General features: G+C 59.2%; 93 protein-coding genes, 1 tRNA gene and 2 pseudogenes (1 of these 96 running past the window's edge). 65 read left to right on the forward strand and 31 right to left on the reverse strand.

Translation table 11 applies throughout. The features are described 5' to 3' along the window. Nucleotides 1–2: 2 nt before the first annotated feature. The 3 genes from RCH09_RS08460 to RCH09_RS08470 all read right to left on the reverse strand — a co-directional run bounded on the left by RCH09_RS08460 (nt 3) and on the right by RCH09_RS08470 (nt 1,707). Entirely contained in the window at nt 3–491 is a 489-nt protein-coding gene (locus RCH09_RS08460) for a hypothetical protein (RefSeq protein WP_326940633.1), read from the reverse strand. Between the two features lie 61 nt (nt 492–552). Continuing rightward, the gene (locus tag RCH09_RS08465; protein ID WP_326940634.1) at nt 553–873 is read right to left on the reverse strand and encodes a hypothetical protein; all 321 of its coding nucleotides are present in this window, start codon (nt 871–873) and stop codon (nt 553–555) included. Nucleotides 874–882: 9 nt separating this feature from the next. Continuing rightward, a complete protein-coding gene (locus RCH09_RS08470) occupies nt 883–1,707 on the reverse strand; it encodes a hypothetical protein (RefSeq protein ID WP_326940635.1) in 825 nt (274 codons plus the stop codon). Between the two features lie 1,646 nt (nt 1,708–3,353). On the opposite strand from RCH09_RS08470, the gene RCH09_RS08475 reads away from it, so the two are divergent. The 4 genes from RCH09_RS08475 to RCH09_RS08490 all read left to right on the forward strand — a co-directional run bounded on the left by RCH09_RS08475 (nt 3,354) and on the right by RCH09_RS08490 (nt 6,257). Beyond that, complete coding sequence (locus RCH09_RS08475; protein WP_326940636.1) at nt 3,354–3,767, forward strand: hypothetical protein; 414 nt, start codon at nt 3,354–3,356, stop codon at nt 3,765–3,767. A gap of 101 nt (nt 3,768–3,868) precedes the next feature. Beyond that, nucleotides 3,869–4,168: a hypothetical protein gene (locus RCH09_RS08480; protein ID WP_326940637.1), complete on the forward strand. Its 300-nt coding sequence runs from the start codon at nt 3,869–3,871 to the stop codon at nt 4,166–4,168. Nucleotides 4,169–4,441: 273 nt separating this feature from the next. Continuing rightward, the gene (locus RCH09_RS08485; protein WP_326940638.1) at nt 4,442–4,564 is read left to right on the forward strand and encodes a hypothetical protein; all 123 of its coding nucleotides are present in this window, start codon (nt 4,442–4,444) and stop codon (nt 4,562–4,564) included. A gap of 211 nt (nt 4,565–4,775) precedes the next feature. Next, nucleotides 4,776–6,257: a DEAD/DEAH box helicase gene (locus RCH09_RS08490; protein WP_326940639.1), complete on the forward strand. Its 1,482-nt coding sequence runs from the start codon at nt 4,776–4,778 to the stop codon at nt 6,255–6,257. A gap of 16 nt (nt 6,258–6,273) precedes the next feature. Here the strand turns inward: RCH09_RS08490 and RCH09_RS08495 are convergent, their stop codons facing one another. Continuing rightward, nucleotides 6,274–7,194: a LysR family transcriptional regulator gene (locus RCH09_RS08495; RefSeq protein ID WP_326940640.1), complete on the reverse strand. Its 921-nt coding sequence runs from the start codon at nt 7,192–7,194 to the stop codon at nt 6,274–6,276. Between the two features lie 146 nt (nt 7,195–7,340). Between RCH09_RS08495 and RCH09_RS08500 the strand changes: the two genes are divergently transcribed. The 30 genes and pseudogenes from RCH09_RS08500 to RCH09_RS08645 all read left to right on the forward strand — a co-directional run bounded on the left by RCH09_RS08500 (nt 7,341) and on the right by RCH09_RS08645 (nt 40,085). Beyond that, nucleotides 7,341–8,042: a pirin family protein gene (locus RCH09_RS08500; protein WP_326940641.1), complete on the forward strand. Its 702-nt coding sequence runs from the start codon at nt 7,341–7,343 to the stop codon at nt 8,040–8,042. 33 nt (nt 8,043–8,075) lie between these two features. Beyond that, nucleotides 8,076–8,483, forward strand: a complete 408-nt coding sequence (locus RCH09_RS08505; RefSeq protein ID WP_326940642.1) for a DoxX family protein — start codon at nt 8,076–8,078, stop codon at nt 8,481–8,483. 87 nt (nt 8,484–8,570) lie between these two features. After that, entirely contained in the window at nt 8,571–9,143 is a 573-nt protein-coding gene (locus tag RCH09_RS08510; protein ID WP_326940643.1) for a flavodoxin family protein, read from the forward strand. A gap of 251 nt (nt 9,144–9,394) precedes the next feature. Continuing rightward, a complete protein-coding gene (gene rfbB / locus RCH09_RS08515) occupies nt 9,395–10,462 on the forward strand; it encodes a dTDP-glucose 4,6-dehydratase (protein WP_326940644.1) in 1,068 nt (355 codons plus the stop codon). Beyond that, nucleotides 10,459–11,355, forward strand: a complete 897-nt coding sequence (gene rfbD, locus RCH09_RS08520) for a dTDP-4-dehydrorhamnose reductase (protein WP_326940645.1) — start codon at nt 10,459–10,461, stop codon at nt 11,353–11,355. Before rfbB ends, rfbD begins: the two co-directional genes overlap by 4 nt. A 2-nt stretch (nt 11,356–11,357) precedes the next feature. Further along, nucleotides 11,358–12,245 (forward strand): glucose-1-phosphate thymidylyltransferase RfbA, encoded by an 888-nt coding sequence (gene rfbA, locus RCH09_RS08525; RefSeq protein WP_326940646.1) that lies wholly within the window; start codon nt 11,358–11,360, stop codon nt 12,243–12,245. Further along, a complete protein-coding gene (gene rfbC, locus RCH09_RS08530; protein ID WP_326940647.1) occupies nt 12,242–12,787 on the forward strand; it encodes a dTDP-4-dehydrorhamnose 3,5-epimerase in 546 nt (181 codons plus the stop codon). The genes rfbA and rfbC overlap by 4 nt, the downstream gene beginning before the upstream one ends. Beyond that, nucleotides 12,784–13,635, forward strand: coding sequence for an ABC transporter permease (locus RCH09_RS08535; protein WP_326940648.1), 852 nt, complete (start codon nt 12,784–12,786; stop codon nt 13,633–13,635). The genes rfbC and RCH09_RS08535 overlap by 4 nt, the downstream gene beginning before the upstream one ends. Further along, nucleotides 13,625–14,989 carry an ABC transporter ATP-binding protein gene (locus tag RCH09_RS08540; protein ID WP_326940649.1) on the forward strand — a complete coding sequence of 455 codons (1,365 nt, stop codon included), beginning with the start codon at nt 13,625–13,627 and terminating at the stop codon, nt 14,987–14,989. The genes RCH09_RS08535 and RCH09_RS08540 overlap by 11 nt, the downstream gene beginning before the upstream one ends. Then, nucleotides 14,990–18,289 (forward strand): glycosyltransferase, encoded by a 3,300-nt coding sequence (locus RCH09_RS08545; RefSeq protein WP_326940650.1) that lies wholly within the window; start codon nt 14,990–14,992, stop codon nt 18,287–18,289. Between the two features lie 16 nt (nt 18,290–18,305). Beyond that, the gene (locus tag RCH09_RS08550) at nt 18,306–19,274 is read left to right on the forward strand and encodes an acyltransferase family protein (protein WP_326940651.1); all 969 of its coding nucleotides are present in this window, start codon (nt 18,306–18,308) and stop codon (nt 19,272–19,274) included. 1 nt (nt 19,275) lies between these two features. Further along, nucleotides 19,276–20,316, forward strand: a complete 1,041-nt coding sequence (locus RCH09_RS08555) for a glycosyltransferase (RefSeq protein WP_326940652.1) — start codon at nt 19,276–19,278, stop codon at nt 20,314–20,316. A gap of 392 nt (nt 20,317–20,708) precedes the next feature. After that, a pseudogene (locus tag RCH09_RS19715) lies at nt 20,709–20,870 on the forward strand (DapH/DapD/GlmU-related protein); the annotation flags it as partial. A 36-nt stretch (nt 20,871–20,906) separates the two neighbouring features. Continuing rightward, nucleotides 20,907–21,326 (forward strand): GtrA family protein, encoded by a 420-nt coding sequence (locus tag RCH09_RS08565; RefSeq protein WP_326940654.1) that lies wholly within the window; start codon nt 20,907–20,909, stop codon nt 21,324–21,326. Next, the gene (locus RCH09_RS08570) at nt 21,323–22,597 is read left to right on the forward strand and encodes an NAD-dependent epimerase/dehydratase family protein (RefSeq protein ID WP_326940655.1); all 1,275 of its coding nucleotides are present in this window, start codon (nt 21,323–21,325) and stop codon (nt 22,595–22,597) included. Before RCH09_RS08565 ends, RCH09_RS08570 begins: the two co-directional genes overlap by 4 nt. Then, nucleotides 22,594–24,204 carry an FAD-dependent oxidoreductase gene (locus tag RCH09_RS08575; protein ID WP_326940656.1) on the forward strand — a complete coding sequence of 537 codons (1,611 nt, stop codon included), beginning with the start codon at nt 22,594–22,596 and terminating at the stop codon, nt 24,202–24,204. The genes RCH09_RS08570 and RCH09_RS08575 overlap by 4 nt, the downstream gene beginning before the upstream one ends. A 57-nt stretch (nt 24,205–24,261) precedes the next feature. Beyond that, nucleotides 24,262–24,651 (forward strand): GtrA family protein, encoded by a 390-nt coding sequence (locus tag RCH09_RS08580; RefSeq protein WP_326940657.1) that lies wholly within the window; start codon nt 24,262–24,264, stop codon nt 24,649–24,651. Further along, nucleotides 24,648–26,207 (forward strand): hypothetical protein, encoded by a 1,560-nt coding sequence (locus RCH09_RS08585; protein ID WP_326940658.1) that lies wholly within the window; start codon nt 24,648–24,650, stop codon nt 26,205–26,207. Before RCH09_RS08580 ends, RCH09_RS08585 begins: the two co-directional genes overlap by 4 nt. Beyond that, nucleotides 26,204–27,139 carry a glycosyltransferase gene (locus RCH09_RS08590; RefSeq protein ID WP_326940659.1) on the forward strand — a complete coding sequence of 312 codons (936 nt, stop codon included), beginning with the start codon at nt 26,204–26,206 and terminating at the stop codon, nt 27,137–27,139. Before RCH09_RS08585 ends, RCH09_RS08590 begins: the two co-directional genes overlap by 4 nt. A gap of 68 nt (nt 27,140–27,207) precedes the next feature. After that, nucleotides 27,208–27,984: a glucose-1-phosphate cytidylyltransferase gene (rfbF, locus tag RCH09_RS08595; RefSeq protein ID WP_326940660.1), complete on the forward strand. Its 777-nt coding sequence runs from the start codon at nt 27,208–27,210 to the stop codon at nt 27,982–27,984. Nucleotides 27,985–27,995: 11 nt separating this feature from the next. After that, a complete protein-coding gene (gene rfbG / locus RCH09_RS08600) occupies nt 27,996–29,084 on the forward strand; it encodes a CDP-glucose 4,6-dehydratase (RefSeq protein WP_326940732.1) in 1,089 nt (362 codons plus the stop codon). 8 nt (nt 29,085–29,092) lie between these two features. After that, complete coding sequence (gene rfbH, locus RCH09_RS08605) at nt 29,093–30,409, forward strand: lipopolysaccharide biosynthesis protein RfbH (RefSeq protein ID WP_326940661.1); 1,317 nt, start codon at nt 29,093–29,095, stop codon at nt 30,407–30,409. After that, complete coding sequence (locus RCH09_RS08610; protein ID WP_326940662.1) at nt 30,402–31,322, forward strand: NAD-dependent epimerase/dehydratase family protein; 921 nt, start codon at nt 30,402–30,404, stop codon at nt 31,320–31,322. The genes rfbH and RCH09_RS08610 overlap by 8 nt, the downstream gene beginning before the upstream one ends. A gap of 117 nt (nt 31,323–31,439) precedes the next feature. Next, the gene (locus tag RCH09_RS08615; RefSeq protein WP_326940663.1) at nt 31,440–34,001 is read left to right on the forward strand and encodes an ArnT family glycosyltransferase; all 2,562 of its coding nucleotides are present in this window, start codon (nt 31,440–31,442) and stop codon (nt 33,999–34,001) included. 90 nt (nt 34,002–34,091) lie between these two features. After that, a complete protein-coding gene (gene gmd / locus RCH09_RS08620) occupies nt 34,092–35,129 on the forward strand; it encodes a GDP-mannose 4,6-dehydratase (RefSeq protein ID WP_326940664.1) in 1,038 nt (345 codons plus the stop codon). After that, entirely contained in the window at nt 35,126–35,971 is an 846-nt protein-coding gene (locus RCH09_RS08625) for a GDP-mannose 4,6-dehydratase (RefSeq protein WP_326940665.1), read from the forward strand. The genes gmd and RCH09_RS08625 overlap by 4 nt, the downstream gene beginning before the upstream one ends. Nucleotides 35,972–36,109: 138 nt before the next feature. After that, nucleotides 36,110–37,093 carry a glycosyltransferase family 2 protein gene (locus RCH09_RS08630; RefSeq protein WP_326940666.1) on the forward strand — a complete coding sequence of 328 codons (984 nt, stop codon included), beginning with the start codon at nt 36,110–36,112 and terminating at the stop codon, nt 37,091–37,093. Further along, nucleotides 37,090–37,983 (forward strand): glycosyltransferase family 2 protein, encoded by an 894-nt coding sequence (locus RCH09_RS08635; RefSeq protein ID WP_326940667.1) that lies wholly within the window; start codon nt 37,090–37,092, stop codon nt 37,981–37,983. Before RCH09_RS08630 ends, RCH09_RS08635 begins: the two co-directional genes overlap by 4 nt. Next, a complete protein-coding gene (locus RCH09_RS08640; protein ID WP_326940668.1) occupies nt 37,976–38,875 on the forward strand; it encodes an NAD-dependent epimerase/dehydratase family protein in 900 nt (299 codons plus the stop codon). Before RCH09_RS08635 ends, RCH09_RS08640 begins: the two co-directional genes overlap by 8 nt. A gap of 244 nt (nt 38,876–39,119) precedes the next feature. After that, nucleotides 39,120–40,085, forward strand: a complete 966-nt coding sequence (locus RCH09_RS08645; protein WP_326940669.1) for a GGDEF domain-containing protein — start codon at nt 39,120–39,122, stop codon at nt 40,083–40,085. 219 nt (nt 40,086–40,304) lie between these two features. On the opposite strand, the gene RCH09_RS08650 is transcribed toward RCH09_RS08645, so the two are convergent. From RCH09_RS08650 to RCH09_RS08665, 4 genes and pseudogenes are all read right to left on the reverse strand, one after another. Further along, complete coding sequence (locus RCH09_RS08650) at nt 40,305–42,149, reverse strand: GtrA family protein (RefSeq protein ID WP_326940671.1); 1,845 nt, start codon at nt 42,147–42,149, stop codon at nt 40,305–40,307. Next, nucleotides 42,142–43,038: pseudogene (locus RCH09_RS08655) on the reverse strand (glycosyltransferase family 2 protein); the annotation flags it as partial. The pseudogene RCH09_RS08655 and the gene RCH09_RS08650, both read right to left, overlap by 8 nt. Nucleotides 43,039–43,077: 39 nt before the next feature. Continuing rightward, nucleotides 43,078–44,103 carry an IS30 family transposase gene (locus RCH09_RS08660; RefSeq protein WP_326940672.1) on the reverse strand — a complete coding sequence of 342 codons (1,026 nt, stop codon included), beginning with the start codon at nt 44,101–44,103 and terminating at the stop codon, nt 43,078–43,080. A gap of 244 nt (nt 44,104–44,347) precedes the next feature. Next, nucleotides 44,348–45,181: a sulfurtransferase gene (locus RCH09_RS08665; RefSeq protein WP_326940673.1), complete on the reverse strand. Its 834-nt coding sequence runs from the start codon at nt 45,179–45,181 to the stop codon at nt 44,348–44,350. Nucleotides 45,182–45,259: 78 nt separating this feature from the next. Here RCH09_RS08665 and dnaE point away from each other — a divergent pair, with 78 nt between their 5' ends. Further along, nucleotides 45,260–48,712 carry a DNA polymerase III subunit alpha gene (gene dnaE / locus RCH09_RS08670; RefSeq protein ID WP_326940674.1) on the forward strand — a complete coding sequence of 1,151 codons (3,453 nt, stop codon included), beginning with the start codon at nt 45,260–45,262 and terminating at the stop codon, nt 48,710–48,712. Between the two features lie 6 nt (nt 48,713–48,718). On the opposite strand, the gene RCH09_RS08675 is transcribed toward dnaE, so the two are convergent. Beyond that, nucleotides 48,719–49,519, reverse strand: coding sequence for a glycosyltransferase family 2 protein (locus RCH09_RS08675; RefSeq protein ID WP_326940734.1), 801 nt, complete (start codon nt 49,517–49,519; stop codon nt 48,719–48,721). A 210-nt stretch (nt 49,520–49,729) separates the two neighbouring features. Here RCH09_RS08675 and msbA point away from each other — a divergent pair, with 210 nt between their 5' ends. Then, complete coding sequence (gene msbA / locus RCH09_RS08680; RefSeq protein ID WP_326940675.1) at nt 49,730–51,466, forward strand: lipid A export permease/ATP-binding protein MsbA; 1,737 nt, start codon at nt 49,730–49,732, stop codon at nt 51,464–51,466. Beyond that, entirely contained in the window at nt 51,466–52,485 is a 1,020-nt protein-coding gene (waaF, locus tag RCH09_RS08685; RefSeq protein WP_326940676.1) for a lipopolysaccharide heptosyltransferase II, read from the forward strand. The genes msbA and waaF overlap by 1 nt, the downstream gene beginning before the upstream one ends. On the opposite strand, the gene trmB is transcribed toward waaF, so the two are convergent. Together trmB and RCH09_RS08695 are read right to left on the reverse strand one after the other, a co-directional pair. Beyond that, nucleotides 52,486–53,205 (reverse strand): tRNA (guanosine(46)-N7)-methyltransferase TrmB, encoded by a 720-nt coding sequence (gene trmB, locus RCH09_RS08690; protein WP_326940677.1) that lies wholly within the window; start codon nt 53,203–53,205, stop codon nt 52,486–52,488. Between the two features lie 73 nt (nt 53,206–53,278). Continuing rightward, nucleotides 53,279–53,352: transfer RNA gene (locus RCH09_RS08695), tRNA-Gly, on the reverse strand. A 108-nt stretch (nt 53,353–53,460) separates the two neighbouring features. Here RCH09_RS08695 and RCH09_RS08700 point away from each other — a divergent pair. The 7 genes from RCH09_RS08700 (at nt 53,461) to RCH09_RS08730 (ending at nt 60,330) form a co-directional block, all read left to right on the forward strand. Beyond that, nucleotides 53,461–54,486, forward strand: coding sequence for a glycosyltransferase (locus RCH09_RS08700; RefSeq protein ID WP_326940678.1), 1,026 nt, complete (start codon nt 53,461–53,463; stop codon nt 54,484–54,486). Beyond that, nucleotides 54,486–55,628 carry an NAD(P)/FAD-dependent oxidoreductase gene (locus RCH09_RS08705; RefSeq protein ID WP_326940679.1) on the forward strand — a complete coding sequence of 381 codons (1,143 nt, stop codon included), beginning with the start codon at nt 54,486–54,488 and terminating at the stop codon, nt 55,626–55,628. The genes RCH09_RS08700 and RCH09_RS08705 overlap by 1 nt, the downstream gene beginning before the upstream one ends. Nucleotides 55,629–55,652: 24 nt before the next feature. Continuing rightward, nucleotides 55,653–56,447, forward strand: coding sequence for a pyridine nucleotide transhydrogenase (locus RCH09_RS08710; protein WP_326940680.1), 795 nt, complete (start codon nt 55,653–55,655; stop codon nt 56,445–56,447). Further along, nucleotides 56,444–57,280: a sugar phosphate isomerase/epimerase family protein gene (locus RCH09_RS08715; RefSeq protein ID WP_326940681.1), complete on the forward strand. Its 837-nt coding sequence runs from the start codon at nt 56,444–56,446 to the stop codon at nt 57,278–57,280. Before RCH09_RS08710 ends, RCH09_RS08715 begins: the two co-directional genes overlap by 4 nt. Beyond that, entirely contained in the window at nt 57,277–57,633 is a 357-nt protein-coding gene (locus tag RCH09_RS08720) for an EamA family transporter (protein WP_326940682.1), read from the forward strand. The genes RCH09_RS08715 and RCH09_RS08720 overlap by 4 nt, the downstream gene beginning before the upstream one ends. Before the next feature lie 7 nt (nt 57,634–57,640). Continuing rightward, nucleotides 57,641–58,471 carry a glycosyltransferase family 2 protein gene (locus RCH09_RS08725; RefSeq protein ID WP_326940683.1) on the forward strand — a complete coding sequence of 277 codons (831 nt, stop codon included), beginning with the start codon at nt 57,641–57,643 and terminating at the stop codon, nt 58,469–58,471. 107 nt (nt 58,472–58,578) lie between these two features. Continuing rightward, on the forward strand, nt 58,579–60,330 hold the full coding sequence (locus RCH09_RS08730; protein WP_326940684.1) for an ArnT family glycosyltransferase: 1,752 nt from the start codon (nt 58,579–58,581) through the stop codon (nt 60,328–60,330). A 9-nt stretch (nt 60,331–60,339) separates the two neighbouring features. On the opposite strand, the gene RCH09_RS08735 is transcribed toward RCH09_RS08730, so the two are convergent. The 5 genes from RCH09_RS08735 to RCH09_RS08755 form a co-directional block, all read right to left on the reverse strand. Continuing rightward, on the reverse strand, nt 60,340–61,425 hold the full coding sequence (locus tag RCH09_RS08735) for an acyltransferase family protein (RefSeq protein ID WP_326940685.1): 1,086 nt from the start codon (nt 61,423–61,425) through the stop codon (nt 60,340–60,342). A 414-nt stretch (nt 61,426–61,839) separates the two neighbouring features. Beyond that, nucleotides 61,840–64,092 carry an arginine/lysine/ornithine decarboxylase gene (locus RCH09_RS08740; RefSeq protein WP_326940686.1) on the reverse strand — a complete coding sequence of 751 codons (2,253 nt, stop codon included), beginning with the start codon at nt 64,090–64,092 and terminating at the stop codon, nt 61,840–61,842. Between the two features lie 25 nt (nt 64,093–64,117). Beyond that, nucleotides 64,118–65,509 (reverse strand): RNA-guided endonuclease IscB, encoded by a 1,392-nt coding sequence (gene iscB / locus RCH09_RS08745; RefSeq protein ID WP_326940687.1) that lies wholly within the window; start codon nt 65,507–65,509, stop codon nt 64,118–64,120. Nucleotides 65,510–65,942: 433 nt separating this feature from the next. Continuing rightward, nucleotides 65,943–66,512 carry a DUF4337 domain-containing protein gene (locus RCH09_RS08750; RefSeq protein WP_326940688.1) on the reverse strand — a complete coding sequence of 190 codons (570 nt, stop codon included), beginning with the start codon at nt 66,510–66,512 and terminating at the stop codon, nt 65,943–65,945. A gap of 2 nt (nt 66,513–66,514) precedes the next feature. Further along, nucleotides 66,515–67,003, reverse strand: a complete 489-nt coding sequence (locus RCH09_RS08755; protein ID WP_326940689.1) for a dihydrofolate reductase — start codon at nt 67,001–67,003, stop codon at nt 66,515–66,517. 253 nt (nt 67,004–67,256) lie between these two features. On the opposite strand from RCH09_RS08755, the gene RCH09_RS08760 reads away from it, so the two are divergent. Together RCH09_RS08760 and RCH09_RS08765 are read left to right on the forward strand one after the other, a co-directional pair. Beyond that, nucleotides 67,257–68,480, forward strand: coding sequence for a carboxypeptidase regulatory-like domain-containing protein (locus RCH09_RS08760; protein WP_326940690.1), 1,224 nt, complete (start codon nt 67,257–67,259; stop codon nt 68,478–68,480). 45 nt (nt 68,481–68,525) lie between these two features. Beyond that, nucleotides 68,526–69,479 carry a hypothetical protein gene (locus RCH09_RS08765; RefSeq protein WP_326940691.1) on the forward strand — a complete coding sequence of 318 codons (954 nt, stop codon included), beginning with the start codon at nt 68,526–68,528 and terminating at the stop codon, nt 69,477–69,479. Between the two features lie 64 nt (nt 69,480–69,543). Here the strand turns inward: RCH09_RS08765 and RCH09_RS08770 are convergent, their stop codons facing one another. Genes RCH09_RS08770 through RCH09_RS08790 form a run of 5 tightly spaced genes read right to left on the reverse strand, consistent with a single transcriptional unit; the run spans nt 69,544 to nt 76,417 of the window. Then, the gene (locus tag RCH09_RS08770) at nt 69,544–70,338 is read right to left on the reverse strand and encodes a thymidylate synthase (protein WP_326940692.1); all 795 of its coding nucleotides are present in this window, start codon (nt 70,336–70,338) and stop codon (nt 69,544–69,546) included. 40 nt (nt 70,339–70,378) lie between these two features. Continuing rightward, nucleotides 70,379–72,166, reverse strand: coding sequence for an ABC transporter transmembrane domain-containing protein (locus RCH09_RS08775; RefSeq protein WP_326940693.1), 1,788 nt, complete (start codon nt 72,164–72,166; stop codon nt 70,379–70,381). Next, complete coding sequence (locus RCH09_RS08780) at nt 72,163–73,227, reverse strand: lipocalin-like domain-containing protein (protein ID WP_326940694.1); 1,065 nt, start codon at nt 73,225–73,227, stop codon at nt 72,163–72,165. The genes RCH09_RS08775 and RCH09_RS08780 overlap by 4 nt, the downstream gene beginning before the upstream one ends. After that, nucleotides 73,227–75,740 (reverse strand): FtsX-like permease family protein, encoded by a 2,514-nt coding sequence (locus RCH09_RS08785; protein ID WP_326940695.1) that lies wholly within the window; start codon nt 75,738–75,740, stop codon nt 73,227–73,229. The genes RCH09_RS08780 and RCH09_RS08785 overlap by 1 nt, the downstream gene beginning before the upstream one ends. Further along, nucleotides 75,737–76,417 (reverse strand): ABC transporter ATP-binding protein, encoded by a 681-nt coding sequence (locus RCH09_RS08790; protein WP_326940696.1) that lies wholly within the window; start codon nt 76,415–76,417, stop codon nt 75,737–75,739. The genes RCH09_RS08785 and RCH09_RS08790 overlap by 4 nt, the downstream gene beginning before the upstream one ends. A 158-nt stretch (nt 76,418–76,575) precedes the next feature. Here RCH09_RS08790 and RCH09_RS08795 point away from each other — a divergent pair, with 158 nt between their 5' ends. From RCH09_RS08795 to RCH09_RS08825, 7 genes are all read left to right on the forward strand, one after another. Beyond that, nucleotides 76,576–77,658: a transglutaminase domain-containing protein gene (locus tag RCH09_RS08795; protein ID WP_326940697.1), complete on the forward strand. Its 1,083-nt coding sequence runs from the start codon at nt 76,576–76,578 to the stop codon at nt 77,656–77,658. 8 nt (nt 77,659–77,666) lie between these two features. Continuing rightward, nucleotides 77,667–78,173: a TlpA disulfide reductase family protein gene (locus RCH09_RS08800; RefSeq protein WP_326940698.1), complete on the forward strand. Its 507-nt coding sequence runs from the start codon at nt 77,667–77,669 to the stop codon at nt 78,171–78,173. Nucleotides 78,174–78,184: 11 nt separating this feature from the next. Further along, on the forward strand, nt 78,185–79,147 hold the full coding sequence (gene egtD / locus RCH09_RS08805; protein ID WP_326940699.1) for an L-histidine N(alpha)-methyltransferase: 963 nt from the start codon (nt 78,185–78,187) through the stop codon (nt 79,145–79,147). Between the two features lie 2 nt (nt 79,148–79,149). Further along, nucleotides 79,150–80,343 (forward strand): ergothioneine biosynthesis protein EgtB, encoded by a 1,194-nt coding sequence (gene egtB, locus RCH09_RS08810; RefSeq protein ID WP_442785018.1) that lies wholly within the window; start codon nt 79,150–79,152, stop codon nt 80,341–80,343. After that, a complete protein-coding gene (locus tag RCH09_RS08815; protein ID WP_326940700.1) occupies nt 80,343–80,981 on the forward strand; it encodes a glutathione S-transferase family protein in 639 nt (212 codons plus the stop codon). The genes egtB and RCH09_RS08815 overlap by 1 nt, the downstream gene beginning before the upstream one ends. 92 nt (nt 80,982–81,073) lie before the next feature. Continuing rightward, on the forward strand, nt 81,074–81,466 hold the full coding sequence (locus RCH09_RS08820; protein ID WP_326940701.1) for a VOC family protein: 393 nt from the start codon (nt 81,074–81,076) through the stop codon (nt 81,464–81,466). Beyond that, on the forward strand, nt 81,456–81,722 hold the full coding sequence (locus tag RCH09_RS08825; RefSeq protein WP_326940702.1) for a TIGR03643 family protein: 267 nt from the start codon (nt 81,456–81,458) through the stop codon (nt 81,720–81,722). Before RCH09_RS08820 ends, RCH09_RS08825 begins: the two co-directional genes overlap by 11 nt. Before the next feature lie 170 nt (nt 81,723–81,892). Here the strand turns inward: RCH09_RS08825 and RCH09_RS08830 are convergent, their stop codons facing one another. Next, entirely contained in the window at nt 81,893–82,597 is a 705-nt protein-coding gene (locus RCH09_RS08830; protein ID WP_326940703.1) for a PEP-CTERM sorting domain-containing protein, read from the reverse strand. A gap of 393 nt (nt 82,598–82,990) precedes the next feature. On the opposite strand from RCH09_RS08830, the gene RCH09_RS08835 reads away from it, so the two are divergent. After that, on the forward strand, nt 82,991–84,193 hold the full coding sequence (locus RCH09_RS08835) for a hypothetical protein (RefSeq protein WP_326940704.1): 1,203 nt from the start codon (nt 82,991–82,993) through the stop codon (nt 84,191–84,193). Here the strand turns inward: RCH09_RS08835 and prpR are convergent. Further along, entirely contained in the window at nt 84,190–85,785 is a 1,596-nt protein-coding gene (gene prpR / locus RCH09_RS08840) for a propionate catabolism operon regulatory protein PrpR (RefSeq protein ID WP_326940705.1), read from the reverse strand. The genes RCH09_RS08835 and prpR overlap by 4 nt on opposite strands. 177 nt (nt 85,786–85,962) lie before the next feature. On the opposite strand from prpR, the gene prpB reads away from it, so the two are divergent. The 8 genes from prpB to RCH09_RS08880 all read left to right on the forward strand — a co-directional run bounded on the left by prpB (nt 85,963) and on the right by RCH09_RS08880 (nt 95,911). Further along, on the forward strand, nt 85,963–86,853 hold the full coding sequence (gene prpB, locus RCH09_RS08845; protein ID WP_326940706.1) for a methylisocitrate lyase: 891 nt from the start codon (nt 85,963–85,965) through the stop codon (nt 86,851–86,853). 44 nt (nt 86,854–86,897) lie between these two features. Next, entirely contained in the window at nt 86,898–88,049 is a 1,152-nt protein-coding gene (prpC, locus tag RCH09_RS08850) for a bifunctional 2-methylcitrate synthase/citrate synthase (protein ID WP_326940707.1), read from the forward strand. Between the two features lie 19 nt (nt 88,050–88,068). Continuing rightward, a complete protein-coding gene (gene acnD / locus RCH09_RS08855) occupies nt 88,069–90,663 on the forward strand; it encodes a Fe/S-dependent 2-methylisocitrate dehydratase AcnD (RefSeq protein WP_326940708.1) in 2,595 nt (864 codons plus the stop codon). A 2-nt stretch (nt 90,664–90,665) separates the two neighbouring features. Next, nucleotides 90,666–91,850 (forward strand): 2-methylaconitate cis-trans isomerase PrpF, encoded by a 1,185-nt coding sequence (prpF, locus tag RCH09_RS08860; protein WP_326940709.1) that lies wholly within the window; start codon nt 90,666–90,668, stop codon nt 91,848–91,850. A 163-nt stretch (nt 91,851–92,013) separates the two neighbouring features. Beyond that, the gene (locus tag RCH09_RS08865; protein WP_326940710.1) at nt 92,014–92,280 is read left to right on the forward strand and encodes a hypothetical protein; all 267 of its coding nucleotides are present in this window, start codon (nt 92,014–92,016) and stop codon (nt 92,278–92,280) included. 59 nt (nt 92,281–92,339) lie between these two features. After that, entirely contained in the window at nt 92,340–92,855 is a 516-nt protein-coding gene (locus RCH09_RS08870) for a hypothetical protein (protein WP_326940711.1), read from the forward strand. Between the two features lie 170 nt (nt 92,856–93,025). Next, nucleotides 93,026–93,172 carry a hypothetical protein gene (locus RCH09_RS08875; protein WP_326940712.1) on the forward strand — a complete coding sequence of 49 codons (147 nt, stop codon included), beginning with the start codon at nt 93,026–93,028 and terminating at the stop codon, nt 93,170–93,172. A 120-nt stretch (nt 93,173–93,292) separates the two neighbouring features. Continuing rightward, nucleotides 93,293–95,911, forward strand: a complete 2,619-nt coding sequence (locus RCH09_RS08880; RefSeq protein ID WP_326940713.1) for an NEL-type E3 ubiquitin ligase domain-containing protein — start codon at nt 93,293–93,295, stop codon at nt 95,909–95,911. Between the two features lie 9 nt (nt 95,912–95,920). Here RCH09_RS08880 and xth read toward each other — a convergent pair whose 3' ends face one another. From xth to RCH09_RS08910, 6 genes are all read right to left on the reverse strand, one after another. Further along, on the reverse strand, nt 95,921–96,694 hold the full coding sequence (xth, locus tag RCH09_RS08885) for an exodeoxyribonuclease III (protein ID WP_326940714.1): 774 nt from the start codon (nt 96,692–96,694) through the stop codon (nt 95,921–95,923). A 72-nt stretch (nt 96,695–96,766) separates the two neighbouring features. After that, nucleotides 96,767–98,044, reverse strand: coding sequence for a c-type cytochrome (locus RCH09_RS08890; RefSeq protein ID WP_326940715.1), 1,278 nt, complete (start codon nt 98,042–98,044; stop codon nt 96,767–96,769). Beyond that, nucleotides 98,041–98,769 carry a c-type cytochrome gene (locus RCH09_RS08895; RefSeq protein WP_442785019.1) on the reverse strand — a complete coding sequence of 243 codons (729 nt, stop codon included), beginning with the start codon at nt 98,767–98,769 and terminating at the stop codon, nt 98,041–98,043. Before RCH09_RS08895 ends, RCH09_RS08890 begins: the two co-directional genes overlap by 4 nt. A gap of 65 nt (nt 98,770–98,834) precedes the next feature. Next, nucleotides 98,835–107,570 (reverse strand): GH36-type glycosyl hydrolase domain-containing protein, encoded by an 8,736-nt coding sequence (locus RCH09_RS08900; RefSeq protein WP_442785020.1) that lies wholly within the window; start codon nt 107,568–107,570, stop codon nt 98,835–98,837. A gap of 199 nt (nt 107,571–107,769) precedes the next feature. Further along, complete coding sequence (locus RCH09_RS08905; RefSeq protein WP_326940717.1) at nt 107,770–108,993, reverse strand: hypothetical protein; 1,224 nt, start codon at nt 108,991–108,993, stop codon at nt 107,770–107,772. A gap of 97 nt (nt 108,994–109,090) precedes the next feature. Beyond that, nucleotides 109,091–110,602 (reverse strand): leucyl aminopeptidase, encoded by a 1,512-nt coding sequence (locus RCH09_RS08910; protein ID WP_326940718.1) that lies wholly within the window; start codon nt 110,600–110,602, stop codon nt 109,091–109,093. A 37-nt stretch (nt 110,603–110,639) separates the two neighbouring features. Between RCH09_RS08910 and lptF the strand changes: the two genes are divergently transcribed. The 3 genes from lptF to RCH09_RS08925 are packed head-to-tail and all read left to right on the forward strand — an operon-like array spanning nt 110,640 to nt 113,326. Beyond that, nucleotides 110,640–111,770 (forward strand): LPS export ABC transporter permease LptF, encoded by a 1,131-nt coding sequence (gene lptF, locus RCH09_RS08915; protein WP_326940719.1) that lies wholly within the window; start codon nt 110,640–110,642, stop codon nt 111,768–111,770. Beyond that, nucleotides 111,767–112,909: an LPS export ABC transporter permease LptG gene (gene lptG / locus RCH09_RS08920; RefSeq protein WP_326940720.1), complete on the forward strand. Its 1,143-nt coding sequence runs from the start codon at nt 111,767–111,769 to the stop codon at nt 112,907–112,909. Before lptF ends, lptG begins: the two co-directional genes overlap by 4 nt. 42 nt (nt 112,910–112,951) lie before the next feature. Then, nucleotides 112,952–113,326 (forward strand): sirohydrochlorin chelatase, encoded by a 375-nt coding sequence (locus RCH09_RS08925; protein WP_326940721.1) that lies wholly within the window; start codon nt 112,952–112,954, stop codon nt 113,324–113,326. On the opposite strand, the gene RCH09_RS08930 is transcribed toward RCH09_RS08925, so the two are convergent. Together RCH09_RS08930 and RCH09_RS08935 are read right to left on the reverse strand one after the other, a co-directional pair. Next, nucleotides 113,317–113,910: a hypothetical protein gene (locus RCH09_RS08930; RefSeq protein WP_326940722.1), complete on the reverse strand. Its 594-nt coding sequence runs from the start codon at nt 113,908–113,910 to the stop codon at nt 113,317–113,319. The two genes, RCH09_RS08925 and RCH09_RS08930, sit on opposite strands and share 10 nt — an antisense overlap. Nucleotides 113,911–113,987: 77 nt before the next feature. Then, on the reverse strand, nt 113,988–115,343 hold the 3' portion of the coding sequence (locus RCH09_RS08935) for an ExeM/NucH family extracellular endonuclease (RefSeq protein WP_326940723.1). Its footprint extends 471 nt past the window's final position; 1,356 of the gene's 1,827 nt are visible here — the last part of the coding sequence; the start codon falls outside the window, past its right edge — the gene reads right to left on this strand; its stop codon occupies nt 113,988–113,990.

Here is a 115,343-nt window from a genome sequence, read left to right on the forward strand (position 1 = left end):
CATTACGCCGCAAATCTGGTGGCGCCATTACGCCGACAATCTTGTGGCGCCTTAACGCCGATTACGGAATGGCTCCTTAACGGCGAAAATTCACAAGGGGCAGAGCTTGGCTGCGAAAACGCTGCTTTGGGCGGCACTGCAATGCTTGAAAGTGGCATGGGAACAGTGTCAGCGATCGCGTCATGGGCCCGGGTATTGATGCCACGCCTAATTGGTTGGGAGTCCATCGGTTCGGGGTCCTCATCGAGATCACCCGGATCAACGCTTTTGCCCCATGTCCCGCGCCATGCGGCCAGCAACAACACCCCGGCCAGACCCACCCAGAACAATTCGATCAGTATGAACTTGATAGGCTTCTTGGCAAAAGCAAACTCGGCCCCCGCGCTACCAGATATGGTGCCATCCATCAACCCATGAAAGGCCAAATTGAGGCTACCCAGGCCCAACAACAATGCGAGAAGAGTGACCAAACCGTCACCAAATTTATTCATTCACCGCTCCTTGGTAAGCCTCGAGCAAAAAGGAAACGACATCCATGCCCAGCGGGCGTAACTATACCCAAGCCGCTTCGCGTTCAGCTGCGCTCGTATTAAATCTCTTTACCGTTTCTGTAATCTGCGACTCTTCCATAAATTTATAGGAAATTAAGTAGTAGAATAACTGCTGTTGGCCGATTGCACGCGTTCGAACTGGGGCTATCGACCCGTTGCTGTCGGTCACGCTTTCGAAAAGCAGTCGTTGAAAGTCTAAGCTAACTGAACGAACAGCGTCCGAGTCGAATGGATTGTCATGCAGTTCAGCAATGCAGCTCAATTTTTCCACCCTATTTTCAAATAAGAAGAATTGCTGGAAGCTCATCAAGTCGACCACCATTCAGTCTAGTCACTCCGTTTGCGAGTTCAATAACACCCACCATGGTCTACTTTTCTCATCGGCTTTATAGCGCATACCGTCATAGCGCAACTTGTAATAGGCGGGCTTGGGTTGAGGAAAGACAGGATTGCCAGTACAGGAACCCGTCGTTGCATATCCTATTTCTGTTTTGAGGAGAAAGTCAGCATAACCATGGCTGGACGATTCCTCGACTCCCAGTGTTAAGAACCCCACTTCCATATAGGACTCCGGTGAAGTTTCAAATCCCTTGCAACTGCCTATTGTCCTGTCCCTTTGCATCGCCAGACTGCTTAACACAGGGCGTAGCTTTCCCCGTTCCATTACCAGCAACGTTAACTTGTCGTCTGCCTGGTTACACGAAGGACAGGATCCAGGATTGGTAATGCGGTAACCAAACGCCCTGACATCAGGCGCCAGTTGGTATCTTGCCGTATCAAGTGCGATGCGCCAGGTGGGTGTGCATATAGTTCCGTCGTGGCGGAGTGTGTCAACGAAACTGCCGATAACTCTGTGGGATTTCGCATCAATCAATGCGATCGCAACCTGCTTGTCGAAGCTAGATGGATGATCGGCCAAAACATGGATCAGAGATAGCAGCAAGGTATTTTTCCGCGCTGGCCACGATTTGCAATCATGCGCGACGACCCGGTCGGAATCTAATTTGCGGCCACCGAAAAACATATCCTTCAGCTTGAAGTGCCTAATCGCTAGGCCCACAGCGTCTTCACAGGTGAGATTAGCAGCACTAGCTGGCCCCATGCTAAGTAGAGCTAGAAGTAATGTAATTTTTGCTTTACCCTCTGCGCCGCTCATCGCCGGACGTTATCAGGGGAAGGAATTAACTACCGCAGGCTTTGATGCAATCAAGATTCCGATGCATGGCCCGGTCTCAGATAAAGAATTGTATGAATTGTCTTAATAAGAAAATGTTGATCGCCATGAGTAAAGCGTTATCAAAATTGCCTGTTCGCAGAAAAACCTACTTGATATTTTTATTTATCGAAGTGAAACTAAAATTTCAATTTCACTCGGCGTGCCACAGTCACCAGTAAATAGGCCGATCTCACTTCTCAAGTTATCTGCGCATATTATCGACATGGCAAAGTCCAATCCAGATCGATTTTGGACTCGCATTTCGTACGAGTTGATGCAGCTCGAAAGCATTACTGGAAGTCAAATCGCTATTGAGGCCGCAGATACCTTGCTTATTGAAAGGAAGAATCGTGACGATATCGTTCATCAACACTAGGGATATAAGGAAAATAAACTTCGCAAACAAACTGAAATGTCTAGGAAATATCCGGCGTAAATCGGCGGTCAGATCGGTCAGGTCAACGAAATGGATAACGGGCGCATGGCGGTTGACCCGAAATTTGAAGATCCGGTAGTACGTCGCCAGGTAATGGACGTGATTAACACCGTTCTAGTTGGCGCAACAAAGCCTGGTGTGTCTGATTCTTAGAATCGCATTGACCAAGTTTCTCAAGCAGTATTCAAGTGGTAGGGTTAAGCCGGTATCGCAGCCTGACTGAACCCCTGGCATGCGGCGGAATCCACCATCATCCCGCATTCCTATCTGCCGCCGAACGCTATCTTCGGGCGCCCATGCTGTCTAAACCAGCTCCGTACATCAAAAATTAGCTGCAAAACGAACTCCCAGCCGCCGCAGCGGCTAGTTGGTGTGCTAACTTGCTTTTTTGCAACCATTTTTGTGCGATCCCAGCACAAAGATGTTTCTGCTGTTTTATCGAGGAGGATGGAAAGTGTCTCTTATTGCAACATTTTACATGTTCGTTTAATATCAATGAGTTAAGCGATTTATATAGCTTTGATTTGGACCGCTTATCAGACTGAAGAACCATGGATTTGGAAAATATTCGTAGTAGGAATTACCAGTTGTGCGGCTGAATATTTTCCAAGTGCGGGCTGCCAAACCACCATTTCGCATCCCAAACCTGACCTAAAATGCCTGCCGCATGATGCCGGCCCAGATCGGGCTCGTTAAATTGCTTTTTACACCATGAATTTAATTTTCGCAGGGTCGAGATGTTTTTGCTCAAAGATAAAGGATGATGGAAAATTGTATTTGTATCATTCTCAAGCGAGTTTCCTTTATTTTTCAACAGCTTACGACAAATTTACGGACTAAATACACCGAATTTATACGAACAGAAATATTAAAAATTGGAAAAAATAGTCCGAAAATTATAGGTTAAACCGCGTTCAGGATGGTTCATCCTATTTTTCTTTGTGGCAATTCCAGACGCAGCAGCAACAAGGTAGTGATTTAAGGATGTTGGAAACTTTACCCTACTTTTTTTTCCATCCTCCTGTAGCAAAAGCGGAATTCTTCGTAAAAAACTCCGTATTTTGCGGGGCCATAATTCGGAAAGCCGGCGCTGGGAAAAACTGGACCGCTGGGCAGTCAAACAGGGCAGGGCAAAAAATTATGGGAAAAAATGCAGGGCACCGAAACTGTCGCAAAAAGACCGCGAATTCGAACAAGCACGATTTCAGCACTCCCGTATCGTGACCTCAATCCGGAATACTTCCTCGAAGCGAACAGTGCCGACGAGGCTAAAAATGTCGTCGATGGCTGGCACGAAGAAAAAATATCGCAGCAAATGCCATCGATTTCAGACGCAAGCGCGAAAAATTATATATACAATGCAGACCTTCTCACCAGAAAGTATGCGAAAGAATTCGATATTCCAGCAGATGACATGCATCCAACACATATTATCCGACCATTCTTCATGGCTTCAACCGAGATTAGGAAGAGCAGCTGGATCAAGTATCGAAATACTTTCATCTACGCGTTCAACATAGAGATTGAAAAAGCCGATGCATTGGCGCAGCCGCGCAATCAATAAACCAAAGCATTGGCAGCACTGATCTGCGTAAATTCGCCTCCAACGCCAGAAGGCTACAGTGAAAAGATAACAGTGACCTTCAAGTGGCCAGGCCAAAATCCGTGAAGTTCGAATATTTCGATGAAATAATCAACGAACTTGTGGCCTCGAAAATGTTGAGGAAGAAATCCTCAACACAAACACAATCCTCTGCGATTGCAACGCTTTCGACTCGATTGCGTCCCATCGAATGGGCGGATGCGGAAATCAGGATTGCCTCGGAGAAAAATGCGCCGGAAGGACATATGGCCTTGACAATACAAACCGCCAAGAAAAAGAGTACCGAGAAAAAATCATTTCGAGACATTGCCATCGCGCCCTGCACGGAGCTTGACCATATTAATCAGCATATTCGCCTGTGATCAGACTATATCGCCAGATCAATGATGTCGGCAGATTCGGCCACCGACTAGTATGCAAGGGAGTCCTCACGGATTATCCGTAGCACGTGCACAGAACTTTGGCCAATGAACCCTGATCGGTGGATCACGTTGTACACAGTGCGAGGACAAGCCATAGCCAATTTCAAAAAAATTTTCGGGAAAGAAATTGTTGTCGTAATGTGCGGGCATTCAAAGAACACTGTCACAGATTATTGCGTGCTGCAGCGTAAGGCGAGTCTGGCATAGAGGAAGATGACGGTTCAAGCAGGCCTGGAATCCCTGTGCATCGCCCACGAGATGATTTTTGAGCAAGTGAGCGCGGCAGAAATGGAGTCGATGAGCGAAACCCCTGGCGTGGAACAATCACCCTTTTGATTTCCTACTCGCTCACCCGATTGTTCCGAAGGTAAATGATCTTCCGGCTGATCCGGCCTTTGCTACAGGGGTATAATGCGCGAGGCTTAATGAAAGCCACGCTGCCCCACGACGCGCAACCACCTCATTTACCTAAGTAAAGACTGGGCGTTCACCCGGATTGATCCTCCGCCAGTGCCGTGCTTTAAGCCCGGAAAGCCCACCAGACACCATGACCGATATCAACACTGACGCAGTTTTGAGCGATGCGCCCGCCATCCGCTTCGAGGACTTCGGACTGTCCGCAGAAATTCTGCGGGCGCTGGCCGATCAGGGCTACGAACATCCGACACCGATTCAGGCCGCCGCGATTCCGGTGGTTCTGCAAGGCCGCGACGTGATGGGGGCAGCCCAGACCGGGACCGGCAAGACCGCCGGTTTTTCGCTGCCGATCATTCAGTTGCTGCTGGCGCATGCGAGTTCCAGCGCGTCTCCGGCGCGGCATCCGGTGCGTGCATTGATCCTGACGCCGACACGTGAGCTGGCCGATCAGGTCGCTGAAAACGTCAAGGCGTATTCCCGCCACACCCCAATCCGTTCGACCGTGGTCTTCGGCGGCATGGACATGACGCCGCAAACCGTGATCCTGCGCGCTGGCGTCGAAATCGTGATTGCCACGCCGGGTCGGCTGCTCGATCACGTACAGCAAAAAAACATCAACCTGTCGCAAACGCAGATTCTGGTCATGGATGAAGCTGACCGCATGCTCGACATGGGCTTTCTGCCCGATTTGCAGCGCATCATCAATTTGCTCCCGAAAAAGCGCCAGAACCTGATGTTTTCGGCCACGTTCTCGGGCGAGATCAAGAAACTGGCCAGCAGCTTCCTCAATGATCCGGTCACGATTGAAGTCGCGCGCAGCAATCAAACTGCCGATCGCGTCACGCAGGTGGTCTACAAGGTTGCGGAAGACGCCAAGCGCGACGTCGTGGTGCACCTGATTCTGAACCGCGCCCTGAAGCAGGTACTGGTGTTCTCCAATACCAAGATCGGCGCATCGCGTCTGGCGCGCGAGCTTGAGAAGGCCGGCGTCAAGGCCACCGCGATCCACGGCGACCGCTCGCAGTCCGAGCGCATGACGGCGCTGGAGGCCTTCAAAAGCGGCGCGATCGATGTGCTGGTGGCAACCGATGTGGCGGCGCGCGGTCTCGACATCTCCGACCTGCCGTGCGTCATCAATTACGACTTGCCATACAACGCCGAGGATTATGTGCATCGCATCGGCCGTACCGGCCGTGCCGGCGCCTCCGGCGATGCCATCTCGCTGTACTCCGAAAAAGATGAGCGGCTGCTGCTCGACATTGAAAAAATGATCAAGCACAAGTTCGTGCCGGCGGAACTGGTTGGGTTCACGCCACCGTCGGAGCGCACCGAACGGCGTCCGCGTCGCGATGCGGCCGAGGCGTCCAGCGCGCCGGATCGCGCGCCACGTCCGCGGCGCGAAGAATCGGGCCGGTCTGATTCGATTCGCACCGACCAGACGCGAGCGCCAGCGCCGCGCCGTGAAAAAGTCGATCCGTGGTTCCTCAAGCCCTACGAGCCTGCCGTTGCAACCGCACCGGCCGAGCCATCCGGGGCGCAGCCGGCGACGGCTACTTCCGGCAAGGCCAAGCCGCGCATGGCGGCGTTGCTGGGTGGTTCGATCAAGCGCTGAGCATTTCCATCGTGTTCTACCCCTGACCCAGCATGGCGTGTTGCGTTGCCGGTTGGGCCAGGCGGTCGAGAAACCAGGCCAGGCATTTCCCGCGCGCGGCATTGCGCCACGCAATCATGCAATGTCCCGCCGGCTTCGGTTCGGTGGTCTGCTTCTCGTTCAGCGCGCCCGAGGCCAGATAGGGCGCTGCCAGCGATCGTGGCAAATGACCGCATCCCAGCCCGGCGACCTGGGCCAGCAACTTGGCGCGCACCGATGGGACGGTTAACGTGTCCTGTCCGCTCAGTAACCCGACGGTAATGGCTGCCAGGGCACGGCCACTGTCGCCCACGGCCACGGCGCGATGCTGTTGCAGCATGGCTGCCGAGATCGGTTCCGTTTGATGCGCCAGCGGGTGCCCTTGTGCCACCGCGAACATCCACTCGACCGAGCCAAGCGGACGGGTTTGGAAATCGCCACTCATGCGAATGATTTCCGGACTGTCCTGCGTGGCGCCGATGATCAGATCGGCGCGATCGTGCAGCAGCGCTTCCCACGTGCCGTTCATGACCTCCTCCGAAAAGCGCAGGCGCGTGCCGGACCCCTCGCGGCTGAAATCGGCAATCAACGGCAACATCGACTCAAACGGCACCATGCTGTCGACCACAATGCGTAACTCGACTTCCCAGCCCGTGGCAGTGCGCTTGACGCGTTGTTCGAGCTGGTCGGCGGCGCGCAGCAAATGCCGTCCCTCAATCAGCAATTCCGACCCGGCGTCGGTGAGCCTGGCGCGGTGTCCGCGGCGATCAAACAGCAGGACATCGAGATCGTCTTCCAGCTTGCGGACGGTGTACGTGAGCGACGACGGCACCCGGTCCAGTGCGACGGCTGCGGCGGCAAAACTGCCTTTGCGATCGATCATGTCGAGGATGCGCAGGGCTTCGAGGGTCAGGTTCATGCGTGGGCCACTTCATCAGGGAATTTGAATGAGATGTCGGAAATTAAGCCCTTATGCGGGCTCGGTCAAGCCTCTATAGTGCAGTCACTGGCCAGCGGATTGCACTGATTCGAACGGCCCGGCAATCACCTGAAAGGAATTCAATCATGCTTCAAGTACGCAAAAGTGGCGAACGCGGTCATGCAAATCACGGTTGGCTGGATGCTTATCACAGCTTTTCTTTTGGCGGTTACCACGATCCGGCCCATATGGGTTTCGGCCCGCTGCGCGTGATCAATGAAGACCGCATCGATGCCGGCGCCGGTTTCGGCACGCACGGTCATCGCGACATGGAAATCATCACCTATGTGCTCGATGGCGAACTGGCACACAAGGATGACATGGGCAACGGCAGCGTGATTCGTCCCGGCGATGTACAGCGCATGAGTGCTGGTCGTGGTGTGATGCACTCGGAATCGAACCATGCCAAGGATCGCCAGACCCACTTGCTGCAGATCTGGATTGAGCCGAATGTGCGCGGGATCGCTCCCGGTTACGAAGAAAAACACTTCTCCGAAGCCGAGAAGCGCGGTCGTCTGCGTTTGATCGCCAGTCCCGACGGCAGCGATGGCTCGGTCATGATGCATCAGGATGCGAAGCTGTATGTCGGCCTGTTCGACGGCGCTGAGTCAGCAACCTTGCCGCTGCAGGCATCCAGGCTGGCGTATGTGCATGTCGCCACCGGCGCCATCAGCGTCAATGGCATTGCGCTCAACGCCGGCGATGCGGTGCGTGTCGGCGCGGAAACGCAAATCACCCTGACCGATGGCAAGCAGGCGCAGGTCCTGGTATTCGATTTACCGCAGTAACTACGTTTCATCACTTAAAAAAAGGAAAATTTCATGAACACACAATGGCAAAACCCGTTGGCCCTGGTCGGCCGCATTCTGCTGGCAGTCATCTTCGTGGTGTCGGGCTTCGGCAAGCTGATGGCCATCGACGGCACCGTCGCCTACATGACCAGCGGCGGCGTGCCGATGGCCAACCTGCTGGTGTATGCGGTAATTCTGGTGGAGCTGGTGGGTGGTCTGCTGATCATGGTCGGCTACCAGACGCGCGTGGTGGCGTTGATCGTCTTCCTGTTTCTGATCCCGGTCACGCTGCTGTTTCATAACCCTTCCGCCAATCCGGCGCAGGCCCAGATGCAAACGATCCAGTTGCTGAAGAATCTGGCGATCATGGGCGGCATGCTCAATCTGATGGCCTTTGGCGCTGGCGGCTGGAGTCTTGACGGTCGTCGTCGCAGTTAATTTTCCTCGCTTTCATTGGCGCGGCAGTGTCGGGATAGACCTGCTGCGCCATTTTTTTGTCCTGCACCTTTCCACGGAGTTTTGAACATGTCTAAAGTCGCCATCATTTTTCATTCCGGCTACGGCCACACCAAAAAACAGGCTGAAGCCGTCCTGGCCGGCGCGATTGCGGCTGACGCCAGCGCCGAACTGATTGCCATCGACGCCGAAGGCAACATCACTGAAGACCAGTGGGCGAGCCTGAACGCCGCTGACGCGATCGTGTTCGGCAGCCCGACCTATATGGGCTCGGTGTCGTGGCAATTCAAGAAGTTTGCCGACGCCTCGTCGAAGCCCTGGTTTTCGCAAGCCTGGAAAAACAAGATCGCCGCCGGCTTTACCAACTCGGCGACGATGAATGGCGACAAGCTGTCGACGTTGCATTACCTGTTCACGCTGTCGATGCAGCACAGCATGATCTGGGTCGGAACCGGCCTGATGCCGGCCAACTCGAAGGCAGCGCAGCGCGACGACATCAACTATGTCGGCTCGTTCGCTGGCGCCATGGCGCAAAGTCCGTCGGATTCGTCGCCAGAAGAGGGTCCTGCCAAGGGCGATCTGGAGACCGCCCGTCTGTTCGGCATGCGGGTGGCACAAACGGCAGATCGGATGGCCCGATAATCCGCATTGTTCACAATCATGCCCAGTCAACACCTGTTACATGAATTCGCCCTTATGTGGAAAAATCGCTTCTGCAGTAGGGTAAAATGTCACCGCGTTGAATACTGACGGTCAACCCGACGGTGCTCCTTTTTTGAAGGATTGCCGTCGCGATCGCGCCGTCAATTTCAGCCTGGTTGCATGCAAAGGGTTGCTGGCAAGACGTCCGAAAAGCCCCTGTATGTAAAAAATGGGCATCTGAGGGACATGGCATGATTTTAGTAACTGGCGGTGCCGGTTTCATTGGCGCGAACTTCGTTCTCGACTGGCTGGCCCACTCCGATGAGCCGGTCGTCAACCTGGATTTGCTCACCTACGCGGGCAACCGCGAAAATCTGGCGGCGCTGGCCAATGACCCGCGCCATATTTTTGTCCACGGCGACATCGGTGATGCAACGCTCCTCGCCCAGCTGCTTGAGACGCATCAGCCGCGCGCTGTATTGAATTTTGCTGCAGAAAGTCACGTCGACCGGTCCATTCACGCCCCCGAGGAATTCATCCAGACCAATGTGGTCGGCACCTTCCGGTTGCTCGAAGCCGTGCGCGCTTACTGGAGCAAGCTCGACGGGGATGCCCGGAACGCCTTCCGCCTGCTGCATGTGTCTACCGACGAAGTGTATGGTTCGCTCGGCAAGGACGCACCAGCGTTTTCCGAAACGCATCGCTACGAACCCAACAGTCCCTATTCAGCCAGCAAGGCCGCCAGCGACCATCTGGTGCGCGCTTACCACCACACGTATGGCCTCCCGGTTCTGACCACCAACTGCTCCAACAACTACGGCCCCTTTCATTTCCCTGAAAAACTGATCCCGTTGATGATCGTCAACGCGCTGGCCGACAAGGCCTTGCCGGTGTACGGCGACGGTCAGCAAATTCGCGACTGGCTGTACGTCAAGGACCATTGCAGCGCCATTCGCCGCGTGCTGGAGGCGGGCACCATCGGCGAGGTGTACAACGTTGGCGGCTGGAATGAAAAGCCCAACCTCGACATCGTCCACACCGTCTGTGCATTGCTTGACGAATTGCGCGCCCGTGCCGACGGCAAAAGCTACGCCGAACAGATTACCTATGTGACCGACCGCCCCGGCCATGACCGGCGCTATGCCATTGATGCCAGCAAGATCGAACGGGAACTCGGCTGGAAACCGGCCGAGACGTTTGACACCGGCATTCGCAAGACCATCGCGTGGTATCTGGATAACCAGGCGTGGGTCACCAACGTCCAGTCGGGCGCCTACCGCGAGTGGGTTGAAAAAAATTACGCCGAGCGTGCTGCTTGAAAATTCTTCTGTTCGGCAAGGGTGGGCAAGTTGGCTGGGAACTGCAACGCAGCCTGGCGCCGTTGGGCGAAGTGGTGGCGGTCGATTTTGACAGTCGCGAATATTGCGGCGATTTCAGCAACCTGGCCGGCATTGCCGAAACGGTTCGGCAGGTCGCGCCAGACGTGATCGTCAATGCCGCCGCGCACACTGCGGTCGACAAGGCCGAAAGCGAGCCCGAGTTCGCGCGGGTTCTCAATGCCGGTGCGCCGGCGGTGCTGGCCGAGGCCGCCATGCGCAGTGGTGCATGGCTGATCCACTATTCGACCGACTACGTATTCGACGGTAGCGGCGTCGCCCCCTGGCGCGAAGACAGCGCAACCCAACCATTAAGCATCTACGGCAAGACCAAGCGTGACGGCGAACTTGCCATCGCGCAGTCCGGCTGCCGCCATCTGATCTTTCGCACCAGCTGGGTGTATGCAGCGCGCGGTAACAATTTTGCGAAGACGATGCTGCGACTGGCGCGCGAGCGCGATCAGCTGACGGTCATCGACGACCAGATCGGCGCCCCGACCGGCGCCGATTTGCTGGCTGACGTGACTGCGCACGCCATCCGCGCTGCCGTGCAGCGTCCGGAGCTGAGCGGCCTGTATCACCTGGTGGCAGGCGGCGAGACCAGCTGGCACGGCTACGCGCGCTTTGTTCTCGAGGTCGCACGCAGCGCCGGCCAGGAGCTGAAGGTCGGACCGGATGGCGTTCTGCCTGTGCCGACCAGCGCGTTTCCGACAGCGGCGGTTCGCCCGCACAATTCGCGGCTCGATACCAGCAAGCTGCAAGACACTTTTGGCTTGACTCTGCCCCATTGGCAAAACGGCGTGGCACGCATGCTGGCCGAATTTCTCCAGAAATGACTATGACTCAACGCAAAGGCATCATCCTCGCCGGCGGCTCCGGTACGCGGCTCTATCCGGTCACCAAAGTCGTCTCCAAGCAGTTGCTGCCGATTTACGACAAGCCAATGATTTACTACCCGCTGAGCACCCTGATGCTGGCCGGCATTCGCGACATCCTGATCATTTCAACACCGCAGGACACGCCCCGCTTCCAGCAATTGCTTGGCGACGGCAGCGACTGGGGCATCCATCTGGAATACGCGGTGCAGGACAGTCCGGACGGACTGGCGCAGGCCTTCATCATCGGCAAGGATTTCATTGGCGATGCGCCCACCGCGCTGGTCCTGGGCGACAACATTTTTTATGGTCACGACCTCCATGTTCGGCTGGAACAGGCGATGACCCAAACCGAAGGCGCCACTGTGTTTGCCTATCGCGTGCAGGACCCGGAGCGCTACGGCGTGGTGGCCTTTGATGCACAAGGCCAGGCCACCAGCCTCGAAGAAAAGCCGCTGGTCCCGAAGAGCAATTACGCGGTGACCGGTCTGTATTTTTACGACAATCAGGTGGTCGAGATGGCGGCAGGTCTGAAGCCATCGGCACGTGGCGAACTGGAGATTACCGATCTCAATCGCCTGTATCTCGATAAGCAGCAGTTAAACGTCGAGATCATGGGGCGCGGTTATGCCTGGCTCGATACCGGCACCCACGAGAGCCTGATCGAAGCCAGCAACTTTATCGAGACCATCGAACATCGGCAGGGACTCAAGGTTTGCTGTCCGGAAGAGATTGCGTTTCGCCAGGGCTTCATCGATCGGACGCAACTCGAGCAGCTCGCCGAGCCGTTGGCGAAAAACGGCTATGGGCAATACCTCCAGCGTTTGGCCAAGGAAGGGGTGCAGCCGTGAATGTCGTTGCTACCGCAATTGCCGATGTGTTGATCATCGAGCCCAAGGTGTTCGGCGACGAACGCGGATTCTTCTTCGAAAGTTTCAACCATCGCCGGTTCACCGACATCGTTGGACACGAGGTTGACTTCGTTCAGGACAATCACTCGCGGTCGGTAAAAAATGTACTGCGCGGCTTGCACTACCAAATCCAGCAACCGCAAGGAAAATTGGTCCGTGCGGTGCAGGGTACGGTATTCGACGTCGCCGTCGATATCCGGCGCAGCTCAGCCACCTTTGGCAGATATGTCGGCGTGGAGTTGTCCGCCGAAAACAAGCGAATGCTTTGGGTGCCACCCGGTTTTGCGCACGGCTTCGTGGTGTTGTCGGAGACGGCAGAATTCCTCTACAAAACGACGGATTATTGGGCGCCGGAGTTTGAGCGCAGTATTGCGTGGGATGACCGGGAAATCGGAATTGCTTGGCCCATTCAGGAGAAACCTGCGCTTTCTGCAAAAGATCAACTTGGGAAGCCACTTGCGGACGCAGAGCATTTCGCATGACCGATCCTCAATCCAAGGCAATTAATCCGCACGCGGCGCACCCCACGTCGCTCGCCGCGCTTGTGGGCGGTCTATGGCGAAATCGCCAACTCATTTCGCAACTCATAAAACGCGAAGTTGTCGGTCGCTATAAGGGCTCGGCAATGGGATTAACCTGGTCATTCTTTAACCCGGTTTTCATGCTAGTTGTGTATACGTTCGTTTTTTCGGAGATTTTCAAATCCAGATGGGGCGGACCGGAGGAGAGCAAAACGCAATTTGCCGTTGCACTCTTCGTCGGGATGATTGTGTTGAATTTATTCAGCGAGGTGCTGAACCGGGCGCCTGGATTGATCTTGTCCAATGTGAACTATGTCAAGAAGGTGGTATTTCCGATCGAAATACTGCCCGTGGTGGCGATGGGCGCGACCTTGTTCCACAGCCTGATCAGTCTTTGTGTTCTGGGTATGGCATTCATGCTCTTCAATGGTTACCTGAACTGGACAATTGTTTTCACGCCCCTGGTGTTTGCGCCGTTGATAATTCTCGCAACTGGCCTGGCATGGATGCTTGCCTCGCTCGGTGTGTTCCTGCGTGACGTCGGACAAACTATCTCCATCCTCACCACCGTGCTCATGTTCTTGTCGCCGGTGTTTTATCCGGTAACGGCCGTTCCGGAGCGCTTTAGGCCTTTCATCATGGCCAATCCCCTGACTTTCATCATCGAACAGGCTCGCAACGTTTTAATTTGGGGCCGCCAACCGGACTGGATTGGTCTCGCCACGTACCTTGTCGTCGCGGTCGGAGTTGCGTGGTTGGGTTTTGTCTGGTTTCAAAAAACAAGAAAAGGCTTTGCTGATGTCCTCTGATGAAATCGCCATCAGCGTTTCCAACCTTGGCAAGTGCTACGAAATATATGCTTCGCCGCGCGACCGGCTCAAGCAGTTCATTCTGCCGCGCCTGCAACAAAAGGCAGGACAAATCCCGAAACAGTATTTTCGTGAATTCTGGGCGTTAAGGGATATCTCGTTCGAAATAAAGAAGGGTGAGACAGTTGGAATCATCGGGCGCAATGGGAGCGGAAAATCGACTTTATTGCAAATGATTTGCGGCACACTCAACCCGAGCAGCGGCAGCATTCAGACCAATGGCAGGATCGCGGCTTTACTCGAACTGGGCTCCGGTTTCAATCCTGAATTTTCTGGCCGCGAAAACGTTTACATGAATGCTTCGGTACTCGGCCTGACGACCGCCGAAATCGATGCGCGCTTCGATGACATTGTCGCCTTTGCGGACATCGGCGAATTTATCGAGCAACCGGTTAAAACCTATTCCAGCGGCATGACGGTGCGTCTGGCGTTTGCTGTCATCGCGCATGTCGATGCCGATATTCTCGTGGTGGACGAGGCATTGTCGGTTGGCGATGCGTTCTTCACACAGAAGTGCATGCGGTTTTTGCGAACGTTCATGGAAAGTGGCACCGTCCTCTTCGTCAGTCATGACACCGGGGCGGTCGTCAATCTGTGCAGCAAAGCCATACTGCTCAATGGTGGCCGAATCATCGAAACAGGGTCGCCAAAGCATGTCATTGAGCATTATCTGGCCAATCTTTACGAGACCAGTCAAGATGTGGATGGTGCCAAGACTGAACCGACTCGTGAATCAATAATTGCGTTGGAAGCCGCGACCGATTATCACGACATGCGGCGGGACATGGTCAACGGCTCAGCATTGCGCAACGATATCGAGATCTTTCAATTCGAACCTACTCAAAACGGATTTGGAACTGGACATGCAACGATTGAATCGGTTCGGCTGCTGGACGAGAACCATGTTCCACTTTCCTGGGTAGTGGGAGGAGAGGACGTGATACTCGAAATTTCGTGCAGGGCTAACAAGGAGATCCTCACTCCTATCATCGGTTTTCAGTTTAAAGACCGCCTCGGTCAGGTTATTTTTTCTGATAATACGTTTCTCGTATATAAAAACAAACTGTTATCGACAGCCAGCGGCGAACAGATCGTCGCGAGTTTTATGTTCCGGCTTCCTGTCCTGCCTTCCGGCGACTATAGTATTTCTCCGGCCATTGCCGAAGGGACTCAGGAGGAGCACGTACAACATCACTGGATACATGATGCGATGGTGGTGCGCGTTCATTCAACCTCAGTCTTTTTTGGCCTCATCGGAATACCAATGAAAAAAATCAGTTTGGAGATTAAATAAATGCAGTTTACGGGCGAACGCTTTATTCCGACCGAACAGGGAAGAATTCTTCTGGAACATTATCATCGCTATGCGACCGTGCTCGATATCGTTGCGCAGAAGGATGTTCTGGACGTGGCTTGTGGTGAAGGATATGGCTCCAGTCTGATGGCGGCGGTGGCGCGCTCGGTGCGCGGCGTGGACATTTCTCCGGAGGCGGTGCAACACGCGGCGAGCGCATATGACAGCGAGAACCTCGTGTTCGCGGTCGGGAGCGCGACCGCGCTTGATGCGGCCGATGATTCATTCGATGTCGTTGTCTCGTTTGAAACGATCGAGCACCTGTATGAGCAAGAACAAATGCTGTCGGAGATTCGCCGCGTATTGCGACCTGACGGGCTGTTGATCATCTCTTCGCCGAATCGTCCTGTTTATTCGGAAGAGAGCGGAGAACACAACGAGTTTCATGTCAAGGAACTCGATTACAATGAATTCGACGTGATCCTCAGGCATCAATTCGAACACGTCAAGTATTTTGGACAGCGCGTCTTGATGGGGTCGGTAATTCAGGCGCTGGATCAACGGCCGCCAATATTTCGTGCATGGCACATCGACGACAGCGGCCTGCAAAATACTTCTGCCAGATTATCGGACCCGGTTTATTTTGTCGCGGTGTGTGCAGCGCGCAGTGAAAAGCTGACTGAGATTGAGCAATCAATCACTTCGGTCTTTTTTCCGGAAAAACTTGACCTGGTTAAGCATTATGTCGGCTTTGCAAAATGGGCTCAGACCCTTGACGCCGTGATCGCCCAACGTGATCAGGCGGATGCGGCAGACGCCAATTCGGTGGCGTCGCTGCTAAACAATATTTCCCGCCTTCAGGCCGAACTCATTGAGGTGCGGCAAGAACTGCGCGATCGCGAGATGCACATCGCAAGCCTTGAGGACGAGGTCGTGAAGCGGGGCGTGTGGGCGCTCAGACTGGATCGCGAGCTTGGCGAAGCAAGTCTGCGCCTGCAGACGGTTTTTGAAAGCAATTCGTTGCGCCTGACCGCTCCCCTGCGCGAAATACGTCGATGGGTCTTCACGCCACACGTGCAGGTCAACAAATGGGTGCGATTGGGTTTGATTGCGGCCAAGCGCACTTATCTGGCGATGCCCGTAAGTCACCGGGCAAAAACGGCACACCGAAAGCTGCTCGCCAGATATTTCCCAAGGGTGTTGCTCGAAAGTAATTCTGCGCCATCCACCATTCCTGGCTTATCGACACCAGCGTTTGTCAAGCCGAAAGCCGTGGAAATCGTGGACCCGCTTGCGTTCGCGCGCTTGATCGCGCTTCCGGTCTTTGACGCGCCTGCGGTTTCGGTGATTATTCCCATTTATGGCAAGGTTGACTACACGCTGCGCTGTCTCGCCTCCATTGCCGACACCCAATCCGACACGACCTTCGAGATTATCGTGGTGGACGACTGCTCGCCGGATAATTCCCGGGAGGTGCTGGAAAAGGTGCGCGGTATTCGATTGATCCAGAATGTGGAAAATCAGGGATTTATTCGCTCCTGCAATGCCGGTGCCGAGGCGGCGCGGGGTGAATATCTTTATTTTCTGAACAACGATACCGAGGTCACACCTGGTTGGATCGACGCTTTGATGCGGACCTTTGGGGACTTCCCTGGCACCGGACTGGTTGGTTCAAAGCTGGTGTATCCGGATGGCACCTTGCAGGAAGCCGGTGGCATCATCTGGAAGGACGGCAGCGCCTGGAATTTCGGACGAAATCAGGATCCTTCCTTGCCGCACTTTAATTATGCGCGCGAGGTGGACTACTGTTCAGGTGCCTCCATCATGATTTCGAAGCAGCTGTTTACCGAGTTGCGCGGCTTTGACGAGCATTATCTTCCCGCCTACTGTGAAGATTCCGATCTGGCATTGAAGGTGCGCGACGCCGGTTACCGCGTCATTTACCAGCCTTTGTCGTTGGTCATTCACTATGAGGGCGTGACGTCCGGAACCGATACACGCCAGGGCGCAAAGGCCTATCAAATCGCCAACCTCAACAAGCAATACCTGCGCTGGAAGGAACGCCTCGAACATCACCAAGACAACGGCGTCGATGTTGACCAGGCCAAGGACCGCATGGCGATTCGGCGCGCGCTGGTCATCGACCATTGCACGCCAACACCGAACCAGGACGCCGGTTCGATCATTACCTTCAACATATTGCTGTTGCTGAGGGAAATGGGCTATCAGGTGACCTTCATTCCGGAAAATAACTTTCTTTATATGCCGGAATACACACCTGCACTGCAACGGGCCGGAGTTGAAGTCCTGTACGCGCCCTATGTGACTTCCGTGGAGCAGCATCTGAAAGAATCGGGTGCCCGATATCAACTTGCGGTGCTGTTCAGACCGGGAGTGGTGGAACGCCACCTCGATGCAATCCGGCGCTATTGCCCTGACGTCAAGGTTCTGTTTCATACCGTTGATTTGCACTTCGTTCGCATGACGCGGGAAGCCGCGCTGCAAAATGACGCCGGCAAGCAGCATGGCGCCGATGCGATGAAGGAAATCGAGTTCAAGGCAATTCAGGCAGTCGATTCCACCATCGTCGTCAGCGCCACTGAGCTTGAGCTGTTGCAGCCACAATTACCCGGCGAAAAAATTAATGTCTTTCCGCTAATTATGGACAGCCGCGGTACGGACAAGGGATTCAGCCAGCGCAAGGACATCATTTTTGTCGGTGGTTACCAGCATGCGCCGAATGTCGACGCGGTCCGATATTTTGCCACCGAGATCATGCCGTTGATGCGCTTGCTGCTGCCGGGCGTGCGGTTCTTTGCCGTGGGCAGCAATGCGCCCGCCGAAATTCTCGCGCTGGCCAGTGATGACATCGTCATCACGGGTTTTGTCGAGGATCTCCCGCCGTTACTGGATCAAATGCGTGTCTCGGTAGCGCCGCTGCGTTACGGCGCCGGCATCAAGGGAAAGATCGGGATGGCAATGGCGATGGGACTGCCTACCGTCGCAACGCCACTCGCGGCCGAAGGGATGGGTCTGACTCCCGAGAGGAATATCATCGTTGCCCATGAAGCGGCGGCGTTTGCCGAAGCGGTTGCGCGCATCTACAACGATGAAGGCCTGTGGAACACCATCAGCCAGGCTGGCATCGCCTTCGCCGACCAAGCCTGGGGCAGCGAGGCAGCATGGAACATTCTTGGCAAGATCCTCGCGGAGCTCGATCAGCAGCCGGTTCGCACGTCGCGCGCATTAACACTGTGGAGTCCTGAACAGCACCATTCAGTGATGGCACATCGTCATTAAAACTTGAAAGATCCTGATGAAACTTGGTTTTGGCACCTGGCGGTTCGTATTGGCGTTGCTCGTGGCAATCTCGCATCTATGGAGCGGAATGATCCACGGCCCCGCGGCTTACGCCGTGTGGGGCTTCTTTGTCCTCAGCGGTTATCTGATGACGTATGTGTTGAGCAATAAATATGGCGTTGATCAGGCCGGGCTCAAGGATTTCGCATTCAACCGGTTTTTGCGCATTTTCCCGCTTTACTGGATCGCTTGCATACTGGGTGCGATCAGTCTCTTTTTCCTGCCAAAACTGGGGATTACACCGAGCAGTCTGAATCCGCAGTTTTTGCCACCGCAAAGTGATGGCGACTGGTTTAACAATCTCACGTTGTTGCCGATAGTCGGTGGGCAGGGCTTGTTTGTGCCGGTATCGGGGGCACTCGCGGTCGAAGTTGCCGCCTATATATTGATGCCCATCATGGCGTTCAGCAGGCAGGCGAGCTGGCTCGGCTTGATACTGAGCCTTACCTTAAATCTGCGCTATGGTCTCCAAATCGAGAGTTTTGGTGTCCGTTATTCCTCGTTTTTAACCTGCTTTGCTGCGTTCGCCGTTGGAACCCTGGTTTGTCATTACAAGAATCCGCTGGAGAAAATCAGCGCGCCAGTAATCAGTGTTCTGGTCTGGGCTGCGCACTGTCTGATCTGGATTCGCTACGATCAGTGGCCATGGACGTACGGCCTGTACGTGTCGGTATTGCTGTCAGCCTGGGTTGTCCTGTCATTGTCGAAACTTGAGACCAGCCCCCTCGACAATATCCTGGGCGACTTGTCTTACCCCCTGTACCTGTTCCACACGACGGTTGCGGTGTGGGTCCTGACGTTACCGATAGCCAGTCGGTCGTTCGGATTCTTCCTGCTCTCCTTCTTCCTGACGTTGGTGTTGTCCTGGGTTCTGATCATTGCGGTCGACCGACCCGTACACAAACTTAAGAAAAAAAAGGCGTGACATGACGTCAACTGTATCTGCGCCGGACCATTGCGTGCCTGGTCGTATCGCGGTGGTCATACCGGCGTTCCGCGTTCGAAATCACATCCTTGATGTGCTGGCGGCAATCGGACCGGAGGTATGGCGGATTTACGTTATTGACGACAAGTGCCCCGATCGGTCCGGAGATTTCGCCGAGCAGAACTGTTCCGATTCCCGCATGCGAATTCTCCGGCATGCGGAAAACCTGGGAGTGGGTGGCGCCGTGATGACCGGATATCAGGCGGCGATTCGCGATGGCGCCGAAGTCATCGTCAAGATCGACGGCGACGGCCAAATGGACCCCAGCCTGATTGCCAATTTTGCGGGGCCGATCCTGGGCGGGGAGGCCGATTACACGAAAGGTAACCGGTTTTTTGATCTGGAAGAAATCAGATCGATGCCGCCGATACGGTTGTTCGGAAATGCCGCGCTCTCCCTGATGACAAAATTTTCATCGGGCTATTGGGATTTATTCGATCCCACCAATGGCTACACCGCAATTCACGCTGACGTGGCGCAGCATTTGCCGTTCAAAAGAATCAGTCAACGGTATTTTTTTGAAACAGACATGCTGTTTCGACTGAATACGCTACGCGCTGTCGTTATTGATATACCAATGAACGCGCAATATGGTGACGAAGTAAGCAATCTGAAGATATCCAAGATAATCAGTGAATTCATCTTCAAGCATTCGCGTAATTTTTTGAAAAGAATTTTTTATAACTATTATCTGCGCGACCTGACCATGGCTTCAATCCAGCTGCCAATCGGGCTGGTATTATTTATTTGCGGGCTCGGGTATGGCGTCTATCACTGGTCGTTGGCCGCGGAAACCGGTTTGCCGACACCGATCGGCACGGTCATGCTTTCTGCCTTGTCCATTCTTGTTGGAATGCAGTTCCTTCTGACATTCCTTTCTTATGACATCGGAAACATTCCACGCAGGACATTGCATTCGCGCTTGCGACTGAGAAAAATTCGCGCGGAAGTCGGTCTTCTGAAAAAAGAAGATGCGGAATGAGTTATTTGAAATTTCTGTTGAATAAGGCCCGGCATTATTCCTTTTTGACGATTGTCAGGCTGGAATTCGAGGGGCTTGTTTTTGGAATCCTGTCGCTGGTGCCTACCCTGTTTGGCGTCCTGTTGCGCGGCATTTCCAGCAAATTGTTTTTCAAACGGCTCGATGGCTTTGCCTGGATTCAACCGCGTTGCACCCTGATCCACTCGGACCGGATAGTTGCCGGAACCAACCTGGCAATTAATTCCGGGTCTTATATAAATGGCGTGGGTGGCATAGAGTTCGGCAATTATGTCTTGATCGGAAGCAATGTCACCATCTCGTCGGGACAACATCCGATCGGCGGAATGCTGCCGCCGGTATTTTCAAGAACGTCGATACCGAAAAAAATAACCATCATGAACGATGTCTGGATAGGCGCTGGGGCGGTCATCATGCCGGGCGTAACCCTTCGTACCGGTACCGTCATTGGCGCCAATGCCGTGGTTACCAAGGACACCGAGGAATATGCAATATGTGTTGGCGTTCCGGCTAAAAAAATCGGAGATCGTCGTGACAAACCAGATCAGTAGGGTGAAGCCGCAATGGTGTTGATGAGATATATTTTGGTGGCGGGTTTGGCATATGCCATTGATCTCGGCGGTTTCATGCTGCTCATTTCCATTCATTATTCACCGCTTGTTGCGAATGTCCTTGTCAAGATCGTCGCCGCCGTCTTTGGATTCTATGCGCACCGTTATTTTACGTATTCGATCGTCGACAAGGAAGAAATCGGGAAGCACGCGATCCGTTATTTCGGACTCGCGTTATTTTATACGCCAGTCTCATCGCTGGTGCTGTATCTGATTATGCTCGTCTGTAGCAATCCGGTGTACGCAAAGATCATTACTGATATTTCCCTGTTTGTCTTGATGTTCTGGATTACTTCAAAATTCGCGTTTGCGCGTGGCGACAGCAAGACCACTCCGGCTGCTCAGGATCTGCATGGTGTACCTTTGAACGGTCCCGAATGAAGATAGTTGTTACCGGGGCGACGGGCTATATTGGATCGCGATTGATCATGCAGGGCATTGCATCCGGCCACGAAATGATTATGTTCAGCCGGACACCACCGGCCCGGACCATCTGCGCCTGGAGCGCGTATGACCTGTTCTCGGAGCAGTGTCCGATTGTCCCGGCTGGCACCGATGTCATCGTCCATTTGGCGATCGGGACAAATCGGGAAGCGGCAGACCACGGTTCCCTTGAGATTCTGGCCGCCCGCCGCTTGCTCGATGCAGGCGCGCGGGTTGGCGCAAAAATGGTCTTTGTGTCGAGCCAGACCGCGCAGCCTGAGGCGCCTACAGCGTACGGACGCATCAAGTGGCAGATCGAGCAGATTGTGCTCGCCAGCGGTGGCGCCGCAGTCCGACCGGGACAGGTTTATGGCGGCGAGCGACGCGGCTTGTTTGGCATCCTGGTTGAGATGGTGCAGCAGATGCCGATCTTGCCGGCTTTTATTCCGAAGGCAGTGGTTCAGCCGATTCACGTTGATGATCTGGTCCAATGCCTGTTGCGGGCATCGGTGGCTGCCCCGTCGGGCGCTACGGTTCTGCGTGTTGGCGCCGCCCAGCCAATCAGTTTCACCGATTTTCTGCGCACGATCGCCCGATCGAGACTTCGGTTGCGCCGTTGGTTCGTGCCGGTCCCGGTCACGATTGCGTTGCGCGGCCTGTCGCTGGTTGGCAAAGGAGCGCAGGCGGATCGGCTGCGCTCCCTGTTCGCTTTGCCGGTGATGGACACTGCAGGCGACTTGGCGCGGCTGCAAGTCCAGCTCAGGCCATTGCATTCAGGAATGCATCGCTCAGGTGATGATCGTCGCAGGCGACTATTGCAGGAAGCCACGGCGCTGATGTCCTATGTGCTGCGTCAGCGTCCACCCGCAGGCGCGGCACGACGTTATGCGCGCGCCATCGAACAATTGCGCAGCGGCCTGCCGCTCGGACTGCCTGCCCCGTGTTGCTCTTTTCCGGCGTTGCTTGCGGTGCTGGACCGTCGATCCGCCGACCAGATGCGCTGGAAAGCCGAGTTCGACTGGCGCCTGGATGCCGCCACCGTGATCGGCGAGGCCACCCGTAGCGGTGCGCGACGCTTCCTCGGAATCGGAAAACGGCATGGGCAGGTAGCCAGCCTGTGCGGGATCGGCCGGGCGGTTTTCCTTGAGGCCGGCTGGCGCCTTGCCAGCCTTGTTCTGGCGCCGTTGATGCGGCTTGCCTGTCCGCGCGCGTTCGGAGAATGGCAATGAGCCAGGATTACGATGTCATCATCGTCGGCAGTGGTCCGGCCGGCGTCTCGGCGGCGTTTCCTTTGCTCGCAGCGGGATTGCGTGTTCTGATGCTGGACGGCGGAAAGCACGCCAGCCAGGCGCCGCCATCCGAGAATTTCCTTGACTGGCGAAGCGAGGATGAGACCCAATCGAAATGGCTGGTCGGGAAACAATTTCATTCGCTAAAAATGCACGACGCCGTGTCGCCGAAGTTGCGCGTGCCGTCGCTGGACTACGTCTTCGACGGGTTTTCACGGCAAAACCGGATAGCGCCCACTGATTTTGTCGCCATCGGTTCTCTTGCGACCGGGGGTCTGTCGAACGCATGGGGCTGTGGTGTTGCCGCTTTGTCTGAGCATGAACTTGCCAGCTTTCCCTGTGCCGCGGCGGAGATGCGATCCTCGTACGGCGCCATCGCAACGCGCATCGGTATCAGCGGCGGCGTCGACGACGATATGTCCGATTATTTCGGTCTCGATGCGTGGGCCGGGCCCGCGATTGGACTGGACGAACCCCATGATTATCTGCACCGTCGGTACGCAGCATCGAAAGACAAATTGCAGCGCTCCGGATTCACGATGGGGCGTGCACGTGTTGCCGCATTAAGCGAAGATCTGAACGGACGGAAGGCCTGCAGCAAATCGGGAAATTGTCTCTGGGGTTGCCAGCGTGGGGCGTTGTACACCGCTGCTGATGAGCTGACTTCATTGAAACGATTCCCCAATTTCCGTATCGAGCATGGCTTTGTTGTTAACCGTGTCACCAAACAGATGGACACCTGGGCTGTAGAAGGGCTTGCCAGCGATGGAACGGACAGCCGGGTAGCGACCGCAACGAAGGTACTACTTGCCGCCGGCACGCTGGCTACCACCCGACTGGCCCTGGATGCCTTGCGAAGCAAGTCGCCGGTACCTTTGCTTTCCTGCCCGACTGCGGCCTTTCTCTTGTGGTTGCCGCGCCTGCTCGGCGTCCAGCGCAAGGCGGGGTTCGGCCTGGGTCAGTTGTCCTATCATTTGAAATTGTCTGACGGCACCAATGGCTTCGGCTCGACCTTCTCCGCTACGGGCATCCCGGTCTCCGAGTTTGTCCGTCACTTGCCATTGCGGCGCAGGCTTGGCGTCGATCTCCTGCAAAATTTATTGAGCTCATGCCTGGTGGGTAACATATTCCTGCCGGGGCATTTTTCAATGGCGCAAGCCAAATTGGAAGCAGATGGTTCCTTGGCCATTGGTGGCGGTTACAATACTGTCGTCCCGAAATTGATGAAGGAATCCGCGTCGACCTTGCGCTCGGCATATCAAAAGATGGGGGCGATCATGTTGCCCATGAGTTTTACCCCAGGCCGTCCCGGTGGCGATATTCACTATGCCGGAACATTCCCAATGAAAATGAAACCGGTCGAAGGGGAGACGAATTTCCTGGGGGAGTTATGCGGGTTGCGTGGCCTGCACGTGATCGACGGTGCATGTTTGCCGATACTTTCCGAAAAATCGCACACGCTGACGATCATGGCCAATGCAAACCGAATTGCCGGACAAATTGGTGAGCAGCTGACAGGTGAACTTGCGAATGCGAGATCCAGATAATGATTTTCATATCGCCGCGACCTCAAGATGACAGATAGCCAGCTCAGGAAATACAAGATGATCGCGATCTCCAGATGGAATGACAGGGAGTTCGCGACGATAATACGCTTCGGTGTCAGCGGTATCGCCTGCACACTGTTCGCCTATTTGATCTACCTGCTGGCCTTCGCGGTTTTTTCGCGTGAACTGATTTCCGTCCTGATCTCCTATCTGCTATCAATACCGCTTTCCTATCATTTGAACTGCCGATACGTATTCCGGAAGAAATATAATTTTACTGCGTACCTGTCTTTCGTCGCGTTGCAACTGGGTGCAATGCTGCTGAACTATATAATCTTGAAAAACATGAATAATATTTTTCCAAATTATATCTCGGCGATTATCAGTTACGCCACAGTTCCTGTTGTTGTGTTCGTGGTGAGCAAAGTATTTATTTTTAAAAAATGAAAAATATAAAAACAATTGGCTTCTGGGTACTTGCACTTTTTCTGGTGGTGTTCCTGACGGAATTGAATTACGCAAGATACTTTCATATGGCAGGCGACTCCGCCGGATACGTCGACCTGATACGACAGGCTTCCGAGCACGGCGACATGCGTTCGCGCGTTTTTGCCGCGGCCTACCCGCTGTTTGACCTGTCAAAAACTGCAGCGGTATTTTGTACGGATACGCTGGTCAGCAAATACGAAAACAATTCGTTTTTTCAATGGCATTCTTATGGAATCGTCTTCCCGATAGCCTGGATTGGCACGGTATTTACGCACGATTATATGTATATTGCGGCGGTGCTCAATGCCTTGAGCGTAACCCTGGTCTACGGCGCAGTCATTCTGATCTGCAGGAAATTAAAATTCAATTACCTTGAAATATTGCTTGTTGTCATAGTGCTACTGACGTTCGCACCGTTGATTGGTGCGATTTCGGGACAATATTATTTCGACAGGTTGTTTATTCCGGTTGCGTTGTTCTATTTTTATCAGCATCTGCACAGAACCCGTAACTTGTCCTGGCTTTCGGCTGCCGCGTTAATCCTGCTCGGTGCGTTAATCAGCGAACGGTCGGCGTTGATGATTGGTCTGGTCGCGATCTACCTGGCCGTGTTCGACTGCAGGGAAAATCTGAGATATCGGATCGTGGCAATTTGCTCCGGCGTGGCGGCCATTCTTTATTATGTAATCTGGTCGAAATTGTTTCAGGACAGCATCTATGCCGGATCAACTTCGCCGGGACAAATGATTGCGAATCTGAAGACCGTTCTCGATCCCGACTCCCAACAGTTCAAACAGACGGTTGAGTTGCTGACCTTTCTTGCACCCATGATTTTGCTGGCTCTCCCACGGCCCAAATATCTGCTGCTGTTTGCAATACTGCTGGCGCCCAACATCCTGTTGTCAGTCGGCGGTGCAGAAAAAATCGGCTTCATGACGCACTATCACTCCTATTACATTCCTGTGCTGTTGATAGCCGCGCTTATGGGATACCGCCGCTGGACCGAATGGTTGACGAGTCGTTTTGCCGGTTATATCTTGCTGGCCATTGTGATCGCTGTAAATCTCTTAAAGATTCGTGGAAAGCTGTTCGTGGTAAGTCCGATTCTGACGCACAGCATCGGCTCCGACATGAAAATTCTGCAAAAAAATTCAAGTCTCAGAGCAATTTCCAATCATCGGCTGGAAGTATTTTCGGAACTGATCGCGAACATCAAAGAACCCGATCCGACGATTTCGACGAATGAGTTCATGATGCCATTCCTGGTTTCCAGAGGATTTTCGAAAATAAGATTATTTCCGATCGGGATCAATGACTCTGAATATTTGATAACCGAATCACCGGTCGCGGAAGACAAGTCAAACCTCATTTTACCCATCTACGGCGATGAGACAGAACTAAAAGCAATTTCAAGTTGCATGTCAGAGAAGGTTGAGTCCCAATATACCGAAATAGCGACTGGAAATGTCGGGTCGGTCAGATATCGATTAATGAAACGGGCTGGAAAATCATGAAGAAAATTGACATACTTTGCCCGGTTTACAATGAATCGGAAAATATCCTGTTCTTCATCTCCGAATTTGACAGGATAATCCCGCGTTACAAGGGGAAATATGAAATCACGTTCTATTTTGCGGATAACTGTTCGACCGATAATACGCTTGATATCCTGAAGGAGATCTCGAAGACCCGGCCCGACGTCAGGGTGATCTCCTATGCCAAGAACTATGGTGTGATGAAATCGATCTACACCGGAATCCTAAACAGCCGGAGCGATGCGGTGGCCGTATTTGATTGCGATTTGCAGGATCCACCCGAACTGCTGGAAAAATACATTGATCTGTGGGAATCAGGTTACTCGTTTGTCTATGGAATGCGGGCTTCCAGACAGGAAAGCTACCTGCTGACGCTGTTCCGTATTGCTTACAAGAAGGTTGAACGGTACGTTAACCCGAATCCCGTGCACATCGAAAGCGGGGCGTGGTTCCTCGATAATGAAATTATTGATGTAATGCGCAAGAATAATAACTTCGACAGCTATTTGCCGGGCTTGTTGTCGCGCGTGTCCTATAATTCTATCGGCGTTCCCTACGATCGTGTCAATCGCAAATACGGAACATCCAAATTCAATATCGCCGCCTATTTTTCGTATGCGCGCGACGGACTGTTGAGCGGCACCATCACGCCGTTGAGAATTTCCATTACGGTTGGTTTGACGTTATTTGTTTTCTCATTGTTGTCATCAATTTATTTTTTCCTGGCGAAATTTGTCCTCGGTATTCAGTTTTCAAATGGAATCGCGGCGATTCTGATCTTGATGCTTACGTTATTCAGCTTCAATTTCCTGATTTTGGGCATATTTGGTGAGTACCTTGGGCGAATATATCTTGCCAAGACGCATCAGGATGAAGCAATCATCCTGTTCGACAGTTCGGGGCAAAAATAATCGTCAGATTGAACATCGACGATTAATATAGCCAATTCCTCCACACTTAAATTTACGACACCATAATCATGAAAGCTGTAATTCTTGCAGGCGGGCTTGGAACACGAATCTCCGAGGAAACCAGTTCCCGGCCGAAGCCAATGGTGGAGGTGGGTGGGAAGCCAATTCTTTGGCACATCATGAAGATGTATTCGTCCCACGGCGTCAATGATTTCATTATCTGTTGCGGCTACAAGGGCTATGTCATCAAGGAGTACTTTGCGAATTACTTCCTTCATATGTCCGACGTAACGTTCGACATGAAGAATAATGAAATGCAGGTGCATCACCAGTATGCAGAGCCCTGGAAAGTCACCCTGGTCGACACCGGCGAGCAAACCATGATTGGCGGGAGACTTGCCAGAGTTCAACAATACATCAAGGATGAGACGTCGTTTTGCTTTACCTATGGCGACGGAGTCAGTGATGTGGAGATCAGCCAGCTCATCGCATTTCATCATGCGCATGGGCGGATGGCGACGCTTACTGCGGCGTCGCCGCCGGGTCGCTTTGGTGCGCTCGATATTCAGGCGAATCATCAAATCTCCACGTTTAACGAGAAACCAAAGGGTGACGGCGGAATGATCAACGGCGGCTTTTTCGTCCTGTCACCGAAGGTGCTGAGTCTTATTGCCGATGACTCCACCACCTGGGAAAAGGGTCCGCTTGAGCAACTTGCCGTAAGTGGTGAGTTAATGGCGTATCAGCATGAGGGGTTCTGGCAGCCGATGGATACGTTGCGGGATAAAAATTACCTTGAGGAGCTTTGGATGTCGGGCAAGGCTCCCTGGAAATCGTGGAATTGAAGGACGGCACTATGAACCAGCAGTTTTGGCGCGAGAAACGTGTGTTTCTGACCGGGCACACGGGCTTCAAAGGGGCGTGGCTGTCCATGTGGCTGCAGGATCTGGGTGCGCTGGTGACCGGTTACGCACTTGCACCGCCTACTTCTCCCAGTCTTTTTGAATGTGCCAACGTTGGCGCGGGGATGACGTCGGTCATTGGCGACATCAGAGATCCCAGGCATTTGACCCACGCCATGCAGGAGGCCCGGCCGGACATCGTCATTCATATGGCCGCCCAGCCGCTGGTGCGATATTCCTATGAAAATCCGGTTGAGACCTACGAAACCAATGTCCTTGGCGTCGTGTACCTGCTGGAGGCGATTCGCAACACGCCGTCGGTGCGTGCGGTCGTGAATGTCACCACTGACAAGTGTTATGACAACAAGGAGTGGATCTGGGCCTATCGCGAAAATGAGCCGATGGGCGGGTACGATCCCTACAGCAGCAGCAAGGGATGCTCCGAGCTGGTTACCTCGGCCTACCGCAATTCGTTTTTCAATCCCGACAATTATGCGCAACATCGTGTCGCGATCGCCAGCGCCAGGGCCGGCAATGTCATCGGTGGCGGGGATTGGGCATCGGACCGGCTCATTCCCGACATTCTGCGGGCGATCGCGGAACGCCGGCCGGTCGATATCCGCAATCCGCTCGCGATTCGTCCATGGCAGCATGTCCTTGAGCCCCTGGCGGGCTATTTGTCGCTCGCCGAGAAACTGTACGACTTCGGCCCAGCGTTCGCCTCGGCATGGAATTTCGGTCCACGGCTTGACGATGCGCGCCCGGTCGAATGGATCGTCGGCTGCCTGACGCAACAGTGGGGCGACGGCGCAAGCTGGCAGCACGACACGTTGCCGCAGCACCATGAGGCAACGTACTTGAAGCTGGATATCACCAAGGCGATGAATTCCTTGAATTGGTCGCCGAAATGGAATCTGGAACAGGCGCTGATTAAAATCGTGTCGTGGCAAAAGGCCTGGCTGAATGCCGAGGACATGCGCGCGTATTCACTATTGCAAATAAAATCGTACCAAGATACCTCCGATCAAACTCATATCAAATAATTGACATCATGAATAAAGACGAATTGCGCAATCAGATCCTGGAGCTTGTCCGCCAATATGGCGCGCTGGACAGCAAGCCCAAGGCTTTTTTCCCCGGTGTTACTCCGGTTCCACCGTCCGGAAAAGTCGTTGGCGCCGAGGAAATGGAATTAATGACCGAAGCCGCGCTCGATTGCTGGCTTACAACTGGCCGATTCAATGAGCAATTTGAAAAGAAGCTGGCCGAATTCATTGGCGTCAAACATTTGATCACGGTGAACTCCGGCTCGTCGGCGAACCTGGTCGCATTTTCTGCGCTAACGTCGCCCAAGCTGGGCGAGCGGGCCATCAAACGCGGCGACGAGGTAATCGGAGTGGCCGCCGGATTCCCAACCACGGTCAATCCTATTCTCCAGTTTGGCGCAATTCCTGTCTTTGTTGATGTCGAAAAGGACAACCATAATATCGACGCATCGAAAATTGAAGCTGCGATCAGTCCGAAGACGAAGGCGATCATGCTGGCACATTCGCTGGGCAATCCATTCAACCTCGATGTGGTTACCGCGATTTGCAAGAAATATAACCTGTGGCTGATCGAGGATTGTTGCGATGCGCTGGGTACGACCTATAAGGGAAAAATGGTTGGTACTTTCGGAGATATTGGCACGCTGAGTTTCTACCCGGCCCATCATATAACCATGGGCGAGGGCGGGGCGGTGTTCACCAATAATTATGAACTCAAGCAAATTGCCGAATCGTTCCGTGACTGGGGGCGTGATTGTTATTGCCCTCCAGGAAAAGACAACACCTGCGGAAAACGGTTTTGCTGGAAATTGGGATCGCTGCCAGAGGGCTACGATCACAAATATACGTACAGCCATCTTGGATACAATTTAAAGATTACCGATATGCAGGCAGCTTGTGGCCTGGCACAACTGGCCAAAGCGCCCGCCTTTATTCAGGCCCGCAAGGACAATTTCGCGTTTTTGAAGGAGCGCCTTTCGAGCTGTGCGGAATTCATTACGCTGCCTGAGGCGACACCCAATTCGGATCCGTCCTGGTTTGGATTCCCGATCACGCTGAAAGAAAATTGCCCGGTCACACGCCTCGATCTGCTGACGTACCTGGATCAGAACAAAGTGGGAACGCGGCTCCTGTTTGCCGGCAACCTTACCCGTCAACCGTATATGGAAAACGTGGAGTACAGGATCAGTGGCGATTTGTCCAACACGGACAATGTGATGGAAAACACGTTCTGGATTGGTGTTCAGCCGGCGCTGACCCGGGAAATGCTGGAGTATGCGGCCTTGAAAATTGAAACCTATCTTGGTTTGAATTTTGACTAAATCGGCACAAACGGTATTGCTGACGGGTGCGACCGGCTTCCTTGGGTCGCACCTGATCCCTGCATTGCTGGAGGCCGGCTATTCGGTAAAGGCGCTGCGACGAAACAGCCCGCAAGCGCCGTCCGCCGACGGTGGCGACAAAAGAATCAGCTGGCACACCATTGATCCGGCCGATCAGGCTGGCTTCACGGGATTTTTTTCGGACGTCGACTGCGTCATTCATACTGCTGCGAGTTACGGCAGACGTGGCGAACATACCGCGGATGTCGCGCGGGCAAATACGCTATTTGGTCTTCAGGTGCTTGAAGCCGCCGTCGCGGAAAAAGTCAAATGCTTCATGAATACCGATTCGGCATTGCCGAAGATGTCCAATCCCTATTCGATTTCGAAGGCGCATTTTTCGGAGTGGGGAAAATACTTTTCGGAAACGCGAGATATCAGATTTGTTAACATCCGTCTGGAGCATATGTATGGCCCGGGCGATACTTCCCTGAAATTCACCAACCATGTCATCGATTCGTGTCTGAATAATGTCCCGCAACTAAAGTTGTCCGATGGCATACAACTCAGGGATTTCATTTTTATCGACGATGTGGTCTCTGCATATCTGACGGTGTTAAAAAACCAGTCTTTGTTTGCTCCGAAATTTTGCGAGATACCGGTTGGTTCCGGGACCGTCGTCAGCATCAGGTTTCTGGTCGAGTCCATTCATCAGTTATGCGGTTCTGCCACGACGCTTGCATTTGGTGAGATTGAAAAAAACGATAGGGATGTTTTGTACTCCTGCGCCGATATTTCGTTCCTTGGACATCTCGGATGGCATCCGGAAACATCACTACTTGACGGGCTCCACGCCATCATCACGCAGAAAAAGGCCGAAATGACCGATAAAGCCAAAGGCGGCGTGCCTTGAACCCCGGAACCGGTCCGATCCCTTGTGTCCGACAGATCTCCGTCCAATCGGTTTGCCAACCCGTCGTGTCAGCATGACAGCATACCGAGTCTCCACCATACATTTGAATGACCGCCAATGCGCCATATAACAAAAAATCGTCCTGGTACGATATCGGCACGCGCCTGGATATTGCTCGCTTCAGCATCGTTTCTGATGCTCCTTGCGATATATGGTGTGATCCACTCGGGTTGGTGGTCACAGGTAATCTGGGTCACGCCGTTTAACCGGGAGGGCTTCGTCTATCTTTGCTTGTTGTGCTTCGCGGCGTATTTTCTCGCGCTGAAATTAAAGGCCTGGTCTTTGCCTTTGTTGCTTTTTCCGCTTGCTTTCTTTATTGGAATTACCGGGTTCGCGCCTGTTGTCGCAGTGGTCTGGTTCTGGGCCTGTGCCTTCCTGGTGGGAGCCGGTATAACCTTTTCAGTTACCGATAACCAGTTCCGCATCTTCACCCTGTCCAATGCCGCGGTTGGCTTTGCCGCCATGGGTACCATCGTTGGTTTGCTGGCGCATCTTCCAATCAACGTTCCGGTGATGTACCTCGGGTTGTTTTCCACGCTTGCCGCACTGGGCGCGTTCCGCTGCCTGCGCGGCGGGCGGTTTCGCGTTCCAGTCTGGCCGACGTTCACTTTCGTTAAAAGGCCTGTGTCCGAATGCATCATGGGCGCGCTCGCGCTGCTCGGGGCGACGCTGGTGCTGGTGGTTACGATGGCTCCCGCGATGGGATATGACGCGCTTGCCTACCACCTCACCATTCCGGCAAAAATGCTGGAGCTCGGTTTTTGGCGGTTCGATGTCACGTTGTACATCTGGTCGGTAATGCCATTTGGTGGCGACTGGTTATTTGTTCCGCCGTATTTTCTCGGCGGCGAGAGCGCCGCACGCCTGGTGAACTCGTCATTTTTGCTCGCCACGGCTTACGCCGCGTACCAGTTGCTGTTGCCACGGTTGGGACGCGCAATGGCGTTGTCGGCGCCCGCGTTATTGTTGACCTGGCCAATTTCGTTGCTTGAAGTGGGGTCGACCTTTGTCGAGGCGCCGCTCGCGTTCTTCTTCATGATGTCGCTGAACGAACTGGTCGGCACGAATCGTCAGAAGGGTGGGCGCTGGATGGTTCTCGGAATCATCGCTGGTTATGGGTGTTCGATCAAATTGCTCGGCGCCTTGATTTTGCCGTTCTTACTGGCTGGCGCCATCCTCCGGTCGCTGCAGGGGCGCTTCGAACGCATGCGGGTTCCGGCACTTTGCCTGGGTGTGTTGTGCTTCCTCATTGTTTGCATCCCGCCATATCTGGTGGCGTTTTTAAAGACCGGTAATCCGCTCTTTCCATTTTTTAATAGCATCTTCCGGTCACCGTATTTCATGGTCGGCAGCGTGTTCCAGAATGGCAGTGATTTCGCCAATCCTTTTTACGTCAGGCCGCTTCAATTCCGAACCTTCTGGGATATGACGATTAACTCCATGCCCTACGGAGAGTTTCAAGCCACCGGTGTACTGGGGATTGCGTTGATTGTTCTGGTGCCGCTGTCTGCCCTGGCTGCGATTTTCGCGCGGCGCTGGTGGGTTCTGGCGTGCATCGCCTCCGTATTTGCCTATGGCATTCTGGTTTTTCATAACCAGGCGTACCTTCGCTATATTTTTCCTGCACTGCCGTGGTTGTTCGTGGCGGCGGCGTTTGCGCTGTCACAATTGCCGCGGCCGGCATGGACGGCCACCGGGCTTGTTGCATTGCTCTGCCTGGTCAGCCTGGCGCGATTTCCGGTCGGACACTGGGCCTTCGCACAATTTGACGCCAAGCTCCTTTGGGACCGAAGCATCGGCGAAAGAATGCTTTTGCGGAACAAGCCCGAGGTCGTGGTCGGGGAAATCATGTCGAAACTGGCGGAATACAGGGGCAAACGCATTTTGTTGCTGGGGGTTGATCCGATTTATAGCGCCTATCCGGATGGAACCATCGCCGATGCCTGGCATTCCTGGTCATTTTTTCAGTCGAAGCTTGGCGATAAAACAATTTTGACCTCCGTGGCGCGTTCCGGAGCGGAAGTCATCGTGTATTCTGTCGGGCGCGGGTTTGCAGGCGAAGCCGAGCTGGCGAAGAATTCAACCGAGGAATTCAGGGTTGGGGACGTACGTATTGCACGGCTTAATCCGGATGTGCGGTTCGCCCATTCGCTCTTCGCGCGCGAACGCGTCCTCGATCCGGACGTGGGTGCGCAACATGGCGGCCGGTGGCAACTGAACGGTGCCGAAGTGGTGGCGGATGGAATTAGCGCCCGCCTTGACACGGCGATTGCGCAGGCCGTTGATTTCAAGCCGCCAGCTGTCGCGACGGAGCCCAACAAGATCAAGTTCTTTGCCAAGCCCCTGCTACCGGTTGCCCCTGTGCTGGAGCCCGTCCTGCTTGAGATGTCGGTGTCCTGTCCAGAGGGGCAGACCTTCAGGTCACAGGTGAATTGGCATGACGTTACCGGGAAATTCCTTGCCGCAGATCTCGAAGTTCACGCCTGCCAAAAAGAGCAAACCGAAGTCCGGCGAATTTTGTACAAGCCGCAAGATGCGGTGTCAGGGATCGTTTACGGCAGCTCGCATGACCAGAGACCGGTAATCATCAAGAAGATATCCTTGCGAACGGCAACTTAAACAGCAACGTAAAGGCGATGCCAGTCGAAGGCAAACTGGACTTACGAATTTCATCTTACCGATCATCTTACTCATCAAAAATTAAACACAATGAAAAAAACCGCAATCATTACCGGCATCACCGGACAGGACGGAGCGTATCTGGCAGAGCTGCTGCTGGAAAAAGGATATATCGTTCACGGCACGTTCCGTCGCAGCAGTTCGGTCAACTTCTGGCGCATCAATGAACTGGGCATTCAGGATCATCCCAATTTGAATCTGGTTGAATATGATTTGACCGATCCGGGCGCGACGCTGTCGCTGGTCCAACGCGTGCAACCGGATGAAATCTATAACCTCGCGGCGCAAAGTTTTGTCGGCGTCAGTTTCGAGCAACCGGCCACCACGGCGCAGATCACCGGCACCGGCGCCTTGAATTTGCTGGAAGCGATCCGGTTGGTCAATCGCAAGATCAAGTTTTACCAGGCGTCGACCTCGGAAATGTTCGGCAAGGTCCAGGCGGTTCCGCAAGTTGAGGACACCCCGTTCTACCCGCGCAGCCCCTATGGCGTGGCAAAGTTGTACGCGCACTGGATGACCGTCAATTACCGCGAAAGTTACGACATCTTTGGCGCCAGCGGTATATTGTTCAATCATGAGAGCCCGTTGCGCGGGCGTGAATTCGTGACCCGCAAGATCACGGATGCCGTCGCAAAAATCAAGCTGGGCATGCTCGACTGCATTGAGCTGGGGAATATTGACGCAAAGCGTGACTGGGGTTTTGCCAAGGAATATGTGGAGGGAATGTGGCGCATGTTGCAGGCCGATACCGCGGACACCTACATCCTTGCGACTAACCGCACCGAGACAATCCGCGATTTCGTTCGCATGGCATTTTTGAAAATTGGCGTCACGCTCGAATTCAAGGGCGCTGCCGAAAGTGAAATCGCCATTGACGTCGCTTCGGGTAAAACGGTCATGCGCATCAACCCGAAATTTTACCGGCCTGCCGAAGTCGAGTTGTTGATTGGCGACCCGTCGAAGGCAAAAGCGAAGCTTGGCTGGGAAGCGAAGACCGGCCTCGAGGAATTGTGCGGCATGATGGTCGCGGCGGATCTGGTGCGTAATGAGAGAGGCTTTTCGTTTTGAGATTACTTGTTTCTGGCGCGGCCGGCTTCACCGGACGCCATTTCGTTCGAAGTGCGGTTGCCGCCGGGCACACAGTGGTCGTCCTGCGCGCTGATTTGTCTGATCGCGACGGTCTCGAACATGAAGTCCTGGAAGCGGCGCCGGAAGCCGTGGTGCATCTTGCCGCGGTAAGTTTTGTTGGCCATGCGGACGCGGGTGCTTTTTATAAAATCAACCTGCTCGGAACACTCAATTTACTCGACAGTCTGGTCGCCTTGCCGCAAAAGCCCACGCGCGTCCTGCTGGCCAGCAGCGCGAATGTCTATGGGGATTGCCGCATATCGCCAATCTCGGAAGACCAGAATCCGGTGCCCATCAACCACTATGCGACCAGCAAGTTGGCGATGGAGTTCATGTCCAAAACCTATCTGGACAAATTGCCGCTGTTCTTTGTCAGGCCGTTCAATTACACCGGTCCGGGTCAATCCCCATCGTTCCTGATTCCAAAACTGGTCAAGCATTTCGTGGCCCATGCCGCCAGCATCGAATTGGGCAACCTTGGCGTCGAACGCGAATTCAACGATGTGCGCTTTGTCTGCGAATCGTATTTGCGCTTGCTGGAAACGGCCGCGCCGGGTGAGACCTACAATGTCTGTTCAGGAAACCCGGTGAGCCTGCTCTCGGTCGTCGATTTACTCAAAACGATCACCGGCCAGCAGATGGAAATCAGGGTCAACCCTGCTTTTGTGCGCAGCAACGAGATCCCCCGGCTTTGCGGCGATCCCGCCAAACTGCAGCATTGCATCGGCGCCTTGCAGCACCCGTCGTTAACCGACACGTTAAAGTGGATGCTCGCAAATTAATATCATCGCTTTCCTTCACATGCAATGCCCGTTGGCGGCGCCGCTGACCGATTCCCTGCGTCGGTCGGGACTGTGTCTGACGGCGGCCGGTGACGCCCGTGTCGTGTTCCACATGAAAGCGTATTAGGCATGCGGAGCTTGAGCGACAAGGTATCGGTCATCGTCGTGAACTGGAACGGCGAGGCATTTTTGGAGCGGTGTCTCAACGCGCTGCTGGCGCAAACCATTCCGCCGCACGAAATTCTGGTGGTCGATAACGCCAGTGCCGACGCGTCGCTGGAATTGCTGGGTCGATTCCCAACGATACGACTGCTCGCCCAGACGGAAAACACCGGTTTTGCACGCGGTAATAACCTGGCATTGCGCGCGGCATCGCCGCAGTCGACCTGGGTGGCGCTGATGAATCCGGATGCCTTCGCCGATCCCGGCTGGCTTGCCGCGTTACTGGCTGCGACGGTCGCGTATCCGGACGTGGATGCCTTTGGCAGCAAGCTGCTCAAGGCGCACGATGCCACCGTTCTGGATGGCATCGGCGACGTGTATCACCTGTCCGGTCTGGTCTGGCGCTCCGGGCATGGAATGCCGGCCACCGACGATGCCGACGCCCCAACGGAAATCTTTGCAGCCTGCGCGGCCGCCGCGCTCTATCGCCGTAGCGTGCTGGACCAGTTGGGCGGCTTTGACGAAGACTATTTTTGTTATGTCGAAGACGTCGATCTCGGCTTCCGGCTTCGGCTGGCGGGCTACCGCTGCTTCCATGTGCCGCAATCCGTCGTGCATCATGTCGGGTCAGGGACGACCGGCGGACAGCATAGCGAATTTGCGATTTATCACGGCCATCGGAATCTGGTCTGGACCTTCATCAAGGATATGCCTGGGCCGCTGTTCTGGCTGTTTCTGCCGCTGCATTTGCTGCTCAATCTTGGGACCGTTATCTGGTTCGCATGGCAAGGGCGCGGCGCGGTGATACTGCGCGCAAAACGTGACGCCTTGCTGGGCGTGCCAGCAGCGTGGCGCAAGCGACGGCAGATTCAACGCGCGCGTGTCGCTTCAATTGCCAGTATCTGGAGAATGCTGGACCGACGCCTGCGCCTCACAAAAGCCAATCGGACCGAACCATGACCGCCACCATTTCCACCATCATCGTCAACTACAACGCCGGTGCCTACCTGCGCGGGTGTGTCGATGCCTTGCTGGCTTGCCCGCTTGAGATTGATGTCATCGTGGTCGACAATGCCTCGGCCGATGACAGCCTGGCGGCGCTGGCCGGTTTGCCGCACGTGCAAATCATCCGCAATGCCAGCAACATGGGCTTTGCGGCGGCCTGCAATATCGGCGCGCGCGCCGCGGTCGCACCGTATCTGCTGTTCCTGAACCCCGATTGCTATTTCGCGCCGGGCACCCTGTCGGTCCTGCTCGACGGCTTGCGCGCGGACCCGCAAGCCGGCATGGCGGGCGGACTGCTGCTCAACAGCGACGGCACCGAACAGGCCGGCGGCCGGCGTGCGATTCCAACGCCATGGCGTTCGTTCGTGCGGGCCTTTGGCCTGACGCGCTTTTCGCAGCGCTGGCCGCGCCTGTTCTACGATTTTCATCTGCACAAGCAGCCGTTGCCCGACCATGCGGTCGAGGTCGAGGCCATTTCCGGCGCCTGCATGCTGGTCAGTCGCACCGCCATGGAACAGGTAGGGCTGTGGGATGACGCGTACTTCCTGCATTGCGAAGACCTCGACTGGTGCATGCGCTTTCGTCAGCATGGCTGGAAAATCCTGTTCGTCCCGCAAGCCAGGATCAATCACGCGCTCGGCGTGTGCGGCAGCAGCCGGCCGGTGTTTGTCGAATGGCACAAGCACAAAGGCATGATGCGGTTTTACCGCAAGTTCTTTCGCCACCAGTATCCGGGCGTCCTGATGGCGTTGGTGACGCTGGGCGTCTGGCTGCGCTTCGCGCTGGTGGCGACTGTGCATGTGCTGAAACGATGGCTGCGGCAAGGCACGGTCAAGCGTGACTGAGGTCGAGCACGCCGGGCGGGTCGGCGTCTTTGGTGCGACCAGCCTGGTCGGCGCCTGCCTGCTGCCGACATTGGTCGCGGCCGGTTGGCCGGTGACGGCCTGGACGCGCCAGTCGCCAGGTCCGGATGCCGACGGGGTGCAATGGCGCTCGCTGGGCGACGCCGCTGCCGTTGTATCGAGCGCGTCAGGGCAGCACATCGCCAGCTGGATCTGCGTTGCACCGATCTGGGTGTTGCCGGCCTATTTCAAGATGCTTGAAGCACACGGCGCCCGCCGCGTGGTCGCGCTCTCGTCGACCAGCCGTTTTACCAAGGACGATTCCAGCGATCTGCAGGAGCAGGCGATCGCACGGCGACTGGTTGAGGCCGAAGAGCAGCTGCAGGACTGGGCACAACAACGCGGTATCGAGTGGGTCATCTTGCGGCCAACCCTGATCTACGGCCTCGGACGCGACAAGAACGTCGCCGAGATCGCACGGGTGATCCGGCGCTTCGGAATTTTCCCGCTGTTTGGCAAAGCCACCGGATTGCGCCAACCGGTGCACGCGGCCGATGTGGCGCAGGCTTGCAGTGCCGCGCTGCGCAGTCCGACGGCGGCGAACCGCACCTACAACATTGCCGGTGGCGAAACGCTTGGCTATCGCGAGATGGTGAGCCGGATTTTTTCCGCACTCGGCCGCACACCGAGGCTGGTGACCGTGCCATTGTGGCTGTTTGCTGCCATGGTGATGCTGTTGCGTCGGCTGCCGCGCTATCGGCAGTGGACGACGGCAATGGCACAGCGGATGAATCGCGACCTGGTGTTCGATCATGCCGAGGCGATGCGCGACCTGTCTTTTCGCCCGCGTCCGTTCGCACCGTCGGCGGCCGACGTGGATGAAAAGCGCCGATAGACCGGCAAAAATAGGGCGCTCTGGTCCGTGCCCAACATTCTGTGGGCAAACAAACAACACGTCGTGCCCCTGCGTTGACCAATTTTCATTAATTCACAGTTGAACCGGGGTTCGCCGACTATAATGTTGTTCCAGAGAATAATTCTTGTTCGCAATGTCAGACGTAATGACCCACCCTGCCGCCCCACCTTCGGAGTCTGCACCGCCGCTGTCATCGCATGATGTCGGTGGTACGCGTGCGTCCATGGCTGCGGCGACAAAAGTCATTGATACGCTGTCGGAACAGAGCTACCACGACTTTGTGCGCGCTGCGCGCGCTTTGTGCGGCGCATCGCTCGCGTTGATCAATCTGCTCGACCAGGACGGGCAGTGGCAACGTGCACATGCCGGCGTCGCGCTGACCCAGGCCCTCAGGACGCTTCCGCCAGACTTTGTCGCTCGCGCGGATGGCGAAAAATTGCTGATGGTGGAAGACATCCACGCCGATCCACGCTTTGCCGACAGCGCGCTGCGCCAGCTGACGCCGCGCATCGCGTTCTGCGCCGTGGCCATGCTGGCCGATAGTGAAGGCGTGCCGATTGGCAGTTTGCTGGTGTTTGATCCGGCACCGCTGCAACTGTCCGATTCCCAGCACGAGGCATTGTGTTCGCTGGCGCGCCAGGTGGTGGCACAGCTGGAAGCGCGTCGCTGCATTGCCCGCCTTGAAGACATGCTGGAACGGCTGGAGATCATTAGCGCCACCGACGCACTGACCGGGCTGCAGAACCGGCGTGCCCTGGAGGACCGCATCAGCCAGGAATTCGACCGGGCCCGGCGTTATGACGCGCCGCTGTCATTCCTGATGCTGGACGTGGATTTTTTCAAGCAGTTCAATACCCGCAACGGCCACCTGGCTGGCGACCGCATGCTGGGACAGATTGCCACCGTGCTGCAACAGGCCACACGCGGCCAGGACACGCTGGCGCGTTTCGGCGGCGAGGAGTTCGCCGTGGTCCTGCCCAACACCCGCCGCGATGGCGCACTGGTGCTGGCAGAACGCTATCGTGCAGCGATCGAGGCAATGGCGGTCGAGGGCGTGACGGTGAGCATTGGCGTGGCAACCATGACGCCGTCGATGCTGTTGTCCACCGAGCTGGTGGGCGAGGCGGACCGCGCATTGTATTGCGCCAAGGATGGTGGGCGGAATCGGGTCATCGGGGCTGGCAACTGAGGTGCCGATCCCGACAGCGGTCTGGTGAACACCGTCACCATCACGGCGGCCAATGTGGCGGATAACGCCTAGTTGTCCGCGTTGCACGGCGAGTAGCAAACGGTGTTTGCCGATGCGGGCTACACCCGGTGCCGACAAGCGCGAAGAACGGCAGGATGTCACGGTGGGCTGGCAGATCGCTGAATACGGTAAGTTATAAATCCTGATTGTGTTAAACCTCTATTTTTCCAACGGCACAAATTCAGAGCAATTCGAAGTAAGGGTTGCCGTCACATCTTTGCCGCTACCTCCATCGAACCTGAGAAATTTCTTCGGGCCTGCAGTCTTGCAGAATTCCGGTATAAGCTCTGATTCAGGCTTGTCGGTTTTCACGATGATTGAATCATCCAGAAAAATCAGTCTGATCGAATTGCCTTCATTGAAAGAAAACGGATTCGCCCAAGGTTCGACGCCGCTGATAAATACCGTTTCCCCGTGCTGAATTGGTGCCAAGAGCATTTGAGCAGCAACCACTTGGGCATGCGCAACCTCTCCTTTGCTAAGGACAAAGTTGACGATATTGGTGCGGAAATTGGTATAAAAGGGGGCTGCCAACAGAACTGCGGCTATGCTAACAGCAGAAATCGTAGATACCCGCTGGCGTCCGACCATGGCACCAATGGCCAACGCCAAAAGGAAATGCGGTGCATACAGGTAAAGGGTATCTAGGTGAGCCGTTAATAACAGCGTCGGGCCGAGCAGGATAGCGAAACCAAGTAGTCCAAAGACGATTGGACGCCAGCCCTCTTTGTAAGCGAATCCGGTGCCAATTACCAGCGCAAAAACAATTCCTCCGAATACCTCGTTGCCAACCGCATGATGATATAAGGCCTCCCCGAAGTAGTACCAAAGCGTGGATAGAATGCTGATCGGCGAGAGGTTTAGAGAATATGCACCATCAATCTTTGCCATCGTATAGAGTCGCGCATACGCCACCAAGTAGACCAGAAACACTATCCCATAAGGTGCAAGTTGCCTTGTTGCATCTTTTACCTTCTGACGCTCGGCAACGATCCCCATTACGAATAGAAGCGCGATCATGCCGAGCGCAAACTCCTTGGTTCGGATCGCCAGCACGTAGCACAGAACGCCCACGACATCCAACCAGATATTCGAGCGCTTCAGCGCAAGTTGTCTGAAAAAGAGTACCGCCAAGCATAATGTTGCGCCCAGCACGTCGAAGATCGCTGCAGCCCAACCGATCGCGCCGATGGTTGAAAACCAGGTTGCCGCAAGTATGGCGCCGAGCAATGCACTTCTCATTGGCATGTACCGCATCGCAATGGCAAAAAGCAGAATACAATTCAGAAGATGCAGCACCAGCAGTGAAGCGTGTATCGCGACATAATTAAGGCTAAAAATCTGATACATTGCCATGATGAACAGCCCACCTACCGGGCGGTCGTTATATATCAAAATTGGCAGCACATTGAAATATGTTTCAAGTGTCCAGAAATGAGCGCGACTCAGCCAGTTCCAATCATCAGCAAGGAAAAAATGGCGTGGGTCGAGAAGCCACCAACTATAAGAAACTGCACAAATGACGATCATCACGATCGCAAGAAGCATTTGCGTACGTCGGTTTATACGCAACCATATAGGAATCGTTGGGTTCTTCGCTCCAAACGTCAAAATGGCATTGAGAAAATAGTTTGAGCTGAGAATCAAGGAGGTAGTGACCAATTGGGCGACAATATAACGCACAGAAAAAAGATCGACTAACACGTACATGAGCGCTGCATTCAGTAGCAAACTGACAGCAGCTATTGCAAAGAAGGACGGTGCCGTTTTTGAATATGCTGCGGTGCTGCGGAAGGTGACTCGGTGATTGAGGATAAAATTAATAACAGCACCAGCTACGGATCCAACTATTGATCCGGTTATCGCGTGAAACCGGAATTGTTCGACCAACAGCAACAAAATTGAATAATGCACCAGCGTGCCAGCGGCACCCACCAGAGCGTAAATGCCAAACTGACGGAGGGATAACCTTTTTGGCTGAATCGTTGCATTAAAATTAATCATTTCGTTTTGTCTCGATCTTGGAATTGTACGTTTTTCTAATCACATAGAGCGGCCGCTGTTTGGACTCCATGTAAATGCGGCCGATGTATTCTCCCAGGACACCAATTCCCATCAGTTGTAGGCTACCGAAGAACAGAACGGCCACCAGCAGCGATGCATAGCCCGGCACATCAATGCCATGAATCAATGTCCTCACGACGATATACGTACCATACAAAAAGGTAGTTACGGCACCGACCGCACCAATATAGACCCAGAATTTGAGGGGTGCGGTACTGAAGCTGGTAATGCCCTCAAGCGCAAAATTCCACAGCTTCCAGCCGGAAAATTTAGTCGTGCCGGCAGTACGTGGATTGCGCACGTAATCGATGGTGACAGACTTAAAGCCGACCCAGGCAAATAGCCCCTTCATGAACCGTTGGCGCTCCGGTAGGCTTTTTAGGACATCAACCGCGACACGATCCATCAACCGGAAATCACCCACATTCTCGGGGATTTTGGGGTGCGAGATTCGATTGTGGAAGCGATAGAACATGCCGGCGGTTGTGCGCTTCATGAATGAATCGGAACCTCGGTCAATCCGGCGTGCCAGAACGACCTCGAAGCCAGCGCGCCATTGCTCAAGCATCGAATGAATCAGCTCGGGAGGGTCCTGCAGATCCGAGTCAATTGGTATGACGGCATCGCCTACGGTCGCGTCAATGCCAGCCGTGAGAGCAGCTTCCTTGCCGAAATTGCGGGAGAGTTCGACAACGCGAAAACGCTTATCACGCGCAGCAAGAAGAATTAGAGATGCCAAGGTGTGGTCAGTGCTTCCATCATCGACGCATACCACCTCGAAATTATAACCGTCGGCCGCATCCATAACGGCCGATATAGCCAATTGAAACTGCTCTACTCGGCGGAGTCAAGAACCAAGTGCAACACGTTAATGGATCGTAGCCGATTCGGCCTGTTTCATATTGTCGATGATTTCGCCATAGACTTCGAGCGGGCTTCGATAGTCGAGCACTTTGCGAGGGCGGGTATTCATCTGGTAAGCAATGGCGTCGAGATCGCCTTGCGTCAGTTGCGACAAGTCGGTGCCCTTGGGCATGTACTGGCGCAATAATCCGTTGGTATTTTCATTGCTGCCGCGTTGCCAAGGGCTGTGCGGATCACAGAAGTAGACGGCAACGCCGGTGTGCGCTGTCAATTCGCGGTGCCGGCTCATCTCGCGGCCCTGGTCATAGGTCATCGTCTGGCGCAACGGCGCGGCAACTCTGTTGAGTGCCTCCGTAAAGCCCGCCAATGCCGACGCAGCGCTGGCGTCAGGCATGCGCGCCAGTATCACCAGACGGGTCGTGCGTTCTACGAGCGTCCCAACCGCCGAGCGATTGAAGGCACCCTTGATTAAATCGGCTTCCCAGTGGCCGGGAATCAACCGGTCGGCCACTTCCGGCGGGCGAATGTGGAGGCTTTGCATCTCAGGGATGCCGCCACGCCGGTCTGTGCCACGTGAACGCGGGCGGCGCGTGTCGTTACCCTGGCGCAGGCAGGCAATCAGTTCGCGACGCAGTTCGCCACGGGGCATCGCGTAGAGCGCGGTGTAAATGGTTTCGTGAGAGACACGCTGACTCGGATCATTGGGATACATGCGACGCAGTGTGCCGCCGATCTGTTGTGGTGACCATCGCTGATGCAAAAAATGGGTAACGACACCAAACAATGGGCTAGCAAGATCAAGTTTGCGTACCGTGCGGGCCGTTCTGGCAGCCAGTCGGGCACGTCGGCCAGCATGCACCGGATCGTACGCCCTTGAGTCAGCGCCGCTATTGCGTCGCAACTCACGGCTGATGCTGCTCGGTGAGCGGTGCAGTGCATGGGCTATTTGTCGAATGCTTTGGCTCTGTTGTTGCATCACCATGATCGTGGCACGCTCTTCGGCTTGAAGTTGTTGGTAGTGGTTTCGCATCGCAGCACCTTATCAGAGTTGGGTGTTGCACTTCAGTTTAGAGACCGCCCTCCTTCGCCCTCGTTAAAAAACGGCGCAACAATTGAAACCAGCTTTCCTGCGTTCTGCATTCTTACCTCTTCGCGTATTAGGATTGATGCGCGCTCGCATTATAGTTAAAGGATAGGAAAACGGGGGCGAAAACCCGGACTACTTGGCATTGGGTTGCCGCTCTAGTCACCGGTAGCACTGCAGTTCCATGCGATCATCCCATGCAATGCGGGCAGTGCTTGCCCTCAACGAATTGCGGCGACAACTGCTCGCGTGGCGTCACGGTTGCGCCGCAGCCGGCGCAATGGAGCGTCGGTGTCGGCGCCAATTCCGGATTCAGCGCGGTGCGCTGATCGAACACAAAACAATCGCCGTTGTAATGCTCGCCGCCGACCTGTTCGAAATAATTCAGGATACCGCCCTCGAGCTGGAACACATTCTCGAACCCGACCTCCTGCATGTGAATCGCCGCCTTCTCGCAGCGAATGCCGCCGGTGCAAAACGTGACCACGGTGGTGCCGGCCAGCGCCGCGCGCTGCTGCGCCACCACGGCGGGAAAGTCGCTGAATTTGTCGATCCGGTAATCCAGCGTGTTGGCGAAGGTGCCGACATCGACCTCGAACGCATTGCGCGTATCCATCATCACCACCGGCCGGCCGCTGTCGTCGTGACCGGCATCGAGCCAGCGCTTGAGTACGACCGGCGTCACCGCCGGAGCGCGGCCCAGTTCCGGGCGGATCAGCGGCATTTTCATGGTGATGATCTCCGGCTTGAGCTTGACCAGCATCTTGTTGAACGGTTGTTCGGCCGACAGGCTTTCCTTGACGTGGATATCGGCAAAGCGGTGGTCGGCGCGCAGCCAGCCCAGAAATCCATCGATGGCGGCGCGGGTGCCGGCCAGGAACAGGTTGATGCCTTCCGGCGTGAGCAGGATGGTGCCTTTTAGCGCAAGCCGTTGGCACTCGGCCAGAAAAGCGGGGCGGACGGCCGCGGCATCGTCGATGCTGACGAATTTATAGGCAGCGATATTGACGTAGGGTGACAGCATGGCGGCAAATGGGGCAGGGTAACGAAGCCGCCATTATAAAGGGTGGCATGGCCCGGACCGGAGCGTAAAATACGGCCCATGACTGCACCGCACTTTACCCACCTTCGCCTCCATTCCGAATATTCCATCGTCGACGGCTTGATCCGCATCGATGATGTGGTCGACGCCGCTGCCGCCGATGCCCAGCCGGCGCTGGCCATCACCGATCTGGCCAACCTGTTCGGCATGGTCAAGTTCTACAAGGCCGCGCGCAAGAAAGGCATCAAGCCGATCATCGGCTGCGATGTCTGGATCACCAACGACGATGACCGCGACAAGCCGTCCCGGCTACTGTTGCTGGTCAAGAATTCGGCCGGTTATCTGCAATTGTGCGAACTGATTTCGCAGGCCTGGCTGTCGAACCTGCATCGCGGCCGCGCCGAGATTCGCGCCGAATGGCTGGCCCGCCTGAGTCCGTCGGACGGTTTGATCGCCTTGTCGGGCTCGCACTTCGGCGACGTCGGCATCGCCATTGAAAACGGCAATCTGGCCGCGGCCGAGCGCAATGCGCAACGCTGGGCGGCGATTTTTCCGGGCCACTTCTATATCGAAATCCAGCGCGCCGGGCAGCCCAATCAGGACGCCCAGGTACGGCAACTGGTGGCATTGGCCGCCCGCCTGCAGCTGCCGGTGGTGGCGACGCATCCGGTGCAGTTTCTGACCAAAGACGAGTTCATCGCGCACGAAGCGCGCACCTGTATTTCGGAAGGCGAGATGCTGGCCAATCCGCGCCGCAGCAAGCGTTTCAATGACCGCCAGTGCTTTACCACCCAGGCCGAAATGACGGCGCTGTTTGCCGACTTGCCGGTGGCGTTGCAGAACTCGGTCGAAATCGCCAAGCGCTGCAACCTGACGCTGGAATTGGGCAAGCCGCGCCTGCCGGATTTTCCAACCCCGGCCGGACTGACGATCGACGAATTCCTGGTGGAGGAAGCCGAACGCGGGCTGGAGGCACGCCTGCTGCAGCTGTATCCCGATCCGGAAAAGCGCGCGGCGCAGCGCCAGCGCTATGCCGATCGGCTGGCGTTCGAGACCAACACCATCATCAAGATGGGCTTTCCCGGCTACTTCCTGATCGTGGCCGATTTCATCCAGTGGGCCAAGAACAATGGCGTGCCGGTCGGTCCAGGCCGTGGTTCAGGCGCCGGTTCGCTGGTGGCGTATTCGCTGTCGATTACCGATCTCGACCCGCTCGCCTACAACCTGCTGTTCGAGCGTTTCCTCAACCCGGAACGGGTGTCGATGCCCGACTTCGACATCGACTTTTGCCAGGAAGGCCGCGACCGCGTGATCCAGTACGTCAAGGATCGCTACGGCAAGGAAGCCGTGTCGCAGATCGCCACCTTCGGCACCATGGCCGCCAAGGGCGCAGTGCGCGACGTCGGCCGGGTGCTCGACATGGGCTACAACTTCTGCGACGGGATTTCAAAACTGATCCCGTTCAAGCCCGGCAAGCTGGTCACTATCGCCGACGCCATCAAGGAAGAACCGCTGCTGGCCGAACGGCTGGAAAACGAAGACGAAGTGCGCCAGTTGCTGGAACTGGCGCAACAGGTCGAGGGCATCGCGCGCAACATCGGCATGCATGCCGGCGGCGTGCTGATCGCGCCCGGCAAGCTGACCGATTTCTGTCCGCTCTATACGCAGGGCGGCGACTCGGGCGTGGTGTCGCAGTACGACAAGGATGACGTCGAGGCGGTCGGCCTGGTCAAGTTCGACTTTTTGGGACTGACCACGCTGACGATTCTGGACTGGGCGGTGCGCTACATCAAGCGGCTCGATCCGGCCATGGCCGACTTCAGTCTGGAGAAACTGCCGTTGAATGACGCAGCGTCGTACGAGCTGCTGACCAAGGCCAAGACCGTCGCGGTGTTCCAGCTCGAAAGCCGCGGCATGCAGGGCATGCTGAAGGACGCGCGGCCCGATCGCTTCGAGGACATCATTGCGCTGGTGGCGCTGTACCGGCCGGGTCCGATGGATCTGATTCCGGACTTCTGCCGCCGCAAGCACGGCGAGCGCTTCGACTATCCCGATCCGCGCACCGAAGGCATTCTGTCCGAGACCTACGGCATCATGGTGTATCAGGAGCAGGTGATGCAGATGGCGCAGGTGGTCGGCGGCTACTCGCTGGGTGGCGCCGATTTGCTGCGCCGTGCGATGGGTAAGAAGAAGGCCGAGGAGATGGCCGAGCATCGGCAGATTTTCCGCGACGGCGCCGCCAAGGATGGCTTGTCCGAAGCCAAGGCTGACGAGATTTTCGACTTGATGGAGAAGTTCGCCGGCTACGGTTTCAACAAGTCGCATGCCGCCGCCTATGCACTGCTGGCGTATCACACCGCGTATCTGAAAGCGCATCATCCGGCCGCGTTCATGGCCGCCAACTTGTCGCTGGCGATGGACGATACCGACAAGATCCGGATTCTGGTCGAGGACGTGGTCGACGTCTGCGGCCTGACGCTGCTGCCACCGGACATCAATCTGTCGGACTACCGCTTCACGCCGGTCGGTGTGCCCGGCAAGCGCGCCACGCAAATCCGCTACGGCCTCGGCGCGGTGAAGGGATCGGGGCAGGGTGCGATCGAAGCGATTGTCGCTGCGCGCGCCAGCGGACCGTTTGTCGACCTGTTCGACTTTGCCAAACGCGTCGACAAGCGCCAGATCAACCGGCGCACGATCGATTCGCTGATCAAGGCCGGTGCGTTCGATTGCTTTGAAGTCGATCGGGCGGTTCTGCTGGCATCAGTGGGACTGGCGCTGGAAGCCGCCGAGCAGCACGAGGCGTCGATCAATCAGGTCAGCCTGTTTGGCGGCGACGACAGCGATCTCGATACGCAGCCGGGCTACGTCAAGGTCGCGCCCTGGAGCGAAAAGCAGAAACTGACCGAAGAGAAGACTGCGCTCGGGTTCTACCTGTCCGGCCATTTGTTCACGGCGTATGCGGACGAAGTGCGCCGCTTTGCGCGCACCCGGCTGGCCAATCTGGAGCCGTCGCGCGATGCGCGCATGATGGCCGGCATCATTGTCTCGGTGCGGGTGCAGATGACCCAGCGCGGCCGCATGATCATCGTCACGCTGGATGACTCCAGCGGCGCGGTGGATGTCACCGTGTACAACGAAATCTATGACGCCAACAAGGCCCTGTTCAAGGAGGATGAATTCCTCGCCGTGCTGGGCAAGGTCTCGGAGGACCGCTTCTCGGGCGGCATGCGCATCGTCGCCGAGAAGGTCATGGACATCGCGGCAGCGCGGATTCAGTATGGCAAGCAAATCGCACTGGCCTATTCAGGCAAGCTCGATGTCGCGCAGCTCAAGAATGTGCTGGCGCCCTACCGTTCACCGGCCGGGCTGCCGTTCCTGCTGCGCTACACGCAACAGGGCGTCGGCTGCGAAATGCTGCTGGCGCAGGAGTGGAAGGTCTTGCCGGCCGATGGCTTGAAGCAGGCGCTGGCCGAGAAGCTGGGTGGCGAGTGCGTCGAGTTCGAGTATTTCTGAACCCGGTCAGCGCGGCGGCTGGCCGGATTCGAAGCGCTGCGCGTCGTTGCGTCGGCCCTGTTCCGTTTCGCTCAGCAGCATCAGCTTGAAGTACTTGTGATAGGTGGTCTCGGCCGCGCACAGCGCCACCATCAAGCCGGGGCGCCCGTCCAGGAATCCGCGCTTGAACACGAATGACCGCAGGAACGCTGCCAGGCTGTGCAGCAACGCCTTGCGCAGCGTGCCGCGCTTGCCGGCCGCGAATGCCTGTTGCGCGCCGAGTTCGGAATACTGTTCCAGCTTGCGCAGAAAGTCGCCATCGTTGCGATAGCTGTAATGCACGATCGGCGCATGCAGGCGACCAGTGCTGCCGGCGTCGACAATTACCCGTTCATGCACCAGACTGTCGGAGAAGTGCGCGGTGCCACGTTGCCACAATCGCACCACATGGTCCGGATACCAGCCCGAGTGGCGAATGAAGTGGCCGCAGAAACTGGACAGGCGCGGCAGTTCCCAGGCCGCGTGGCGCCCACCCTGGATGGCTGCGAGGATTTCGTCGCGCAGCGCCGGGGTGATGCGCTCATCGGCATCGAGCGACAGTACCCATTCGCCGCGGGCGGCGGCCAGCGCACGATTCTTTTGCGGGCCAAATCCGGGCCAGTCGGCGGTGCTCATGCCGGTCGCGCCGAATTCGCGCGCCAGCGCAACGGTGCCGTCCGTGCTGCCTGAATCCACTATAATCCACTGGTTTGCAAACCTGACGCTGTCAAGGCAAGCACCGATATTCTGGGCTTCATTTTTGGTAATAATAATGACAGAGAGCTTCATCGAGCCGGGAACGGGATCGCCACTTTTTTCGTTGATCATTTTTTCCATGCCTGCGCTGGCTTTGTCTGCGCGCTTCGGAGTCGGACTGACTGAAGTCGCGCGGCGGCTGTGCTGCAAACAACTGCCGGATGCAGCCCGACGGATTGTAATCGGTTTCATTCGCGCTGCCACCCCGAGCGGCGCCCACCCACTGCTGCAACCCCCGACGCAATGACCATTTCCCCGTACCTGATGCGCCTGGCGCGCATGCTCAAGCCGTTTCGCGCCCGCCTCGGCCTGGCCTTTTTCGGCATGATGATCACCGCCTCGACCGAACCGATGTTCCCTGCCGTGATGAAGACCCTGCTCGACAAGGGCTTCACCGGCAAGTCGACAATACCGTTGTGGATGGTGCCGGTGGCGGTGATCGGCATGTTTGTGCTGCGCGGGCTGTCGACGTTCATGACCACTTACATGATGACCTGGGTCTCGACCCATCTGCTCAATATCCTGCGCCGCCAGATGTTTGCCCGGTTGCTGGACGTACCGGCGGCGTTCTATGTGAATACGTCGGTCGGTCGCGTCATCAATTCGATGATGTTCGAGGTCCAGCAGATCATCGAGATGGTGACCAAGGTATTTACCTCACTGATCCGCGACAGCCTGACCGTGATCGTGCTGCTGGCGTTTCTGCTCTGGCTGAACTGGCACCTGACCATCGTCGCGCTGGTGCTGCTGCCGCTGATGGCGCTGGTCGTGCGCACCACTGGCAAGCGCCTGCGCCGCCTGACGCGCGACTTCCTGGATGTGAATGCCGAACTCACCCAAGTGATCGAGGAAACCACCCGCGCGCAACAGGTCATCAAGATCTTTGGTGGCCACGCCTATGAACAGAGTCGCTTCGAACAACGCGCGGCCAAACTGCGCAGCTTTTCCATGCGCATGGCCAGTACCTTTGCCGCGACCGTGCCGATCACGCAGATCATGGCCGCCTGTGCGGTGGCGGTGGTGATCGTGATCGCGCTGCTGCAGTCGGAACAAAACCAGATTACCGCCGGTGGCTTCGTCTCCTTCATCACCGCCATGCTGATGCTGCTCACGCCGCTCAAGCATCTGGCCGAAGTCAACGGTCCGCTGCAACGCGGCATCGCCGCCGCCGAAGCGGTCTTCACGCTGATCGATACGCCGCCGGAGCGCAGCAACGGCAAGACACTGGAGGGCCGTGCGCAAGGCCGCATCGAATTCCGCGACGTCTCGTTCTCGTATCCGCAGCAGCAGACCCCGGCGCTATCGCACATCGACCTGGTCATCGAGCCGGGCGAAACCGTCGCCTTCGTCGGCATTTCCGGTGGCGGCAAATCGACGCTGGTCAATCTGGTGCCGGATTTCCACACCCCGCAGTCGGGCAGCATCCTGCTCGATGGCGAGGCGCTCGACACGATCGCGCTGAGCAGCCTGCGCGCCCAGATGGCGATGGTCAGCCAGAATGTGGTGCTGTTCGATGACACGGTAGCGTCGAATATCTCGTACGGCGACGCCAACCCGTCGCGCCAACGGGTCGAGGCGGCGGCCCGGGCGGCCCATCTGAGCGACATGATCGCCGCGCTGCCGCAGGGTTTCGATACCATCATTGGCGACAATGGCAGTCGCCTGTCCGGCGGCCAGCGCCAGCGCATGGCGATCGCCCGCGCCATCTATAAAGACGCGCCGATCCTGATCCTCGACGAAGCCACCTCGGCGCTCGACAACGAATCCGAACGCGCAGTACAAGCCGCACTGCTGCAGCTGATGCAGAACCGCACCACGCTGGTCATTGCGCACCGCCTGTCGACCATCGAGCGGGCCGACCGCATCGTGGTGCTGGTCGGCGGCCACATCGTCGAAATCGGCACGCACACCGAACTGCTGGCCCGCGACGGCGTCTACGCCAGCCTGTATCGCCTGCAATTTGAAACGGTCGCGGCCTGATGACCGAGCGCACGCTGATCATTTCGCCGAACTGGATCGGTGACGCCGTGATGGCGCAGCCACTGCTGCAGCTGCTAAGACGGCAGCATCCCGAGCGGCCCATCGATGTGCTGGCGCCGGCCTGGGTCGCCCCCGTGTGGCGGGCGATGGCGGAAGTCGAGACGGTGATCGAAGCGCCGTTCCGGCATGGCGCGCTGCAATTGGGCGAGCGCTGGCGCTTTGCGCGGCAATTGCGCCAACGCGGTTATGCCGCTGCCTATGTGCTGCCCAATACGCTGAAGTTTGCGCTGATCCCGTGGCTGGCCGGTATTCCAAAGCGGGTCGGCTACGTCGGCGAGAGCCGTTATGGCTTGCTTAATGTGCTGCACCGGCAAGACAAGAAAGCGCCGCGTCCGATGGTGGCGTTTTATGCGGCGCTGGCCAGTGCGCCGGTGGCCGAGGTCAGCACCGAACTGCCACGTCCGCTACTGATGGTCGCGCCGGCGCTGCGTGAATCGGCATTGGAAGCGGCCGGTTTGCAGGCCGACCGACCGCTGGTGGTGTTCGCGCCGGGCGCCGAATTCGGTGCCGCCAAGCGCTGGCCGACGACGCATTTTGCCCGGTTGGCGCAGTTGATCGTGCAGGCCGCGCCGGATGCGCAAATCGTGATCCTGGGTTCCGGCAAGGATCGCCCGGTCGGCGAAGAGATTGTGGCGCTGGCGCCAGCGGTGCGCAACCAGGCCGGCAAGACCGCACTACAGGATGCAGTCGCCATCATCGCGCAAGCCGACGCGGTGGTCAGCAACGATTCCGGATTGCTGCATATCGCCTCGGCGCTGAACCGCAAGATTGTCGCGATCTACGGACCGACCGACCCGAACCATGCGCCGCCGTTTTCAGAGGTGTCGCGTTCGCTGTATCTGGCGCTGGACTGTGCGCCGTGCCGCCAGCGCGAATGCCCGCTTGGGCATCATCGCTGCATGCAGGACATCAAGCCGGAGATGGTGCTGCAGGCCATGCAGCAGATGGATCTGGCCTGATCAGATCTTTTCGAACACCAGATCCCAGACCCCGTGGCCGAGCTTGATGCCACGATTCTCAAACTTGGTCACCGGCCGGTAAGCCGGGCGCTCGGCATAATCTGGCGCGGTATTTTTCAGCGTCGGCTCGGCGCCCAGCACCGCCAGCATTTGCTCGGCGTAGTCCTGCCAGTCGGTGGCGCAATGCAGGTAGCCGCCCGGCGCGATGCGCGAGGCCAGCAATTCGACCAGCGGCGCCTGCAACAGGCGGCGCTTGTTGTGGCGCGCCTTGTGCCAGGGATCGGGAAAGAAGACGTGCGCACCGGCCAATGACAGCGGCGCAATCATGTGTGTGAGCACTTCGACCGCGTCGTGCTGGATCAAGCGCAGATTCTGCAAATCCTGCTCGCCGATCAGCTTGAGCAAACTGCCGACGCCCGGCGTGTGGACCTCGACACCGATGAAATTTTTCTCCGGCATCAGCGCGGCAATTTTGGCGCTGGTCTCGCCCATGCCGAAGCCGATTTCGAAGATGGTCGGGGCCGCGCGGCCAAAGGCAGCGGCGGTATCCAGCGGCGCCTTCGCGTACGGAATGCAGAACTGCGGCCCCAAGGTGTCGATCGCCCGCGCCTGCGCGGTTGAGAGCCGCCCGGCGCGCGTGACGAAGCTGCGGATGCGGTGTTCGGTCGGATCGTAAAACATCGGCTTGGCGGGAGCGCCGGATTGATTGTGGTCGGTCATGTGCGGGTCTGGAAAAAAGGAGTGCCAATAAAAAAGGCACCAGCGGGCGGGTGCCTGTGTGCGCGATCCATGCTGGAGCGGGTGAAGGGAATCGAACCCTCGTCGTAAGCTTGGGAAGCTTCTGCTCTACCATTGAGCTACACCCGCGATGGCTGCATTTTACGCGGGTTTTGGCGGAGGTATGCGGTTACAATTATTCAATTTTCTCATCAACGAGAGCGCTAAATTTGCCGTTGGCGTTTGAGAGGGATTCGCATGGTGTTTTTTCCGGTTTTTCTGTCTGTGGTGTTCGTTGTGCGAAATCAGTCAGAGCATATCGAAAAAATTCTTTCCGAGGCCGCCGCTGGCATCGCCGGCCTTGTCAGCGACTATGAATTCATCATTGTCGACAACGCGTCCGACGATGACAGTATTGCCGTCCTCAAGGGCCTGACGACAGAAAAGGGCCATCCCAACCTGCAGGTTTACGCCTTGATCAAGGAAGTTGACGACGACACGGCCTCCTGGGTCGGGTTGGAAAACGCGTTGGGCGACTTCGTTGCGGTGATTGACCCCTTGGTCGACGACATCGCCTTTCTGCCGGCGATGCTCGACAAGGCAGTCAGCGGTGCAGATGTCGTGTTCGCCAAGAATGAGCAAAAAGCCGCGCAGAGCCTGGGCTATCGGGGTGCTTACGCGGTATTTAACTGGCTCTACAAATGGTTCAATAACATCCATTTGGCCGAAGAGGCGCCACAGTACCGGGTGCTGACCAAGCGCGTGATCAACTTCATTCTTCAGCACCCGCAGCCTTCCATGACCTATCGTCATCTCCCGGCCACGGGCGGATTTGCGCGCGTCAAGCTCACTTACAGTGCAACGCCTAAGATTTCGCATACCAAGCACCTGGGCGAAAGCATTGACCGGGGCATGCGCCTGCTGGTGTCGACAACCCGCCTGCCAATGCGTCTGGTCACCGTGCTCTCGCTGTTCGGCGCGATTGCCAACGTCCTGTACTCGATCTACGTCGTCGCGGTCGGCTTCCTCAAGTCCGATGTCGCGCCCGGCTGGATCAGCCTGTCGCTCCAGCAGTCCGGCATGTTCTTCCTGATCTCGCTGGTTCTTCTGGTGCTGGGCGAATACATCCTGCACATGACCAGCCTGTCGAGCGAGGGTCCGCTGTATCACGTCGGTCAGGAGTTCACCAGTGCGCGCATGACCCGTCGCGAGAAGCTCAACATCGAAGAATCCGCGCCAGCGACCTTGCACGGCGCCGCTATCCACGCGGAACAAGCGCCCTGATGCCGACCGCGGAGTCACTCCACGATGCAGTCATTGTCGGCGGTGGATTCTATGGCGCGGCGATTGCCATTTACCTGGCGAAACAACGCGGTTTCAAGCGCATTGTCCTGGTCGAGCGCGAACCGGCGCTGCTCAGTCGCGCGTCGTATAACAACCAGGCGCGCGTCCATAACGGATATCACTATCCGCGCAGCTTCACCACGGCCTATCGAAGCCGTGTCAATTTGCCGAAATTCGTTCGTGATTGGCCGAATGCGATAAAGCGGGATTTCACCAATCTGTACGCGATTGCGCGGCGTAATTCCAAGGTCACCGCGAAACAGTTCGAGCGCTTTTGTCGCGAGATTGGTGTCCCCATTCAGCCGGCAACCCCCGCGTTGCGCAGCCTGTTTGAATCGCGCTTGATTGAGGATGTGTTCGTGGTCGACGAATGTGCGTTCGACGCCACCGTCCTGGCCAGTTGGGCCAAGCACGAACTAAGAGAATGTGGCGTACAGATCCACCTTGCAACGCGCGCCACTGCCATCTCGGCGGGATCAGACAAGACATTGCGTGTCGTCGTGCAGCCCGATATCGGTGCCGAAGAATTGATTTCGTGCCGCTACGTATTCAACTGTACCTATAGCGGGTTGAATCAGATCAAGGGGGCGTTCACCGGCACGCGGACCGGGCTCAAGCACGAGATCGCTGAAATGGCATTGATGCGGGCGCCACCCTTGCTGCAGGGGCTGGGCATCACGGTCATGGATGGCGCTTTCTTTTCGATGATGCCGTTCCCCGCGCGCGAGCAACTCCATTCGCTGTCCCATGTCCGCTACACTCCGCATCTGCACTGGAACGACGAACAGGGTGTCGACCCCTACCAAAAACTGGATCACTACGAACAGGCAACCCGGGTTGACCGCATGGTCAGGGATGTCGGGCGCTATGTCCCGGCAGTGCTGGACGCGGTCTATGTCGAATCCTTGTTCGAGGTGAAGACCGTTCTGGTCAAGAACGAAAGCGATGATGGCAGGCCCATCCTGTTTGAAAAGTATCCCGAGATGCCGGGTTGTTACTCGGTACTGGGTGGGAAAATCGATAACATCTACGACGTGCTGGAAAAACTCGATGCCGAACAATTTACAGACCGTGCGATGTAGGAACCGTTAGATATGGAGCAAGGCATGGCTGATGCGCTGATTGGATTTTCCGGTTTCATAGGAAGTACGCTGTTGAAGCAAACGACTTTTGGGTCGCTGTATCGATCAAGTACGATTGATGAGATCGAAGGCGGCACCTTCGATACCGTTGTCTGTGCCGGCGCCCCGGCGCAGAAGTGGATGGCGAACCGCGATCCGGCGGCGGATCGCCGGAATATTGATGGCCTGATCTCCCGCCTGAAGTCCATGCAATGCAAGACGTTTGTTCTGATCAGCACCGTCGATGTGTTCACCAATCCTGTCGCTGTTAACGAAGACACGCCGGTCGACACGTCCGGCTTGCACGCGTACGGTTTGCATCGGCGCTTGCTGGAACAGGTCGTCGCGGACCACTTTGCCGATCATCTGATCGTGCGTCTGCCCGGACTGGTCGGTCCCGGCTTGCGCAAGAACGTCATCTTTGATTTTTTGAATGACAACAATATTCAGGCGATCGATAGCCGGGGAACGTTCCAGTTTTACCCAACCGTGAATCTCTGGTCCGATATCCAGACCGCACGCCACGCCGGCTTGAAGCTGGTGCATCTGACGGCAGCACCGATCAGCGTGGCAGAGGTGTCGAGGCAGGGTTTTGGCAAGCCGTTCGAGCATGCGCTGGAGGGCGTTGCCGCAACCTACGACATGCAAACCCGTTACGCGAACATCTTTGGTGCGCCCGGCAATTACCAGTACAGCAGCCGTGAAACAATCCAGGCGGTTCGGGCCTATGCCCAGTCGGAAGCGCGCACGATCAAGTCCGCGCAAGGCACGAATCCATGAGGCTGGCCATTTCCAATATTGCGTGGGATGTCGCGGAAGATGAAGCCATCGCCACACTGCTGCAGCGCCATGGCATTGATGCCATCGATATCGCCCCGGGCAAGTATTTCCCTGAGCCGGCCGAGGCCACGGAGCACGGCATGGCGCGCGTAAAACGATGGTGGGCCGAGCGCGGCATTGAAATCACCGGGATGCAGGCCTTGTTGTTCGGCACGGTCGGTTTGAATCTGTTTGGGGCGACTACGGTGCAGGACGCCATGCTGCAACATCTGCGTGCCGTTTGTCGTATCGGCGCAGGCCTGGGTGCAACACGCGTGGTCTTTGGCTCGCCAAAAAACCGCGATCGCACCGGATTGAGCGACCAGGAAACGATGGCTGTCGCGGTGCCTTTTTTTCAGCGGCTTGGCGACATCGCTGCTTTTTACGGGGTGACAATCTGCCTCGAACCCAATCCCCCTTGCTACGGTACTAATTTCATGACCACCAGTGCGGAAACGGCAGACGTCGTGCAGCAGGTTGCACACCCCGCAATCAGGATGCAGTTCGACACGGGTTCCCTGACCATTAACGGCGAAGCGCCCGCCACCGTCGCGCACGACTATGCCGCGCTGATCGGGCACGTGCACGCCAGTGAGCCCGATTTGCGACCTCTGGGTGAGTGCGGAACCGACCATGACAAGTTTGCTGCTGCACTGAGACAGTACTTGCCAGTTCACCTGGTCTCGATCGAGATGCTCGCCACAAAAGATGAGCCGCATGCCGTGTCGATCGAACGGGCATTGAATGTGGCTGTGCGCCACTACCGGGATCACAGCCCTGGAGCCAGCGTATGAAGTGGCTCATCCTGATACTCGGCATTGCCTCGAATGCCTCCGCCAGTGTGCTGGTGAAGATGGCCATGATGCCCCCTCGCAAATTTCCGTCGCTCGCCGATCCGCTGTCGGCGTTGCACAATTGGCCGTTCTGGCTGGGGCTCGGACTGTACGGTGCTGCGTTCCTGCTCTATGCCGCGGCACTGGCGCGTTTGCCGTTGAATGTGGCGCATCCGATCCTGACCGCTGGCGCGGTGGCGTCGGTGGCGTTGTGTTCGCTGCTGATTTTTCGTGAACCGTTTCATTGGACAACCGGAGCCGGAATCGCCTTGGTGATCGCGGGCGTCGCGTTAATCACTGCACACGTAGCCTGAGGCAGCCATGACGAACTCGACAATTGCTCCCGATGTTGCATCGGACTTGCGTTCCGGTTGGCAGATCCCGTCGTATCAAACCGCTTTGTGGCGTGGCCGCCAGCATCCGTGGTGCATCGTGATTCCGGTCATCAATGAAGGCGCAAGAATCGGCAGCCTGCTGTCAAAAATGGCGGCTTTGAAGATCGACGAGGTTGCCGATATTATCCTCGTCGACGGCGGTAGCACCGACGGCTCGCTGGCGCTGGCTTCATTGCAGGAAAAGGGTGTGCGCGGCCTGCTGATCAAGACGGGGCCGGGGAAATTGAGTGCCCAGCTGCGTTGCGCGTATTCGTTTTCGCTCGATCAGGGTTACGACGGAATTATCACGATCGACGGCAACGACAAGGATGAGCCGGCAACGATACCGCGCTTCATCGAGGCACTCGAACAAGGCGTCGATTTCGTGCAGGCATCGCGTTTCATCGCGGGGGGCATCGCAGAAAATACGCCTAAAACACGCGATTTCGCGATCCGCTTCATTCATGCGCCGACACTGAGGTTGTTCTCCGGCTTTCGGTGGACCGATACGACCCAGGGCTTTCGCGCCTACAGTAAAAAAATGCTGCTGGATCCCCGCGTTGCGCCATTTCGCGACATCTTTGCGAGCTATGAATTGCTCGCCTATCTCTCCTACCGTGTCCCCAGGCTTGGTTACCGCTGTGTTGAGATTCCAGGCATTCGGCGCTATCCAAAAGGCGAGGTCCCAACCAAGATCAGCAGCTTCAAGGGAAATCTATCGGTGCTGACGATATTATTTCAAGCCTGTTTCGGTCTCTATAATCCTAAAAATAAATGACAAATTCATTTCTCCAGAGACGGCCATATCTTTATGCGTTATGGCTGATTTTTTTCGTATCGGTGATTTTCAAATGCTGTTTGCTTTGGCACCTGGCGGGACCGGCAGTGCTGGACGACGAAATCATCTACAAGCTGTTCGCCCAACGCATCATGGAGTTCAAGCCATACGTCGTCAGTAAATATTTTGACTACAAATTTGGGGCCGATCCGCATTTTCCGCCGGGATACCCCTTTTTTCTGGCCATAACGGGATGGCTTGGCGGTGTCGATCAATTCCAGGCGATGAAAATTGCAAATATTGTTGCTTCGACTCTGGTGCTGTTCCCGGTTTATGGAATTACAAAGGAACTCACTTCAAAATCCGCGGCACTTGGCGCGGCCTTGGTCGCCAGCGTGGTGCCATATCAGTTTTTATTTCCTGTGGTATTGATGGCAGAAAACATCTCGGTCACGCTCACCGTCACCGCGTTCTATCTCGCAATCAGATCCGGAAAAAGCGGAAATAGTCATGCCATTATTTTTGGCTTGTGTCTCGCTGCAAATTACCTGACAAAATATTCCTTTCTTCCGGTCGCGCCTTTTCCCGTTTTGCTGTTTGCGATTCGGCAATGGTTAAATTCGAATCCGGATTTATCGCTGCAAATGCGTGTCACCCCGGTTATACGATCGCTATTTGTAGCGTTCCTGGCATTTTTGGCACTTGTTGGTGTCTGGATTGCGTATGCGAAGTTTTCCGATCTTTCCATAAAAAATGCACTTGGATTTTCTCCAGAACTGGTTTCACTGGATAATTCAATAACCAAGTCACATTTTATTTTGCTTGTTTATATTGTCCTGCAGTTTTCCGCGGCAATTTGCGCGATCTTGCCCGTCTTCCTTCCCGTCTTGCTTGGTTTTGTTTCTGGGCCCGAAAAGAGAGCAACCGCAGGGAAAAGTATTGTTCTTTATAAATGGATCATGGCGTTATTCGTGCCCGGCATGGGAGCGTTCTTTGGTTATTACATGTGGAATTTTAACTATTACTTCGCAGCGATGAACCACGTCGCAAGTGTAGACATTACGAATTTGCAGCAGGCCGCCGGTGAGCGATACACGATGTTTAATTTTTGCCTGCTGTTGCCATTGGCATTTCTAGGGATCGACCGGTTGTTGACCGGACGGCGATCAACCCGCTCTGTTTTAATATTCCTGCTATTGGGCTTTTTATCGGTGCTGCTAAGCTATGTGGTGCTGCAGATTCTGTTCAAGCAAAATCCGTGGCCGGTCGCCGGATACATCACGTTGAGCTGGGCTATGGCTCCGGATATCGTATATGGCGTCGTGGGCCATAACCCGGTGTATCTGTCCGCTGCAGTTTTTGGTGGAATGGCACTGGTCGGACTGGTGCCGTGGATATTTCATGAAAAGACAATTTCAAAATACAAAATAAATGCAGTCGCAATTACTATTATTGCTGTTGCAATTTCATGTCTGGCGGCATCTGACGGAATCAAGACAAAAGAATTCGCGCTGGATAGTTCTGTCATGAAAAATAATTCCGAAAATGGCCGAAGCATCGCTGCGCTGGTCAAGCGCTCGAATCCTGCTGGCGAGAGAATTATTTTTGCCTTTTCAAAGAGTGCATCGGAGGAAATTACAAGGCAGTCAGGTCTTCCATATACCGACGCCTATTGGTCATCCATTATCAGTTTCTGGACAAATAAATCCGTGACGATGGTCTCGGCCGAATCCATTGCAGCGATGTCGAGCGGGAATCGGTTCTTGATTTCTCTTGAGGGCGATACTGCCGGCCCACCCTCTGCAGCTATTGAGAGTTTTGACGCCTATGGCCGGAAATTCACCTTCACACGTTTTTGAGGGAAGAAATCAGACGTAGCGTGTCGCACTGAACGCAGCGCCCCCGCGTGTAAAACCCACGAACTTCTCCTTGCCTGTCAGATAAATGAGGTAATAGGCCGCCATCGGGAGGACGACGCCGGCCGCGAGGCCAAGTGCAAGTTGCAGGTAAATATAAGTGATGCCGGCCTTCGACAAAATAATGCGCGTGCCGCTACTGGCCAGGATATGCATGAGAAATATCGGCATCGACGCCAGTCCAAGACGTTCAACCATACGCATGCTGCCCGCGCGCGCCAACACAGCCGAAAGTTGAAGGACGAAAAGTATGCCGAGGAAGGCCGCGGGCAGGGCGAGTGGGTCGGAGTAGCCGGCAACCTGCGCGGCGCCAAGCATGGTGAGCCCGGCGCCGGCGACAGCGAGGCCAATCCCGAGCGGATGCGCGGTACGCTCCACGACCGATTTCAGATGCTCGGCAGCCAGCAGTCCGGCGGCATAGAAGATGAAGAATTTGAGCGCCGTGGACAGGCTGCCCAACTCGAAGTAGCAACCCACCGCGTAGGCCACCAGGGCAAATGCGCTCACCCGCAGCCGGTTGGCGCTCGTCAGAAAAACGAAGACATGGCACAGCATCAGTGCGTATAAAAACCAGAACTGACCGAATTGCCCGAACAGTATCGAGGTAGCCAGTTCCGACATGTCGAATGGGCTATTGGTACTTCCCGCCATGGCGACCTGTGTGATTCCCTGCAAAGAAGACCACAGGAAATAGGGGTACACAATGGTCATCAGTTTGCTGCGCAGGAACCCATCTTTGGCCAGCCCTTTCCCCGCGTTCATTCCCGCCAGCACGAAGAACAAGGGCATATGGAATGTGTACAGCGGGTAATCGGTGGCCATTAGCCAGTGACCATCGGGCACGATGCCACTGGTATGCAATCCCCTTAGAACATGCCCGTATACAACGAGCACGATGCCGATACCGCGTGCGTAATCCCATAGTCGTTCTCTCAATGTGACCTCCTCTGATGCCCGGCGATGCGCAGGGTTGATGTAGATGATGGTTAAATTGCAACATTCGACACGTGGTTCGATTTCGGTGAGAAATCCGTGCATTTTTCCAGGGCAGGTTCGCCTTGATCGATCGCCTGATCACGATGGCAGCCATGGTGCTGGGGCTGTGGCGTGTCAGGCTGCGGGACGCGTCATCCGATGAATGACGGCGACCGACGCAGCGGCGTGTCGCGCTGCAGGGAAATGGCATGCGGCAGCCGCGCGGGCTGCTGGCCGGTGGGTGAGCGTGGTGCTGTTGAAATGCTGTCGTGTCAATGCAGCGGCGCGCCGCATGAACAGGGGGATGTTTGACATACAGGAGTACGTGCAACGATTCTGCGTTGCGTGCGTTGCGTGCGTTGCGTTAGCGCTGCGACGGCCGCATGGGACGCATTCGGGGCGGGTCCGGGTGATGTCGTTCAACCGTCGCAGTGGCCCTTGCGACGGTGTTACTGAACATGCATCACTACCCGGTCGTTACTGCCTTACACAATCCACGAAATACCCACGCTTGCCATCGACTTCGCGTGTAACGAGGCCATGCACATCGGTCTCGAAGCCGGGAAACTTCTCATTGAAGTCGCGCGCAAACTTGAGGTAGTCGACGATGGTGCGATTGAAACGTTCGCCCGGAATCAGCAACGGAATGCCCGGTGGATAAGGCGTGAGCAGAATCGATGTGACGCGCCCTTCCAGTTCGTCGATTGGTACGCGGTCGATTTCGCGGTGCGCCATCATCGCGAATGCGTCCGATGGCTTCAGCGCCGGTTGCATGTCGGACAGGTACATTTCGGTGGTCAGGCGCGCGATGTCGTGGGCCTTGTAGAAGTCGTGAATCTGCTGGCACAAGTCGCGCAGGCCGATGCGCTCGTAGCGCGGATTAGCGGTGGCAAACTCGGGCAGGATGCGCCACATCGGCTGGTTCTTGTCGTAGTCGTCCTTGAATTGCTGCAAGGCGGTCAGCAGCGTGTTCCAGCGGCCTTTGGTGATGCCGATGGTGAACATGATGAAGAACGAATACAGACCGCATTTTTCGATGATCACGCCATGCTCGGCCAGGTACTTGGTGACAATCGAGGCGGGGATGCCGGACTCGCCGAACTTGCCGTCGATCGACAGGCCGGGGGTGACGATGGTGGCCTTGATCGGATCCAGCATGTTGAAGCCCGGGGCCAGGTCGCCAAAGCCGTGCCAGTCGTCTTCGGCGCGAATCATCCAGTCTTCGCGGCTGCCGATGCCGTCTTCCGAAAAGCTGTCCGGTCCCCAGACCTGGAACCACCAGTCATGGCCCCATTCGAGGTCGATCTTTTTCATGGCGCGACGGAAGTCGAGCGCTTCCAGAATGCTTTCTTCGACCAGCGCGGTTCCGCCCGGTGCTTCCATCATGGCGGCCGCGACATCGCACGAGGCGATGATCGAATATTGCGGCGAGGTCGAGGTGTGCATCAGGTAGGCTTCATTGAACGCGTCGCGGTCGAGCTGTACCGATTCGGATTCGCATACCAGAATCTGCGACGCCTGCGACAACCCTGCCAGCAATTTGTGGGTCGACTGGGTGGAGAAGATCATCGACTGGCGCGCGCGTGGACGATCCTTGCCGATGGCGTGCATGTCCTTGTAGAAATCATGGAAAGTGGCATGCGGCAGCCACGCTTCATCAAAATGCAGGGTGTCGATTTCGCCGTCGAGCAGATGCTTGAGTGTTTCGACGTTGTAGATCACGCCATCGTAAGTCGACTGGGTGATGGTCAGGATGCGCGGCTTCTTGTTCTTGGCAGCGCGCGCAAACGGATTGGCTTCGATCTTCTTGCGAATGTTTTCCATGCTGAACTCGGACAGCGGAATCGGTCCGATGATGCCCAGATGATTGCGGGTCGGCATCAGGAACACGGGAATCGCGCCGGTCATGATGATCGAATGCAGAATCGATTTGTGGCAGTTTCGATCGACCACCACGATGTCGCCGGGCGCCACCGTCGAATGCCACACCATCTTGTTGCTGGTGCTGGTGCCGTTGGTGACGAAGTAGCAGTGGTCGGCATTGAAGATGCGCGCGGCATTGCGTTCGCTGGCGGCCACCGGGCCGGTGTGGTCGAGCAGCTGGCCGAGTTCTTCGACCGCATTGCAGACGTCGGCGCGCAACATGTTCTCGCCGAAAAACTGGTGGAACATCTGGCCGATCGGCGACTTCAGGAACGCCACGCCACCGGAATGGCCCGGGCAGTGCCACGAATACGAACCGTCATTGGCGTAATGCACCAGCGCGCGGAAGAACGGCGGCGACAGGCCATCCAGATACGACTTGGCTTCGCGGATGATATGGCGTGCGACGAACTCCGGCGTGTCCTCGAACATGTGAATGAAGCCATGCAGTTCACGCAGGATGTCGTTCGGGATGTGGCGCGAGGTGCGTGTTTCGCCGTACAGATAAATCGGGATGTCGGCGTTCTTGTGGCGGATTTCTTCGACGAAGGCGCGCAATGATTTGAGCGCGTGGTCGGTTTCCTCGAACGAGCCGGCGCCAAATTCCTCGTCGTCGATCGACAGGATGAAGGCCGAGGCGCGCGACTGTTGCTGCGCGAACTGCGACAGGTCGCCGTAGCTGGTCACGCCCAGCACTTCCATGCCTTCCTTTTCCATTGCATCGGCGAGCGCGCGAATGCCCAGGCCAGACGTATTTTCAGAGCGGAAGTCTTCGTCGATGATGACGATCGGGAAGCGGAATTTCATCCGATTGCGCGTGAAACCTCGGGGTTTAGCCCAGGGAGGCAGAGCGCGAAACGCAGCGCGTTTCTTGCTTTGGTGGCGTGCCTGTCACGTCCATTTTTGCCACCCGTGAATAACCATATCCGTCCGCACGCTGAATGATCTTGCAGTGCTTGTGCGATATGCCTTGTACGACGCATTGCTGTGTTTGGATGTTGAAGTTGCCAGTATTCCTGACTGCAACGCGCCCGGGGTACGTGCCGAGTTTGATTCCCTTGGTGACAATGGCAGTCGCCATGTCGCCGGTGCGAAATCCGTGCACCGACTTCTGACGCATCAGGTAACCGCGTGGGAAACCGTAGCCGTCCAGGCGGGTGCGTTGATAACTGCCACGCCCGGTGCATTTAATGGATATCGTCGGCCTGTCCCAGCCAACTACGGTGTCGACAGCACCAACGCACGCCGCGTCAAGCGCGTGCGTTTTTGGCATGGCCAGACGGCTGCGGTTATATTTCGTGAGGCCGCCGGATCCGGTTAACACCGGCAATCCGGTCGACTTCAGGGCATGGCACAGCGCCCAGCGCGTAGTGTTCACCGCCGCCGCGTCTAGCAAAGGCCGTTTTGATTGAGCTGTGATGCGCGCCAAGCGAGAAGGATCGCGCGTCAAGAATTCGTTGATGTCGCGTGCAGCCTTCTTGTTGTTGCAAGGCACGCAAGCTAGCGTCAAATTGGAAACGCGATCCGAACCTCCACGGGCTTTCGCGTGGACGTGGTCGATGTTTAGCGCAACATCCTTTGCATCGCAGTAGGCGCACTTGCGCGCCCACTTCTCCAAAAGATATTCGCGTACCTCGTAACCAAATAACGTTCCGTGTTGATACTCTACGCCCGAGATTTCCGGATACTCCATACGTTGCATGTCGAAACGCACCAACTCTTGGCTGATTGCCGTGACCGGTGCCCAGCGCCGGAATCGGGTCACCCACGTCATGGTTGTGTCGATGCGATGCTGAAGGCTCGGGGCAAGCCATCCACAGGTCTTGTTTCCCCGGTTTAGAAAACGCGGCTCCCGATAGCGCAAGTTACCGCGGCGGCGCCGGCGCATGTTTCGACGGGCCGTCAGGGCCTCGCTGATTTGTCGGCCACGATGCAGCAATTCGAACAGATTTAAGACGTGTGCCGTGACGACGACTTCGCCGGTCGCTGCGTCGAGTGCGACGCGCTCCCGAACGAGGGCGATACCCGTTGCCTTGCTGCCGGGGTCTAGCTTGAGTCGGATCGGCTGCAAGGTGCACCCGGCAACCCCTAAATCTACTATCCGAATGCAGAACGGAATCAGCCGGTGCACGCGCGCGCGGCCAGCTGCGAGCAGCTTGCGCGCCCGCTTCTCGCTACACGGCATCAATGGCCTTTGATTTCGGTCTACAACAAACACGGACATTACCTTCTCCAACATGCGCTTACGCGCCTTGTGACAGACACCTTGCGGTGTCGCTCCCTTCGACCATGTTGCAACGCAGCTTCGGCTCAGGAGCGGTAACCCGTAGTCTCCTTTGAACCTGATGGCAGACCGTTTCGTGCTTACCCAATCGCTTGTCTGCTTCTGCCACTTGCAGAGCCTGAGACTAAGGAAGCATCCCAAGGTGCGTCTTGTACTTCGTTGCAACGGTGCGTGGTACTTTCGCGTGGTCTGGTCAACCCAAGCTGTCGTGGCTTTCGCCTTTCAAGCTCCGTCCTTCAGGGCGGGGTAGTTGACGGACATCTCCAGGTGCCGGTTAGTATGAACGGCGTGTACAGTGCGTTTCAAACAGAAATACACTAGCCGAGAAAGCCGATTCTCTCAGAAAACTTGATGTGGGGGCGAAGTGTCGGATTTAAAAGTGCCACCAGGCCATTGCGCCCAGCACCAGACCGACGGTCGCAATCCCGTACGCCAGATATTGCATCCAGGTGCGGCGCGTGAGCAGCGTGATCGCCGCCAGCGAAATGGCAATCTGTTCAGCGGTAGTGGCCAGCGCCCAGCGGTGATGAAGGTGAATCTGCTCGTCGGACTGCTTGTCCCAGTCCAGCGAAGCCGCTTCCAGCTTTTCGGCGTCTTTCTTGATGTCTTCCTTTTCGGTCTTGTAGCGCGCCACCTCGGTGCGGTACTTCTCGACATCGACGCCCGGCAGCGACATCGCCAGTTCGGCCAGATTCTGCTTGTTGGACTTGGATTGGTAGTAGTTCCACTGATTGGACGCTTCAGTCTTCTTGATGGCGGCGTTGTTCTTGTAGAGTGCGGCGTTGTTTTGCGTGTCACCACCCTGATAGCCGAACAGCGCGCCGACGGTGGCCAAAATCGCCGTCATCACCGCGATACGGCCGGAAAAGGCGTCGGCGCCGCCATGCGCGGCATGTTCGACCGCGTGGTCATGCGGTCCGTGGACGTGAAATCCTTCTGACATGGCTATCCCTGTTTGCGTTGGTAAGTGACAAAGGAAAAATCAAGCTGCTGCGTGGTCGCGTGATGCTGCTCGCGCGCCGTTTCGGCCCACTGCTCGGCTTCGATGGCAGGAAAGAAGGCATCGCAATCGAAGCGTGCGGCGATCTCGGTGACGATCAGGCGCTGCGCCAGCGGCAGTGCAAGCCGGTAGAGTTCCGCGCCGCCGATAACAAAGACCGCGTCACCGTCGCACAGGTTCAATCCCGCCTGCAAGGACAGCGCCGTCTCGACGCCATCATGCCGCCAGTCCGGATTGCGGCTGACGACGATGTTGCGCCGGTTCGGCAGGGCCCGACCAATCGACTCGAAGGTCTTGCGGCCCATCAGGATCGGATGGCCGGTGGTGGTGCGCTTGAAATGCGCCAGGTCTTCCGGCAGCTTCCACGGCAACGTGTTGTTGATGCCGATGCCGCCCGCCGCGTCAGTGGCGACGATAAGAGTCAGGATGGTCATGGTGGATTCCGCGGGCCGCGCCGGGCAGTGTTGTGTACGGCGGATTATACCGATGGGAACCGGGCTCGCGGAAAGCGGTTGCGGGTCCGGTCGTATTGATGCGACATGGGCGTCGCCGCCGGCTTTTGTTTCCGTGCCGGCGATTCATTGGTGCTTGGGAGCGATTGATGGTAATTACGACACCAATCGACGATCACGCATTGCTACTCTTCGTTACTTTAAAAGTGTACCGTTCAAACGGAGAGGAGTCATTGTGAAATTCAAGTTATTGGCAATCTGTGCATTCAGCGTGCTGACGCTGGGCGCGTGTGGCGGTGGTGGCAGCGATGGCGGCAGCGGTTCTGCTTCCAGCACCGACACCACGTCCACCGACGCGGCGACCGGCACGCGGGTGGCTGGCGTAGTGGTTGCGAGCGACACCGGCCAGCCGCTCGGCGGCGTGCAGGTGCAACTGGCCGGCAAGACTGTCACCACGGCTGCCGACGGCAGCTTCAGCCACGATGGACTAGCGGCCGCCGATCGCGTGGTGGTGCGGTTTGCGCGTGATGGCTATGCCGATGCATTCGCCACCACTGGCGTGATTGCCGGCGCCAGCAGCAACGTGACGGCCCGCATGACGCCGGTCGCAGCCACCGCCACGTTCGACAACGCCGCTGGCGCGACCGTCAGCGACACTGCCAGCGCCGCGCGCGTCACGCTGGCGCCTTCCAGCCTGGTCAACGCCACCACCGGCGCAGCACCGCAAGGCGCCGTCACCGCAACCATCGCGCCGATCAACCCTGCCACCAATCCGGCCAACATGCCCGGTACTTACACCAGCAGCAGCGGCGACCCGATCGAAAGCTTTGGCGCGCTATCGGTGCAACTGCGCGACAACGCCGGTAACCGGCTTAATTTGGCCGCCGGCAGCAAAGCTACGATCCGCATTCCGCTGGGCAGTCGGTCGACTGTGCCGCCGCAGACCACTCCGCTGTACTACTTCAATGAAAGCACCGGGTTGTGGGTCGAGGAGGGCAGTGCGACGCTGGCGGGGGTTGCACCGGATCAGTATTACGAGGGGAGTGTGGGGCATTTTTCGACGTGGAATGCGGACCAGAAGTTGGACTCGGTATTTGTGAATGGGTGTTTGGTTGACGCTGGCGGCAAGGCGGTTGGTGGTGTTGCGGTCGTTTCCGAGGGCGTGGATTATTCGGGCTTTGCCCAAGTGGTCTCCGATGCACAGGGTAAGTTTCGGTTGGCCGTGCGGAAGAACGCGCGGGCCAAGATTGAAGTCATTGATCCTGGTAGTTCCAACGCTGTGCTGGCAGGTCCGGCGTCAAGCGATATCACCTTGCCGACCTGTTTAGTGTTTGATCCCGCTCCCTCTCTTGTAAAACCGGTATTTCTCCTGCAGCCGCGTTCGATGAGCGCGCCCGCCGATACCCCCGTACTCTTTTCCACCTGGGTTGCGGGCAAAGGCCCATTCACCTATCAGTGATTGCGTAACGGGCAGCCGATAGCTGGAGCTACGCAAGCCACCTATTTGCTCCGGGCCGCAACGGCTGGCGGCGATCAAGCGCAGTTCTCGGTAAAAGTGAGCAATGCGGCAGGAAGTGTCACCAGCGATATTGCGACGCTGACTGTGACCGCCGCACTCGACGTAAAAGGACTGGAAGATTTGATCTCGGGGATATTCATGTTCGATAATCTGTTCGACATGGGATATGCGCCAATCAAGTATTTCGTCGCGGGTACAAGACCGAATTTCGTCTGGAGCAATCCCGCCAGTGCGTGTCTCGCCGGTAGCGCTATCGGCACCCTGAATGGCCAGGCGATTCCGGTTGGCTCCACCCCGCTGCTCGGTAATGCCAACTTGACCGGTACGTTTATCAACTGCCGCACCAGTTCCGGTGATTCGCTGACCGGGAGTGCCAATCTGAACTACAGTGCCAGCATTCAGACAGAACAGGACATTTTCAGCGGAATCAGCCAGATAAACAATTTCCGTACTTCAATCGGGTTGGACGGACCATCGCCAAGCGATCTGACAGGTAACGGTGCCGTGGCACTCCTATCAACGACCAAGTATTCCGCGAGCAAATCAATCGGCAGCTACGTCATCACACCAAGCGCTGGCTCGACGCTACGCAACAACCTGACCGGTAAAACTGCGCAGTTCGTGTCCGGCAGCTCGGCCTACAACGATGTGTCAACGCTCGATGGCAGGGTTACTGAGCAGACCGTCGAGCAACGCGACATGACTTTCTTGTCCGATGGCGCAACCTACACGTCGTCTGGTAGCTATACCACCCTCCTGTCACAGACAGATGCGACAAGCTGGTCCGGCCAGATTAGCCTGTCACGCAATGGCTTCCAGATCGGACGGATTTTCGGAACATCATCTGGGTTGTACTACGAGGTGAACGGCGTGGTGCATCAATGGAGTGCCGTTCAGCCGCAGGCTAGCTCTCGTGGGCAGCCGCGTTCGGTGAGGTAATGTAGTTATAGAGATTGCCACGCAGCGAGGCCGCGAACAGCGGCCTCGTTTTTTTTGGGTGGCCTTACACCGCCACTGGCGCCTTGATATGCGCATCCGGCGCATACCCAACAATCTCGAAATCATCAAACCGGTAATCGAAAATCGACTCCGGCGTGCGCTTGATCTCCAGCTGTGGCAGGGCATGCGGCGTGCGTGCCAATTGCTGCTGCACCTGCTCCATGTGATTCGCATACAAATGGCAATCGCCACCGGTCCAGACAAAGTCGCCCACTTCGAGGCCGGCCTGCTGCGCCATCATGTGCGTGAGCAGCGCATACGACGCGATGTTGAAGGGCACACCCAGGAAGATGTCGGCGCTGCGCTGGTACAACTGGCACGACAGCTTGCCATCGGCGACATAGAACTGGAACAGCGCATGGCATGGCGGCAGTTTCATGTTCGGGATGTCCGCCACATTCCAGGCTGACACGATCATGCGGCGCGAATCCGGGTTGTGCTTGATCTGCTCCAGCACTTGTGCGATCTGGTCGATGTGCTCGCCGTTCGGGGTTGGCCACGAACGCCATTGATAACCATAGATCGGGCCGAGATTGCCCTCGGCATCGGCCCAATCGTCCCAAATCGAGACACCGTTTTCCTTCAGATACCGGATGTTGGTCGCGCCCTCCAAAAACCAGATCAATTCATGAATGATCGACTTCAAATGGAGTTTTTTGGTCGTCACCAGCGGAAAACCGTCCTGCAGATTGAAGCGCATCTGGTAACCGAACACCGAACGCGTACCGGTCCCGGTGCGGTCGGTCTTGATGCTGCCGTGGTCGGCAACGTGACGCATGAATTCGAGGTATTGGCGCATGGCGGGGATCAGTAAAAAGGATGCGTGATTGTAACCCTGCTTATCCGTGCACCCCAAACTGCAGCGCCGCCAGACTCGCATACAAGCCGTTCTTCGCCACCAGTTCGGCATGGGTGCCGATCTCGACGATCTGGCCATGCTCCATCACCACGATGCGGTCGACCCGCTTGACGGTGGCCAGGCGATGCGCGATGACCAGCGTAGTGCGACCCACCATCGCCGCTTCCAGTGCACTTTGCACCAACCGTTCGGATTCGGCGTCGAGCGCGCTGGTCGCTTCATCGAGCAACAGCAGCGGCGGGTTTTTCAGCAGCGCACGGGCAATCGCGATGCGCTGCCGCTGGCCACCGGACAGGCGCACGCCGCGTTCGCCGAGGAACGATTGGTAGCCTTCCGGCAGGCGCTCGATGAACTCGTGCGCGGCAGCCAGCCTGGCGGCCTCGATCACTTCCGCGTCAGTAGCGCCGGCGCGGCCATAGCGGATGTTTTCCATCGCGTTGGCGGAGAAGATCACGGTGTCCTGCGGCACTATGCCAATGGCATTGCGCAAGACGTGCAAATCGAGTTCGGTGATGTCAACGCCGTCGAGCAGGATCTGCCCCTGTTGCGGATCGTAGAGGCGCAACAGCATCTGGAACAACGTGGTTTTGCCAGCGCCCGACGGTCCCACCACGGCGACCGTTTCACCGGCGCGAATATTCAGGGACAGCTGCGACAGCGCGGGCGAGAGTGGCCGTGACGGGTAATGGAATACCAGATTTTTCAGCTCCAGCGTCGCGCCGTTTTGTGCTTGCTGCGGTAACGCTTTTGGCACCGCCGGGGACTGGATCGGCGACTCTTCGGCCAATAATTCCAGCAGCCGCTCGGTGGCACCGGCGGCGCGCTGCGCCTCGCCCAGCACTTCCGATAACGCGCCGATCGAGCCGGCCACAATCGCCGCATACAAAATGAACTGGCCAAGCTCGCCGCCCGTCATGGTTCCCTTGATCACCGCATGCGCACCGAGCCACAGCACGAACACGATCGCGCCGAACACCAGCACGATGGCGATCATGGTCAGTAACGAGCGCGCGCGGATGCGCCGCATGGCGGTGCCGAAGGCGCTTTCGATCATGCTGGTGAAGCGGTTCGATTCGATTTTTTCGTGGGTAAACGCCTGCACTGTGGGCATGGCATTGAGAATCTCGCTGGCCATCGCGGAGGCGTCGGCAATCCGGTCCTGCGAATCACGCGACAGTTTGCGCACGCGACGGCCAAAGAAGACGATCGGCAGCACCACCACCAGCAGCGCCAACAGAATGATCGCCGATAACTTCACGCTGGTGATGAACAGCATCACCATGCCGCCGCCAAACAGCAGCACATTGCGCAACGCCATCGAGATGCTGGTGCCAACCACCGATTGGATCAGCGTCGTGTCGGTGGTCAGGCGCGACAGCACTTCACCGCTCTGGGTGGTTTCAAAGAACTGCGGGCTTTGCGTGACGACATGCGCGTACACCGCGCTGCGGATGTCGGCAGTCACGCGCTCGCCCAGCCACGAGACCATGTAGAAGCGTGCCGCAGTGGCGATCGCCAGCACGGTGGCGACACCGAACAGGGCCAGGAAATACAGGTCGATATGCGCGGCGCTCTTGATGCCGTTGCCGCCGAAGCCGAGGTCGATCATCTGCTTGAACGCATACGGCACGGCCAGCGTCGCGCAGGCGGCGACGATCAGGGCAATGCCGGCGAGCAGAAACTGGCGGCCATACGGCTTGAGGAACGGCAGCAGCTCGGCGAGAGTGGAAAGGCTGGCTTTTTGGGCGGATTCGGTCGGTGTGGTCATAGTTTGATGGGTTTGAGATAGCCGGTCATTTCAAGGTAGCCGCGGCCCATTGGCTTTCCTTCACGCAGGATAGTCACGCCGCCCTCCCAGTACACGGAACCGGTGGACTGGCGGGAATCTAGTTCCTGATCATCCTGCAGGGGAATCAGTTGCCAGCTGGTGGTGCCAGTGGTAATCGTGGTCGCCACCGGGTACGACGCGTTGGTGCGCGGCGAACGCCAGTGACGTTGTGGCGCGAAGTGTACCTGCTCCGGCGCGAACTGCGTGAGCTGTCCGCTGCGAGAACGCAACGCGGCATGGGCCCACAGCCGGGTGCCGTCGATGCTGCGGATCTGAAATGCCATCAGGGCGCTGCCGTCGTCGAGGTTGGCGCCGAGCCAGTCCCAGCCACTGGCGCTGGCGTCAAGGACGCTGGTCGACCATTCGTGATCGAGCCATGCAGTGCCGGTCACCGTCACCGGCTTGCCGGCGCGTGTGACGGTGCCACGCACCTGCAATTGCGGCTGGCTGTAGTAGTGGCTCGCTTGCGACGGGTTCGGTCCCTTGCGCGAGTAGCCATCGACACCCTGCAGCATGGTCGGCTGGGTCGGCGTCAGTTGCAATTGCAGTGCGAATTCGCGACTCGCGAGGCGCGCCTGATAACTGCCGTCGGGCTGGCGCAGCAGGACCCAGTCATTGAGCTTGACGTCGGTATTGCCAGGCCTGGCATAGGCCAGACCGAAGCCGGCGCGCGCGCTGCGCTGGTCATGCAGCAGGCGGCCGACGGCAGGGTCCGACAGCGCCGCATGCGCGATGATCAGCTGGCCGGGTGCGAAGGCGCTCGGATTGGCGCGGTCATGCCCGGTGGCGGAACGAAAGAACGTGATCTGAAACCCGAGCGGTCGATGGTCCGGCGTGTCGAGCCAGCCGGTGGCGTACCACCACTCGGTGCGATACGACGGATGGGCGCCGAAATCCTGCGGAAATTCCAGCGTGGTGCCGGGATTGACCGACTCGAAAGTGGGCGCAGCCGCATTCAGCGCGCTGCACCACGCCAGCAGCAATCCGGCCAGCAGCTTCATCACCAGTCCTCCCGCACGGCACGCACGGCGTCGCCGGCGACTGCCCGCGAACCCGAGGCCACGGCGGTGGCGGCGGACGACACCAGCATCAGGACGGCAACCGAGCCGAGCAAACCCCATGGCATGTGCAATTGCATACTCCAGTGAAAAGACTGTGGATTGACCACGAAAATCAGCACCATGCTGATGATCCAGCCGAGGGCGAAACCGACCAGAATGCCCAGCCCGGTCAACAGCGCGCCCTCGGCGCCGAGCACCTGCAGCACCTGGCGACGCGTGATCCCGACATGCCGCAGCATGCCGAATTCCTTGGCGCGCGCCAGCGTTTGCGCGGAAAAGGTCGCGGCCACGCCGAACAGCCCGATCACGATGGCGACGATTTCGAGCAGATAGGTGACGGCAAAGCTGCGGTCGAATATCTTCAGGCTGAGCGCACGGATCTCGCCGGGATCGGCGAATTCGACCGCCGCGCCGAACGGCAAGGCCCGCACTGCCTTGATGACCGCAGCGGTGCTGGTGCCAGGCGCGAAAAACAGCGCCGTATCGTTGATGTCGAGATCGCCGGTCAGCTGCTGGTAGTCGGCCAGCCGGATTTGCACCGCGCCCGATTGACGCGCGTAATCGCGCCAGACCCCGGCCACGGTAAAGGTCGGCGTGGCCGCGGCCAGCGGCAACGCAATTTGCTGGCCGACGCGGTAGCCGTACAGATCGACCATCGCTTCCGAGATCCAGACCGGTCGTGCCAGCGTGCTGGCATCGATGACATCCTCGGTCAGCGGCAACGTGCGTCCCGGCGCGGCGGCATCGATGGGCCGCGCCAGCAGCATCACTGGCGGTCGGGCTGGCGTGAGCAGCAACGTTTGCGCGCGCAGGAATTCGGCGCGGCGTACACCGGGCAGCGCGCGCAACTGGCGCTGCTCGGCCGGTTTGATCGCGCCGGTATCGCCACTGGCTGCGGACCGCACATACAGGTCGGCTGACAACAATTGCGCCAGCCAGTCATCGACCGAGACCCGGAAGCTAGACACCATGATCGCCATCGCCACCATCAGACTGAAACTCGACAGCACGCCGCCGAGTGCAATCGCGGCCTGGTTGGGCGCATTCGCCAGCCGCGCCAGCGCCAGCATGCTGACGAGGCGGTGTCGGCCACGGCGCAGCAACGCGGAAAACACCAGCGCGGAAAAACGCGGCATCAACGCGATGCCGCCAACCAGCATCAGCGCCACCGCCAGATAACCGAACACCGGCAGCTCGAACAACGGCGGCAGCTGCGTCAGGCCAGCGGCCAGCAACAGGCAGAGTAACGCCGGCCACGGTGTCGCCAGTCGTGCCATGGCGACGTCCTCGCTGCCCGCTTTCAGCGCCGGCGCCGGCTGCGCGTGCGCGGCTTCCAGCGCCGGTGTCAGGCTGCCCAGCAGCGCGATGCCGGTGCCGAGCGAAAAGAACACCAGCGCTGCCAGCGGATTGAATTGCACGCTCGGCTGGATGCCCGGAAAGTAGCCGCCGCCCAGGTCGCCGCCAAACAGGCGCAGCGCGACAGCCGCCATCGCATAGCCGACCGCCAGCCCGAGCAGCGAGCCGGTCGCGCCGAGTGCGCCGCCTTCCAGCAGAATCTGCTGCAACAGGCCGGCCCGCGTCACGCCGATCACACGCAGCAAGGCAAATTGCGAACGACGGCGCAACACCGACAGCGCCTGCGTGGAAAACACCAGAAAGGCGCCGGTGAACAAGGCCACCAGCGCCAGTACATTCAAATTGACCCGGTAGGCGCGCGACATGTTGGCGCTGCGGGCTTCCTGATCGGCGCTTTCAGTGATCAGCAGGCGCGTGCCGAATTCGGCCTGCAGCCGGGTGCGAAAGGCGGCGCGCGTGATGCCGTCGGCCAGCTTCAGGTCGATCCGCGAGAGTTTGCCGAGCCGGTCGAAGCGCCACTGGGCGGTGGCGATATCCATCTCCGCGATGCGCTGGCCCGGCCGCGCCCGCACGATGCCGCCGGCCACGCGCAGCCTGACTGGCGCAGTGCCGTTCTGCAGCTTGAGCAGGTCGCCCGGCTTGACCTGCAACCATTGCTGCGCTGCCGGCGACAGGAAAATGGCATCGTCGGCCAGCGTGTCGAACGGCTTGTCGCTGGCAGGCACGCCGAGCAGGTCCGGCGCCAGCGCGGTCGCGTGAAACACGTCGATGCCGAGGATCTTCAATGCGCCGCGCTGGCCCGGCACGGTCGCGTCGATTTCCAGCACCGGATTGGCCAGCGTGACGCCGTCGTGTTGCGCCAGGCGCGGATAGTCCGCTTCGTCGAACAAGGCCTGCGCGCCGCGCACTTGCAGGTCGGATTGGCCGGTCAGGCTCTTGGCGGCGGCGGTAAATTCATTGAATGCAGCGCCATTGATCAGGTCGATCGCGAAACCGAGCGACACGCCCAGCGCGATCGCCGCAATCGCCGCCAGCGCGCGCAGCGGATGCATGCGCCATTCGCCCAGCAGCAACCAGCGCATCAGCGAGCGCTTCATGCGGCTTGCTGCAAGGGCTGCAAGCCGGCCCGCGTGAGGATCAGGATCCGGTCGGCGGTGGCGGCAGCGGCCAGCGAATGCGTGACCATGATGGCCGACGCGCCATTGGCCTTGATCTCGGCGCGCAGCAGGCGCAGTACATCCTGGGCGGTATCGGGGTCGAGATTGCCGGTCGGCTCATCGGCCAGCACCAGCTTGGGCCGGTGCACCAGCGCGCGGGCAATCGCCACACGCTGCAATTCCCCGCCCGACAACTGGCGCGGAAAATCATTGCCGCGGCCGTGCAGGCCGACCGCATCGAGCATTTCAATGGCGCGCCCCATGTCCGCGCCATTGAGCAGCAACGGCAGGCCGACATTCTGCGCCAGCGTCAAATGCGGCAACACATGGAACGCCTGGAAAATGAATCCGAGCTTTTCGCGCCGCAAGCGGGTCGCCGCATCGTCGCTCAGCTGCGACATGGTCACTCCGTCGATCTGCACGGTGCCGCTGTCGGGCGTGTCCAGACCGGCGATAAGATTGAGCAATGTCGACTTGCCGACGCCGGATTCGCCCATGATGGCAATGTATTCGCCAGCGCCGAGCACGAAATCCAGATGCGCCAGCACCACGCGCTGGCCACCATAAGTTTTTTGCAGTGCATGACAGGCAAGTGCAGGGGGCGACGCTGTTTCCATTGACGATTCCAGAGGCGGTTTTCACGGTGCGCGATGATGCAGCGCGGGCTTGTCGATTAGGCTAAACTTTGCATTTTAGTGCGTATTGCTGCGGCGGGCAGAACACGCCACGGGTTCGCGCAGAGCAACCTTCCTCTCCTTGTTACCGAAAGATCATCATGGACCGTCGCGTTTTCCTGAAAACATCTGCAATCGCTTCCGCGGCATCGCTGGCTCCGTTCGGTGCATTCGCGTGGGCCGCCGATGACGGCTGGCGCACGTTTGAGATCGTGACCCGCGCCGAACTGCCCGTCGCCGGGCCGGCGGGCGTCTGGTTGCCGGTGCCTACCGTCAATACCGATTACCAGAAGGTACTTGAGACCACGTTCAAATCGGATGGCAAGGCGCAATTGATGCAGGACCCCAAGTACGGCGCCGGCATTCTGGTGGCCGAATTCAGCGGCGCCGAGAAGCCGGTGGTCGAAGTCACGACCCGCTTCATGACGCGCGATCGCGCTGTCGATCTGAGCGCCGCGCCAAGCGGCCCGACCCAGCTCGATGCCGCCGAACGCAAGCGCGCGCTGGGCGCCACCGACCTGTTGCCGACCGATGGCATCGTGCTGCAAACGGCGCAGGAAGTCACCAAGGGCGCCAAGACCGACCTCGACAAGGCGCGTGCAATTTACGAGTGGATCGTCGACAACACCTACCGCGATGCCAAGGTGCGCGGCTGTGGCGTGGGCGATATCAAATCCATGCTTGAGTCCAAAAATCTCGGCGGCAAATGCGGCGACCTCAATGCCCTGTTCGTCGGCATGGCGCGTTCGGTTGGGATTCCGGCACGCGACGTGTATGGCATCCGCGTGGCGGATTCGAAGCTCGGCTACAAGTCGCTCGGCAAGTCCGGCGACATCACCAAGGCGCAACACTGCCGTGCCGAATTCTTCCTGGCCGGCTATGGCTGGGTGCCGGTCGATCCGGCCGATGTGCGCAAGGTCGTGCTGGAAGAGGGCGGTGGCTTGCCGCTGACCGATGACAAGGTGGTGGCGGCCCGCAAGCGGTTGTTCGGTTCGTGGGAAATGAACTGGCTGGCCTACAATTATGCGGCCGACGTGCAACTGCCGGGCGACACCAAGGGCAAGATCGGTTTCTTCATGTACCCGAACGCAACCGTCACCGAGGCCGGCAAGGCAGTGCGTGTCGACAGCCTCGATCCGGATAACTTCAAGTACAAGATCACCGTGCGGGAAATCACCAGTTGATGCGCCCGATGCGCGCGCCGCTGCTGCTGGTTCTATTTCTGATGACCAATGGGGCGGCGCATGCGCAGGCCAGCTGGACCGCGTTTTCCAGCAGCGGCGGGCAGGCGCCCATGCCGTTGCTGCTGGATGACCTTGACGGCAAGGCGGTCGATCTGGCCAGCCTGAAAGGACAGGTGGTGCTGATCAATTTCTGGGCCACCTGGTGCGATGGTTGTCGCGCCGAAATCCCGGCGTTCAATCGCCTGCAGCAAAAATTTGGCGCGCGCAAATTGCAGATCGTCGGCGTCAATGTCGCCGAAGGCAAGCCGCGCATTGCCGATTTCATGCAACGTATTCCAATCCAGTTCAAGGTCCTGCGCGATCCCGACATGGTCGTGCTCAAGGCCTGGCAGGTGAACGTGATGCCGACCACGTTTCTGCTCGACCGCAACGGCATGCTGCGCTATCAACTGGTCGGCGAGGCCGACTGGGACGATCCGAAAATCCAGGCCCCTGCGCTTGAACTCCTGAAGTGAAAGGCATCCAATTGGCCCAATTCATCCAGCGCTCGCACGAAGACAAGTCTGGCATTCGTGATGAACTCATCAGTGGTCTGCTTGCGACGCAGGCGACCACTTCGCCCAAATATCTGTACGACGCGCTCGGCTCGAAACTGTTCGAGGCGATCTGCGAACTGCCCGAATACTATCCAACCCGCACCGAGACCGCGATCTTCGACGCCCATGCCGACGAGATCACCGCGTCGGTCGGCAGCGGCCGCACTATGATCGATCTGGGCGCGGGCAACTGCGCCAAGGCGGCGCGCCTGTTTCCGGTGATTCAGCCGGCGCATTACGTGCCGGTCGATATCTCGGTGGATTTCCTGCGCGACTCGGTGGAGACGTTGCAACAGCGTTTTCCAGCCATGGAAATTACCGCGCTCGGCGTCGATTTCTCGCGACCGTTCGCCTTGCCGGAGAATGTCCAGCCGCAGCAGCGCCTGTTCTTTTATCCCGGTTCCTCGATCGGCAATTTCACGCCGGCCGAAGCGCGTGCGTTCCTGCGCGGATTGGCGGCATCGTGCGGCGCCGATGGCGGCTTGCTGATCAGCGTCGATCTGGTCAAGGCCAGTGACGTGCTTGACGCTGCCTACGATGATGCGCTCGGCGTCACCGCAGCCTTCAACCTGAATCTGCTCAATCACATCAACCGTGAACTGGATGCCGACTTCGATATCCGGCAGTGGCGTCACGTCGGCTTTTTCAACCCGGCGCTGAGTCGCGTCGAAATGCATCTGGAAGCGCGCACGGCGCTGACCGTCAAATGGCGCGGCGGCAAGCGCGACTTTACGGCCGGCGAGCGCATCCATACCGAAAGCAGCTACAAATACACCCAGCCACAATTCGTGGCGCTGCTCGAAGAGTCCGGCTTTACCGGCGTGCGGGTCTGGACCGATCCGCGTGGCTGGTTCATGGTGTGCCATGCGCGCGGCCAGCGCAAAGGAGACTGACGATGAATGCGCCCGTCGAACCCGGCCTGATGCAGGCCACCGAGGTGTTGCAGCGCTTCCGGACCGTTCGTGCACGCAGTCTGGCGCTGGCCGCGCCGCTGTCGCCGGAAGACGCCTGCGTGCAATCGATGCCCGACGCCAGTCCGATCAAATGGCACCTGGCGCATACCAGCTGGTTCTTCGAGACCTTCATCCTGGAAGCGCGGGAAGCCGGTTTCCAGCCGCATCATCCGGCCTTCCGGGTGCTGTTCAATTCGTACTACAACGGCATTGGCGAAAAACACGCGCGTGCCAACCGCGGCTTGATCACGCGCCCGGCGCTTGACGAAATCCTCGCCTACCGCCACGCCATCGATCGCCGCATTGCCGACTTGCTGGCGGCGCCGTCGCCGCACCTGATCGCACTGATCACGCTCGGCCTGCAGCACGAACAGCAGCACCAGGAGCTGATGCTGACAGATCTCAAGCATCTGCTGTCGATGAATCCGCTGCAACCGGCGTATGCCGCCGACGCCATTGCGCCACCGGTCAATCCGGCGCCATCGCGCTGGCAGCAGTTCGATGCCGCGCTCACCGAAATCGGTTACGACGGCGCCGGCTTCTGCTTTGACAACGAGCTGCCGCGCCACCGCCAGTTTGTCGAAGCGTTTGCGCTGGCGTCGACGCTGGTGACCAATGGCGAGTATCTGGAATTCATCACGGCAGGTGGCTACCAGGATGCGGCGTTGTGGCTGTCCGAAGGATGGGACTGGATCAAGCGCGAAGCACTGAGCTGTCCGCTGTACTGGCGCGATAACGCCGGCTGGCAGGAATTCACCTTGCGCGGCGTGCAGGCGCTGGATCTGCAGGCGCCGGTAGCGCACCTGTCCTATTTTGAAGCCGATGCCTATGCGCGCTGGGCCGGTGCGCGACTGCCGACCGAAGCGGAGTGGGAACATGCGGCGCAGTCGGCCGACTTCGCCGACCTGTTCGGCGCCTGCTGGCAATGGACCAGCAGCAGCTACACGCCATATCCCGGCTTTGCCACGGCCGACGGTGCGCTGGGCGAATACAACGGCAAGTTCATGGTCAATCAATACGTATTGCGCGGCGGCTCCTGCGCCACACCGGACGGACATGCCCGCACCAGTTACCGCAATTTTTTCCCTGCAACCGCGCGCTGGCAATTCAGCGGGCTTCGACTGGCCAGATCCTGATGCGACAACTGCACTACTTTCCCGGCAACGCCAACCTCGCGCCGCACATGCTGCTCGAAGAAATCGGCCTGCCCTACGAACTGCTGCTGGTCGACCGCGACAACAATGCGCATCGCAGCGCCGCGTATCGCCAGCTCAATCCGAATGGCCTGATCCCGGTGTTGATCGATGGCGACCTGGTGCTGTATGAAAGCGCCGCGATCTGCCTGCATCTGGCCGACTGCCATCCCGAAGCCGCGCTCGCGCCGGTGGTGGGCACGCAGGCCCGTGCGCATTTTTACAAGTGGCTGATCCACCTGACCAACACCGTTCAGCCGGAAATGATCACGTACTTTTATCCCGAACGGATGGCCGACGATGGTGCCGCGATTGCCCAGGTCAAGGCCCACGCCGAAGCCCGGCTGGCGCAGATGTTTGATCTGATCGAGGACGCGCTTGCCAGCGGCGGGCCGTACCTGCTCGGCGCGCAGTATTCGGCGGTGGACCCGTACCTGTTTATGCTGGCGCGCTGGAGCCGGATGATGGCGCGACCGGCACGCGGACGCCCGCATCTTGGACGCTATCTCGACATGCTGGCGCAGCGGCCGGCGATTGCGCGGGCGTTTGCGGGCGAAGGGATTGCGGCGCCATATTGTTAGGTGCCGCGGCGGGTGGTCGAAACCCGCATGAACTTTCCTTGTATTAAAATCCGACACCAAGCCCGACATCCCGCGGGCACCAGGGAGAAATGATGTTCAATCATGTGATGGTGGGTTCGAATGACATCGAACGGTCGAAACGCTTCTACGATGCCGTGCTCGGAACACTCGGCGCCGGCGAGCCGATGCGTAACAAGGCGAGTTCGGGTCACACCCGACTCTTTTACCGGCACGATGGCAGCACCTTTGGCATCAGCGAACCGATCAATGGCGACGCAGCGACATGCGCGAACGGCGGCACCATTGCCTTCAAGTGCAACTCGGCCGAGCAAGTGCAAGCATTCCACGACACGGCGCTCGCGCATGGCGGGCAATCCTGTGAAGATCCACCGGGCCTGCGTGAGGGCGGCATGGGCGCATTGCACCTTGCCTATGTGCGCGATCCGGATGGCAACAAGCTCTGTGCGATCTACCGTGTCAAGTAACCGCGTTGCCGCACTCTCGGGTGAAGACATTGGCCGCATCATTCAGATGGCCTGGGAAGACCGCACCGCTTTCGACACTATCACCACCCAGTTCGGGGTCTCGGAAGCAGAGGTCATCCAGTTGATGCGCAAGGGCATGCAGCGATCCAGTTTTGAACTCTGGCGTCGCCGTGTCAGCGGTCGCAAGACCAAGCATCTGGCGTTGCGGCAGGACGGCATCGTCCGTTTCAAGTCGAGCGATCAGAAGGGGTACTGACGCCTTCCTGTACGGTCGGCGGGAAATGCTGTCATCGCGCCCGGTCACCTGCAGGTGTCAACAGACGAACATCAAAACACCCCTGATTCTCGGAAAGCAGGGGTGTTTTTTTGTGTGGAACGGTCACAGCGAGCTGCAACCCGTTCCTGCCACGGCATCGCCGCCGCAAATCAGGCCGCGTTCTGACGCCGGCGCAGCACAACACCCACGCCCAGCAAGCCTGCCAGGAACATCATGCTGGTGGACGGCTCAGGCACTGCAGCAGTGATCGCGGTGTATTGCAGGCTCAGGAAACCGCTGCCGCCGAAAGGCAGTTGCCAGCCGTTGCCGGGGATGGTGCTGAAGTAGCCGTTGCCAATGCCGAAGCCGGACGCATCTGCCGTGGTCTGGGTGCGCGAGAACTGAATGCCGGTCACGGTGGGGTCAGAGCTGGTCAGGTAGGCAATGTACTTGGTATTGGCGTTCAGGTTCAGGCCCAGGTTGTCAAACGCAACGGTGGTGAAGCCGCCGGTCGAGTTATAGGTCTCGACGCCCGAGCCGGACGTCGTCAGCAACGCCGGGCCGACCAGATTGGTGGCCTGGTTCTTGGCGTTCGTGCCAGGGTTCCATTGCGCCACGTTCAGCTGCAGCGAAGCCGTGGTGTTGCCGAGCGCGTAGAAGCTGAACGACGACAGCAAGCCAGCCGTTGTCAGCGAGAACACTTCGCCAACCTTGGGCGAGTCGCTGCTCGGGTTGGCACCGTTACCGAAGGACGCAAACGGCAAGCCGTTGTTCGCGCCGCCCGGCACGTTGGTGTAAGTAGTGGCCGAGGCACTGCCGGCAAGCACCAGCAGAATGCCGGCGAGTACTGTGAGTTGAAGCGCTGATTTGGTCATGGGTCTCATCCTGTGGGTGAATGGGTAAAACAGTTTTTTTTGAACCTCGCGGTCAAATCATGTCGGACGCGAATTGCCTGTGGCGTCTGTCGCATGGCGGTGCTGGCTTGAACAGAGGTTGTACAGTCACGTGTGAAGTTCATCGCCGGCCCACCGACATGGGTCGTTGTCGGCGGCCGGGTGACTCTTAATAAAAAACCATCTGTTGCGATAAATATACCTGTTGAATTTCAATCGGTGTGTGAAACAAAATCGGCGCGATAGTCCGAACGGACCCCTCTGGCAGCGCGCACGCAACGGAACGGACAGGCGCTGAACGACACTCATCGGGGCAAACTGGCGTCGATTGCGGCGCTGTCGATCAGTCCTACCCGAGAACATTTCGCACTGCGTATGTGGGATATCACCAACATCAACCGAACCGTCAACATCTGGTCCAGCTCGACCCCGGGTCCCAATCCGTCGCGCAGCGTCACGGTCGCGCAGTCGGTGGTCGCGCAAGCGCCCCGTGCCCAGCACCAAGGCCCGCTTCGCCATCACGCTGGCAGCATCGAGGCGGACCTGCGCGAGGCGCTCAGCGCCCGCAGTGCCGAACGGCTGTCGCTCGGAGAGATGCTGGAGGAGCACGCCAGCCTGCATGCACAGTTCTGCGCGCCGGCATCGCGTGCCGAGCGTCGCGCCCCGGATTCGGTGGCCGGGATCGTTCAAATGCATTTGCGCTCACTGGAGCGAAAGATCGACGACGAACTGCGCGCGCTCGAGGAAGCGCAGCAACGGGAGCCAGGCGGGAGTGCCGCGCCGGATCTGCTCGACGCCGCTGCCGCACCGCGCGATTGCGACGCGCCGACGGCAATCAACGACATCCACGAACTCGACGCGGGAACGCTGTCGGCAACCCGCCTGCAACAACGGCTGGAACTGTCGCATGCACAAAAAGGCCTGTCCGGCGAGGGTGAGAATTGCGCCTGGCGCGCGGCGTGGCCGATGGTGCTGCTGCAAATGCAACCCGCGGCACTGGAGCGCGCCATCGTCGCGCAACTGGGTGACGATTACCTGCCGCAGGCCGCGCACCTTGCCGAGGTCTGCGCCGTCGTACAACAGCGCGACGGCTGCCGTGCGCTCTTCACACGCGAGGATGGTTATGCCTTCATGCCCGATAACAGTCGGCTGCAGCTGCCCGGCTTGTCGGCCGAGGAGGGCGAGGATTTGCTGCAGGAACTGAGTTGTGCGCTGCTAGTCAAGGGCGGCCTGTCGGATGCGGATGCGGTCGATCTTGTGTACGGCGAGGGGCGTGCCTCCGCCCACGAGCTGCTGTGCATTCCCCGGCAACTCGGCGCCGCCGGGGCGGTGCTGGAGCTGCCGCGTGATGCGACCGGCGAAATCGGCGAGGACGCCAACCTCGTGTATTTCTGTGCGCAAGCTGGCGACGTCGTGCCCGACACGGAGTCCGCCGAGTCGCCTGAGCAACGCGCCGACGCGTTGCACGCGCGCCTGCGCGACGTCCCGGTTGCGTTGATCCAGGGTGAGCATTTCGCGCTGCTCCTGCCGAACCACGGTGTGCCGCAACCATTGCCGGACGAGCCGTTCGCCGATTAACCGGTGCGCAATTTGCGCCACAACGTAGTGCGACTGATGCCCAGATGTTCCGCCGCCGCCGCCCGATTGCCGCCGAAGCGCGCCAGCACGTCGGAAAGTGATTCGGCCGCTGCCGGCCGCGCCGGTTGCACTGGAGCGCCGGCCTGCCGCAACTCCGGCGCGACCGCCAGCAACAGCGCCGGCGACAACGCCTGCAGCGGCTCGGCCGCCAGAAACAACGCGATGCGTTCCATCATGTTGCGCAGTTCGCGCACATTGCCGGGCCAGCGATAGCCGGCCAGCAAGGCGCCGCAGGCAGCGACCTCGGCCTGCAGATTCGGATGCGGACGCACGCCCACCGCTGCCAGCGCATTTTTCAGGCACCACAGCGCCAGCGTGACCTGATCCTCGGGGCGCTCGCGCAACGGCGGCAAGGTCAGGCGCAGCACGCCGAGGCGGTAGAACAGATCGGGCCGGAAGCGGCCGTCACGCATGCGCGTGTCGAGGTCGCAGTGGGTCGCGCTGACAATGCGCACATCGACCGGAATCGGCCGCGTGCCGCCTACGCGCACCACTTCACGCTCTTCCAGCACGCGCAACAGGCGGGTCTGCAGCGGTAACGCCATCTCGCCGATTTCATCGAGGAACAGCGTGCCGCGCTGGGCCGCTTCGAACAACCCTGCGTGACCGCCGCGCCGGGAGCCGGTGAAGGCCCCTTCTTCATGGCCGAACAACTCCGATTCCAGCAATGATTCGGCCACCGCGCCGCAATTCAATGCTACGAACGGCTGCCGGGCCCGCGCGCTGGCGCGATGGATCGCCTGCGCCGCCAGTTCCTTGCCGCTGCCGGTTTCACCCTGGATCAGCACCGTCGCCGGGGAACGCGCAAACAGCACGATGGCTTCGCGCACCCGCTGCATGGCGGCGGATTCGCCGCGCAGATCGGTCACGCTGTGGCGCGCGCGCAGCGTGTCGACGGCGGCCGCAGGGCGATGCCGGACCGCTTCGAGGCGGGTGAAGCGGGCGATTTCCAGCGCGTCGTCGAAGGCCTGCCGGATCGAGCCGGCCGAGTACACGAACACCCCGGCCAGCCCGGCTTCTTCGGCCAGGTCGGTGACCAGCCCGGCGCCGACAATCGCCTTGATGCCGGCCGCCTTGAGTTCGCTGATCTGGGCCCGCGCATCCTCTTCGGTGGCATAGCTGCGCTGCATGATCTCGAGCCCGAAGGTGGACTGGAATTCGGATAGTTCCGGCATGGTTTGCTGGTAGCTGATCAGGCCGATGTGCGGGGTGATGCGACGGGCCCGCGCCAGCGCCTGCATCACATCGAAGCCGCTGGCCTTGGCGATCACGACCGGTACCGCCAGGCGGCCTTTCAGATACGCCGCGTTCGAGCCGGCCGCAATGACCGCGTCGCAACGTTCGTTGGCGAGCCGTTCGCGGATGTGCCGCACGGCATCTTCAAAGCCGAGATGAATCGGCTCGATGGTGGCGACATCGGCGTATTCCAGCATGATGTCGCGAAACAGATCGAACAGGCGCGAGATCGAGACGGTCCAGATCACCGGCTTGTCGTTGGGGTCGGCCGTGTCGTTGCGGATCGGACGTTGCATGTTTCATCTCCCTGTTGCAGTGTTTCGATTGTAACGTGGTTTGAAACATCCTTGTCCACGTCGATGCATGCGCAAGTAATTGATTCCATGCTGATCCCGCCACCGGCGGCGGTGTGGCACGGCGATTGCAATACCGATATCAAGCAAGCCCGATGAAACACACTCGAAAGTGATCTCATGACCCTCCATTCCGCAGGTGCCGCCTTCCGCAAGGCGATGCAGGACGAATCGCCGCTGCAAGTCGTCGGCGCCATCAATGCCAATCATGCGCTGCTGGCCAAGCGTGCCGGCTTCAAGGCGATCTATTTGTCCGGCGGCGGTGTCGCCGCCGGGTCGCTCGGGATTCCCGATCTGGGCATCACCAATCTGGATGACGTGCTGACCGACGTGCGCCGCATCACCGATGTCTGTGATTTGCCGCTGCTGGTCGACGTCGATACCGGCTTTGGCTCGTCGGCCTTCAACATCGCCCGCACCGTGCGTCACATGATCAAGTTCGGCGCGGCGGCGATGCACATCGAAGACCAGATCGGCGCCAAGCGCTGCGGTCATCGGCCCAACAAGGAAATCGTCAGCAAGGAAGAAATGGTCGATCGCATCAAGGCCGCCGTCGATGCCCGCACCGATCCCGAGTTCGTGATCATGGCGCGCACCGATGCGCTGGCCGGTGAAGGACTCGACGCGGCGCTGGAGCGTTCGCTGGCGTATGTCGAAGCCGGCGCCGACATGATCTTTGCCGAAGCCATCACGCAGTTGCCGATGTATCGCACCTTTGCCGACACCGTCAAGGTGCCGGTGCTGGCCAACATCACCGAATTCGGCGAGACCCCGCTGTACACGCTGGAAGAATTGCGCGACGCCGGCGTCGGCCTGGTGCTGTATCCGTTGTCAGCGTTTCGCGCGATGAACAAGGCGGCAGAAAATGTGTACGGCGCGATCCGCCGCGACGGCACCCAGAAGGCCGTGCTGGACACGATGCAGACCCGCAAGGAGCTGTACGAACGGATTGACTACTACGCGTATGAAGACAAGCTGGACGCGCTGTTCGCCGCCGGCAAAGCCAAATAATTCGCCGAATAAATCGCCAAATAATTCCCTCTCAGGAGACTCGCATGACCGAACCAATCGCAGGCTTCAAGCCAAAAAAATCCGTCGCCCTGTCCGGCGTCACGGCCGGTAATACAGCGCTGTGCACCGTCGGCAAGACCGGCAACGATTTACACTATCGTGGCTACGACATTCTCGATATCGCCGACACCTGCGAATTCGAGGAAATCGCGCATCTGCTGGTGCATGGCAAGTTGCCGACCAATGCCGAGCTGCACGCCTACAAGACCAAGCTGAAAGGGCTGCGCGGCTTGCCGGCCAGCGTCAAGACCGTGCTGGAAGCCTTGCCGGCCGCCTCGAACCAGATGGATGTGCTGCGCACCGGGGTCTCGGCGATGGGTTGCGTGCTGCCCGAAAAAGACGATCACAATATGCCTGGCGCGCGCGACATCGCCGATCGCCTGATGGCGTCGCTGGGTTCGATGCTGCTGTACTGGTATCACTTCAGCACCAACGGCAAACGGATTGAAACGCAAACCGACGATGACTCGATCGGCGCGCACTTCCTGCATCTGCTGCATGGCGTGCGGCCCTCCAAGGCGTGGGAACAAGCCATGCATACCTCGCTGATCCTGTACGCCGAGCATGAATTCAATGCCTCGACATTTGCCGCCCGCGTGGTGGCCGGCACCGGCTCGGACATGTTCTCGGCCATCACCGGAGGCATCGGTGCGTTGCGCGGACCGAAGCACGGTGGCGCCAATGAAGTCGCGTTCGAAATCCAGAAGCGTTACGACAATCCGGACGAAGCCGAAGCCGACATCCGCCGTCGCGTCGAGAACAAGGAAGTGGTGATCGGTTTCGGTCATCCGGTCTACACGGTCTCCGATCCGCGCAACAAGGTGATCAAGGAAGTCGCGCGCGCGCTGTCGAAGGAAGCCGGCTCGACCAAGATGTTCGATATCGCCGAACGGCTGGAATCGGTGATGTGGGACGCCAAGAAGATGTTCCCGAACCTGGACTGGTTCTCGGCGGTCTCGTATCACATGATGGATGTGCCAACCGCGATGTTTACGCCGCTGTTCGTGATTGCCCGCACCTCCGGCTGGGCCGCGCACATCATCGAGCAACGCGTCGACAACAAGATCATTCGCCCGAGCGCGAACTATGTCGGTCCCGAGGATCTGAAGTTCGTACCGATTTCGGAACGCAAATAATCACCCACTGGCCACCATCATGAACACTGCAAACCGCAAGCCACTTCCCGGCGCCACGCTGGATTACTTCGACGCGCGCGCCGCGATCGATGCGATCCGTCCCGGCGCTTTCGACACATTGCCTTTCACGTCGCGCGTGCTGGCCGAAAATCTGGTGCGGCGCTGCCCGCCGGCTGCGCTGGTCGCCTCGCTGACGCAGCTGATCGACCGCAAACAGGAGCTGGATTTTCCGTGGTTCCCTGCGCGCGTGATCCTGCAGGACATCCTCGGCCAGACCGCGCTGGTCGATCTGGCCGGGCTTCGCGATGCGATTGCCGCGCAGGGCGGCGATCCGGCGCAGATCAACCCGGTGGTGCCGTCGCAACTGGTGGTGGATCACTCGCTGGCAGTCGAATTTGCCGGCTTCGATCCGGATGCGTTTGCCAAGAATCGCGTCATCGAAGAGCGCCGCAACGTCGACCGCTTCGACTTCATCCAGTGGTCGAAGAAGGCCTTCAAGAACGTCGACGTGATCCCGCAAGGTAACGGGATTCTGCATCAGATCAATATCGAACGGATGTCGCCGGTGGTGCAGGTCGAGCAGGGCGTGGCCTTCCCGGATTCGCTGGTCGGCACCGACAGCCATACGCCGATGATCAACGCGCTCGGCGTGGTCGGCATCGGCGTCGGCGGTCTCGAAGCCGAAAACGTGATGCTGGGCCGCGCGGTGTATCTGCGCCTGCCCGACATCATCGGTGTCGAGCTCGGCGGCAAGGCCGCGCCCGGCATCACCGCCACCGACATCGTGCTGGCGCTGACCGAATTCCTGCGCGCGCAGAAAGTCGTGTCCGGCTACGTCGAATTCTTTGGCGAAGGCGTGGCGCAGTTGACGCTGGGCGACCGTGCCACGATCTCGAACATGACGCCGGAATTCGGCGCCACGGCGGCGCTGTTCTATATCGACCAGCGCACCATCGATTACCTGCGCCTGACCGGTCGCGACGATGCGCAAATCAAGCTGGTCGAGACCTACGCCAGGGCCAGCGGCTTGTGGGCCGACACGCTCAAGAACGTGGTCTACGAACGCGTGCTGCGCTTTGATCTGTCCACCGTGGTGCGCACCATCGCCGGTCCGGCCAATCCGCATCAGAAGATCCCGACCTCGACGCTGGCCGAACGCGGCCTGTCGAAGCACATCGAGACCGCCGATGGCGCGATGCCCGACGGCGCCGTGATCATCGCCGCCATCACCAGCTGCACCAACACCAGCAATCCGCGCAACATGATCGCCGCCGGACTGATCGCGCGCAACGCCAACGCGCGCGGCCTGACGCGCAAGCCGTGGGTGAAAAGCTCACTCGCGCCGGGTTCGAAAACCGTGGAGCTGTATCTGGAAGAAGCCAAGCTGCTGCCGGAGCTGGAGACGCTCGGCTTCGGCGTCGTCGCGTTCGCCTGCACCTCCTGCAACGGCATGAGCGGTGCGCTGGACCCGGTCATCGAAAAGGAAGTGCTGGAGCGCAATCTGTACACCACCGCGGTATTGTCCGGCAACCGCAATTTCGAAGGCCGCATTCATCCGCGCGCCAAGGAAGCCTACCTGGCTTCGCCGCCGCTGGTGGTGGCCTACGCCATTGCCGGCACCATCCGCGTCGATATCGAACGCGATGCGCTCGGCCTCGATCGCGATGGCAAACCGGTGACGTTGAAAGACATCTGGCCGGACGACGCCGAGATCGACGCCATCCTCGCCGCCAGCGTGAAGCCGGAGCAGTACCGTAAGGTGTACGAGCCGATGTTTGCGATTGCCGCCGACACCGGCGAGAAGGTCAGCGCGCAATACGATTGGCGCGCCGAGAGCACCTACATCCGCCGTCCGCCGTATTGGGAAGGCGCGCTGGCTGGCGTGCGCACGCTGGCCGGCATGCGGCCGCTGGCGGTATTGGGCGACAACATCACCACCGATCATTTGTCGCCGTCGAATGCGATCCTGCCGGAAAGCGCCGCCGGCGAGTATCTCGCCAAAATGGGCCTGCCGCAGGAAGACTTTAATTCCTACGCCACCCATCGCGGCGATCACCTGACGGCGCAACGCGCCACCTTCGCCAACCCGCGCCTGAAAAACGAAATGGTGCTGGAAAACGGCAAGGTCAAGGAAGGCTCGCTGGCGCGCATCGAACCGGAAGGCAAGGTCGCGCGCATGTGGGAAGCGATCCAGACCTACATGGAACGCAAGCAGCCGCTGATCATCATCGCCGGTGCGGATTACGGCCAGGGCTCGTCGCGTGACTGGGCTGCCAAGGGCGTGCGGCTGGCCGGTGTCGAAGCGATTGCGGCGGAAGGCTTCGAACGCATCCACCGGACCAATCTGGTCGGCATGGGCGTGCTGCCGCTGGAATTCATGAAGGGCGTCAACCGCCTCACGCTGGCCATCGACGGCAGCGAAACCTTCGACGTGCTGGGCGCGCGCACGCCACGCGCCACGCTGACACTGGTGATCGTTCGCAAGAACGGCGAACGGGTCGAGGTACCGGTGATCTGCCGTCTTGATACGGCCGAAGAAGTCGCGATCTATGAAGCCGGTGGCGTGCTGCAGCGCTTCGCCCAGGACTTCCTGGAATCAGCAAAGGCGGCCTGACCATGAGCCATCTTGCGCAACTCCGGATTGCCGCCACCTATTTGCGGGGCGGCACCAGCAAGGGCGTGTTCTTCCGGGTCGACGATTTGCCGCTGGCGGCGCAGACGCTGGGCGCCGCGCGCGACGCCTTGCTGCTGCGCGTGATCGGCAGTCCCGATCCGTATGGCAAGCAGATCGACGGCATGGGCGGCGCCACCTCCAGCACCAGCAAGACGGTGCTGCTGTCGAAAAGCACGCAGCCGGATCACGACGTCGATTACCTGTTCGGCCAGGTCGCGATCGACAAGGCGTTTGTCGACTGGAGCGGCAACTGCGGCAATCTCTCGGCGGCGGTCGGTCCGTTCGCGATCGACAACGGCCTGGTCGATGCCGCGCGCGTTCCGCTCGACGGCATCGCCACGGTGCGCATCTGGCAAGCCAACATCGGCAAGACCATCATCGCGCACGTCCCGATGAAGGGCGGCATGGTGCAGGAAACCGGTGACTTCGAACTCGACGGCGTGACCTTTCCGGCGGCCGAAATCCAGCTGGAATTCATCGACCCGGCGGCGGATGAAGAGGGCGCCGGCGGCGCCATGTTCCCGACCGGGAATCTGGTCGATGCGCTTGACGTCCCCGGTGTCGGCACGCTCACGGTGACCATGATCAATGCCGGTATTCCGACCATCTTCGTCAACGCCGAGGCGCTCGGCTACAACGGTACCGAGCTGCAGGACGCGATCAACGGCGATCCGAAAGCACTGGCGATGTTCGAAACGATTCGCGCCCATGGGGCGTTGCGCATGGGCCTGATCCAGCATCTCGATGAAGCTGCCAAGCGCCAGCACACGCCCAAGGTCGCCTTCGTCGCCAAGCCGGCCGACTATGTATCGTCCAGTGGCAAGCGGGTCGCAGCGGCCGACATCGACCTGCTGGTGCGGGCCATGTCGATGGGCAAGCTGCATCACGCCATGATGGGCACGGCAGCGGTAGCCATCGGCACCGCCGCCGCGATTCCGGGCACGCTGGTCAATCTGGCCGCCGGCGGCGGCGCGCGCAACGCGGTGCGTTTTGGCCATCCGTCCGGCACCCTGCGCGTCGGCGCAGAAGCCAGCCAGACAGATGGCGTCTGGCACGTCGCCAAAGCCATCATGAGCCGCAGCGCCCGCGTGCTGATGGAAGGCTGGGTGCGGGTGCCGCAAGACTAAAAAGCAAAAGTGGGGTCAGAGTCAATTAACAATTGGGGTCAGAGTCGAATTAATTAATTCAACTCTGACCCCAATTTTTCTTTGGTCCAATTTTCGCATCGGATTCGATCGGCGTGGTTGTGCCAGAATGGCGACCTCGTCCGCTTCCATCTTGGAGAACATCGTGAGATCAACCCGCGCTACCGCTGCTGTCGAACGTCTCAAGGCGCGCAGCGGCAATCCCGATTACACGCTGGTGCGCACCGCCGCCGGGCTGTTTGGGCTGGTCTTGGGGCCCGTCGCCGATCCGGCTTCGCGGGTGTCGGACTGGCTGCCGCTGGATGACTTCGTCGCTTTCGTCAATGCGTTCGGGCCGCAGATTCCGCGCCGCATGACCAAGGCCGACGCGGCGTTTGAAAAGCAGCTGGTGACCAAAAAGCCGGACGCGTAACACCGGCTTGTCATCCGGATCTGCGATGCGTCAAGGCCAACCGTTTTATCGAATCATGTTTGATCTGGATCGCGTTTGCGGTCATTTGTCGATCGACTTTGAAACCGTCCACCGCTTTCTTCGTCCCAGTTCTGAAGCGTTTTTCTTTTCAGACAACGGAGAATTGCATGAAAAAAATCCATCTAGCCCTCGTCATTTCAATGGCCGTATGCAGCAGTGCGGCGCTGGCCCAGTCCGGCGCCGCCGGGATCACCGAGAGTAACGATCCGGCCAAGGCGGCCGCAGTCGAACGGCGCGCGCAGGAATTGTCGCAGACCCAGCCGGGCGGTGCATCGACGAAATCGTCGAGCAAAAAATCCGCTCACAAAACTGATCCGAAAAGAGGCGCGATGGAATCCGGCGCCGGCAGCATGGCGAAACCGCCAGGCGGCAATGGCAGCACGAACAGCGCCCCCGCGTTCGGCAGTCGCAGCGATACAGTGAGCCCCGATGCGGGCAGCGGTGCGGCACCGGCCTCGCCGCCGGTGCTGCCGGACACCGGCGCCTTGCCAGCGCCGAAACCGGGCGGCTATTGACCGGGGATGCACTGGCGATTTTTTTGATCGGACCGGCGAACTGATCCACTGCAGCGGTTACTCAAGAGTTCCTGAATAACCTGTCTGATGCAATGAGATCAAACACCGCTTCGCCCACGCGCCAGTCCGCTCCGCATAGTCCGCAGTCGCCGCCACGCCCACCAGCCAATATGGCTGTTGAACGCACCCCGCTGATCGGTGGTGCTGACGAACACGTTACCGTCGCTGAGATGTTCATGGCGCTGACGCAGGATTTCCTGCGCGCGCGCGGCATCGACAACCTGCTGGCGCCGCGCTGGGAGGCGCGCAACGTTTGAGTCACTGGGTTGGCGCGCACTGCGCCAACAATCTGGACCGCGCTGCCGAACAGACTTGGCGCAGCGCTTACCCAAGAACTCCAGAACAACCTTAACTCCAGAACAACCTTACTTGTCCCCATGCGCTCACATCAATCTTCTCTGGGTCGCCCGCCCGCCGCCCGACAAACCCAGCCCTTGCCGCAGGACCGGCCAGACGATCGCGTTACGCGGCCTGGGGAGCCCGTCCAGCAGCCTGCCCATCGTCAACGCCTGGTTGACTGGTGCTGCTGCCTGCGCCCCGACGCCGCAGCGCGCGCCCGGCAGCAGCAATTACAGCAGCCACGCGTCGAGCTTCCCGGCGCAGCGGCTGTTGCTGTACTCGACCAACCGGCGCGACAGCTGCGCGACGATGTCGAGGCCCCGGAGGTACTTGAACCGATGTTGCCCGAAGTGCGCGCCGAGGCCGAGCCTGCCGTGCAACCGTCGCCGCTTGCACGCGATGCATTGATCGCCAACTGGCGCGCCTGGGCTGCCGACGAAACGGCGCGGGGCGAACCACGTGACGAAGCGGTGCGTCGCCTGGTTGCCCGGCACGACCACGGCGACCCCGACGCCGAGTTGGCGCTGAGCGGACTGGATTTGACCGGATTGCCGGAACGGCTGCCGGAAAACCTGCGCTGGCTGAACCTTGGCGGCAACCGTTTGACCGCCATTGCACCCCCGCTGCCGCGTGGGCTGCAAGTGCTCGATCTGAGCGACAACCGCCTCTCCGCATTGCCGAATGACTTGCCGGAGACCATCGACACGCTGCGGATCGGACGAAATCGCTTGACCCACCTTCCGGCGCAACTGCCGCGCCAACTCCGCTGGCTTGAGGTCAGCAGCAACGCTCTGAGCGAACTGCCGGCGTTGCCCGAACGCCTCAATGTGCTAAATCTCAGCAACAACCAGTTCACCCGTTTGCCGACGCAGTGGCCAGCCGCTCTGGTCACCCTGCGCGCCAACCGGAATCAATTGACAGCCTTGCCCGATAACCTGCCGGATAGCCTGAATGTCATGTCGTTTAGCCACAATCAGTTGACGGAGTTGCCCGAGCGGTTTCCTGCCGCCCTGCGCAGGCTGAATGTCTTCGACAACCAGCTTGCCCGCTTGCCGGAAACCCTGCCCAATCAGCTTCGCGAGCTGCACATCAGTCGCAATCGGATTGCCCGGTTGCCGGCGCGGCTGCCAGCTGCGCTGGAATCGTTGTGGGCTGAAGGCAATCCGGTGACGGCGTTGCACGAGCCGCTGCCGTCAGGCCTGCGGTTGCTGAATCTGACTGGGTCGTTGGTGGCAGCATTGCCTGATGACTTGCCGCCCCAGCTGCAGTCACTGCAGGTGAGCAACAGTCGATTGCGTGCGCTGCCGCACCGGTTGCCCGATTCGCTGCAGTACCTCAATGTATCGCGCAATTTTCTGACCCGGATTGGACCGCTTCCGGCGTCGCTGCGGGAGTTGACTGCAACCCATAACGATGTGACGACGCTGCCGCAACATTGGCCGGCCAGACTGGAGAGATTGAACCTTACACATAATGCGCTGACGACCTGGCCGCGCGGCTTGCCACCGTCTCTGTACAGCATGTCGCTTGCTGAAAATGCGTTGACCACCATTCCGCCGGATCTGGACACCATCGTGCCGTCCGGCGCCAGTGTGCAAATGGACAATAATCCCCTGAATGAAGAAGCCGGACAGGCGCTGCAGGCGATTGCCCAAAACCGGGATTGGTCCGGTCCGCGGCTATTTTTCTCGATGGGTGGATTGCGCGACACGATGCAACGGCGTGACGCGTTGCGGCAGTCCCCGCGCCCTTTTGCCGAGGTCGCCGCACCGTGGTACGCGGCTGGCGGCGCAACACCCGGTCATGCATTGGCGACCACGGTCGACACGGCGCGCGAGCAGGGTGACCAGAGCGCCGAAGACTTCACCCGCTTCCTGGATAAGCTGGCCGGCACGGTCAACTTCCAAAACCCGGCCTTCCGCGCCCATGTGCGCGAGTGGCTGGAACATCTGGCGGCAAACCCGGCGCTGCGTGCCCATACCTTCGCCCTCGCGCATGAGGCCACCACGAGTTGCGAGGATCGCGTGTCGCTGACCTTCAACAACATGCGCCGGGCGCGCTTGCTGGCCGATGTGGATGCCGGCGCTTACGATGCCCGGCTTCCCGAATTGCTGGAGGTCGCGCGCGGCATGTTCCTGCTGGAACGCCTTGAGCAGATTGCGCGCGATAAAGCCGCGTCTCTTGGCGCGGTCGACGAAATCGAAGTCTATCTGGCCTATCAGGTGCACCTGCGGCAGCGGCTGCAACTGCCGCTGGCGGCCGATGATATGCGCTATTTTGCTGTGTCGTATGTGACGCCGGACGATCTTGATCGTGCCGAAGCAGACCTCAGGGCGCAGGAAAATGCTGACTTCCCGACCTATCTGGCGACCGAATGGGCGCCGTGGAAAACGCTGATGACGCGGCTTGATCCGGAACGCGTCGCGGCCGCCAACGATCGTTATCTGGCGGCGATGGGCGAGCCCTATCAAGCCAGGGTGCAGGCCGAACTCGCGGCGCTGAACCTGTCGAATGACCGCGATGCGGAAGCGGCGGTTGGTCGGGAGGTGCAGCGTGAGATCGAGCAGGAGATGTTCATGGCGCTGACGCAGGATTTCCTGCGCGCGCGCGGCATCGACAACCTGCTGGCACCGCGCTGGGAGGAGCGCCGCGTGTGAGCTGCGGTGTTACCGGCCCAGATCCAGCGTCGCCACCACCGGCGTGTGATCGGACGGCTGCTCCCACTTGCGCGGCACCTTGTCGATGACGCAGGCGGTGCAGACCGCGGACAGCGCCGGTGACAATAAAATGTGATCGATGCGCATGCCGGCGTTGCGCCGAAAACCCATCTGGCGGTAATCCCACCAGCTGAACAGTTTGTCGGCCTGGTCGAACAGCCGGAACGCGTCCTTCAGTTCCAGTCCGAGCATGTCGCGGAACGCCGCGCGCTCCGGCTCCGACACCAGGTTCTGTCCCACCCAGGCCGCCGGGTCGTGCACGTCGCGGTCTTCGGGCGCGATGTTGTAGTCGCCCAGCAGCGCCAGTTGCGGATGCTGCGCCAGTTCGGCGACCAGCCATTGCTGCAGTCCTGTTAGCCATTGCAGCTTGTACTGGAACTTGTCCGACTCGGGCGACTGGCCGTTCGGGATGTAGGCGCAGATGATGCGCACGCCATCGACGGTGGCGGCGATCAGGCGCTGCTGTTCGTCGGCAAAATGCGGGTTGTTGTGCACCACATCGGTCATCGGCAATTTCGACAGGATGGCCACGCCGTTGTAGGTCTTCTGGCCGTTGAAGACGACCTGATAGCCAGCCGCCTCGATCTCGGCCTGCGGGAATTTTTCGTCGACGGTTTTGGTTTCCTGCAAACACAGCACATCGACCGGATTATCGGCCAGCCATTGCAGCACCTGCGGCAGGCGGACTTTGAGGGAGTTGACGTTCCAGGTAGCGAGTTGCATGGGCGTAATCGGTTGGCGGTTGAGACTGCGGATTATCGCATTGCGGTGGCCGCAGCAGGGCGGCCACGCGCATCACTCCAGCGGCACCGCCCGATACCGATTCACCACAAACGCCGACACCGGCGCGGCATTGTTGCCCCAGGCGTGGCGAATGTAGCTGACCACGGCGGCGGTGGCATTGTCATCGAGCAGCTGGCCGAACGGCGGCATGCCGTGCGGTTGCGGATTGCCGGTGGTGGAGGGGGCGTAGCCGCCGTTGAGCACCATGCGCACCGGGTTGACCGGCGCTCCGGTCACGGTGCGGGCGCCGGCCAGCGGCGGATAGAACGGCGTGACGCCGCGTCCATCGGCCTTGTGGCAACTGGTGCAGTGGTCGTCATACAGTTTGGCGCCCTGCTGCAGGACGTCGCGGGCGGCGGCGTCGGGTTCGGGGTGCTGCTCGGTGCTGGCAACCGGAGCGGGCGCGGCAGCCAGATACGCGGCCATCGCGGCGATGTCGTCATCGGGCACATATTGCAGGCTTTGCTGCACCACCTCGGCCATCGGACCGAACGCGGCCCCGCGCGCGGACACGCCGGTTTTCAGGAAGGCAGCGAGATCGTGCTGAGTCCAGCCCGAGGCGCCCGGTGTCAGCGCCGGCGCGTACCAGCCCGACACCGGGATCAGTCCGCCCGAGAGGCCGTTGTCATTGTCAGTGGCGCCCAGCACGTTGCGGCCGGCATGGCAGCCGCTGCAATGGCCGAGGCCGGTGACCAGATAGGCGCCTCGATTCCATGCGGCGCTTTTGGCCGGCTCCGGCTGATATACGCCGGGCCGGAAGTACAGCGTGCGCCACAGCGCCAGCAGCACCGGCTGGTTGTACGGAAAGCGCAGCGTGTGTGGCTGATTGGCCTGCACCACCGGCGTCACCGTCTGGAAAAAAGCAAACATGGCGTCCGAATCCGCACGCGTGATGCGGGTGTAATCGGTGTACGGAAAGGCCGGGTACAACAGATGGCCGTCGCGCGATTTGCCGTTATGCAGCGCGCGCCAGAAATCGTTGGCTTTCCAGCTGCCGATGCCCGTGACCGGATCGGCCGTGATGTTGGGCGAGACCAATGCGCCAAACGGCGTGGCGATGCTGCGGCCACCGGCATAGGGCTGGCCGCCGCGTTGCGTATGGCAGGCCACGCAATCGCCGGCGCGCGCCAGCAATGCGCCCTGTTTGACTTGCTGCTGCGGATCGGGATGCACTGCGCCGGGGGCGTCGGCGTCGGGCTCGTGCCAGGTTTGCCAGGCGACCGCGCCGCCCAGCACCAAAATGACAACAGCCACGGCGACCAGCAATAAACGTTTGATCAGTTGAGTCATGGCTTGGGTACGGTGCCGCAGGTCATCGGTGGAGTGGTCGGGCCCGGCGGCACCGCGGTGTTGGGTTCAGGCAGGGGTTGTGCTGCCAGCCAGCCAGTGACGGCGCTGATGTCGCTGGTCGACAGGCGGCTGGCGATGGTGGCCATGCAATCGGGTGCGGCAGCCTTGCGCGCGCCGTCCTTCCACGCACCGAACTGCGCGCTCAGATAATCGCGCGGCAAACCCAGCAGGCCGGGTGTGGCGGGCAGGACGCCGGTCAGGGCCGCGCCATGGCAGGCGGTGCAGGCGGGTACCTCGCGTGTCGCGTCACCGGATTGCGCCAGCGTGCGGCCACGTTCGGTCATGGCATCGGAGGAACCCGATGCCAGTGGCGCCGGATAGGGCGGATGCAGCGCCGAAAAATAGGTCGCCATCTGCAGCAAATAGGCGTCCGACAAATGATCGACCATGTAAATCATCTGCGGATAACGCCGTCGGCCATCGCGGAAATTGCGCAGCTGGTTGTACAGATACCCGGCCGGTTTGCCGGCGATGCGCGGATTGAATTCCGCCCCGATGCCATCCTTGCCATGGCAGGCGACGCACGGCGCAACCCGTGCTGCCATCGAATCCGGCGGTACGGTTTGCGCCAGCGCCAGCGGCGCGGCCGTGACCAGCCCCAGCCAGAGCCACAGCGCGGGCTGGCGGCGCAAGAAGCGCTGAACGATGACAGGACGAATTGGCATGTGGCGGCGGGGTGGTGGTTGCGGGCCGCCAGTATGACCTGTTCGCGGGCATTTCACATCGTTGCTCATGGCACCATCAAGCGCACCGTATGCTGCCTGCCGTCGTCGGCCAGCAGCACGACCGCGCCGGGCTGCGCCACGGCATCGACCGTCAGTCCGGTCGGCATGCCGGCGGCGGCGCGTTGCACCGTGATCCGGTAGCTGCTGCTGCGATAGCGATAGGTCATGTTGAACGACGGCCAGCTTGCCGGCAGCAGGGGCGTGAGCGTGAGCCGGTCGACTTCGAGGGTGAGCCCGAGCAGCGACTCGACGATCAGCCGGTACAGCCAGCCCGAGGAACCGGTGTACCAGGTCCAGCCACCGCGTCCGACATGGGGCGCCACCGCATACACGTCCGCCGCCACCACATACGGTTCGACCTTGTACCGCTCGACTTCGACGGCGTTGCGGGCATGGTTGACCGGGTTGATCATCGCCAGCAATTCCCACGCGCGGGCGCTGTCGCCGAGGCGCGCAAACGCCATCGCGGTCCAGACTGCGGCATGGGTGTATTGGCCGCCGTTCTCGCGCACGCCAGGGACATAGCCACGGATATAGCCCGGATTCAGATCGGCCTTGTCGAACGGCGGGTCGAGCAACTGGATCAGCGCCGGACCGCGCCGCACCAGGCGCAAATCGACCTGCTCCATCGCGTGGGCGGCACGCACCGGATCGCCGGCGCCGGACAGCACGGCCCAGCTTTGCGAAATCGAGTCGATCTGGCATTCGATGTTGGTGGCTGCGCCGAGCGGCGTGCCATCGTCGAAATACGCACGCCGATACCAGTCGCCGTCCCAGGCGTTGGCTTCGATATTGCTGCGCAGCGTGGCGGCCTGCGCGCTGCAGCGCGCGGCAAACGGCGCGTCATTCATGCGTTGCGCGATGCTCGTGAAGCGGGTCAGCACGTCGTACAGGAAGAACGCCAGCCACACGCTCTCGCCCTTGCCATGCTGGCCGACCTTGTCCATGCCGTCGTTCCAGTCGCACGAGCCGATCAGCGGCAAGCCGCGTTCGCCAAAGCGCAGGCCGTGCTCGATGGCGCGCACGCAATGCTGATACAGCGTCGCCGTTTCATTGGAACGGGACGGCATGTCGTAATACGAATCTTCATCCGGGTTGACGGCACGCCCTTCCAGAAAATGCGTGACTTCATCCAGCACGCCGCTGTCGCCGGTGCTGCTGACGTAGCGTTCGACCGCCAGCGGCAGCCACAGGTAATCGTCCGAGCAATGGGTGCGCACGCCACGGTCGGCCGGCGGATGCCACCAGTGCTGCGCATCGCCTTCAACGAACTGATGCGCGGCGCAACGCAAGATCTGCTCGCGCAGCAGATGCGGCTGGGTATGGATCACCGCCATCGCATCCTGCAACTGGTCGCGGAAACCGAACGCGCCGCCTGATTGGTAATAGCCGCTGCGCGCCCACAAGCGGCAGGCGATGGTCTGATACATCAGCCAGCCATTGGCGAGCACATTGACGGCGGCATCGGGCGTCTCGACGCGCACTGCGCCCAGCACATCGTCCCAGTGATGCTGGATCGCCGTCAGGGCATTGCGCGCCGCCAGCGAGCCGCGGTATTGCTGCACCAGGGTGCTGACATCGGCGCTGCGCCGGCCTGCCACACCCAGCATGAAGACCACTTCGCGGCTCTGGCCATCGACCAGCTCCATCGGCACCTGCAAGGCTGCGCAGGCATCGAGACCGGCGCCGGTGCGACCGGACAGGCGCACCCGTGAGAGGGCGGCCGGGTTTTGCAGGGAGCCGTTGCGTCCGAGGAATTCGGTGCGGTCGCCGGTGACGCTGCGGTTGGCGGTGTCGACATCAAAGAAGGCGATGCGCTCGGCGAACTCGGTGTTGTAGGCATTGCGCGCAAACAGCGAACCAGTGACCGGATCGAGTTCGGTGACCACATGCATCATCGACTTGTCACGCAGGTCGCCCAGCACCCATTCGACGTAGCCGGTGGCCGACAGCCGGCGCGTCTGGCCCGACATGTTGCGGATTTTCAGCACCGAATACTTGATCGAGGCATTCAGCGCGACATACACCCACAACTCGGTATGGATGCCTTCCTGAGCATGCTCGAAGACGCTGTAGCCGAATCCGTGGCGGGTCAGGTAGGTGCCGCTGCCGCGACACGGCAGTTGTGCCGGTGACCAGAACCGGCCGCTGTCTTCGTCGCGCACATAGAAGGCTTCGCCGCTGGTGTCGGCCACCGGGTCGTTGTGCCACGGCGTGAGCCGGAACTCATGCGCATTCTCGCCCCAGGTGTAGGCCTGGCCGCTCTCCGAGATCACGGTGCCGAAATGGGCGTTGGCCAGCACATTGCTCCACGGCGCCGGCGTGCGCGCGGCGGCCGAGGTGGTGATCAGGTATTCGCGCCCGTCGGGGCTGAAGCCGCCAATGCCATTGGCCAGGATGCGCTCCGGTTCGTCGCGCACGGTGACCGGCGCGAGCGGCACGCGCACTGGCGCCAGTACCGGCATGCGCAGTTCGGTCACGCCGCGCCGGTTGATCTGTTCGGCCAGCGTGCCGCGGTGGTCCGCCAGGACCACGCGTGCCACCGATTGCAGCAGGATCCGGTCCTCGGGTGCGATCTGGTCGTTGAGGCGGACAAAGATGCCGCCGGGCCGGTCGATATTGTGGCCGTCGATGCCCGATGCGACCAGGCCCATGATCTGTTCCTGCAAGACCTGGCGATAACTGGCGTGGTCTTCGTTCCAGATCACCAGATCGACGGCGAGGCCCTTCAGACGCCAGTAGGCGTGCGCCTGCACCAGTTGCCGCACCAGTTCGATATTGGCCAGGTCGCTGATCTGCACCACGATGATCGGCAAGTCGCCCGAAATCGCATAGCTCCACAGGCCCGACTGGCCGCGCCGGTTCTTGATCAGCACCGCGGCGTCGGCGCGCAGCAGCGGGTTCATGAAGACAATCGAGCCCGCCAGCCGGTTGTACAACTGGGCATCGGTTTCGCTCGCATTCAACTGCCGCAGCACCACCTGGCTGTGGGTCCAGGCCAGTTCCAGCACGCGATCGGCCAGATGCCGGTCCTGGTATTTTTCGAGCAGATGCAGCGCCGCCTCGCGCGTGTCGACCACGCCGGTGACGATGTCGACCACGGCCGACTCTTCCGGCTCCAGCACGATGCGGTAGCGGATCGCGACAATCGGATCGAGCACCGAGCCGGCGCTGTCGGACAGCGCGCCGGGCGCGCGCAACGCGGCCGGATCGACCAGCGTGTTGCCGCGGCCGATGAAGGTCATGCGGTTGGTTTCAAACGAGGCCACGCCGATCTCGGCGCCATGTACCACCACTTGATGCAGCATGGTCGGCAGCTGCTCGTCGACCGAGCGCGGACGGCGGCTGCACAGGATCGCGCCGCGCTCGCGCACCAGTTCGGTTTGCACGAACAGGTTGCTGAAGGCCGGGTGGGCGGCATCGGCGGCGGCCGGCGCCAGCACCACTTCGGCGTAGCTGGTGATTTCGATGGTGCGGCGGGTGCGATCGCGGTTGGTGATTTTGGTGCGGCGCAGTTCGATGTCGTCCTCGGGCGACACCACCACTTCGGTATGCATCTCGATGTCGTTGTCGGTGCGGCGGAATTCGGCGCGGCCTTCCGAAAAAATCACTTCATATTGCTTGGCCTGCGTCAGGGTCGGATGGTGCGTGGTGGACCAGAGGCTGCCGTCATCGACATCGCGCACATAGCAGAACATGCCCCAGTTGTCGCGCGTGCCATCGGCGCGCCAGCGGGTAACGGACAACTCGCGGCGGCGGCTGTAGCTGCCGCCGGAATTGGTCATCATCACGTGATAGCGGCCATTTGACAGCAACTGGATTTCCGGCAGCCGGCCATCGGGCTGGCGGAACACCCGCATCGGCATGGCCTGCGCGGCGTGGCTGCTGCGGATATCGGACAGTTCGGTGGTGTTGGCGTAATGCGCGGTGGCCTTGGGAATGCGCTCGTGCAGCAGCAGCATGGTGGCCTGGAACAGCGGGTCGGAGGCGAAGCGCCGTTGCATCGGCTGGTCCAGCAACAGATAGGCCAGGCTCAGGAAGCCCATGCCCTGGTGATGCACCATGGCCGACTGGATCACCGCGTGGGTCTGGCCGCGCGGCAGGCGCGATGGCGTGAAATCAATCGCCTCGACCATGCCAAAGCGGTTCTCGAAGCCATCGGCCGCCAGGCGTTGCAGGTTGTCGCAGGCTGCCTGCGGTGCGACCATCAGCGCCATCATGGTGGCATACGGCGCCACCACCAGGTCGTCGCCGAGGCCGCGTTTCAGGCCCAACCCCGGAACGCCGAAGGCGCGGTACTGGTAATTGAGCGCGGCATCGAAGGTATTGAAGCCGGACTCGGAAATGCCCCACGGTACGCCGCGCTGCAAGCCGTAGTCGATCTGGCGTTGCACGGCCGAGTGATAGGTCTGGTCGAGCAGGGTGTTGTTAAAGGTCGGCATCACCAGCAGCGGCATCAGGTATTCGAACATCGAACCGCTCCACGACAGCAGGATCGGTGCGCCGCCGGCGACGGTCAACTGGCGGCCCAGCGCAAACCAGTTCTCTTGCGGCAGCTGCCCCTGGGCAATCGCCACGAAGCTGGCCAGACGGGCTTCCGAGGCCAGCAGATCGTAGTAACTGGCGTCGCGTCGCCGCTCGCTGACGTTGTAGCCGATGGCCAGCAGATTGGTGGTGTGGTCGTACAGGAAATCGTAGTCCATGCGGGCGAAATCAGCCGCCTGCGCGGCCAGCCGTTCAATCTCGGCGATGCGCGTGCGCGCCGCCAGATTGCCATCCGCCAGCGCCTGTTGCAGCGCCTTGACGGCATCCTGTTCAGGGCCGACCGGCAGGCTGTCGTGGTAATCGATCAGGGCGCCACGCACACTGAGATCGATGCGCGCGATCCCTGCCAGCGTCGGAATGGCGTCGAGCGCGGCGCACAGGTCGGGCAGGTCGAGCTGAGGCAGTGGCAGCACGGCCCACGGCGTCAGAACCAGCAGGTCGGCATGCAGGTCGCGGCATTGCTGCGCCAGCGCACGCATCCACCAGCAGGTGTCGGCATCGGCGACCTCGCCCGGGGCGCCGTCGACTGCCGCGGCGGCGTCGGCCAGCGCGGCCAGATGCCGGCACAGGGCGGTGAGGCCGAGGGGCGCTTCCTGCCGGGCCTGGGTCAGGCTGGCGCGGACCTGGCGCAACGGCTCGAGGGCGCTGCCGTGTGAGGCTTCCAGCAATGCGTTGAGAGTGTCCTCGATGCCTTCGAACGGACGCGCCACCACGATCGGTGCTTGCACCAACAGCAGCAGCCCTGGCCGCAGCGTCAGCAGGTGTCCGGCCAGATTGCCGCTGTCCACCGATGACACGTACATCGGCAACAACGGACGCAGGGTCTGGGTGTCGTACCAGTTGTAGAAATGGCCGTGGTAACGCTCCAGCGTCGCCATGGTCGCCAGCGCTGCGGCGGTGCGTTCGAGCATGCGTGCATGCGACAGGTAGCCAAAGTCCCACGCCGCCAGATTGGCCAGCAGCGACAGGCCGATATTGGTCGGCGAGGTGCGGTGGGCAGTCACCGCGACCGGTTCAAGCTGGACATTGTCGGGCGGCAGCCAGTTGTCCTCGGCGCCGACATGGGTTTCGAAGAAGCCCCAGGTCTTGCGCGCCAGTCGCCGCAGGTAGGTGGTCTGTTCCACCGACAGACGGGGATCGCGATGATGTTGCGGCCGGCTGATCAGCCAGGCCAGCAGCGGCGACACCCACCACAGCACCAGCAACGGCGAGGCACTGGCCAGAATCATCGGGCGGTCCGCCATCAGCAGGGCCGCGGTGATCAGGGCCAGCGTCGGCGCGAACCACATGGTGCGATAACTTTCCGTCAGTTCGGCCTCGCCACGCTGGACGATGGCCGATGATGGATTCCACTCCAGCAGTCGGCGTTTCGAAATCAGCATGCGCCACAACGCACGCCCAATGGCATCGAGACTGAACCAGGCTTCGTACGGCAGGAAGGTCAGCGTCAGCACGCTGTTGGTCAGATGCAGGCTGGCGCTGCGCAGTACCTCGCGCAGGTGCTGACGCAGCAGGGTCTCGTCGGATTTGCGCAACAGGTCGGTCAGAATCGTCGCCACGGTCGGGACCAGCACGATGGCCAGTGCCGCTGCAGTCCAGATCCAGCCGGCGCGCAACGCACCCCAGCCGACCAGCATCAACGCCACCAGCGTCGGCGCGACCAGGCTGCGCCGCAAATTGTCGAGCAATTTCCAGCGCGCCAGCGCGGACAGCGGGTTCTTGCGCTTGGGTCCCGGCGTGCCGTTGCCGTTCGACGGTCCCGGCACGCGCGGAAACAACCATGCCAGCAATTGCCAGTCACCGCGAATCCAGCGATGGCGCCGGCTGACGTCGGCGTGATAGCGCGCCGGGTAGGCTTCGTGCAATTGCGCATCGCTGATCAGGCCGGCGCGGGCGTAGCAGCCTTCCAGCAGGTCGTGGCTGAGGATCTGGTTGTCGGGCAGCTTGCCCTCCAGCGCCTGTTCAAACGCATCGATATCGTAGATGCCCTTGCCGATGAAGGAACCTTCGCCAAACACATCCTGGTAGACATCCGAGACGGTACGCGTGTAGGGGTCGATGCCGGGCTCGCCGCCGCACAGCCGTTCGTACAGCGAGGCGTCGGCGCCGGGCAGGCTGGCGCTGACGCGCGGTTGCAGGATGCCGTAGCCTTCGGTGACGCGCTGCTTGCGTGGATCGTAGTAGGCCCGATTGAGCGGATGGGCCAGGGTGGCAATGAACTTGCGGGCGGCGTCGCGCGGCAACTGGGTGTCGGTGTCGAGCGTGATGATGTAACGCACGTGCTTCAACGCACTGGTATCGCCGATCACGTGCGAGAACGCGTCGGTCCCACCCTGGCGCAGATAGTGGTTCAACGCCGCGAGCTTGCCGCGTTTGCGCTCGACCCCCATCCAGACCCGTTCGCGCGCATTGAAGTGGCGCGGACGATGCATCAGCAGAAACGGACTGCCGGCGTCGGCGTATTTGGCGTTCAGGCGTTCGATGGCGGCGGCGGCATACTCGACCAGCAGATAGTCGCCCGGCAGGCTTTCGGTGGGCGCATCCGGCAAGTCGGTGAGCAGGCAAAAACGCAGGTTGTCGTCGCGGTTGGCCAGAAAGCGCACCTCCAGCGCTTCGCACAAGGCGTCGACGCCGGCTTCGGAAAACAGCAGCGTGGGAATCACCACCAGCGTGAAGCATTCCGCCGGAATGCCGGTGGAGTAATCCATGCGCGGCAACGGACGCGGCGTTGACAGCAGCGTGGCCAGCCAGTTGACCAGCGCAATGGCCATCTGGCTGGTGGCAGGAAATGCCAGCAGTGTGACGACAATCCGCAACCAGTGCGATGAGGTGGCCGGCGTGGTCAGCAGAATCAGTGCGGTGGTGAGCACTGTCAGGGCGGCAATCGCACCCAGATACAGCGGCAGCGACCAGAGTTCGGCATCGTGTTTGAGCGTTTGCAGCACGGTGCGTCGCATCTCGATGCTGAATTCAAGCTGGACCCGCCCCGGGCCGATCAGGAAGTAGCCGATGTGGGCGCGCCGATTCGCGCTGCCGTTGACTATCAGCGCCTGCTCGGTCAGCGCCAGCGCTGCTTCGGCGACCTGTTGCTCATTCAGGGTGCTGCTGCGCGCGATCTCTTCGACCACGTGGCGATAGCCGTCGCGGGTGGCGAAGTCCATCGCCGGGTAGATCCCGGCCGGATCGCGCGCCAGCGTTTGTTCGACCACGCTGAGCTGTTCGACAAACTCCTGCCAGTCCATGGCGCCCAGAAAGCGCAGGCTGCCGATGCTGTTGCTCACCGAAACCTGATCGCTGGCCTGTTGTTGTGCGTCTGCCTGCACCAGTTGTTCGATGGTTTCACCGGACTCGGTCAGGCGCTGCGTGACCCAGGTCAGCGGCAGCGCGAGCGCCGGGTTTTGCCCCTGCAGGCTGCGCGCCAGTTCGGCCACGAAGGAATGCACCAGCGGCGGCTCCGAGCGCGCCATATCGGCCACCACCAGGATCAACTCGCCCGGCGCCTTCTCGGCGGTCTCGGTCATCAGCCCGGCCCAGTTGGCTGCCAGTTCGCGCTTGATGCGGGAGGCGCTCAGTCGCGCCGCGACCCGGCGCAGATTCTCGATCAATGCCAGCCGCAGCATGATCGGGATGGCCCACAGTTCGCCCAGCAGCAGCGGCGCGACTTGCTGATAGGCCGCAACGAACCGGCTCAGGCTTTCCGGATCGACCCGACCATCGCCATGCGCGATGGTTTCCAGCGCGATGTCGTACACGCGCGGACGTCCGGCCGAAGCGCCGTGGGCCAGACGCGGCAATTGCTTGCTGTAGGTTTTTGGCAGATGCCGCTTGGCGGTGCGAATCTGTTCTTCGATCAGGTAAAAATTGTCCAGCATCCATTCCGCCGCCGGCGTGATCTGCCGGTTCGCGCGGACCGCCTGCGTGAGCAGGTTGCAAGCCTCGACGATGACCGCTTCGTTGTCGGCCAGGCGCGGCAACAGCAGATCGCGTGCCGTACTGGTGCTGATCTGATGCGAAGCGGCAAGGATCTTGCCATGCTGCTCCATCTGGGCCGAGCCATACAATTCGGCACGCAGGGGCAATTCTTCGTCATTGACATGGTGCGCAAGATCGTCGTCACGCAGGCTTGTTCCTGGTTTAAAAAAGTCCTGCAGCGTTTTGCGAAGGGAAGTCAAAATCGATCGTCTCTTTCCGAGCATGGCTCTTGCAATGCGCCAGAAAGTGCGCGACAAGCGCGCCCACAGCGTCCGGCATTGCGACGCCGATGGGATGGAATTAGGAAAGGGGAAGTGCGTGCATACCGGCGTGCGACCATGGTAGCCGCGCAGCCGGAACGGTGATGTGCGCTATCGCACGGTCAGCGCACCGGCAGCGCGAATCTGCCGGTGCATCAGGCGGTTACGGCAGGTAAGTCCACAGGCGGGCGAGGTCGGCGCCGCCGTCACGGCCCTGCACCGACTTCAGTACGCTGGCGGCTTTGGCTTTGTCGCCCGACAATTGCAGCGCCATGCCCAGATGCAACTTCGCCTCTTCCGGATGCTTCAAGCCACCCTTGGCAATGCCCTGTTCGATCAGGCTGATGCTGCGCGGATAGTCCTTCTGACCGAGGTAGTTGGTGCCGATATTCACCAGCGCGGTGCCGCTGGCGGCTTTTTGCGCCGGGGCTTCGCTCTCGGTCAGCACTTTCTGGTCAGCCGCAGCCTGGTTGCGCGCCTGGGTGCGCAATTTGGTGTGTTTGGCGGCCTGCGCACCGGTGCCGAGCAGGCTGGCGGCAAAGCCCTGCTCCAGTACCGACGACGCTTCTGCCGGCAGGTTGGCCTGCAATGCCAATTCCGCCATGAGCGTGTAATCGGCTGCCGTGGTCAGCGTGCCGGTGGCGCGCTGCAGGCGCAGCACATCGAGCGTATAGCGGTCCGAAAAACCCGGTTGCCGTTGAATCCGGTCGAGCAGCGGAGCCCAGTAGGTAGGCTTTGGATAGGCCTGTGTAAGCTTCTCCAGAGCAACGCCGTAACCTGCCATGTCGTTTTGTTTGCGCGAACTCTCGGCCAGCATTTGCAGGCGCAATTCGGTGGTCGGGCGACCGGCCTTTTCATCCGCGGCCACCTGTGCCTTGAGTGCGGTCGTCACGCTGGCGAAATCATCGCTCAGGAATTGCGACTGCAACAGGATCAGATTGATATTGTCGCTGCTGCCGCCGGAGGCCAGAAAGCGCTGCGCCCAGACGATGGTTTGCGGGTATTTCTTCTGGTTGTAAAAATTCGCGGCTACGCCTTCGGTCAGCTGCAATTGCTCGGCTGGCGGCAAGCGGCCGCTGTCGATGACCTTCTTGAAGGCGTCTGCCGTCAGGTCGGCATCGCCGGCGCCGGATGCGGCCGGACCGCGGGTGCGCTCGATGGTGAAGTTCTCGAAGGGCGTGCGATCGGCAATCGCATCGGCGCTCTTGAGTTTGGCAAGGGCTTCGGGGAATTGCTTGGCCTTCACCAGTTCCTGTGCCTCCTGGACCAGCTTGACGATTTCGGGGCGCAGCGTTTCGGCTTTCGGCGCGTCCTGCGCAAAGGCCGGGACGGCAATCTGCAGCGCCGCAGCGAGCAGGGCTGACAGTAGATGATTACGTGTTTTCATGGTCTCGATTCTGACGTGTGGTCTGAACAATTCGGTCGAAAAAAAACGGCGCTCGCAAGATTGTTGCGAACGCCGTCGATGCAGCAGGCGGTCGTGGTTACTTGACTGCTTGCGCGCGCGTTTGCAAAAAGCGCATCAGCAAAGGCACCGGCCGACCGGTAGCACCTTTGGCCGAACCGCTTTTCCAGGCGGTGCCGGCGATATCCAGATGGGCCCACGTGTATTGGCGGGTAAAGCGTTCGAGGAAGGCTGCAGCCGTGATACTGCCACCACCCGGGGTGCCGATGTTGGCCATGTCGGCAAAGTTGGACTTCAGCTGATCGTTATACGCTTCTTCGATCGGCATGCGCCACGCCGTGTCACCGGTGATCTTGCCGGCGGCCAGCAATTCGTCGGCCAGCGTGTCGTGCGCCGCGTCATGGCGGGTGAACAGGCCGGTGTTGTGATTGCCCAGTGCGACCACGCAGGCGCCGGTCAGCGTCGCGATATCGACCACGGCGGCAGGCTTGAAGCGCTCGACATAGGTCAGCGCGTCGCACAGCACGAGGCGGCCTTCGGCATCGGTGTTGAGCACTTCGATGGTCTGTCCCGACATCGAGGTCACGATGTCACCCGGACGGGTGGCGCTGCCCGACGGCATGTTTTCACAGGTGGCGATGACGCCGATGACGTTGAGCTTGAGCTTGAGTTCGCCAATCGCGCGAAACGCACCCAGCACGGTCGCCGCGCCGCACATGTCGTACTTCATTTCGTCCATGCCGGAACCGGGCTTGAGCGAGATGCCGCCGGAATCGAAGGTGATGCCTTTGCCGACCAGCACCACGGGTGCATCCTTGGCCTTGCCGCCCATGTGCTTGAGGACGATGAACTTGGGTGGCTCGACGCTGCCATTGGTGACCGACAGGAAGCTGCCCATCTTCAGCGCTTCGAGTTGTTTGCGATCGAGGATCTCGACACCGAACTTGAAGTCCTTGGCCATCGCGCGCGCTGTGGTGGCGAGGTAGGTCGGGGTGCAAATGTTCGGTGGCAGATTGCCCAGGTCCTTGGTCAGCGCCATGCCGTGCGCCAGCGCCAGGCTGTCGGCAACACTGGTTTTTGCCGCGGCGGCATCGCCGGCAGCGACGGCGAAACTGATCTTGCCCACGCCTTGCGCAACCGGTTCCTTCTTGCTCTTCATTTCATCAAAGCGATAGGCTTCGGTCTGCACCGACAGGACCGCGCAGTTGATGGTCTGGCTGACGGTGCTGTCCTTGACGCCATCGAACGGCAACGCGATGACGCCATCGCTTGCGCCCAGTTTTGCGAAGGTGTGCGCAACGGCGCGCATGGCGGCGCCAAAATCCTTGAGCGAGACCGGCGTTTCCTTGCCCAGGCCCACCAGCAGAACGCGTTCGGCGGTCACGCCGGCGACGCGTCGCAGCAGCAGGGTGCTGCCGGCTTTGCCCGTGATGTCGCCCGACTTGACCGCAGCGGCGATTTCTCCGCTGGTATCGATGGCCTTGGCGGCCGCCGACAACTGTTTTCCTTCGAGTACACCAACCACGACACAACCTGATTTGACATTGGCCAGTGTGCTCTTGGCGTCGAATGTTTTTATGCTAAAGTCCATCGTTTTCTCCCATTTTGCGTACGCAAGTATAACCCTCATGATTTTCCAGCGCGCGCTCCGACGCGAATTGATCAGTACCGCAGGCGCTGTCTTCACTACCCTTTTCACGATTACCATCACTGTGATGCTGATCAAGATTCTTGGTCAGGCAGCAGGCGGCAAAGTCGCATCCGAAGACGTGATTGCCCTGATTGGTTTCGCGGCGCTGAACTATATGCCGGTGATACTGATCCTGACAACGTTTATCTCGGTGCTGCTGGTCGTCACACGCAGTTATCAGGATTCGGAAATGGTGGTGTGGTTCACCGCGGGCCTGAGCCTGACGCGCTGGATTTCGCCGGTGCTGTCGGTTGGTTTGCCAGTCGTGGCGCTAACGGCGTTACTGAGTTTTTTTGTGACGCCGTGGGCCAACCGCTCCAGCGCCGAGTTTCGCGAGCGCTTCGAAAAGCGTGCCGACATCTCCAAGGTTTCCCCCGGCAAGTTCCAGGAGTCCTCCTCGTCGGACCGGATTTTTTTCGTCGAAGGCGTCACCGGCGATGCGATGAAAGTGCGCAACGTGTTTGTCAACACCGTGCGCGACGGCCGCAACAGCATCGTCGTGGCCAAGGAAGGCCAGATCGAATTCGACAAGAACGGCGACAAGTTTCTGGTTATGGCCAAGGGCCGGCGCTATGAAGGCAAGCTGGAGGAACGCGATTTCCAGCTGATGGAATTCGAACGTTACGGCGTGCTGGTGTCGGCCACCTCGCAGGCACTCGAAGGCGACAAGTCGGCGCGCTCAGCCACCACCCTTGACCTGATTGAAAGCAGTGACGGCTTCAACCGCGGCGAATTGTTGTGGCGGATTTCGCTGCCGCTGATGTGCCTGTTCCTGATGCTGCTGGCAATTCCGCTGGGCTTTGTCAATCCGCGCAGCGGCCGCTCGGCCAACCTGATCATTGCGCTGCTGCTGTTCGTTTTTTACAGCAACATGATCAGCCTGATGCAGGCCGCGGTGGTGCAGGGCAAGCTGGTGCTGGGCATCGCCTGGTGGCCGATGCATCTGTTCGCCGGGCTCACCATCGCGTTGCTCTTTTCGTGGCGTCTCAAAATGAACAGTCAATATCATCCGTTGGTGTGGTGGGCCAGGGCCAAGCAATGTGTCGTGGTTCGCCGAGGTCCGCCATGACGGTTCTGCAGCGCTACTTCGGCAAGGAAATCCTGCGTGCGGTGCTGTTCGTGCTGCTGGCCTTCCTGGCGCTGTTTGCCTTTTTCGACCTGATCGGCGAGTTGCCGGCGGTCGGACATGGCGGCTACCAGATCCAGCATGCCTTCCTGTACATCCTGCTCGGCCTGCCGGGCTACACCTATGAACTGATGCCCATTGCGGCGTTGATCGGCACCATCTACGTGCTGGCGCAGTTCGCCTCGAATTCCGAATTCACCATCATGCGGGTCTCGAGCCTGTCGACCTTTCAGGCCGGCGTGATGCTGGCAAAGATCGGACTGGTGTTCGTCGTCATCACGTTCGTGTTCGGCGAAATCGTCTCGCCAGCCAGCGCCGAGCTGGCCGAGAAGCTCAAGCAGCAGGCCCAGGGCACGATTTCGAAGGAGTTCCGCTCCGGGCTGTGGACCAAGGACCTGATCAAGAGCCATGGCGGCGACGGCGAAGTCATCGGCACGCGCTTCATCAACGTCCAGGAACTGCTGCCGAACGGTCAGTTGAATGGCCTGAAGATGTATGAGTTCGACCGCGAATTGCGGTTGACCTCGATGGTGACGGCCGATGCCGCAGTCTATCGCGGGCGCAATTACTGGCAGCTGACCGGCGTGGCCGAAACCCGTTTCGAGCCCACCGTGTTCGACCTGAGTACGCTGCCCGATGCCAAGGCCGGGATCAGTACCGTCAAGCTGCCATCGCGCCAGCTGATTTCTGAAATCACACCGGAAATCCTGTCGGTGACCTTCGCCGATCCGGACCGGATGTCGGCATTCGGCCTGTCGGCCTACACGCGCCATCTGGCTGAAAATAACCAGGTCACCGAGCGCTACGACATCGCCTTCTGGAAGAAGATCGTCTATCCGTTCGCCGTCTTCGTGATGATGGCGCTGGCGTTGCCGTTTGCCTATCTGCACGCGCGTAGCGGCGGGGTCAGTCTGAAGATTTTCATCGGCATCATGATCGGTGTCAGCTTCAAACTGCTCAACAGCCTGTTCTCCCACGTCGGCCTGCTCAATACCTGGCCGCCGCTGGTGACGGCCTTGCTGCCCAGCCTGCTGTTCCTGGTCGGCGCGGTGCTGGCGTTGCGCTGGGTCGAACGCCATTAGCACCGATCAATGAATCGTTCCACCTAAAAAGAGGACTGCACAATGACAACCCAAGCGCTGGTTTTGTTTGCCCACGGAGCGCGCGATCCGCGCTGGGCTGCGCCGTTCCAGCGGCTGCAGCAGATTGCCAGTGCACAGTTGCCGGCGGTGACGGTGCGGTTGGCGTTTCTGGAATTAATGACGCCGCAACTGCCGCAAGTGGCCGAGGAACTGGTCGCCGCAGGCTGCACCGCACTCACCGTGGTTCCGGTCTTTCTGGGACAGGGTGGCCATGTGCTGCGCGATCTGCCACTGGTCATCGAGCAGCTGCGCGTCGCCCATCCGCAATTGTCGATCACGGTGGCCGACGCCGTGGGTGAAAGTCCGCAGGTACTGGCGGCGATTGCGGCTTACTGCATCGACAGCATTCAGGACTGAAGCGCCAATCCGCGCGATTCTCGCGCAAAGGTCTGCATCAGGCCGAGACGAATTTCGCCGCACATTTCCGGTTCGTCACGCAGGCGCGCCAAGCCTTCCTGCACCAGTGCATAGGCAGGCTCGCGGCAGGCCGGATCGCGCATCGCCCTGGTTAGCGCCAGCAGGATGTCGAAATGACTGGGCGGCAAGTCTGCGGTCTGGATCAGCACGTGCGCGATGGCGCGCAGCGCACGTCGCTGCAACGCTGCCGGCAGGTGTTCGAGCTGCAGCGCAAGGGCCTCGGTCAGCACCAGATGCGGCGTGGCGCGCAGCGTCTGTTCAATGAACGACATGGCCTGCTCGCGCTGGGCCGGATCGGCCAGTTGCCCCAATCGGCTGGTGATGAGCAACAGCAGCGGCATCGACGCCAACGGTTTTTGCGCGAAACCATATTGCTCCAGATCGATGCATAGCCGCGCGAAGGCCCGGCGCTGCATCTCATCCTGCTGCCCATCGCGACGGTGGCGCGGCATATCTTCGATCCATCGGATTGCTGCCGCCAGCGACATCGGCGCTGGCGCAGTAAGATTTTCAACCATGTTCATGATCGCGGCTACAGAAGTTGGATTACGCATTGGGTGGTGCGCCTGCCTGCTTCGGTTCCCCGCGCCGGACCCGTTGCTCAGTCGGTAAAGCGCAATCCAACCAGCACCGGGTCGTGGTCCGAGGCACGAAACGGCGTCGGCGCGTAGCGGTCGTCCGGCTTGTTTTCGGTGTTGTAGTCAAGGATCGCGGGTTCGTCTGCGTTGATATGCCAGATGGTCACGCCACTGACGCGCGGCGCCAGTGCCTGGCTGACCAGGGCGTGGTCGAGCGCGCCCGACAAGCCATCGAACACATAGGTGTAGCGCTCGCTCGCGGGTACGCGTTGCAGCAGGTTGTCAAATCCGGCCGCGGCAAGCGCCTGCAGCGGATCTTCGGCCAGATAGCTGTTGAAATCCCCGACCATCAGCAGGTTGGTGTCTTCGGATTGTGTGGTCAGGCGGGTGACCCACTTTGCCAGGGCCTTGGCCTGCCGCACCCGCGTGGCATTCCAGCAGCCCTGGCCGCGATCACGGTCGGCGCTGCGGCTGCTGGTGGGACAGCTGGATTTGCTTTTCAAATGATTGACCACCAGCCAGAAGCTGCGTTGACTGTCATTGGTCGCGAAGCGCTGCGCCAGTGATGGTCGCGCCTTGCCGTCGACCTCGAAGCTGCTGCCGGGTGGCAATGAGGCGATGCCGACCGGATGCAGTCGGGCCGGTTTGTAGAGGATCGCAACCTTGATTGCGTCATTGCCCTGGACCTCGCTGGGGATCGCGGCCCAGGTGGGTGCGCCGACGCGGGTGTTGAGGGCGCTGACCAGATGCTCCAGCGCGGCGGCGCCGTTTTCGATTTCCATCAGACCCAGCGCATCGGCATCCAGTGCGACGATGGCGCTGACCAGTTTGTCGCGCTGGCGGTCGCGTTCCTGGCTGGTGTCGGCGCCGCGCGACTTCAATGTCTTGAAGAAATTCAATACGTTCATGCTGGCCACGCGCACGTCACCGCCGACCGTGGCGGGCTTGTCGGAACGGGGATTGCGCGCCGCGAACTGCACCGGCCCGGTTGGCTGCACCCGCCAGCCATCGTGGGCCCAGCTCAGGATGCCGGTCAGGCCGGTGACGCTGTCGCCGACCCGACGCGTGCCGCCCGCATCGGCGGCAGACAGATACGGTATCGGATTGGGGCGTACCGCATTGGCGCCGTCATCGAGCAGGATCGCGGCGCGGGCGTTGTAGGCGCTGACGGCGGCCGGGTCGGTCAGCGTCGGGTGATTGTGCGGCTGCCACAGCCGTTCGTCGGCGGCCAGCAGAAGCGTGCCGTTGTAGCCCAGTGAATGGTTGTCGCTGACCACCAACGGTTGGGCAAACCGCACCAGCATGCCCTCGTGCGCTTCCAGCGCCCTGCTGTCGCGTACCGGCAGGGTCATTTCGGTGGGTGCGATGGCTGGCCCGAC

Origin of the sequence: Actimicrobium sp. GrIS 1.19, assembly GCF_035984655.1 — a bacterium.
Classification (GTDB): domain Bacteria; phylum Pseudomonadota; class Gammaproteobacteria; order Burkholderiales; family Burkholderiaceae_D; genus Actimicrobium.

What these genes read in the sequence shown, in the direction of transcription:
- RCH09_RS08460 (WP_326940633.1), bottom strand. Translation starts at nt 491, where the DNA reads ATGAATAAATTTGGTGACGGTTTGGTCACTCTTCTCGCATTGTTGTTG.
- RCH09_RS08465 (WP_326940634.1), bottom strand. Translation starts at nt 873, where the DNA reads ATGGTGGTCGACTTGATGAGCTTCCAGCAATTCTTCTTATTTGAAAAT.
- RCH09_RS08470 (WP_326940635.1), bottom strand. Translation starts at nt 1,707, where the DNA reads ATGAGCGGCGCAGAGGGTAAAGCAAAAATTACATTACTTCTAGCTCTA.
- RCH09_RS08475 (WP_326940636.1), top strand. Translation starts at nt 3,354, where the DNA reads ATGCAGGGCACCGAAACTGTCGCAAAAAGACCGCGAATTCGAACAAGC.
- RCH09_RS08485 (WP_326940638.1), top strand. Translation starts at nt 4,442, where the DNA reads ATGACGGTTCAAGCAGGCCTGGAATCCCTGTGCATCGCCCACGAGATG.
- RCH09_RS08490 (WP_326940639.1), top strand. Translation starts at nt 4,776, where the DNA reads ATGACCGATATCAACACTGACGCAGTTTTGAGCGATGCGCCCGCCATC.
- RCH09_RS08495 (WP_326940640.1), bottom strand. Translation starts at nt 7,194, where the DNA reads ATGAACCTGACCCTCGAAGCCCTGCGCATCCTCGACATGATCGATCGC.
- RCH09_RS08500 (WP_326940641.1), top strand. Translation starts at nt 7,341, where the DNA reads ATGCTTCAAGTACGCAAAAGTGGCGAACGCGGTCATGCAAATCACGGT.
- RCH09_RS08505 (WP_326940642.1), top strand. Translation starts at nt 8,076, where the DNA reads ATGAACACACAATGGCAAAACCCGTTGGCCCTGGTCGGCCGCATTCTG.
- RCH09_RS08510 (WP_326940643.1), top strand. Translation starts at nt 8,571, where the DNA reads ATGTCTAAAGTCGCCATCATTTTTCATTCCGGCTACGGCCACACCAAA.
- rfbB (WP_326940644.1), top strand. Translation starts at nt 9,395, where the DNA reads ATGATTTTAGTAACTGGCGGTGCCGGTTTCATTGGCGCGAACTTCGTT.
- rfbA (WP_326940646.1), top strand. Translation starts at nt 11,358, where the DNA reads ATGACTCAACGCAAAGGCATCATCCTCGCCGGCGGCTCCGGTACGCGG.
- RCH09_RS08535 (WP_326940648.1), top strand. Translation starts at nt 12,784, where the DNA reads ATGACCGATCCTCAATCCAAGGCAATTAATCCGCACGCGGCGCACCCC.
- RCH09_RS08540 (WP_326940649.1), top strand. Translation starts at nt 13,625, where the DNA reads ATGTCCTCTGATGAAATCGCCATCAGCGTTTCCAACCTTGGCAAGTGC.
- RCH09_RS08545 (WP_326940650.1), top strand. Translation starts at nt 14,990, where the DNA reads ATGCAGTTTACGGGCGAACGCTTTATTCCGACCGAACAGGGAAGAATT.
- RCH09_RS08550 (WP_326940651.1), top strand. Translation starts at nt 18,306, where the DNA reads ATGAAACTTGGTTTTGGCACCTGGCGGTTCGTATTGGCGTTGCTCGTG.
- RCH09_RS08555 (WP_326940652.1), top strand. Translation starts at nt 19,276, where the DNA reads ATGACGTCAACTGTATCTGCGCCGGACCATTGCGTGCCTGGTCGTATC.
- RCH09_RS08565 (WP_326940654.1), top strand. Translation starts at nt 20,907, where the DNA reads ATGAGATATATTTTGGTGGCGGGTTTGGCATATGCCATTGATCTCGGC.
- RCH09_RS08570 (WP_326940655.1), top strand. Translation starts at nt 21,323, where the DNA reads ATGAAGATAGTTGTTACCGGGGCGACGGGCTATATTGGATCGCGATTG.
- RCH09_RS08575 (WP_326940656.1), top strand. Translation starts at nt 22,594, where the DNA reads ATGAGCCAGGATTACGATGTCATCATCGTCGGCAGTGGTCCGGCCGGC.
- RCH09_RS08580 (WP_326940657.1), top strand. Translation starts at nt 24,262, where the DNA reads ATGATCGCGATCTCCAGATGGAATGACAGGGAGTTCGCGACGATAATA.
- RCH09_RS08585 (WP_326940658.1), top strand. Translation starts at nt 24,648, where the DNA reads ATGAAAAATATAAAAACAATTGGCTTCTGGGTACTTGCACTTTTTCTG.
- RCH09_RS08590 (WP_326940659.1), top strand. Translation starts at nt 26,204, where the DNA reads ATGAAGAAAATTGACATACTTTGCCCGGTTTACAATGAATCGGAAAAT.
- rfbF (WP_326940660.1), top strand. Translation starts at nt 27,208, where the DNA reads ATGAAAGCTGTAATTCTTGCAGGCGGGCTTGGAACACGAATCTCCGAG.
- rfbG (WP_326940732.1), top strand. Translation starts at nt 27,996, where the DNA reads ATGAACCAGCAGTTTTGGCGCGAGAAACGTGTGTTTCTGACCGGGCAC.
- rfbH (WP_326940661.1), top strand. Translation starts at nt 29,093, where the DNA reads ATGAATAAAGACGAATTGCGCAATCAGATCCTGGAGCTTGTCCGCCAA.
- RCH09_RS08615 (WP_326940663.1), top strand. Translation starts at nt 31,440, where the DNA reads ATGCGCCATATAACAAAAAATCGTCCTGGTACGATATCGGCACGCGCC.
- gmd (WP_326940664.1), top strand. Translation starts at nt 34,092, where the DNA reads ATGAAAAAAACCGCAATCATTACCGGCATCACCGGACAGGACGGAGCG.
- RCH09_RS08635 (WP_326940667.1), top strand. Translation starts at nt 37,090, where the DNA reads ATGACCGCCACCATTTCCACCATCATCGTCAACTACAACGCCGGTGCC.
- RCH09_RS08645 (WP_326940669.1), top strand. Translation starts at nt 39,120, where the DNA reads ATGGCTGCGGCGACAAAAGTCATTGATACGCTGTCGGAACAGAGCTAC.
- RCH09_RS08650 (WP_326940671.1), bottom strand. Translation starts at nt 42,149, where the DNA reads ATGATTAATTTTAATGCAACGATTCAGCCAAAAAGGTTATCCCTCCGT.
- RCH09_RS08660 (WP_326940672.1), bottom strand. Translation starts at nt 44,103, where the DNA reads ATGCGAAACCACTACCAACAACTTCAAGCCGAAGAGCGTGCCACGATC.
- RCH09_RS08665 (WP_326940673.1), bottom strand. Translation starts at nt 45,181, where the DNA reads ATGCTGTCACCCTACGTCAATATCGCTGCCTATAAATTCGTCAGCATC.
- dnaE (WP_326940674.1), top strand. Translation starts at nt 45,260, where the DNA reads ATGACTGCACCGCACTTTACCCACCTTCGCCTCCATTCCGAATATTCC.
- RCH09_RS08675 (WP_326940734.1), bottom strand. Translation starts at nt 49,519, where the DNA reads ATGAAGCTCTCTGTCATTATTATTACCAAAAATGAAGCCCAGAATATC.
- msbA (WP_326940675.1), top strand. Translation starts at nt 49,730, where the DNA reads ATGACCATTTCCCCGTACCTGATGCGCCTGGCGCGCATGCTCAAGCCG.
- waaF (WP_326940676.1), top strand. Translation starts at nt 51,466, where the DNA reads ATGACCGAGCGCACGCTGATCATTTCGCCGAACTGGATCGGTGACGCC.
- trmB (WP_326940677.1), bottom strand. Translation starts at nt 53,205, where the DNA reads ATGACCGACCACAATCAATCCGGCGCTCCCGCCAAGCCGATGTTTTAC.
- RCH09_RS08700 (WP_326940678.1), top strand. Translation starts at nt 53,461, where the DNA reads ATGGTGTTTTTTCCGGTTTTTCTGTCTGTGGTGTTCGTTGTGCGAAAT.
- RCH09_RS08705 (WP_326940679.1), top strand. Translation starts at nt 54,486, where the DNA reads ATGCCGACCGCGGAGTCACTCCACGATGCAGTCATTGTCGGCGGTGGA.
- RCH09_RS08710 (WP_326940680.1), top strand. Translation starts at nt 55,653, where the DNA reads ATGGCTGATGCGCTGATTGGATTTTCCGGTTTCATAGGAAGTACGCTG.
- RCH09_RS08715 (WP_326940681.1), top strand. Translation starts at nt 56,444, where the DNA reads ATGAGGCTGGCCATTTCCAATATTGCGTGGGATGTCGCGGAAGATGAA.
- RCH09_RS08720 (WP_326940682.1), top strand. Translation starts at nt 57,277, where the DNA reads ATGAAGTGGCTCATCCTGATACTCGGCATTGCCTCGAATGCCTCCGCC.
- RCH09_RS08725 (WP_326940683.1), top strand. Translation starts at nt 57,641, where the DNA reads ATGACGAACTCGACAATTGCTCCCGATGTTGCATCGGACTTGCGTTCC.
- RCH09_RS08735 (WP_326940685.1), bottom strand. Translation starts at nt 61,425, where the DNA reads ATGCACGGATTTCTCACCGAAATCGAACCACGTGTCGAATGTTGCAAT.
- RCH09_RS08740 (WP_326940686.1), bottom strand. Translation starts at nt 64,092, where the DNA reads ATGAAATTCCGCTTCCCGATCGTCATCATCGACGAAGACTTCCGCTCT.
- iscB (WP_326940687.1), bottom strand. Translation starts at nt 65,509, where the DNA reads ATGTCCGTGTTTGTTGTAGACCGAAATCAAAGGCCATTGATGCCGTGT.
- RCH09_RS08750 (WP_326940688.1), bottom strand. Translation starts at nt 66,512, where the DNA reads ATGTCAGAAGGATTTCACGTCCACGGACCGCATGACCACGCGGTCGAA.
- RCH09_RS08755 (WP_326940689.1), bottom strand. Translation starts at nt 67,003, where the DNA reads ATGACCATCCTGACTCTTATCGTCGCCACTGACGCGGCGGGCGGCATC.
- RCH09_RS08770 (WP_326940692.1), bottom strand. Translation starts at nt 70,338, where the DNA reads ATGCGCCAATACCTCGAATTCATGCGTCACGTTGCCGACCACGGCAGC.
- RCH09_RS08775 (WP_326940693.1), bottom strand. Translation starts at nt 72,166, where the DNA reads ATGACCACACCGACCGAATCCGCCCAAAAAGCCAGCCTTTCCACTCTC.
- RCH09_RS08780 (WP_326940694.1), bottom strand. Translation starts at nt 73,227, where the DNA reads ATGAAGCTGCTGGCCGGATTGCTGCTGGCGTGGTGCAGCGCGCTGAAT.
- RCH09_RS08785 (WP_326940695.1), bottom strand. Translation starts at nt 75,740, where the DNA reads ATGAAGCGCTCGCTGATGCGCTGGTTGCTGCTGGGCGAATGGCGCATG.
- RCH09_RS08790 (WP_326940696.1), bottom strand. Translation starts at nt 76,417, where the DNA reads ATGGAAACAGCGTCGCCCCCTGCACTTGCCTGTCATGCACTGCAAAAA.
- RCH09_RS08795 (WP_326940697.1), top strand. Translation starts at nt 76,576, where the DNA reads ATGGACCGTCGCGTTTTCCTGAAAACATCTGCAATCGCTTCCGCGGCA.
- RCH09_RS08800 (WP_326940698.1), top strand. Translation starts at nt 77,667, where the DNA reads ATGCGCGCGCCGCTGCTGCTGGTTCTATTTCTGATGACCAATGGGGCG.
- egtB (WP_442785018.1), top strand. Translation starts at nt 79,150, where the DNA reads ATGAATGCGCCCGTCGAACCCGGCCTGATGCAGGCCACCGAGGTGTTG.
- RCH09_RS08815 (WP_326940700.1), top strand. Translation starts at nt 80,343, where the DNA reads ATGCGACAACTGCACTACTTTCCCGGCAACGCCAACCTCGCGCCGCAC.
- RCH09_RS08820 (WP_326940701.1), top strand. Translation starts at nt 81,074, where the DNA reads ATGTTCAATCATGTGATGGTGGGTTCGAATGACATCGAACGGTCGAAA.
- RCH09_RS08830 (WP_326940703.1), bottom strand. Translation starts at nt 82,597, where the DNA reads ATGACCAAATCAGCGCTTCAACTCACAGTACTCGCCGGCATTCTGCTG.
- RCH09_RS08835 (WP_326940704.1), top strand. Translation starts at nt 82,991, where the DNA reads ATGTGGGATATCACCAACATCAACCGAACCGTCAACATCTGGTCCAGC.
- prpR (WP_326940705.1), bottom strand. Translation starts at nt 85,785, where the DNA reads ATGCAACGTCCGATCCGCAACGACACGGCCGACCCCAACGACAAGCCG.
- prpB (WP_326940706.1), top strand. Translation starts at nt 85,963, where the DNA reads ATGACCCTCCATTCCGCAGGTGCCGCCTTCCGCAAGGCGATGCAGGAC.
- prpC (WP_326940707.1), top strand. Translation starts at nt 86,898, where the DNA reads ATGACCGAACCAATCGCAGGCTTCAAGCCAAAAAAATCCGTCGCCCTG.
- acnD (WP_326940708.1), top strand. Translation starts at nt 88,069, where the DNA reads ATGAACACTGCAAACCGCAAGCCACTTCCCGGCGCCACGCTGGATTAC.
- prpF (WP_326940709.1), top strand. Translation starts at nt 90,666, where the DNA reads ATGAGCCATCTTGCGCAACTCCGGATTGCCGCCACCTATTTGCGGGGC.
- RCH09_RS08875 (WP_326940712.1), top strand. Translation starts at nt 93,026, where the DNA reads ATGGCTGTTGAACGCACCCCGCTGATCGGTGGTGCTGACGAACACGTT.
- RCH09_RS08880 (WP_326940713.1), top strand. Translation starts at nt 93,293, where the DNA reads ATGCGCTCACATCAATCTTCTCTGGGTCGCCCGCCCGCCGCCCGACAA.
- xth (WP_326940714.1), bottom strand. Translation starts at nt 96,694, where the DNA reads ATGCAACTCGCTACCTGGAACGTCAACTCCCTCAAAGTCCGCCTGCCG.
- RCH09_RS08890 (WP_326940715.1), bottom strand. Translation starts at nt 98,044, where the DNA reads ATGACTCAACTGATCAAACGTTTATTGCTGGTCGCCGTGGCTGTTGTC.
- RCH09_RS08895 (WP_442785019.1), bottom strand. Translation starts at nt 98,769, where the DNA reads ATGCCAATTCGTCCTGTCATCGTTCAGCGCTTCTTGCGCCGCCAGCCC.
- RCH09_RS08900 (WP_442785020.1), bottom strand. Translation starts at nt 107,570, where the DNA reads ATGCTCGGAAAGAGACGATCGATTTTGACTTCCCTTCGCAAAACGCTG.
- RCH09_RS08905 (WP_326940717.1), bottom strand. Translation starts at nt 108,993, where the DNA reads ATGAAAACACGTAATCATCTACTGTCAGCCCTGCTCGCTGCGGCGCTG.
- RCH09_RS08910 (WP_326940718.1), bottom strand. Translation starts at nt 110,602, where the DNA reads ATGGACTTTAGCATAAAAACATTCGACGCCAAGAGCACACTGGCCAAT.
- lptF (WP_326940719.1), top strand. Translation starts at nt 110,640, where the DNA reads ATGATTTTCCAGCGCGCGCTCCGACGCGAATTGATCAGTACCGCAGGC.
- lptG (WP_326940720.1), top strand. Translation starts at nt 111,767, where the DNA reads ATGACGGTTCTGCAGCGCTACTTCGGCAAGGAAATCCTGCGTGCGGTG.
- RCH09_RS08925 (WP_326940721.1), top strand. Translation starts at nt 112,952, where the DNA reads ATGACAACCCAAGCGCTGGTTTTGTTTGCCCACGGAGCGCGCGATCCG.
- RCH09_RS08930 (WP_326940722.1), bottom strand. Translation starts at nt 113,910, where the DNA reads ATGAACATGGTTGAAAATCTTACTGCGCCAGCGCCGATGTCGCTGGCG.